The organism is Mucilaginibacter sp. GW822-FHT03E02, from assembly GCF_058801545.1.
This window is the reverse complement of record NZ_JBXANJ010000002.1, coordinates 1,325,956-1,441,298: the sequence shown is the minus strand read 5'-3', so window position 1 is coordinate 1,441,298 and position 115,343 is coordinate 1,325,956. Positions and strand designations below refer to the sequence as shown.

At 43.3% G+C, this 115,343-nt stretch carries 67 protein-coding genes and 2 pseudogenes (2 of these 69 only partly in view); 37 read left to right on the top strand and 32 right to left on the bottom strand.

Annotation, left to right across the window (positions count from 1 at the left end):
* The 3 genes in view from pdxA to AC1RM2_RS32400 are tightly spaced (at most 6 nt apart) and all read right to left on the bottom strand, a layout consistent with a single transcriptional unit that may run on beyond the window.
* A protein-coding gene (gene pdxA / locus AC1RM2_RS32410; RefSeq protein ID WP_492989268.1) for a 4-hydroxythreonine-4-phosphate dehydrogenase PdxA crosses the window boundary here: on the bottom strand, positions 1–446 show its 5' end (the start). The gene continues 601 nt to the left of window position 1, outside the view; only the first 446 of its 1,047 coding nucleotides appear in the window; the start codon lies at positions 444–446; the stop codon falls past the left edge of the window.
* Positions 443–1,375 (bottom strand): dihydrodipicolinate synthase family protein, encoded by a 933-nt coding sequence (locus AC1RM2_RS32405; RefSeq protein WP_492989267.1) that lies wholly within the window; start codon positions 1,373–1,375, stop codon positions 443–445. Before AC1RM2_RS32405 ends, pdxA begins: the two co-directional genes overlap by 4 nt.
* A gap of 6 nt (positions 1,376–1,381) precedes the next feature.
* Positions 1,382–2,548 carry an iron-containing alcohol dehydrogenase gene (locus AC1RM2_RS32400; protein ID WP_492989266.1) on the bottom strand — a complete coding sequence of 389 codons (1,167 nt, stop codon included), beginning with the start codon at positions 2,546–2,548 and terminating at the stop codon, positions 1,382–1,384.
* A 444-nt stretch (positions 2,549–2,992) separates the two neighbouring features.
* Between AC1RM2_RS32400 and AC1RM2_RS32395 the strand changes: the two are divergent.
* Positions 2,993–3,259: pseudogene (locus tag AC1RM2_RS32395) on the top strand (FIG domain-containing protein); the annotation flags it as partial.
* 213 nt (positions 3,260–3,472) lie between these two features.
* On the opposite strand, the gene AC1RM2_RS32390 reads toward AC1RM2_RS32395, so the two are convergent.
* The 16 genes from AC1RM2_RS32390 to AC1RM2_RS32315 all read right to left on the bottom strand — a co-directional run bounded on the left by AC1RM2_RS32390 (position 3,473) and on the right by AC1RM2_RS32315 (position 33,362).
* On the bottom strand, positions 3,473–5,524 hold the full coding sequence (locus AC1RM2_RS32390) for a RagB/SusD family nutrient uptake outer membrane protein (protein WP_492989265.1): 2,052 nt from the start codon (positions 5,522–5,524) through the stop codon (positions 3,473–3,475).
* 17 nt (positions 5,525–5,541) lie between these two features.
* Positions 5,542–8,925 (bottom strand): SusC/RagA family TonB-linked outer membrane protein, encoded by a 3,384-nt coding sequence (locus AC1RM2_RS32385; RefSeq protein ID WP_492989264.1) that lies wholly within the window; start codon positions 8,923–8,925, stop codon positions 5,542–5,544.
* Between the two features lie 612 nt (positions 8,926–9,537).
* The gene (locus AC1RM2_RS32380) at positions 9,538–13,914 is read right to left on the bottom strand and encodes a hybrid sensor histidine kinase/response regulator transcription factor (protein ID WP_492989263.1); all 4,377 of its coding nucleotides are present in this window, start codon (positions 13,912–13,914) and stop codon (positions 9,538–9,540) included.
* Positions 13,915–14,057: 143 nt separating this feature from the next.
* On the bottom strand, positions 14,058–15,704 hold the full coding sequence (locus AC1RM2_RS32375; protein ID WP_492989262.1) for a glycoside hydrolase family 43 protein: 1,647 nt from the start codon (positions 15,702–15,704) through the stop codon (positions 14,058–14,060).
* Between the two features lie 2 nt (positions 15,705–15,706).
* Positions 15,707–16,714, bottom strand: a complete 1,008-nt coding sequence (locus tag AC1RM2_RS32370; protein ID WP_492989261.1) for a pectinesterase family protein — start codon at positions 16,712–16,714, stop codon at positions 15,707–15,709.
* Positions 16,715–16,720: 6 nt separating this feature from the next.
* Positions 16,721–17,902: a glycoside hydrolase family 88/105 protein gene (locus tag AC1RM2_RS32365; protein WP_492989260.1), complete on the bottom strand. Its 1,182-nt coding sequence runs from the start codon at positions 17,900–17,902 to the stop codon at positions 16,721–16,723.
* Positions 17,903–17,907: 5 nt separating this feature from the next.
* Complete coding sequence (locus tag AC1RM2_RS32360) at positions 17,908–18,894, bottom strand: alpha/beta hydrolase fold domain-containing protein (protein WP_492989259.1); 987 nt, start codon at positions 18,892–18,894, stop codon at positions 17,908–17,910.
* A gap of 4 nt (positions 18,895–18,898) precedes the next feature.
* The gene (locus tag AC1RM2_RS32355; protein ID WP_492989258.1) at positions 18,899–19,684 is read right to left on the bottom strand and encodes a rhamnogalacturonan acetylesterase; all 786 of its coding nucleotides are present in this window, start codon (positions 19,682–19,684) and stop codon (positions 18,899–18,901) included.
* 17 nt (positions 19,685–19,701) lie between these two features.
* The gene (locus AC1RM2_RS32350) at positions 19,702–20,643 is read right to left on the bottom strand and encodes an alpha/beta hydrolase (RefSeq protein WP_492989257.1); all 942 of its coding nucleotides are present in this window, start codon (positions 20,641–20,643) and stop codon (positions 19,702–19,704) included.
* A 13-nt stretch (positions 20,644–20,656) separates the two neighbouring features.
* Complete coding sequence (locus tag AC1RM2_RS32345) at positions 20,657–22,318, bottom strand: glycoside hydrolase family 28 protein (RefSeq protein WP_492989256.1); 1,662 nt, start codon at positions 22,316–22,318, stop codon at positions 20,657–20,659.
* Positions 22,319–23,107: 789 nt separating this feature from the next.
* Positions 23,108–25,450 carry a glycoside hydrolase family 2 protein gene (locus AC1RM2_RS32340; RefSeq protein ID WP_492989255.1) on the bottom strand — a complete coding sequence of 781 codons (2,343 nt, stop codon included), beginning with the start codon at positions 25,448–25,450 and terminating at the stop codon, positions 23,108–23,110.
* Positions 25,451–25,463: 13 nt separating this feature from the next.
* The gene (locus AC1RM2_RS32335) at positions 25,464–26,486 is read right to left on the bottom strand and encodes a glycoside hydrolase family 53 protein (protein ID WP_492989254.1); all 1,023 of its coding nucleotides are present in this window, start codon (positions 26,484–26,486) and stop codon (positions 25,464–25,466) included.
* 74 nt (positions 26,487–26,560) lie between these two features.
* Positions 26,561–27,625 (bottom strand): glycoside hydrolase family 53 protein, encoded by a 1,065-nt coding sequence (locus tag AC1RM2_RS32330; protein WP_492989253.1) that lies wholly within the window; start codon positions 27,623–27,625, stop codon positions 26,561–26,563.
* 42 nt (positions 27,626–27,667) lie between these two features.
* Entirely contained in the window at positions 27,668–28,705 is a 1,038-nt protein-coding gene (locus AC1RM2_RS32325) for a glycoside hydrolase family 53 protein (RefSeq protein ID WP_492989252.1), read from the bottom strand.
* Between the two features lie 9 nt (positions 28,706–28,714).
* The gene (locus AC1RM2_RS32320; protein WP_492989251.1) at positions 28,715–30,226 is read right to left on the bottom strand and encodes a RagB/SusD family nutrient uptake outer membrane protein; all 1,512 of its coding nucleotides are present in this window, start codon (positions 30,224–30,226) and stop codon (positions 28,715–28,717) included.
* Positions 30,227–30,245: 19 nt separating this feature from the next.
* A complete protein-coding gene (locus AC1RM2_RS32315; RefSeq protein ID WP_492989250.1) occupies positions 30,246–33,362 on the bottom strand; it encodes a SusC/RagA family TonB-linked outer membrane protein in 3,117 nt (1,038 codons plus the stop codon).
* Between the two features lie 576 nt (positions 33,363–33,938).
* On the opposite strand from AC1RM2_RS32315, the gene AC1RM2_RS32310 reads away from it, so the two are divergent.
* Positions 33,939–38,081, top strand: a complete 4,143-nt coding sequence (locus AC1RM2_RS32310; RefSeq protein ID WP_492989249.1) for a hybrid sensor histidine kinase/response regulator transcription factor — start codon at positions 33,939–33,941, stop codon at positions 38,079–38,081.
* A gap of 21 nt (positions 38,082–38,102) precedes the next feature.
* Positions 38,103–38,663, top strand: a complete 561-nt coding sequence (locus AC1RM2_RS32305) for a DapH/DapD/GlmU-related protein (protein WP_492989248.1) — start codon at positions 38,103–38,105, stop codon at positions 38,661–38,663.
* 112 nt (positions 38,664–38,775) lie between these two features.
* On the opposite strand, the gene AC1RM2_RS32300 is transcribed toward AC1RM2_RS32305, so the two are convergent.
* From AC1RM2_RS32300 to AC1RM2_RS32290, 3 genes are all read right to left on the bottom strand, one after another.
* Positions 38,776–39,165, bottom strand: a complete 390-nt coding sequence (locus AC1RM2_RS32300) for a nuclear transport factor 2 family protein (RefSeq protein WP_492989247.1) — start codon at positions 39,163–39,165, stop codon at positions 38,776–38,778.
* A 68-nt stretch (positions 39,166–39,233) separates the two neighbouring features.
* Positions 39,234–40,124, bottom strand: a complete 891-nt coding sequence (locus AC1RM2_RS32295; protein WP_492989246.1) for an MBL fold metallo-hydrolase — start codon at positions 40,122–40,124, stop codon at positions 39,234–39,236.
* A gap of 85 nt (positions 40,125–40,209) precedes the next feature.
* Positions 40,210–40,791, bottom strand: coding sequence for a Crp/Fnr family transcriptional regulator (locus tag AC1RM2_RS32290; RefSeq protein WP_492989245.1), 582 nt, complete (start codon positions 40,789–40,791; stop codon positions 40,210–40,212).
* 800 nt (positions 40,792–41,591) lie between these two features.
* On the opposite strand from AC1RM2_RS32290, the gene AC1RM2_RS32285 reads away from it, so the two are divergent.
* The 23 genes and pseudogenes from AC1RM2_RS32285 to AC1RM2_RS32175 all read left to right on the top strand — a co-directional run bounded on the left by AC1RM2_RS32285 (position 41,592) and on the right by AC1RM2_RS32175 (position 83,911).
* Positions 41,592–43,751, top strand: coding sequence for an anthrax toxin-like adenylyl cyclase domain-containing protein (locus AC1RM2_RS32285; protein WP_492989244.1), 2,160 nt, complete (start codon positions 41,592–41,594; stop codon positions 43,749–43,751).
* Between the two features lie 8 nt (positions 43,752–43,759).
* Entirely contained in the window at positions 43,760–48,613 is a 4,854-nt protein-coding gene (locus tag AC1RM2_RS32280) for a DUF6603 domain-containing protein (protein ID WP_492989243.1), read from the top strand.
* Position 48,614: 1 nt separating this feature from the next.
* Positions 48,615–49,958, top strand: coding sequence for a hypothetical protein (locus AC1RM2_RS32275; protein WP_492989242.1), 1,344 nt, complete (start codon positions 48,615–48,617; stop codon positions 49,956–49,958).
* On the top strand, positions 49,955–50,902 hold the full coding sequence (locus tag AC1RM2_RS32270; protein WP_492989241.1) for a hypothetical protein: 948 nt from the start codon (positions 49,955–49,957) through the stop codon (positions 50,900–50,902). The genes AC1RM2_RS32275 and AC1RM2_RS32270 overlap by 4 nt, the downstream gene beginning before the upstream one ends.
* A 4-nt stretch (positions 50,903–50,906) precedes the next feature.
* On the top strand, positions 50,907–54,530 hold the full coding sequence (locus AC1RM2_RS32265) for a hypothetical protein (protein ID WP_492989240.1): 3,624 nt from the start codon (positions 50,907–50,909) through the stop codon (positions 54,528–54,530).
* A gap of 13 nt (positions 54,531–54,543) precedes the next feature.
* Entirely contained in the window at positions 54,544–56,208 is a 1,665-nt protein-coding gene (locus AC1RM2_RS32260) for a Kelch repeat-containing protein (protein WP_492989239.1), read from the top strand.
* Positions 56,205–58,100: an NHL repeat-containing protein gene (locus AC1RM2_RS32255; protein WP_492989238.1), complete on the top strand. Its 1,896-nt coding sequence runs from the start codon at positions 56,205–56,207 to the stop codon at positions 58,098–58,100. The genes AC1RM2_RS32260 and AC1RM2_RS32255 overlap by 4 nt, the downstream gene beginning before the upstream one ends.
* Before the next feature lie 292 nt (positions 58,101–58,392).
* Positions 58,393–60,138 carry a tail fiber domain-containing protein gene (locus tag AC1RM2_RS32250; protein ID WP_492989237.1) on the top strand — a complete coding sequence of 582 codons (1,746 nt, stop codon included), beginning with the start codon at positions 58,393–58,395 and terminating at the stop codon, positions 60,136–60,138.
* 825 nt (positions 60,139–60,963) lie between these two features.
* A complete protein-coding gene (locus AC1RM2_RS32245; RefSeq protein ID WP_492989236.1) occupies positions 60,964–61,533 on the top strand; it encodes an RNA polymerase sigma factor in 570 nt (189 codons plus the stop codon).
* Between the two features lie 338 nt (positions 61,534–61,871).
* Positions 61,872–63,017, top strand: coding sequence for a FecR family protein (locus tag AC1RM2_RS32240; RefSeq protein ID WP_492989235.1), 1,146 nt, complete (start codon positions 61,872–61,874; stop codon positions 63,015–63,017).
* Positions 63,018–63,249: 232 nt separating this feature from the next.
* Positions 63,250–66,606 carry a TonB-dependent receptor gene (locus AC1RM2_RS32235; RefSeq protein ID WP_492989234.1) on the top strand — a complete coding sequence of 1,119 codons (3,357 nt, stop codon included), beginning with the start codon at positions 63,250–63,252 and terminating at the stop codon, positions 66,604–66,606.
* A 20-nt stretch (positions 66,607–66,626) separates the two neighbouring features.
* Positions 66,627–68,078: a RagB/SusD family nutrient uptake outer membrane protein gene (locus tag AC1RM2_RS32230; RefSeq protein WP_492989233.1), complete on the top strand. Its 1,452-nt coding sequence runs from the start codon at positions 66,627–66,629 to the stop codon at positions 68,076–68,078.
* Positions 68,079–68,300: 222 nt separating this feature from the next.
* The gene (locus tag AC1RM2_RS32225; RefSeq protein WP_492989232.1) at positions 68,301–69,710 is read left to right on the top strand and encodes an alpha-L-fucosidase; all 1,410 of its coding nucleotides are present in this window, start codon (positions 68,301–68,303) and stop codon (positions 69,708–69,710) included.
* Between the two features lie 51 nt (positions 69,711–69,761).
* Positions 69,762–70,760: a glycoside hydrolase family 43 protein gene (locus AC1RM2_RS32220; RefSeq protein WP_492989231.1), complete on the top strand. Its 999-nt coding sequence runs from the start codon at positions 69,762–69,764 to the stop codon at positions 70,758–70,760.
* A 210-nt stretch (positions 70,761–70,970) separates the two neighbouring features.
* A pseudogene (locus AC1RM2_RS32215) lies at positions 70,971–71,156 on the top strand (transposase); the annotation flags it as partial.
* A 327-nt stretch (positions 71,157–71,483) separates the two neighbouring features.
* Entirely contained in the window at positions 71,484–72,095 is a 612-nt protein-coding gene (locus tag AC1RM2_RS32210; RefSeq protein ID WP_492989230.1) for an RNA polymerase sigma-70 factor, read from the top strand.
* Between the two features lie 78 nt (positions 72,096–72,173).
* Positions 72,174–73,199, top strand: a complete 1,026-nt coding sequence (locus AC1RM2_RS32205) for a FecR family protein (RefSeq protein ID WP_492989229.1) — start codon at positions 72,174–72,176, stop codon at positions 73,197–73,199.
* Positions 73,200–73,379: 180 nt separating this feature from the next.
* Positions 73,380–76,874 (top strand): SusC/RagA family TonB-linked outer membrane protein, encoded by a 3,495-nt coding sequence (locus AC1RM2_RS32200; RefSeq protein WP_492989228.1) that lies wholly within the window; start codon positions 73,380–73,382, stop codon positions 76,872–76,874.
* A gap of 21 nt (positions 76,875–76,895) precedes the next feature.
* Complete coding sequence (locus tag AC1RM2_RS32195; protein ID WP_492989227.1) at positions 76,896–78,659, top strand: RagB/SusD family nutrient uptake outer membrane protein; 1,764 nt, start codon at positions 76,896–76,898, stop codon at positions 78,657–78,659.
* 43 nt (positions 78,660–78,702) lie between these two features.
* Positions 78,703–79,671, top strand: coding sequence for a BT_3987 domain-containing protein (locus AC1RM2_RS32190; protein WP_492989226.1), 969 nt, complete (start codon positions 78,703–78,705; stop codon positions 79,669–79,671).
* Positions 79,672–79,827: 156 nt separating this feature from the next.
* Positions 79,828–81,828, top strand: a complete 2,001-nt coding sequence (locus AC1RM2_RS32185) for a hypothetical protein (protein ID WP_492989225.1) — start codon at positions 79,828–79,830, stop codon at positions 81,826–81,828.
* 54 nt (positions 81,829–81,882) lie between these two features.
* Complete coding sequence (locus tag AC1RM2_RS32180) at positions 81,883–83,502, top strand: GxGYxYP domain-containing protein (protein ID WP_492989224.1); 1,620 nt, start codon at positions 81,883–81,885, stop codon at positions 83,500–83,502.
* Positions 83,503–83,536: 34 nt separating this feature from the next.
* A complete protein-coding gene (locus AC1RM2_RS32175; protein ID WP_492989295.1) occupies positions 83,537–83,911 on the top strand; it encodes a discoidin domain-containing protein in 375 nt (124 codons plus the stop codon).
* On the opposite strand, the gene AC1RM2_RS32170 is transcribed toward AC1RM2_RS32175, so the two are convergent.
* The 8 genes from AC1RM2_RS32170 to AC1RM2_RS32135 all read right to left on the bottom strand — a co-directional run bounded on the left by AC1RM2_RS32170 (position 83,853) and on the right by AC1RM2_RS32135 (position 93,570).
* On the bottom strand, positions 83,853–84,149 hold the full coding sequence (locus AC1RM2_RS32170; protein WP_492989223.1) for a hypothetical protein: 297 nt from the start codon (positions 84,147–84,149) through the stop codon (positions 83,853–83,855). The two genes, AC1RM2_RS32175 and AC1RM2_RS32170, sit on opposite strands and share 59 nt — an antisense overlap.
* Before the next feature lie 126 nt (positions 84,150–84,275).
* Positions 84,276–85,523, bottom strand: a complete 1,248-nt coding sequence (locus tag AC1RM2_RS32165) for an NAD(P)/FAD-dependent oxidoreductase (protein ID WP_492989222.1) — start codon at positions 85,521–85,523, stop codon at positions 84,276–84,278.
* Positions 85,524–85,535: 12 nt separating this feature from the next.
* A complete protein-coding gene (locus AC1RM2_RS32160; RefSeq protein WP_492989221.1) occupies positions 85,536–86,759 on the bottom strand; it encodes a TolC family protein in 1,224 nt (407 codons plus the stop codon).
* Between the two features lie 106 nt (positions 86,760–86,865).
* Positions 86,866–89,967 (bottom strand): efflux RND transporter permease subunit, encoded by a 3,102-nt coding sequence (locus AC1RM2_RS32155; protein WP_492989220.1) that lies wholly within the window; start codon positions 89,965–89,967, stop codon positions 86,866–86,868.
* Positions 89,968–89,974: 7 nt separating this feature from the next.
* Positions 89,975–91,033 carry an efflux RND transporter periplasmic adaptor subunit gene (locus AC1RM2_RS32150; protein WP_492989219.1) on the bottom strand — a complete coding sequence of 353 codons (1,059 nt, stop codon included), beginning with the start codon at positions 91,031–91,033 and terminating at the stop codon, positions 89,975–89,977.
* A 14-nt stretch (positions 91,034–91,047) separates the two neighbouring features.
* The gene (locus AC1RM2_RS32145; RefSeq protein WP_492989218.1) at positions 91,048–91,455 is read right to left on the bottom strand and encodes a hypothetical protein; all 408 of its coding nucleotides are present in this window, start codon (positions 91,453–91,455) and stop codon (positions 91,048–91,050) included.
* A 317-nt stretch (positions 91,456–91,772) separates the two neighbouring features.
* Positions 91,773–92,333, bottom strand: coding sequence for a Crp/Fnr family transcriptional regulator (locus AC1RM2_RS32140; RefSeq protein ID WP_492989217.1), 561 nt, complete (start codon positions 92,331–92,333; stop codon positions 91,773–91,775).
* 355 nt (positions 92,334–92,688) lie between these two features.
* A complete protein-coding gene (locus AC1RM2_RS32135; RefSeq protein WP_492989216.1) occupies positions 92,689–93,570 on the bottom strand; it encodes a helix-turn-helix domain-containing protein in 882 nt (293 codons plus the stop codon).
* 328 nt (positions 93,571–93,898) lie between these two features.
* Here AC1RM2_RS32135 and AC1RM2_RS32130 point away from each other — a divergent pair, with 328 nt between their 5' ends.
* The 8 genes from AC1RM2_RS32130 (at position 93,899) to AC1RM2_RS32095 (ending at position 107,135) form a co-directional block, all read left to right on the top strand.
* Positions 93,899–95,542 carry an alpha-L-fucosidase gene (locus AC1RM2_RS32130; RefSeq protein WP_492989215.1) on the top strand — a complete coding sequence of 548 codons (1,644 nt, stop codon included), beginning with the start codon at positions 93,899–93,901 and terminating at the stop codon, positions 95,540–95,542.
* A gap of 8 nt (positions 95,543–95,550) precedes the next feature.
* Positions 95,551–97,503 carry a glycoside hydrolase family 97 protein gene (locus AC1RM2_RS32125; protein WP_492989214.1) on the top strand — a complete coding sequence of 651 codons (1,953 nt, stop codon included), beginning with the start codon at positions 95,551–95,553 and terminating at the stop codon, positions 97,501–97,503.
* A gap of 39 nt (positions 97,504–97,542) precedes the next feature.
* Positions 97,543–98,811, top strand: coding sequence for an L-fucose:H+ symporter permease (fucP, locus tag AC1RM2_RS32120; protein ID WP_492989213.1), 1,269 nt, complete (start codon positions 97,543–97,545; stop codon positions 98,809–98,811).
* Between the two features lie 15 nt (positions 98,812–98,826).
* Positions 98,827–99,843, top strand: coding sequence for an aldo/keto reductase (locus AC1RM2_RS32115; RefSeq protein ID WP_492989212.1), 1,017 nt, complete (start codon positions 98,827–98,829; stop codon positions 99,841–99,843).
* Between the two features lie 15 nt (positions 99,844–99,858).
* On the top strand, positions 99,859–100,194 hold the full coding sequence (locus AC1RM2_RS32110; RefSeq protein ID WP_492989211.1) for an L-rhamnose mutarotase: 336 nt from the start codon (positions 99,859–99,861) through the stop codon (positions 100,192–100,194).
* Positions 100,195–100,204: 10 nt separating this feature from the next.
* The gene (locus tag AC1RM2_RS32105; protein WP_492989210.1) at positions 100,205–101,218 is read left to right on the top strand and encodes a zinc-binding alcohol dehydrogenase family protein; all 1,014 of its coding nucleotides are present in this window, start codon (positions 100,205–100,207) and stop codon (positions 101,216–101,218) included.
* 1,163 nt (positions 101,219–102,381) lie between these two features.
* Positions 102,382–105,507: a SusC/RagA family TonB-linked outer membrane protein gene (locus tag AC1RM2_RS32100; RefSeq protein ID WP_492989209.1), complete on the top strand. Its 3,126-nt coding sequence runs from the start codon at positions 102,382–102,384 to the stop codon at positions 105,505–105,507.
* A 35-nt stretch (positions 105,508–105,542) separates the two neighbouring features.
* Positions 105,543–107,135 (top strand): RagB/SusD family nutrient uptake outer membrane protein, encoded by a 1,593-nt coding sequence (locus AC1RM2_RS32095; RefSeq protein ID WP_492989208.1) that lies wholly within the window; start codon positions 105,543–105,545, stop codon positions 107,133–107,135.
* A gap of 92 nt (positions 107,136–107,227) precedes the next feature.
* Here AC1RM2_RS32095 and AC1RM2_RS32090 read toward each other — a convergent pair whose 3' ends face one another.
* Positions 107,228–107,878, bottom strand: coding sequence for a TetR/AcrR family transcriptional regulator (locus AC1RM2_RS32090; protein WP_492989207.1), 651 nt, complete (start codon positions 107,876–107,878; stop codon positions 107,228–107,230).
* A 195-nt stretch (positions 107,879–108,073) separates the two neighbouring features.
* A complete protein-coding gene (locus AC1RM2_RS32085; RefSeq protein WP_492989206.1) occupies positions 108,074–108,283 on the bottom strand; it encodes a hypothetical protein in 210 nt (69 codons plus the stop codon).
* Between the two features lie 409 nt (positions 108,284–108,692).
* Here AC1RM2_RS32085 and AC1RM2_RS32080 point away from each other — a divergent pair, with 409 nt between their 5' ends.
* From AC1RM2_RS32080 to AC1RM2_RS32070, 3 genes are all read left to right on the top strand, one after another.
* Positions 108,693–110,237 (top strand): carboxylesterase/lipase family protein, encoded by a 1,545-nt coding sequence (locus AC1RM2_RS32080; RefSeq protein WP_492989205.1) that lies wholly within the window; start codon positions 108,693–108,695, stop codon positions 110,235–110,237.
* A gap of 663 nt (positions 110,238–110,900) precedes the next feature.
* The gene (locus AC1RM2_RS32075) at positions 110,901–112,592 is read left to right on the top strand and encodes a cellulase family glycosylhydrolase (RefSeq protein ID WP_492989204.1); all 1,692 of its coding nucleotides are present in this window, start codon (positions 110,901–110,903) and stop codon (positions 112,590–112,592) included.
* Between the two features lie 350 nt (positions 112,593–112,942).
* Positions 112,943–115,343 carry the 5' portion of a hybrid sensor histidine kinase/response regulator transcription factor gene (locus tag AC1RM2_RS32070; protein ID WP_492989203.1) on the top strand. 1,799 nt of this gene lie beyond the right edge of the window, so only the first 2,401 of its 4,200 coding nucleotides appear in the window; its start codon is at positions 112,943–112,945; the stop codon falls past the right edge of the window.

The window sequence follows — 115,343 nt, the reverse complement described above, 5'->3', positions numbered from 1 at the left end:
GTAAAATGCGCGTATATTTCTGTATGACCGGCAAAATGATGCCCTGCTTCGTTTACCGATTTTTTATTGATGGGCCCGGTAACTGTAGCATCAACCTCCCCCGCAAGGGCAAGATCAATCACTTTTTTTACGGCCTCAAAAGATGCGTTACCCGCCATAGCCGATATTTCGCCAAAACGAAGCTGGCTCATATCAACATTTTGAAGGTCATATACATCAGGCTCGCCGTAAATAAAGCCGGCATCCTTTATGTTTTTTATAGGGTTGATGATGGCCTGCATATCAAGCCTTTTAACAATATCATTAAAAACAGCGGCATCGCCAATAATTACAGGGTTGCATATATCAAACAATCGTTTGGTAAGCAGGGCCTTTATAGCTATTTCGGGCCCTATACTTGCCGGATCGCCCATGGTAATACCTATAATTGGTTTTTTACTGATCATTGGTAAATTGGTAAATTAAGGTTTTCGCGGGTAACAATTTTTTGGAGCCCTTCCCGTAACTGGGCCGCATTTTCGGCACTTACCTTTTGCAATGGAGGCATCAAAACAGACCGGCACAAACCAGCGCTTTCCATTAAAGATTTTAGCGCAGCCAACGATTCGCCTAACAAACGCTTGCCCTGGTATAAATCCCCCACAAGATTGGAGTGTTTTTGCAGCCGTAATGCCGATGGCTCGTCGTTGTTATCAGCAGCTACAATCATTTTATAATAGATATCAGGAAACAGGTTACCTGTGCTTGGCACAAGGCCGTCGCCGCCGGTAAACAAAGCGTGGGCTGATTGCGCTCCCCATCCCAAAAAGTGGCTAAAATCAGCGCGATTTGCCCATAACTTAATTGATTGCTGCAACCGGTCATAATTCCGTTCAGAGTCCTTAGTACCAACTATATTTTCGTGATAGCTTAAATCGTTAAGCAGGTTTAGCTGGATAGATACATCGGTTGTTGCCGGTATGTTGTATATAATAAGCGGCAAAGGAATGCTATTAGCCAGGGTTTCAAAATATTTTTTTATTTCGTACTCCGTTAAAGTAAAATATGCAGGTACATGAGCTACCGCAACATCAATTCCCTCATCGGCGCATTTTTTTGCCATTTCAATGGATTCAGTAAGGCAGTTTGATGAAATGCCTGCGTAAATGAGTTTGTTGGGCTGTTTAAGCCTGGCTGCAATTTTTATGAAATCAATTTTTACATCGTCAGGCAGCGACGGTGCTTCACCGGTAGTACCCAATATAAACGGTACACCCCCATAGTTGAAAATATTGTCAAAAATCTTTTCGACAGCTTCATGATCGAGCTTGTAGTTTTCGGTTAACGGTGTTATGGTTGGCACTACTAAGCCATTGTATTTCTTTTTTTGTTTCATTTTATTTCAATAAGCTTCCTCATAAATATTTATCGCATCGCTAAGGGTTATAGTGCGGGGGTTATTGTTAAGTAAACGGGTAATCTTCATTGCATCGGCAGCCATGGCAGGGATGGCGGCTCTGGGCACCCCTGCGTTACTAAGCTTTTCAGGGATATGGCATTGTTTAATAAGCCTGCGCACTTTCTCAACACCTGCATACGCTGTTTCTAAGTCGGTGCCCAGGCTATTACAGCCCAATGCCCTTGCAACATCTGCATAGCGGCCAGGTGCTGCAACAATGTTATACCGCATAACATAAGGCAACAGCAATGCATTTGACAATCCGTGAGCTATATGAAACATGCTGCCTAAAGGATAGGCCAGCGCATGTACCGCAGCCGTATTTACCGGACCAAGGCAAAAGCCGCCAAGCATGCTGCCAACGGCCAGCCGGGCGCGTGCATCTTCATCATTGCCGTTATTAACCGCTTTTACCAGGTTGCCTGCAATAAGCCGCATACCTTCGTAAGCGTACATATCAATAAAAGGATGGGCGTATACGTTGGTATACGCTTCAAGGCAATGGGTAAGTGCGTCAAGGCCTGTAGCTGCCGTAATATCCGGTGGCAAATTATAGGTTAATGCCGGGTCAATTATCACGGTATCCGGGACAAGGTAGGGGCTGATGATCCCTTTTTTTTGACTATCGGCATCATCAATTAATATGGCGTTGGGTGATACCTCGCTGCCTGTGCCGGCGGTTGTGGGTACACATATTAGCTTTATATTTCGTTTTTTAAGCAGGCCGATGCCTGTTATTTCACTTATGGTTTGATCATTATTTAGCTGAGCGGCCAATAGTTTTGCAATATCAAGCACACTGCCGCCGCCAATACCAATAACCACATCAACAGGATTGCCCGCTGCTAACCTTAATAAAACATCAAGATCATTATATGATGGCTCCTGTATTATAGATGTGTTTATCTGTACGCTTATGCCTTGTTGCCTTAACTGTTGTATAACCAGCTCAAGCTGGGCTAACAGTATATCTATGGCAATAATTAATGCATTGGTATAACCTGCACCGGCAAGCTCATCTGCCAGTTTATTGATGGAGTTTTTTCCGATAATAATTTGAGCCGGAAACCTTATGGTAATATCCCGGAAGACATTATCTGTTTGTATCATTATTCAGGTTTACACTGTTTAACATTGAACACTACTTTGCCAGAAAAAACGCTTGCTTGGTTGCATAGTTGGTACTAACAAAGATGTGTAAAGACGGATATGGTTTTTACCTATCTGTTATCAAATTATTGTACGATATTATCTAAAGGGATAAGGGCTTACAAAGCAAAAAGAAGCGAAATATTGAAACTTTAACTATAAATATCAATGATACACCGATGTTGGACAGATAGGCAGTGTTTGATGCTATAGGAAAGTGTATGACAGTTTGCCATAATATGCCAACTACCTTAGTAAAAAGCAGTTTTGATAAGCATGGACGATGATTTTTCGGGTAAGTTAGCCGGCTTGAATTCGTCTGATCGTAAAAAAACATTGTTTTGTAAACCTTAAATCACTTTGCTCCAAGGCAAAGTTTCTGTTAATAGTACCAATAAACATCTTATGAAATTAATGATAACCTTAGGGCAATTTATTATAGAGAAACAAGCTGATTTTCCTGATGCAAAAGGTGAACATTCCAGGCTTTTAAGGGATATTGGTATTGCCGCCAAGATTGTTAACTGCGGGATTAATAAGGCTGGTCTTATTGATATTATTGGCGAAACTTGCGAAACCAATTCGTATGGTGAGCAGCAAAAAATGATGGATATTTATGCGAATGAGCAATTCATTTCGGCATTACAAAGCGGAGGTGAATGCTGCATTGTAACGCAGTCAATGCCTTAATAAAGACGATCTGCAAGCTTTAAAAAAATATCTAAAAGGAATGAGCCCGGTATTTTACCGGGCTCATCTTATGAATAATTAAATTAAGTTTGTCTAACTTTTGGGGCGCTTCATTTATACACAGCCGTCTTTCTTTTACAGATATAGCTCAATGATTATATTATACAAAGACGGATCAATCGCCGAAACCGATAATTATTGCTGTGCTAATCCGTAGCCATTGGTTACCTTACCTTTAGATTTGCTGATCGTTTCAGATGGAATGGGCCAATAAACCCGTGGCGGGTCACCGGCTGATGTTATGCCCGAAAGAATGTTTCTTTGGTACACGGTAACAGCCTTGACCAAATCAACTCCCCAGTTAGTTTTAGTATAACCATTGGTCTGTAAAGCAGCAGCTTCTGTACCGGCAGGGTCAATATAGCGGAACAAGCCCTGTATGGCTACGTTGTGGGTTGTACCAACTACTTTACTGGCCACCGTGGCATTTGTACTATAATTGTACTGCCCTCTCCATGCCGGATAGGCAGCCGGGTTAGTCAGGGTATCTGTTGCTGCGCAGTCATAAGTTAGCGGATTAGTTAATGCAACCTTCTTGATCCATATATAAGCCGGAAAATCGTTGCCATTGGCAAAGTGATGGTAACCAAGGGTTTTTATATCGTTAATTGTTGCAGCCATTTCCTGTTGAACTGCTATGGCCCTTTCAGCGTAAGTACCCGAACGGATCAGGTCCCAGCGGCGCGTCCCTTCGCCAAGCAGCTCAAGTTTACGCTCCTCCAATATGGCATCTTTTAATGCCTGCCCTGCAAGGTTAATGTTGTGCTGTGTATTACCAAAAGCCCGCTGCCTTATCTGGTTAACCAGGGTAACAGCATCATTTTCGCCCAATTCAGCTTTAACTTCCGCCAGCATTAAAATAACGTCGGCCATTCTTAAAATAGGCCAGTTTATACCCGATGCCCGCTGAGAGGCTACGTTTGGAGTAGCCATACGGTTATCGTCCCATTTATTGGTGGCTATGCCGCCCAGGCTTTTACTGCCCGGTGTAAAGGCGATCATCTTTTCATTTCCATCGCCTTTACTTGCTGTAACGGTGGCACTTGCATCCCTGCGGTGATCTGCATTTTCATACTCGCCATAATAAACAGTAGGAATAATACGCAGTGCACCGAAAGTTTTTGTGGGTGCACTTACAGATGAGCCACCATCAGACGGACGGCCAAAAGCATATGGGTATTCGCTGGTGGTTGTGAGCGTACCCCCTTGTATGTTGCCTATTTCAAATATTGATTCGGGGCTCACCGTTAAATCATTAAAATATTGGAAGTGGCGCTGGAACGGGTTGTTGATGTTCGCGCCCCTACTGTCGGTAGTGATCAAACCAGCAGTGCCTTTGTTATCAATAGCTTTCTGCAGGTAAGTTTTTGCTGTTTGATAATAGGTGAGGTAATCGGTACGGCGGGCGTATACGCATTTGTTGGCCTCGCTGCCTTTTTTGGTAAAGGTAACGCTTCCGTACAGTCCGCTTACATCAGTACGTATGGTTTGATAGCCACCGGCAAAAAGTGCTATCTGACCAATCAAAGCATCGCAAAATGTGCGCGACATGCGCTCCTGGTTGATATTGCCCTGGCCTATGCTGTACATCTGTGGCTCTGCCTTTTTAAGGCCATCAATCAAACTGTCGTAAATATCAAAGCGTGAGGCTAACGAATAATCACTGGCACTTGTATTTTCATAGCCATACGGCACATCGCCAAAATGCAGTGTTAATTGAAAATAACAGAACGCCCTCATGGTAATGGCTTCACCATACAGTTGTGTCCAATCGGTGGTTTTACCGGCAGCTACGTCAGCTTTGTAAGCATCCTTAGCGGCTATGACGTTAGCTAACCTGCTGGCCAGTGCAAGCGTTTGATAAAGAGAGTTAAACCCGGTTGCAACTACGTCAACCCCCAACTGATCGGAACGGCCAATGGCATTCAGGTTATTTGTTGACCCATCTTCAGGGTAATATTCCGCGTCCGATCCAACGGGATCATTCCAGCGGTAAACGCCCATAATGCAATTTTGACGATAGTTGGAGTAGCACCAGGAAAGTGATTTGAAGGTTTCGGAAGTTGTTGTGGTAACAAAATTATCATCCACACTGGATGGCGATGTTACATCCAGGTAGCTTTTTTTACACTGGGTAAAAGATAGACACAAGGCAACTGCGGCTATATATTTTATATATGTTTTCATGTTTTGTGTTTAAACTGTTAGAAATTAAGGTTTACTCCTACAACAAATGACCGTGCACGGGGATAGGAACCAAAATCGTAGCCAGTGGTTGGATATGGCGAACTATTGGCATTATCATTAACGCCTACTTCCGGGTCGAGCCCCCTGTAGCTGGTAATGGTAAGCAGGTTATAAACGCTGCCATATACACGCAGGCTGCCGTTGCCAACTTTTTTCAGGACAGATTTAGGGACAGTATATCCCAAAGTAAGCGTGTTAAGGCGAAGGAATGAACCTTTTTCGATACCCAGGGTTGATGTTACTCCCGTTTCGCTGTAAGCCAGAGGTAAATTGGCATTTGCGTTTGCTGCATTAAACTCATCAGGTGTTTGTAACCGAACAAGCTGGCCGTTAACAACATTGTAAATTTTGTAGGCGTTGGCCATGATAGCCAGTTTGTTTTCATAAACGCCTGCTTCCTTAGGGCCATACAACGACGCCAGTTTATTGGCATTGTAAATATCGTTACCTACACTGTAATTGAAGTTTAGCCCCAGGTCGATATTTTTATACGCAACACTAATATTAAAGCCACCAGTAAACTTCGGAGTGGTTTTGCCAATAACAGAAAGATCTTTATCGTCTATTTTACCGTCGTTATTCAAGTCTTTATACTTAGGCAGGCCGGGATAGGCAATCTGGCCGGTCGGACGATCTGTTCCGGTGGCAAGCCCATGCACTACGCCGCCAGAGACACTTGTAAGGTCGGGTACACCGGTTTTTAGTGTATACAAGCCATTGCTGTAGGTAAAGTCATTAGGGGTGTAAAAGCCATCATAAGTTAAGCCGCGTACCAGGCCAACAGGCTGGCCCACTACAAGCTGGTAATCTGATGCCGGGTAAGTTGCGCTGCCAGCCCAGCTTGTGCCGTATAACCCCGTTACGTTATCTGCAAGCTTGTCTACCTTGTTTTTATTAAAAGTAATGTTACCACCTGCAGTAACCCTCCAATTTTGGTTTTTGAAAATTGTACCTAAAAGCGACAGTTCTACCCCCCGGTTACTTATTTGCCCGATGTTGGCATAAGTATAGGTGAAGCCGGTAACACCAGGTATAGTAGTTTGGGTAAGTACGTCTTTAGTTGTATTCCAATACACATCAACAGTACCCGATAACCTATCACCAAACAAACTGAAATCCGTTCCAATATCGCGGGTAATGGTAGTTTCCCATTTCAGGTTTGGATTGGATAAAACGGTGGGGTTGCTTAATGAATACGCAGCAAGGGTAGTGTGGTTGATGTCGTACTGGTTTCTTGGATCAGTTACAGAACCCCATGATTGTGTGTTAAGCCCCGTAGGGATATTATTATTACCAACGGCGCCGAAAGATGCGCGAAGTTTCCAATTGTCGACCCAGTTAACATTTTTCATGAAAGGTTCCTGCGATATCCTCCATGCAAATGCACCGCCCGGGAAATATCCCCAGCGGTTGTTGCCGGCAAACCTGGAAGAACCGTCGGCACGGAATGTGAGTGTCAATAAATACTTGTCCTTGAAGTTATACATGGCACGGGCAAAGTATGAATTAAGACGGTCGGGGGTGTTTACGCTGGATGAAAACGCGAATGAGTTTTTTGTCCTGTCGTATTGGTTGATCTGGGCAAAGGCTGTTTGCTCGGTAAAGTTTGAAGGAAAGTAATTTGCCTGTATAGAAATGCCGGTACCTCCCGAGTTGAAGAACTCCGTACCTGCCAATAAATTAATTTTATTGTCCTTATTAATATTAAACTCGTAGCCCAATGTGTTTGCCCAGCGCAGGCCCCAGCTGTCGTTTTTGCGATAGTCGGCATTGCCGGCATACAATTTATTACCGGTTGCATCGTCCATATAGCCATTGTAAGTAGCGCCCGACCAATATTTACGCTGAGTCCAGGTGCCGTTTCCGCTAAAATCGGTATGGTAGGTTAAGCCTTTAATGATCTCCCAATTCAATGAGGCTATCCCCACAAAATTTGAGGAAAGGCTAAGCGGGTCGTAATCACTGATACGTGCTACAGGACTATAGCTATCCCATAAAGCGTTTTTACCGTATTGCGATATATTGTTACTTGCAGTTAATGCAGACAGATTGCCTAAAATATGGTTGGTGGCAATAGGGCGAAAGCGATATGCAGAAGATAATATTGACCCGCTGCCGCTGGTAACACTTTCATCTCCAAGTGTTGGTGTATTGGCATAGCGGGTATTAATGTCAAACGTAACATTGTCAAATATTTTTTGGGTAAGTTTAAATGCTGCTGTTGCCCGGCGCTGATATGATTGCAGTTTCATCCCCTCATCATCGCTGTAAGTGGCAGAGAACAGTATTTTTGTTTTGTCGGTGCCTCCAGTTATGGTAAGGGAGTGGTTCCATGATACCGACTGTTTATAGGCTTGTTTTTGGATATCATCTGTTGCTAGGTTCTGGTAACTCTGTATTCCCCCGGCATTATTGCCCGCATTTGCCCCCAGGCCATATAATTGCTCAAAAGGTGTTTGATAAGCGGTTCCGTTTGCGGCCGCATTAGCCCACACATATTGCAGGTAGTCGTAAGGGCTCAACGCCTGTAAATATTTGCTTGGCGTATTAATTTTAACATAGCCATTATAGCTTACGTTGGTTTTACCTGCTTTTGCCGATTTGGTGGTAACAAGCACCACGCCATTAGCACCACGTGAACCATATATAGCTGCCGATGAGGCATCTTTTAACACGTCGATACTTTCTACCTGGTCGCCGGGGATATCATTTAAATTGCCCGGTACCCCATCAATAAGTACCAATGCCTGGTTGCTTTGTGATATGGAGGTTCCGCCGCGTACACGGATGTTAACACCTGCGCCCGGGCGGCCATCCTGCGAGGTAATGTTTACCCCCGGCAACTTACCCTGCATGGCCTGCGCCACGTTAGGAACCGGCGTAGCCGCAATGTCCTTCCCACTAACGGAGGCTACCGCGCCGGTTAAATCGCGCCTTTTAACCGCACCGTAACCTATAACCACAACCTCATTCAGGTCTTTTAGGCGTCCCTCGAGCGATATGTTAATGGTTGTACGGTTGTTGATGGTTTCTTCAATGGAAGCATAGCCAATAAAAGAAAACACCAGTACATCCTGGCCGGGTTTAACTTTTAAGCTGTAATGGCCATCCGCATTGGTAATTGTGCCGGTTGAAGTACCTTTAATGGTTATGCTTACCCCCGGTAATGACCGGGCACGTTCGTCTGTGACGGTTCCACTTACTGTTTTGTCTGCCTGGGCGAATAGCCGGCAGGTCATCGCCAGCAAAAAAAAGATGCTGAGTACAAAGCTTCGGTTAAGAAGCCGGATCTTTTGACGCCCGGGCCCGGCATTGATTAGTAATTGTTCAGGTAAATTCATTATTAAATTGGTTTGATAATTGGATTATAAATTAGATGGGACTGAATTGGACAATACAGGCAAAACGAACATCGATCTGCCGGTTTTTTATCAGTAAAAAGTGCCGGTTGTGCCTTTGCAATAAGTTTAAGCTGTAACGGCTCTATTTGTCCGGTCTGCATTTTTAGCCGAACCGAAGGTTAGGCGGGTGTTGTGATTGCACGTGAATAAAACGTTGCGCAATAATTGAAAAAAAAAGTAAAATTTTTCTCATAGCAAAAAAGTTAAATCGCCGACTATTGGTTGTTGCCGGCAAGGTTAATATTGGTTATAATTAGTTATCAGCATCGATGCCCGGATAGGCCAGGTGACCGGTGTGTTAAAAACAAACCTATATAAATATGCCCCACAACAGGGTTGAAATTTGGCCAAAATGGTTTAAAATTAGTTCAGCAAGGGCGTTTTTTTTGCTTAAAGGGCAATGGGATGCGTTTTAGCACTTAGTATTCACGCGGTTTTGACATAAACAATCCCACCGTTTAATAATTTAAATTAAAATACCAGGAACACTGCATACTTTTGGTTTATGTACACCTTTGTCCCGGCATCCTGAATTGATGGGTTGCTATGAGGCTAACGAATGATCTCTGGAGATGACTTTGGCGTTTTTTGATAATCGGAGGGAGAAATATTGAACTTTGCTTTAAAACAGGTAGCAAAGTATTTGGGGCTGTTAAAACCCACGGCATAAGCAATTTGGGAGATATTATCGCTGCCGGCGTCCAGTAATTGCTGCGCCCGTAAAAGCCTGTGATCGCGAACAAATTCAACCGGGCTGAGCTGGGTAAGGCTTTTCAGTTTACGATAAAAAGTTTGCCTCGACATGTTGATCACTTCGGCAACCGACTCGATATTAAAATCAGGTTTGTCCATACCCGCATCAATCAGTTCTAATACCTTTTTCAAAAATATTTCATCTTTTGATGTTACTATGATATCCCCCGGATTTAAACTCACTACTGCCTTACCGCTCATCATTTCATTAACCAGCCTGCTCCGGCGTTCTATAATGTTTTTAAGGGTAGTTAACAAAAAGCTGGTATCAAAGGGCTTTGTAATGTAGTAATCGGCCCCGTAGTTTAAACCCGCTATCTGGCTTTCAACAGCTGTTTTAGCTGTAAGTAATACTACCGGTATATGGCTGGTGGCGGCATCATTCCTTATCTTACCCAATAGTTCCAGTCCATCCATCCGTGGCATCATTACATCACTTAAAATTACGTCGGGCTGTAGTTTTAATATTTTTTCCCAGCCTTCAACGCCATCGGCAGCAGTTTCTATCCGGTACCTGCCGCTTAACTGCATCCTGATCAATTCGCGCATGTCCTGATTATCTTCTACCAAAACCAGTAAAGGCTCGTTATTTAGCCCGGTATAAACGTGTTGTTCATTTTCAATGTCTGCATGCAGTGGCTGTGACAATACGGCGTTTTGTTTGCCTTCAGGCACAGTATTATCAATCGGAGCCAAGGTTGTAACAGCATTTACCGGCAAAGTTATCCGTACCCAAAAGCCCCCGGGCTCTCTGTTCTGTGCGCTGATAGTGCCGTGGTGAAGTTCAACCAACTCTTTCGACAAGGCCAGCCCAATGCCCGTACCCTTTAAATGGCCGGTATTAGGGTGCGAGCCTTCGGTATAAAGATCAAATAAGTTATCAATTTCAGATGGCAGTACTCCGCACCCTTCATCCGTAATATCAATTATCATATCGCCGGTGTCCTTCATCTGCAAGTGCACCGTTATTTTTTTTCTTTCGGGGGTAAACTTATAGGCGTTGCCGATCAGGTTATATAATACGGTTTCTATTTTTTCAGGATCCAGCCAAACCATGGCCGTATCTACATCGGTTTTAAAGGCAAATTCAATATTTTTCAGTTGCCGCGTTTCTTCAAAATAACCGGCTACATCAGTAATAAATTCAACCATATTGATAGCCGAAAGATTTAATTTTGCCTTGCCGCTTTGCACCTTCCTAAAGTCCAGTAATTGGTTTACAAAACGTACCATACGGTTTGCGTTGCGCTGAATAATAGTGAGGTATTGACGATCATCCCTACTGAGGTAAGCTCGTTGCACAAGCTCATTAATGGGATTGATAATAAGCGTAAGCGGAGTACGCAGCTCGTGCGAAATATTGGTAAAAAAACTCAGCTTTAATTCGGTCATTTTCTGCTCAACGGCCATCTTTTGCTTTAACTTCAGCATAGTTAAAGCGTTTTGCCTGATAGCGGCCAGGATTGCGCAAATGATAATAGCATAAATAAAATATGCCCACCAGGTTGCCCAGGGCGCAGCAAGCACCGTAATGGCCAGGCTTTTATAAGGGACGTTTATAAACCTGTCGGGATCATCACATTTTACCTCAAAAGTATAGTTACCGGCGGGTAGGTTAGTATAGGTAGCCCGCTGTTGGTCGCTATCCTCATGCCATTCGTTATCAAACCCTTTTAAACGATAAGCGATGGTTAAGTGATTGCCCGAGCGGTAATCCAAAACAGCATAGTCCAGGCTGAAAATATTTTGATTATGTTTTAATTTAACACCATCAGCGTAGTTAATATCACGATCAAGGATCCGGGTGCTATCTTTGATCGCCACATCTCTGTTGTTCACCTGCAGGTTGGTTAGTACTAAATTTGCTTTAATCGCATCGTTTTTAACCTGGCCCGGATCGAAAATCATATAGCCTCTTACTGCACCAAACACCAGTTTGCCATCTTTTGTTGCCTGGCATGAACTTTCAGAAAATCCTTTTTTAGGAATACCATCATAAGAATTGAAATTTTTAAACTTTCGGGTATTCAAATCAAACATGGATAAACCGGCCTTAGTAGCCAACCATAAGTGATGATATCCGTCGCCGATACAACTCATTACATAATCATTGGCCAAACCTTGTTTTGAAGTGTATGCTTTAAACTTTTGCAGGCCGGTTTGCTGGTCGCCAACAGCCAGGTTTAATCCGCCACCAGATGTTACAAGCCACATTTGGTTTTTGTTATCGCGATAGATGTGCTGGATATCGTTATTGCCCAGGCTTTGAGGATTGCCGGGTACTTTCTTGTAAGTTTCGTATAAAAGTTTACCGTTTTTATAATTCAGAATTACCAGGCCACCTGTGGCTGCTATCCATAAACGTCCTTTCACATCCGTTGCTAAATATCTTATTTTAAGACAGCTTTGTGGGTACCCCGTTCCGTTGTCAGAAAGCCTCGTGAATGAAATATTGCCATTGTTCCTATTGAGCAAACATAGCCCGTTATCAAACGTACCTATCCAGATGCGCCCTTCCTTGTCTTCTTTTATCGAATAAATTTCGTCGCTGTTAATGGATGCCGGATCGGAGGGGGCATAGCGGTAGTTTATCAGCCGGTAATGAAGCTCAGAAGAATCGGTAGGGGTAGCCTGATATAAGCCTTTGGTTTTAGTTCCCATCCAAATAACCCCGTTATGGTCCTGTGTAATACAATAAACCCCACCAATATTCTGCCCTACAAAATTTGTGAAAGTTACCGGCAGCCGTTTCCCGTTTTTGTAAATTAAAACCTGCCCGTTTTTTAATCCAAACCATAGTCTGTTTTGCCGGTCGGCACAAATTCCTCTCACCTCATTATCTGATTGGAAGTCGGCATGCTCATTTAGTAAACTGGTTTGAAAAACGTTTGGCGGGAAAATTATTTTTTCAAGGCCATGTTCATCTGTATGCAACCAAAAGATACCGGCAGGGTCATAATACACGGTGGTTACAAGGTTTGAAAAACGACGGCTATTTGAACCGGGCTCATTATAAAAGTATTTAAACTGTTTTGAATCGTTATCATAATAGCCAAATCCGCCATCTCTCAGCACACACCAAACAACACCATTTTTATCTTCTATCACCTTAAAATGATTAGCAAAATTGGTTTTTTGGGCATCGTTTTTTTGAACAAATGTTGTGAATGTTTGAGTTGACAGATCAAAGCGGATAGCTCCTTTTGTGCCCGGTTCAATCCAAAGCGCGCCTGAATGGTCTTCGAAAATTGTATGTAACGATTCGCCAGCATGATAAATCGTGCGCGATAACAGGCCAATCCCTAAAGTGAATGACAGCAGTTCGCCGTTTCCCGTTGTTAAATAAGCTTTTGTATGGCTGCGGTTAACCAGTATCGCATTTATATCAGCAGTACTTATTCTTTGTTTGGAGAACTGTTTTTCCTGCTTATCATATAAATACAAGGTGCCGCTTCTTGTGCCAAAAAATAGCTGCGATTTGCTTTCGGCAACACAGGTAAATGCTTCTTCAGGATGTTGATCTAAATCAGCTATTTGATAGCTGCCGTTTTTTTGCCGTTTTTCAAGGCATACAAGACCGTGCTCTGTCCCTATCCATTTCTTCCCCTCACTATCCCCATAAAAAAATTTAAACTTTTTTGAAGGCAGCTTCGAAGTTGACGTAGCGTTTTGTACATAACTCCTGTAGCTTGTTCCCGCGCTATTGATTCTGCTAACGCAAATAATTCCGTTGTTTAATGTGCTAACCCATAGGGTGTCCTGATCCAGGGATAAGATCTTATCAAAAATAATCTTCTCCTTCAGGTTGAGGATAAGAGCGAGTGAAAGAAAGCGGCTTGTCTTTTTATCGAAGCGATAGATCTGGGAATCATAAGCTTTGATCCAAAGATGGTCGTAGTTGTCTTCGGTAATCTGATCGATACGATTATTATTGATTTGCGACGAATCGCCGGCTAAAGACTTGAAGACCGTAAATTTGCGCCCATCAAAGCGGTTAAGGCCATCCCAGGTGCCAAACCACATATATCCCTGCCGGTCTTTAAATATTGATGCAATAACATCATGAGATAAGCCGTCTTCGGTTGAGTAATGTTCGGTTATGCAATGTATTTGACAAAACGCAGCTCTGGTTAATAACCAAAACAAAAACATGCACAAAAAACACCTAAGCTTCATATAATTTTCTACCCCAAAAAAACATTAACTTACAATTAGGCTATACTGGCAGACTGCCACAATACCGTTAAATCTATAAATTTTATTTTGCTTATCATACCCCTGAATTTTCAAGCACCATCATATAATTTATTACCCCATAGTTATTTGTCAATAGGCGTAACCCTAAACCAGTCAAAATCAGCATAGCCCGAATCATTGATTTGTGTATCGCGCGTGCAGAATATGCCAACCTTTGCGCCTATCCATCGCCCCACTTCTGCCTGGAACGTTTCGCCTGCATTAATGAATGTTTGCCCGTCGGTGCTGTAGCTAAAATCGCACTTGGCCCCGGCACTTACCTTTACGCGCAGCCATACAGCAGGCTTATCCAGTTTTGTAATGGTTTTCTCTTCTTCGGCGTTGCCTTTATCTGCATCTTTGCAATGGTCAAACACCAGGTATATGCCGTCTTTTTTATTTTTTACCGCTATGCCGGCATAGCTAAAACCCATGACGGTTAAGCCGGCTTTTTCTTCCAGTTTAATATTGGGGGCGAAGGTCATTTTGGTTGTGGCCTCAAACTCGTCGGCCATAAATTTCTGTAGCAGCACATTTCCGGCTCCCCAAAGGTTTTTAGCGCCGTCAGGCATCTTATCCGAATAAAGCCTCAGCGCGCCTTTGCCGGGGTTCATATAATACCAGCTGGCCCGCGCGTTGGCCATCCACTGCCATTGCAGGCCGAGGGTGGTCCCATTAAATTCATCGCTTTCAACCGGTGTTTCTATAGGGTAGGTTTTACCCACATTTGGCTTCTTGTAAACCAGTACAGGTTCGCCTTTGCCATCACCATCTTTATCGGCACCAATTACCGGCCAGTTATTTTGCCAAATCATAGGCTGCAGGTGTACCACACGGCCGTATTGTTCTTTATCCTGAAAGTGCAGGAACCAGTCTTCGCCGGTTTGGGTAGTAACCCAGGCACCCTGATGTGGGCCATTAACAGTTGTTTTACCCTGATCCATCACTACTTTACGCTCGTAGGGGCCATAAATGTTTTTTGACCTTAATACCAGCTGCCACCCGGTAGGCACCCCTCCAGCCGGTGCAAAAATGTAGTAATAACCATTCCGCTTGTAAAACTTAGGGCCCTCAATGGTTGGGTCGGTTTCGTGCCCATCATAAACTATTACGCCGGTATCAGTTACTTTGGTGCCATCGGCATTCAGCTTGTTTACAGCGATAATACTTTTAATACCGGCACGGCTGCCGGCAAAGCCATGCACCAGGTACATCTGCCCGTCATCATCCACCAGCGGGCAGGGGTCAATTAAACCTTTGCCTGCATAAACCATTACGGGGTTGCTCCATGGCCCGGCCGCGTTTTTGGCTTTTATAAGGTAAATGCCATAATCGGGATCAGGATAATACAGGTAAAACTCACTTTTATAATAACGCAGTGCGGGCGCCCAAACACCATCACCGTGACGGGGAATATCAAAATGATCAAACGGCGGCTGGCGTACCAGGGCGTGACCAATGATGCTCCAGTTCACCAGGTCTTTTGAATGTAATATGGGCAACCCCGGTATATCCTCAAAACTGGATGAAACAAGATAAAAGTCATCGCCTACACGTATCGCGTCCGGATCTGAATAATCGGCATTCAGCACCGGGTTTTTATAGGTGCCGTTGCCCTGGTCGGCAACCCATACTTTAGATATATAGTTGCTTTTTGCTACGGGTTTTACCTGCGCGTTTGCAAAAGGTACAGCGGCAGCGAAAGCCAGTATACAGATAGTGTTTTTCATAATTATTTAGCTTCCGGGTCCCAGTTATCACTACCGCCAAGGATGTTCTTGATTGTATATTGTTTTGCTTCCCGATCTGTTAGCTGGTGCGACCATTGTACGCGGGCTTTAGGGTTAGCTCCCGGTCCGGTGTTTTTATATTCGGCATAATAAGCAGTTTTTTCCTTATCGGGGAACATGCTATCACCTTTCCACGGGTCCCAGCCCTGTGGAATAATGTGAGCGCCCATTTCGGTGTTCAGAAATACCGTTTTGGCGTATGATCTCCACGGCCTGCCCAGGTATTCCTTGTTTACTGATTCCTCTGCAATCAGCTTACAGTTCATCAGCACATAACCATATTTTTGCAAAGAGGTGGTGGCCGCTGCGGTAATATAAGAGTTGACCAGGCTTTTAATAATGCAGCGCTGGAAAACAACGGTAGCTTCGCCAAACAGGAAATCTGTAGTGCCTTCAATATAACAATCCTGAAATAGCTCGCGCGATGTAGCGGTGGCGGTATACAGCGTATCCTGGTTGCCCAGTAGCTTACAGTTACGTACAATGCAGCGGTCGCCTTCTATATGCAGCGCCACCGCTTGTCCTACGCGGCCGGCCGAATTGATAATGGTGAGGTTTTCTGCTACGAAATTATTGCCGGCAGCCAGTACAGTGTAAGAGGTGTAAGTTGAAAATTTATCCCTGCCAAAGGCATCTTTACCACCAGGTACGGGTTTGCCCGAATAGTCATCATTGGTGATAATGGTATTTTCCTTATCCTCTCCAATAAGCGAGATATGTGTTTTCCACGATGGTATTACCAGCTTTTCATGATAGATACCTTTTTTGATGTGAATAGGCACCTGTATAGCGCCCAAATCACGAACGGCGTTTACCGCTTCCTGTATGGATTTAAAATCGCCGCTGCCATCCTGCGCCACGATTATTTCTTTGTAAACCTTAGTAACAGGTTGCGCCTGGCAAACAGCAACTGCCGCCAGCAGTAACAAGCCGAGTATGATCTTTTTCATATTATGTTATTTTTCCCCCTTCAACCATTCAATTTCTGTAGCTGCGAGTATAAAAGCGCCAACACCTTTGGCATCATTGGTAATTACCTTTTCACTCAGGTAATAAGCGTAGCTGCCATCGCGGTAAGGCTTACCGCCCAGGCCGCCTACCTGAACAGTGCCATCCAACACCATAAGGCCCTTGTTATCGGTACGGATAAATTTTTTAATAATACCTGTATACCCTTTCCGCGCCACGGGCATATAGCTTGCGGGCAGATATTTTTGACGTACGGCCTTAGCCAGCGTATACACAAACATACATGATACAGACGCTTCCTGGTAATTACCTTTTTCATCTCCTTTGTCCAGCACTTCGTACCAAAGTCCGGTAGGTTTATCCTGCCAGCGCTCCACTGCTGCGGCATAACGCTGCAGGATAGCCAGCAGTTCCTTACGCCCGGGATGATTAGGAGGAAATTGATCCAATGCATCAACCAACGCCATGCCGTACCAGCCCATGGCCCGCCCCCAAAAGTTTGGTGAACGCCCGGTTTGCGGATCCGCCCAGCGTTCTTTCTTTGATGCGTCCCAGGCATGGTACAGCAATCCTGTTTTTTCATCCCGCGAATGTTTTTCCATTAATATAAACTGGCGGGCAATATCATTGAAAGCTGTATCCTCGCGAAAAGTGGCCGCATATTCGGCGTAAAACGGCTCGGCCATGTACAGACCATCCAGCCACATTTGGTTTGGGTAACGCTTTTTATGCCAGAAACCACCATCAAACGTACGGGGCTGTGTATGCAATTGTTCGCGCAATGTTTGCACTGCTTTCAGGTACTTATCCTGGTGTGTTTGCTGGTACAGCATCAGCACATTGCGGCCGCAAAGGATAAAATCGAGGTTATGATCGGACAGATTATACGTACGGATACTGCCGTCTGGCTGCACAAATTTATCCATACAGTGTTTTATAAAATCGAAATATTGCCTGTCGCCGGTTTGATGCCATATATTTTCAAATCCCTTCAGTATAACACCCTGGTCATAAGTCCATTTGTTGCCTGTTGGCAGGCTGTCTTTCCATATCGTCATGACGGTGTGCGCCATTTGCTGTGAATAAGGCCTGGCTGATTGGGCACTGACCGCTTGAACTGTTAACAATATAAAACCAAGTATTTGCAGGCGTAAAAAGCTTTTCATCATGGTGTTTATTTAAATATTTTGGTTAGAAACTGATCAATGTTGTTTACCATGGGGTTAAACCAGGGCTGATATAAACAGAAAGTGTGCGGCGTATCTTTAAAATTATCAATCCGTACATATACGCCTTTTTTATCCATCATGTCTTTAAATACATCACGACCGGCATGCATTCTGTCAACCGCGCTATTCAGGAACAGAAAAGGGAGCTTATTACGTTCGGCATAGGTGAGGGGGCTGGCCTCTGTCCAGATATCAAGGTTTTCGGTCCGTTTATAGCCTAACCACATAGTTGAGGCCGCAACTGTTTGCTGGTTTTGAGTTTCCCAGGCGTCGGGCGCCACAAAGGTGAGCGTGCCATCAATATCGATCACGGCCTGTACCGAACTTGAATAACCTTTATTAGAATCCAGCGTATCAAACTTATCTGAACCTGAAGTCATTCCTACCAATGCGGCCAGCTGCCCGCCAGCTGAAAAGCCCAAAACAGCAATCTTATTTGTATTGATATTAAATCTTTTCGCGTTAGCGTGCAGCCATTGTATTGCCGATTTGATATCATTCACCGCAGCCGGATAAAGCGCTTCGGTAGACAGGCGATATTCTACCGTAAAGCTGGCATAACCTAAAGCTGCCAAATGTTGCGCCAGCGGAATATGCTGTGCACGGTTACCCGAACGCCAACCGCCGCCATGTATGATAATGATTACGGGTGTGGGCTTTTGCTTAGCTGCCGATGGCGTAAAGGCATCAATATGCAACTCGCGGCTGCCCACTTTACCATAAACCAGGTTACGCACCTCAGTTACTGCTTTGGAAGGGCTATCCGGAACGATTTTAATGAATGGGTATTTCTTTACATTGTTTCTAAAATCGCGGGTAATGTTAAAAGAGGTATCCGGGGTAGCGGTTAGCCATTCCCTGGATTGCGCCGAAACTTTTGTAAATGCAAGCTGGCCTAAAGATAAGCCCAAAAAGAAGATTTTGCTTTTCATGATGCTACCTGGTTAATCCCCCATCAGATCCTACTACACGGCTGTTAATTTCTGGTGACAGCCTGCGCAAGTCTGCCAGTACAATCTCGGCCATTTTGCGGGCACCCAGTTCATTGAAATGGGTATCGTCTTTTTTCCCGTCGGGGTAATTGGGGTTTTCGCCGGGCTGCAGGTAATTGTACAGCCATTTAGACCCTTCGGGACCGAAGCGCTGTACCAGCGCCATACTTTCCTGGTCAAGATCTATCAATTGTACACGCTTTTCTAAGGCTACATCGCGTACAATCCGGGCGTAACGCGCATGGGTATCCGTTACTATGCCTGTGCTGTCAAAGCTGCGGCGTGTTACCGGGGTGATCAGTACCGGTATTGCCTTCTTGCTCCGGGTTTGATCAATATAAAGGATTAAGTTGTTTTTGAATTCCGTTTCTGTAGTTGCTGATTTTTTGGTAGGCACCTCATCGTTATGGCCAAATTGTATCAGCACATAATCCTCGGCATTCAAATTATCGGTGATCTGCTTCCAAAGGCCGTCAGTGATGAAAGTGCGGGTGCTGCGGCCATTTTGGGCCTTGTTGGCTACCACAACGGTTGAGTCGAAAAAAATTTTGAAACTCGTTCCCCAACCGGTTTCGGGATATGCACTTACCTTTTTATCAGCCATTGTTGAATCGCCTGCTAAAAAAATGGTTAACTTTTTTTTAGGCGGGATAAAGCTTAATGCTATGCCGCCCAGCATCATAATTGCCAGGCTAAACCGATAGATTTTACTTAGACGCGGTTTTTTCATGGTGATGTTATAATTAATTATTTGGTTGGCAGTTTTTCTGGGATGATATTCATTTCAATCAGCCACATTTCGCATAATTTAGTCCACAACTCAGTCGATCCAGGATTATTGCGCAGCGCTATGGCATGTGCGCCTTGCGGAAATGCGTGAAAACTTACCGGCACGTTGTTTTGTAATAGTGACTGGTAAAACATCAGGCTATTCATTGGGTTTACTGCTTTATCATTAACGGCACCGGCAATAAAGCATGGGGGCGTGGTGCTGCTTACGTTAAGCTGGGCCGAAAAATGCTTCTTCAGATCCTCAGTAGGGTTGAGCCCCAATAAATTTTTAACACTACCCGCATGTGCGTACGACGTACTGAGGTCGATCACCGGCGAAATGAGGATAGCAAAATTCGGACTGAATGAAACATGGTCAAGGCTATCCTTAATTGCACTAACATCGGTGGTTTGGGTAATTGTGGTAGCAGCAAGATGCCCACCCGACGATGTACCCATGATGCCGATCTTATCGGGATTGATGCCCCATTTTGCTGCATTTGCCCTGATGTGGCGAATGGCTCGCTGTGCATCCATCAACGGACCGATTTCACGTTGCTTCAAGTCGGGAGAGTTAGGGAGGCGGTAGTTAAGCACAAATGCCGAAACACCCATGGTGTTGAACCATTTAGCCAGTTGTAGCCCACTGATCACATAGGCAAGCCGCTCATAGCCGCCGCCCGGGCAAATAACCACTGCGGCACCCTTGTTTTCCTGTTTCCCGGGAAAGAACGCGTACACTCCCGGCAGCATTACCCTGTAGATGCGTTCATTAGCTACGCTGTCTGTAAGCCGCAGGTTTTTAGAGTTTGGGATATGACCATGCGGCCATATCTCCATAAAATTTTGTGCCTGTGTACGGGTTGAAAAGATCACTAATGCCAGTACGGTTAGTTTGAAAAGCAAATGTTTCACCATTTATCCTGTCGGATTATTTTGTCGTTGTTAATGCAGATTTATCCGCGCCATATTTAAATTCTGCCACCTGGGCGGCCGAACTGGTATTTGTGTGCAATAAATTAACCTGACCCATATACTTGCCATTAATACTCAGCAGCAGATCAGGTTTTGCCGCCGATACAAGGTTATCGATCCTGATTTTGTTACTGTTTTCTATATGAACCAACGGTCGGGTGGTTTTGCATTGCAGCATTACATTGGTCAGGCTAACGTCGCTGGCATCAATTATTTCGGCTCCGTGATCTGCCTTGATCGTAATATTTTCCAGGTGGATGCCCTTGATGCTCATTTCAGGCAGGCCACGGATGAGCATGGCCCGGTTGGCGCCATCGCAAACTACATTACTAATATAAAAATTGCGGAATTGAGGGGTTCCGGCGTCAACAGGTGGTTTTTCTTCGTCACCGCCGGTTTGGGCCAATGAAGGTGCCTTAGTAAAATAATACATATCAAACAGGATCGCATCGTGCACAATATTGCGCATGGAAATATTACGGATATAAATATTTTCAACCACGCCGCCACGCCCTCTTACCGTTTTAAAACGCAAGCCATTGTCGGTACCAAAAAAACTGCAGTCTGAAACAAAAATATCATGTGCGCCTCCTGACATTTCGCTGCCGATCACGAAGCCACCGTGGGCGCTGTATACCACATTGTTCTGGATCAAAATGTTTTGACAAGGGTTGCCAACTTTCCTGCCTTCTTCATCTTTTCCCGATTTAATACAGATTCCGTCATCTCCGGCATCAATAGTGCAATTAACTACCCGCACATTTGAGCAGGATTCAATATCCATGCCGTCACCGTTCTGCGCATTTGACGGATTGCGGACATGCACGCCATCAAATGTCAGATCTTCGCATTGCAGTGTATGAAGGCACCATGCTGCAGAGTTTTGAAACGTTGTACCCTGCAGCAGCACCTTTTTACAATTACTGAATACGATGAGGTTAGGGCGGAAAAAATCTTTTATCTCCTGGTAATCGTCCAGTTTTTTGCCGGTTTGTATATAGCCTGCATTCCGGGTGCGGGCACCTTTAGCATAGCTGGCCGAAGGGTACCAGGTACGGCCGTCATCGCTAAGCTCACCGCCCGAAGCGATGAGTGCTTTCCAATCGCGGTCGGTAATATTGTCTTTACCCATTGCGCGCCAAACCTCTCCGTGCCCGTCAACAATACCCTCGCCGGTAATGGCGATGTTCTGCAGATCCTTACCTGAGATGGGAGACTGATTGCGGATGGACTTGTGTCCTTCAAAGTTCCCTTCAATAAGGGCGAAACTGCTTTTATCAGATGTAAACTGTAATACTGTAGCCTTGCTGAGATGAAGATTAACATTATTTTTCATCACAACAGGGCCGGTTAACCAAAATCCGGGAGGGATGAGTACAACACCGCCACCATGCTCGCTACACGCGTTGATAGCCGCGTTGATACTTTGTGTATTAAGCGTGAATCCGCCTGCTTTGGCACCAAATTTTTCAATGTTAAAGGTGTCGGTTTTAAAGGATGGTAATTCGGCGGTTGGCAAATGTTGCCAGGAATAAACGGCGGTGTTTTTTTGCCCGCTCGCTGCTAAGCATAAGCAAAATAATAAAATTGCTAATAAGTTCAGTTTTTTAAGATGCATGTTATTTTAGGTATACGTTCATCCGCAAATAGCCGGTCCATAAAATATTGGATAGGAAAAAAATCCTTTTCAGAGAAACAGATCTATAGTTGGTTGAAACAAACATATTAACATAACCCTATCCGGAGGTTTAAAAATTGGTCTAAAATGTTCAATAATTGAAGTTTCTTTGCAATAAATCCAGTTTGTTTTGTGTTTGTTTGATCTATTAATAGATGGGGCACATTAAATGACAGGTGGGTTTGGACAATTGATGAACCGAATTTTGCCGAGGAGGATATGATGATTATCAATACTGAACTGAGAAAACTTATAAACTAAATCCGCTGGTAAGCAATATAAGATGGATATTGCGGGAGGCTTGACTATGCGATTCCCTGCCGAAAGTTTATTCAGTTGTGTAAGTTGAATCATTAAAACAGTTAATTGTATGTAAGATTATCGGCACGATCAATGTGTTTCGGAACGAATGGTTTGATATTTCGGACTAAGGGGTTATGTTGGTGAATTTGCAACCATGACTGCTCAAAGCTAATCGAGCTGCTGTACAAGTTGAACTCATCTTTAAGGATACCATTCATCCCAGGCTGTTGTAAAACAGGCGCACATTAGCTTTGGTGGCAATAACTCTCAGCGCGGATTTCAGTTTTTGATTATTGATTGATACGCGTTTTTTAAAAATCTGCTGAGCTTCAGCAAACTGAAGATTAAAATGACCAGCATCCTGATTTGTGTCCAAATAACTTAATGTAGCTATTTACCCGGAATATGAGTAAAGTGTCCATCAATTTAGTTCACTAATTGAACAGCAGTAATTAAGCCGGTTGCTGAAGCTGAAATGTTTACCGGGTCTGAGTTTCCCAGTGTTTTTATAAGAAAAGCTGCAACGCCGGCCTCTGGAGCTATTTTTTGTTCGCCAACAATTTCTCCGCCGCCTGTTAACGCCAAATGAACCTGTTGTTTTCCGCCAGGGATAACCGTTCCGTTTTTATCAACTATTGATGCATAAACAAATATTACATCACTTTTCCCAACAGCTGTTATTCTTCCACTATAATCAACTGTAAGTTTAATGGCATAAGGCGTTAACGGAGTCTGGCGTTCGGTATGCTCCACCACTCTACCATTGATATACCCTTTAGCGGTAATAACGCCTGGTTGATATGCAACATTAAAAGTAAATGGAGCATGCGTTAAGTTATTACTCATTTTGCCGGTATCGGGCTTTTGTTTGCAGATTGATTTACCGTTTAAAAACAGCTCTACCTCGTCGCAATTGCTGTACACCGTCACACTCTTTGTGGCAGGATTGTTCCAGTAGCCGGCTATAAATACCATTGGTTTACTTTCACTAACATCGCGCTGGCTTTGGTAAAAGTAATACGCAAATTTGGGCAGCCTGAAAATATCCATAATACCCGATGATTCAATATCCGGGGCATAGCCGCGTTTATAGTCAAACATGAGCCAGGCGGCATCACCGGTAATGTTCCCGGCAAGGTTATCGTTATGAGCTTCCTGGAAATTTGCAGCCTGTTGCAGCATCCGTTTTTCACCATCGCCACGTAACTGGCGCGATGTTTTTTCTTCGTCGGTAAGGTCTTTATATTGGGTTTGGTTAAAGCCTGCATTTTGGGCATAGTATTCCCAGTCGCCATATTCGGCAATGAAAATTGGTTTGCTATTAAATTTTTTCCAGTAATCGGGTGCTTTTGCATGCTGGCGGGCGGGGATAAATACATCATACACCGCATTCATCCAGCCGCACGTGTAGGTATCTGCATAAGGTAACTCCTGGTGAACAATAGCCTGCGCCTTTTCCATGTAATCGCGTTTCATTTCTGTTTCATTCAGCGAAGCTTCCCATAAAATAACGGAGGGGTGGTTCCTGTCGCGATGGATCAGATCCGTTATGTTTTGCAGGCTGTTTTGCTGAAACGTTTCATCGCCAAAAAACTGCCATCCGGGTGTCGAGTCCATCACAAAAATACCCAGTTGGTCGCAGGCATCTAAAAACGCGGGCGATGGCGGATAATGCGAGCATCGTACAAAATCATACCCTGCCTGTTTTATTTTATAAGCATCGCGGTACTGTGCGTTATCTGAGAGGGCATAACCGATATAAGGATATTCCTGGTGACGATTGGTTCCGCGCAAAACGTATTTACTGCCGTTAAGGTAAAATCCATCGTTTTTAAAAGCAATTTGCCTGATACCGGTTGATGTGAATACAGCATCTACTATCCGGCCGTTATTAATGATCTGGATTACTATTTTATATAATTGAGGATGCGATGGCGACCATAATGCCGGATTTGCAACCGATATTTCCTGCTGTAGTGAGGCTGTGTCTTTTGAACTGATACTGGCAGCGATAACATGCGCCGGGCCAACTAATTTTCCCGCAGGGCTGTACAAGGTGGCTTTGAGCTGTATACGCTGTTTTATAGCCTGGTCGTTTTTTATCTGTACTTTAATTTTTAGTTGTGTCTGAGTTGCAGATATATTACTATAATGTAGCAATACTCCGCCTCCGTTTACCTGACTGGCATTTACCGCATCGGTTATGTAAACCTTGTTTTTTTTGATTAGCCAAACGTTACGGTAAATACCGCTATAAAAGTTAAAGTCGAGGTCTTTAATAGGTTTCCCTGGCGGGATAACCGGGTTATCATGATTATTGAGCCTGATAAGCAGGCAATTTTCTTTTCCGTATAGTGCTTTGCCGGTAATATCGATATATAAAGGCAGGTACCCTCCCTTATGTGTCAGCAGATATTTGCCGTTCAGGTAAACATCGGCCAGGTTCATAGCGGCATCAATGCGGATAGCGATGTGTTTGCCTGCGTCATTTTTATCGAGCGTAAAAAACTTGCGGTAAAAACAAAAGCCCTGCCACTGCTGGTTTATTTTTATAACGGTTTCTATATTGGCGGTATGCGGCAAGCTAATTTGCTGCCAGGCCATACCATTATCATCATGGTTAAAAAGTTGGCGGCTGATGCTGGTATCGGCATCTTTAATAAACTGCCAGTTGTTGTTGAATAGCGTAGTTGAACTTGTTTGATTACTTTGTGCCCGGGTTATAGCGGCACCAAAAACAATAATAGATAACAGGAAAAATTTCTTCATTTAAAAAAAGAGGTTACTGACTGATGTGATAGTCTTTACTAATGTTGGTATAGGTTTTTATATGATCGTTTGTGTTGCCTTGCTTATCAACAAAAGTTTCGCCCCAGCTAAATGGCTCCCATATAAAAGAGCCTTTAACTTTATTGCCTGGTAGCGACAAAGCTATGTCATTTACCTCGCGTTTGTGCTGTGAGTATTCGGCTACTATAACATCCTGCTTGTAGCGGGTGTTCAGGTCGGTAAGATTTTTCTTCAGGCTATCGGGGGTACCGTGCCATTCGGGGTAGTAAGATTCGCCGATGATATCAAAGTTTACTCCACGCTTGAGCATATTATCCAAAAAATACCTCGACTCGGCATTTTGGCCGCCGCAGGCAATATGGAGCATTATCCGGATGTTACCATTAACAGCTTTTACACCGCTAATCCCTGCTTTTAAAAAGCCAGCCAGGGTATCCAGGTTTTTAAGTTTGCCATCGGGCCATAAAATGCCGTGGTTAATTTCGTTGCCCACCTGTACCATATCGGGCAGGGTGCCTTGTTTTTTAAGTTCCTTTAAAGTAAGGATAGTAAATGCTTTGATGGAATCCTGCAATTGTTGGTTACTGAGCTTTTTCCAGGCTGCGGGTTTGTATTGCTTGCCCGGATCGGCCCAGGTATCGCTGTAGTGAAAATCGAGCAGGAAACCCATGCCGGCTGCTTTTATACGCAGTGCCATTTTTTTGGTATCCTCCAAACCGCAAAAACCTTTAGGAGAATAGCCACTATCGGCCTTAGGGTTATTAAAAATACGTAACCTCACGTAGTTAAAGCCATGATCTTTTAGTAATTGAAAAGGATCTTTAATTACGCCATCATCATAAAACTTGCGACCCTCGCTTTCCAGCTGTGGAATAAAGGAAATATCGGCCCCAAGAATTTGCTTAAACTTAACTGGTTCGGTATTTGGCGATGATTGCCTATAGGCCGATAAAGCACAAACCGTAATTAAACCAGCTGCATAATATTTTAACCTGCTTAAACTCACTTTATGCATATTACAATTATTAATGTCATTTAAAGGTATCAATAAGCGGACGCATTGATGAACAAGCGCCCGCTTATTATATTTTAGTGAACAAAGGCGTCCATAGCTACGGTTGGTTTACCGCTGCTATCAAAAGCGCCCAAGGTGTAACCCTGCCAGCTGCCATAAGCTTCAGGCTCCCAGTAAAACACGCCTAAGCCGCCAGATACCGATTTTGTTTTGGTGATCAGATCGGTAAGGAACGATTTGCTGGTAGTGGGTGAATTTACATCCATACCTGCCTCGCAGATCATTACCTGCTTGCCGTAGCGGCTTACCATGTCCTGCATATTGGTAAGTACCTGGCTGTTTATTGAAGCCCAGTTGCTGGTTGATGGATATACCGAAAAACCGCAGATATCCCAGCTGGCTCCGTTGGATTGCAAGCCATCAAAAATCCAGCGGGTGGTGGTATTGTTAAAGCCGTTGGCTACATGCACAATTACCTTTGCTGACGGAAAAATTGCTTTTGTAGCATTATAACCACAATTAACCAGCCAGGCAAAGTTTTTAAAATTGGTAGCCGATACCGATGCGCGGCCGTCCTGCCAAAGCATACCGTCGCTGGTTTCGTTGCCTACCTGAACCCAGGTTGGCGTAATGCCATTGGATTTTAAGGTATTTAAAGTATTATAAGTATAGTTATAAACCGTATTCATTAAGGTTGTAAAATCCTGGCTTGCCCAAGCTGCAGGCTTGGTTTGATGACCGGGATCGGCCCATACATCGCTGTAATGAAAATCTATCAGGATACTCATTCCCGCTGCGGCGGCCCTTTTGGCCTTAGCTACCACATCAGCGGTGTTGCACCAGCCGTCAGACGGGTTTACAAAAACCCTTAAACGAATTGCCGTAATGCCCTTCCCCTTTAAAATGGTGAACAGATCCTGCTGTGTGCCGCTGCTGTTGTAAAACTTTTTGCCCGCAGCTTCCATCTGCGTTAGCCAACTGGCATCCGACCCATAGGCAAAGGTGGTGGTTGCCTCTGTTTTCAGTTTCGACGCTGTGGCATCGGGCGTTGCAGCGCTTTGTTGTTTAGCGCTCTCTTTAGTACAACTCATACTTAAGCAAAGCATAATTGCTGATGATAGTGCCGTGATCTTCTTCATAATTTGATTGTTTTTATTTGGTATATTATTTGGTTAATTTCATTACTTAAAGGCGTCCAACGCAACCGTTGGCCTGCCCGAAGAATCAAAGGCGCCCAGTCCATAACTTTGCCAGTTATAAGCCTCGGGCTCCCAATAAAAAACACCTAATCCCTGGTTGCCGCTTACGGTGCTTACCTTGGCCAGCAAATCGGTTAAAAAAGCCTTACAGGTAACCGCCTCACTTGCAGCCATCCCCACCTCAACCACCATAACCGGTGAACCATACCGTGCAAACATATCGTTCATATTAGCCAGGCACTGCTGGTTATAGGTTTGCCAGTTAGTTGTTGAGGGGTAAAGCGACATGCCGATAATATCCCACTTTGCGCCGTTGGCCTTCAACCCATCAAAGAGCCAGCGAAACAATGAATTATCGTACCCATTTGCCAGGTGTACAATTACGGGAGTGCTTGAGCTTACCGATTTTACAGCGTTGTAACCGGCACTAACCAGCGCCGCAAAGTTGGCCATACTTTTTGAGGCCCTGCCGTCTTCCCATAGCATGCCGTCGCTGGTTTCGTTACCAACCTGTACCCAATCGGGCGTAATGTTTTTAGCTTTAAGCGCGTTCATTACCGATAGGGTATAGGTACTCACGGCATCTTTTAAACCCGCAAAATCAAGGCTTTGCCAGGCAGCCGGCTTAGTTTGTTTACCGGGATCGGCCCAGGTATCGCTATAATGCAGATCGATCATGATCTTCATCCCCAGTTTTTGCGCACGAACGGCCTTAACAACCACGTCATCGGTATTACACCAGCCATCAGCGGGGTTCACCCATGCCCGTAGCCTTATCGCGTTCATCCCTTTATCCTTCATCAGTTGCATGCATTCCTTTCGCACGCCATCGTTGTTGTAAAATTTAACACCTGATGCCTCCATTTGGGTAAGCCAGCTTACATCGGCCCCTTTTATCAGGGCCGATGTTGTGGTTTTGGTAGTATCGGTGGTATTTGTGGTACTGCTGCCTTTATTATCCTTTTTGCAGGATACCATTGTAAGCAGTAGTGCAAGCCATAAAATGTTTTTGCCTTTCATCGCGGTTTTTTAATAGCCGGGTGTTTGCGTCAGTTTGCCTTTGCTGGCCGTAATTTCATAAGTAGGTACGGGGAACAGGTATGGCCCTGCTGTTTTACCAACAGACGACAATGCATTTTGCCATTGACCATGCCGTACCAAATCCATTTTGCGGTACCCCTCAAAGTAGGTTTCCCAGCCTTGTTCTTTCAGTATCCAGCTGTCAAATGATGCTTTGCTTACTGTTGCCGACGCCGGAACATTGCCTATGGCAGCACCACCGTGTGCTAAACGTACCTGATTAACCAAAGCAATAGCTTCGGCAGTTGGGCCGCTGTTTTGGTTAATAGCTTCGGCAAGCATCAGTATTACATCGCCCAGGCGAGCTTTAGGGATATCATTACCCTGGTAAGCATTTAATGATGCGCCGCCATTATCCGGATATTTTGCAACAACCGGCCCCGATAAACCGTTGGCCTGGTTGCGTACAACGCCGCTTTTATTGGTATAACTTGCTATTAACAGGTTCCTCCGCTTATCGGCGGCATCAAATGAATTGTAAAATGCCCAGGTACACGATACAGGAGCATCGCCGCCTGCAAATGAATCATGTACGCGGTTGCCGGGATAATCTTTAGGATAGGTATAAAAATCCCATGGGTTAAAACTGCCATGGTTTTCGTTGCCGTCCTGATCTGGAATACATGATACGGCCCACATAGTTTCATTGTTTTTCTCTGTTGATTCATTGAACAGGCTGGCATAATCGGTAACCAATGAATAGCCCATAGTAATAATCTGCCTGCCAATTTTCTCGGCATTAACGAAATCTTTTTCGTTCATGTAAGTGCGCATTAACACTGTTAGCGCTATAGCCTGGTTAAAGCGGCCATAATCTGACGGCGTTTTTGGCAAATTGGTCGCTGCATAACTTAAATCGCCAATAATTGATGCCAGGAAAGCTTCCCTTGTTGGCCGCGTCAAATCGGTTTCGGCTGTGGTATTTATCTTGCTTGCATCCAGTATCACGGGTACAGGGCCATACAATTGCAGCAGGTAATACATATTCCATCCGCGCGACATTCGTGCTTCGGCTATCAGTTCCTTTTTGGCATCATCGCTGATGGTTGATTTACTGATATCATCAATAATCTGGGTAATGCGGGTCACAAACCTTATTTTTTCAAAATGGTTATTACCTGTGCCCTGGTTAGCCAGAAACGTAAAGCTGGCTGTACTAAACTGGGTAAAGATGCCACCCCAGCCGGTCCAGATGTTTAACTGGTCTGTTGGGTAATCAAACATCATGATATCGCCATACTCGGGGCTAAACCAGTCGTTTTGATATCCTGCCGGGTCATTGTAACCCCATTTGGATTGAAAGGGTTTATATACCTCGGTAACATAGTTTACAAAGTCAGCCTCGGTTTTGGGAAAATTTGTGGTTGATAGCGAGCCGTAAATTTGTGGCTCCAATCCTTTTTTACAACTGCTTACGGTTACCGCCGCAGCTATTAAACATATGGTTATAATTTTTTTCATGTCGGTTACTGATTTGGAATTAGAATCCGGCTTTTAAGCCAAAAGAAAACGTCCTGAACATTGGGTACGGCGCATAGCCTCCTTTAACACTGGCATAGCTTACCTCCGGGTCAACTCCTTTGTATTTAGTGATGATGAACAGGTTTTGCGCATCGGCAAAAACGCGTACCGATTTGGTGAACTTATTAAGCCATGGCGAGTTGATGGTGTAACCCAATGTAAGGTTACGGCAACGCACAAAATTGGTGCTTACCAGGTTAATGTCTGTTCCTTGCGGTAACCCGGTTGCGTTTTCAATGTAATTTACACCAGGCCTTGTGCCGTTTTGGTGTACAGATGTCCATACATCCTGGGCCTGGATAGTGCCGCTTTGGGTACTTGACGCTATGCTTACAGGATCGCCCCATGCATTATTGTAATTGATAGATTTACCGCCAAACTGGCCGTAAAAGAAGATGCTGAGGTCGAATTGTTTGTAGTGAAAATCGTTACCGAAACCAATACTGATCTTAGGATCGGGATTAAGTTTATAGATATCGGCTCCGGTTAGTTTACCATCACCATTGGCATCAACATATATTGGCGAGCCGGCCAGGTTTGCTCCGCCTGATGTGGGCTGCGAAGCAGGTACCGTTTGCCCTGCCTGTAGTAAGCCTTTGGTTTTAAAATAGTAAATCTCATCAACCGGGTCGTTAACGGCCTGGTAGGTTACACCCTGGTAACTAAGCAGGTTATCGTACACAAAGCGGCTTTTCCATTTGTAGGTGAAATGCGATACGTTGATGGCCGAATTCCAGCTAAAATCTTTTGCTTTAAAGTTTTGTGTAGAAAATGAAATATCATAACCCTGCCTGTATTGGTGCCCGCCATTTACCGGCTGGGTTGATAGGTATGAAAGCGGCGCGGTTGGCCCTGTGGTGCGTAACAGGTTGGTAATATCATCTTTAAACACATCAACCGAACCGGTGATACGGTCATTAAAGAAACCGAAATCAAGGCCAATGTTTTTGTTTTCGGTTTTTTGCCAGGTTAACTCGGGATGATCGATAGCATAGCGTGCTATGGTTACATAATTGGCGCTGCCATTGTTAAAGAAAAGCGTATTGCCATCTGGCGCGTAACCACCATAGCCTACCGAGCCAATAGTGCTGCCCGTAGTGCCCACACTTGCGCGCAGTTTAAGCTGACTTACAAATTCCACATCTTTCATGAATGATTCGTTCTTGATTTTCCAGCCCAGGGAGATAGCCGGGAACGATGCGTACTTTGTATTAGGGAAAAACAGGCTGTAACCATCGTACCTGTATGATAAAGTAAGCAGGTATTTATCTAAGAAATTAAAAGAGCTACGTGCAAAATACGAACGTGTTTTGCTGGCTGTTTTAAGCGAGGTAATGCCGATGTTGGCGGTTTCGGCAGATAAGTTGGTATTACCAATAACATCGGCACCACCAGCTCCCTGGCTTCCAAAAGCGTTATAAGTATTCTTGTATTGACCCGCGCCTGCAACCGCATCAATATTTAAAAAGCTGGTTACATCCTTTTTAAAAGTAATCGTAGCCTCTAAGGTCTGATTTTCGCGGTTGTTGTAGTTTAACGATGCCCTTGACAGGTTTTGCGAAAAGTAGAAAACCGTGCTTGGAACAAAGAAGCTGCGGTTGGCCGCCTCATAATTATCGCCAAACAAAATATGACCGGCCAAAACGCCGGGAATAACTTTAAAATCGGCAGATAAGTTGGCGTTTAATGAATGGTAGCTGGTATTATCCTGCACATCAAGCAACGATACCGGGTTGGCAATTACGCCGTAACGGGTATAATTACCATTGGCATCACGTACCGGCACGTTCGCTGGATAGCCCAGCGCGGCCTGGATAATGCCAAAGCCCTGCGAACCCGAGCCGCCTGTTTGCCCGCCAGATGACGAGTTGATATAGCTGTTGGTATTGCCGGTAAAATTTGCATTCAGCGTAAAGAATTTAGCGGGTGTAAATGACAGATTGGCCCGGCCGGTATATTTAGTGAGCCCAGCGCCCTTTAAAGTACCTTCTTCGTTATAGTAACCGCCAGAAAAATAGTAAGTAGCTTTTTCGCTACCGCCGTTAATATTGATTTGGTGATTGTTGATTTTTCCTGTTCTGAAAATTTGCCCCAGCCAGTCTGTTCCATTGCCGGCGGCAGCAATATCGGCATCAGAAAATTTGGGAGCTGGCACACCTGATTGTGCATTGGGGCCATAAGGCTGCTGCAATTTACCACCCAGGTATTGGTCAACAACAAGCTGATTGTACAAGGTTTCGTATTGGTTGGCTTTAAGTGGCTGCAGGTATGGATAGTTTTTCTCAAAAGAGTAACTTCCGTTATAAGTGATGTTCAACCTGCCCGATTTACCTTTTTTGGTAGTGATGAGGATAACACCGTTAGCGGCATTTACACCATAAATAGCAGCGCTGGCATCTTTCAAAACTTCTATAGATTCCACATCATCGGGGTTTAAACCTGCCAGGCCGCCACGGCTTACACCATTGGTTTCGCCCGCAATGGTGCCGTTCCCCGGTTCCAGGGCATCGTTGGGGAATATCACTCCATCTACAACGTACAATGGGTTACCACGGCCCCTGATGGAAAGGTTAATGTTACCGCCCGGCTGCGAGCTGCCCTGCGAAACCTGCAAACCCGATGCACGGCCAAACAACAGCTGGGGGATAGAGTTATTTGCTGCCTGCGGAATTTTCTTTGGATCAACCTTGGTTACAGCCGTGGTAATATTTTGGCGGGTAGTTGTACCGTAACCAATCACCACAACTTCGTTGAGGCCGTTTTGCTTGCTGTCTAAAACAACATTTACTACTGCACCGGCGACTAAAATTTCGCGCTGATCATAACCCAAACCACGAAAAAGAAGCACCGCGCCATTGGCTGCTTTTATAGAAAACCTGCCCGAGGCATCAGTAGCGGTTCCCTGTTGGGTTCCTTTAATAATTACCGTAATGCTGGGTAAGGTACTGCCATCATCTTTAGCGGTTACAGTACCGGTAACGGTTTGCTGGGCATAAACACCGGAGATAGATAAAGTTGCCAGCGTAAATGCCAGCAAACAAAACCGCCTCCAAAAATGGAAAGTAGAATTTTGCATATGTATTAGTTTAATTGGTTTTGAAAAGACCTTTGTCCTGTTGATTGGAAAAAGCCATTGGTTTATTGTACAAATGACAGGTATAAAACAGAAAACGACTTGTCCAAATCATTATACTTTTGGTTCAAGCTGTTATTTTTTATAGATAAATCTTGAGTGTTCTAAAGAAATAAAAAGGGCAGGTGAATGTGCGGTCCCTTAATTGGGAACAAGGAAAGTTGCGGTTAAATAGAGGAATCACCCGGTTTGGAACCCAAAAGTTTTGCCTCTTGATAGCCACTATTTTTCGTCTGCTGTTGCGGTTTTGTTGCGGTTTTGATTTTATGGCAATTAATAACTTGTTGATTATTAGGTATATGAAATTTTTTACTGTTTCACCTGTTGCGAACGCAACAGTTTTGGATATATAGAAATGGATACACACGGTAGCCTCCGGAAAAATCTTTCGAACACCCAAGATAAATCCGGGGTAATAGCCGTTAACAGCTGTGTTTTTAACATTTATTATTTAATATTGCTATGGCCAAATACAACCAACCGATAACATCCCGCTTATAATTTATTTGCGCAATAACTATGTTAAATGCATTTGCTGCTCTATCTAAAAAAAAGATTGTTTTAAGGCTGATAGCTTTGATATTGACGAATGTTTTTGGCATTTTTTTTCCTGCCTATTCACAAGCCCCCAAATTACAATTCAGCCATATCAACTTTTTCCAGGGTTTATCAAACAGCACTGTTGAAGCCATTTATCAGGATCATCGCGGATTTATGTGGTTTGGCACCCGCGATGGTTTAAACCGCTATGATGGTTACCAGATTACCGTTTTTAAAAACCACCCCTCCGATACTGCCAGTATCAGCGACAATTACATCCGTTGTATTTACGAGGACGGCAACCACGAACTTTGGATAGGTACAAGTAATGGATTAAACAGGTTTAACCAGTTTAAAAATAAGTTTACAAGGTTTAGACACCTTATCGGCGACGAACAGTCTGTATCCGGCAATACCATAAATTGTATTTATAACGACAGGCAGGGCAACTTGTGGATAGGCACTGCCGATGGGTGCTTAAACCTATATCTGCCCAAAACAAATTCATTCGCGCATTTTTATAATCAAACCAAAAGTGCTGTAAATTATATTTATGAGGATAGTAAAAACAACTTATGGATTGGCACCGCCAACGGGCTAAACAGTTTTGACCGAAACAAACATACCTTTAGCACCGGCATTCTTTTGCCTGGCCGTAACCCCATTGATTTGCCCGTGAATGCCATACAGGAAGATCATCAACATAATCTTTGGCTGGGGATTGAAAATGGTGGTTTAATGGCACTTGATTTTAAAAACCACGCGGTTAAGCGTTATCAGCACCAGCAAAACAACGCGGGTAGCCTGGCCAACGACCAGGTTAAATGCCTGTTGGTTGATCGCAAAGGGAATATATGGGCCGGTGGTATTAACGGTGGCCTAAGTCTTTTTAACCCGCAAAATAATTCATTTGCCAATTATCAAAATGAATCTGAAAACCCCGGCAGCTTATCGCAAAGAACGGTTTCATCAATTTTTGAGGATGATCAAAGCAACTTATGGGTAGGTACGCACCGCGCCGGCGTAAATTTGTATACGCCTAAGGCCAATAAATTTAAGTTGCTGCAAAACGAGCCCGACAACAACAGTTTAAGTTACAATGATGTCAGGACTTTTTGCGAGGATGAGCAACACCAGATCTGGATTGGTACCGATGGCGGCGGCATCAACGTTTACAACCCTGTAACAAACACCTTTAAGTATTACCGTAACAACCCAGGCAACAGCCAAAGCCTTGCTGCCGACGCCGTACTGCACATTTATAAGGCCGAAGAAAAAAAAGTATGGGTAAGTACCTGGGGCGGCGGGTTAAATTGCCTGGATAAAATCACGGGCAATTTCAGACGGTTTACCAATAATCCCGCTGATCAAACTACCATCAGTTCCAACTATGTTCAGCAGGCTATTAAAGATAGCGAAGGTAATTTTTGGGTAGCCACCTATTACGGTGGCCTTAATTTGATGGATGAGCAAACATACAAGTTCAGGCGGATTAAAGAAGCACCCGATAAGCAAACCCGGTTGTTGGGCAACAATATTGTTTCGCTTAATGAAGATAAGCATAAAAATCTATGGATTGGCACCGACGATGGCGGCTTGAACTGTTATAACCTGCGGACCAAACGGTTTAGTCATTACTTTAATAACCTGGAAAAGTTACCCGATTTGCGGGTTATTTTTATTGACCATGCGGGAAGGGTATGGCTTGGACAAAACGGCCTTTACCTGTTTAATGCAACAAAAAACAAGTTTGACATTTATACCGATAAAGCAGGCCTGGCAACAGCTACTATCAAAGGTATTGAAGAGGATAGCGCCGGTAACCTTTGGATATCGGGAACAAACGGCTTGATAAAATTTAGCCCCAATAGCCTGCAATTCACCAGGTACAACATTGCTGATGGCTTGCAGGGGCAGGAATTTGAGGCCAATTCATCATTAAAGGCGAAGAATGGCAATCTTTATTTTGGCGGGGTTAACGGACTCAATGTTTTTAACCCGGCTTCCATTAAAGCAAACGGGTATATTCCGCCGGTTTATATTACCGGTTTCCAGGTATTTGATAAAATGATCTTGCCAGATACGCCAGGCTCGCCTCTGAGTAATGATATTGGCGTAACCAAAACTGTAAAGCTTAACTACCGGCAATCGAGCATAACGCTGTATTTTGCAGCACTCAACTACACAGCCACCGAAAACAACAAATACCGATACCGGCTGCAGGATTTTGATCCCAGCTGGCATGTTACCAACGAGCGTAAGGCTACATACACCAACCTTGCTCCCGGCGACTATACTTTTATCATCACAGCAGCCAATAACGATGGCGTGTGGAACACCAAAGGCACATCATTAATTATAACCATCACACCTCCTTTTTGGGCCACCTGGTGGTTCCGTATTATAGTTGGCTTGATTTTATTGCTAACTATCTATCAATTACTCCGGTTTAAAAAGAATCTGGACCTGCAACGTTTGGAAGAATCGCGGAAGGAAGAGATGCACCAGCTGCAATTACAATTTTTCACCAATATCTCGCACGAATTCCGTACACCGTTATCGCTGATATTAGGTCCGCTGGAGGTGCTGTTGCAAAAAGGGCAGTCGGCATCCAGCCAGTACTACGAGGTCATGTACCGCAATGCCAACCGCCTGTTGCTGCTGATCAATGAGCTAATGGATTTCAGGAAGGTGGAAACCGGCATACTTAAACTGAACGTGATGCAAGGGAACCTCCCGGCTTTTATAGCGGAATTGGCCGCGGAATTTAAAGATGCGGCAATTCAAAAAGACATCGCATTAGATGTTACTTCGGTAGGAGAGATGAATGCCGCCTGGTTTGACAGGCAGGTGTTGGAAAAGATTATGCTCAACCTGATCAATAACTCCTTAAAATACACGGCCGACAGAGGTTCTATCACGATAGAAGTATTGGACAGCCTGCACAGTTTTAAATCGCCTTATGAAAACGAGCTGATCCTTAAAAACAATTTCAGGGCAGGCAGGTATGCGTACATCCGTATTTCTGATAACGGTATTGGCATATCCAAAGAATCTATTCAGCACCTTTTTGAACGTTATTATCGCATCACCGAATCGCATCTCGGATCAGGCATTGGCCTGGCATTTGTAAAAAGCCTTACTGTTTTGCACAAGGGCGATATTTATGTGTACAGCCAGCGCCACCAGGGAACAGATATTATTATTGGCCTGCCTGTTTTAGAAACCGATTACCAGGCAAACGAAAAATGGACAAAAAACACGCAGGAAGGCGGCACCAGGCTGGAAAGTATCCAGGTAGACCTGCCTGTTCCCGGCGGGCAACTATATCCCGAAAAACAAGAACCAATCGGCACTAAGCATCAACACCGTATCCTGATAGTTGAAGATAATGACGAGATCAGGGCATTTATCAAAAATTCGTTGAGCAACCTGTATATCATCACCGAAGCGGCCGATGGTAATGCAGGTATAGCAAAAGCAAGGGACGAATTCCCGGACCTGATTATCAGCGACGTAATGATGCCGGGACTTAATGGAGTTGAATTTTGCCGTATTATTAAACAGGACATCAACACCAGCCATATCCCGTTTATTATGCTCACGGCCAAAACCAACCTTCAGGCCGAAATTGAGGGGATTGATTCGGGTGCAGATTTATATTTGCCTAAGCCTATTAGTATAAACTTACTTACCTTATCTATCCGCAATATTTTTGAGCAGCGGCAAAAGCTAAAAGACCGTTATTTAAAGGATCACCACATTGAAGTGCGCGAATTGGTGCACTCCACAAAAGATAAAGAGTTTTTAGATACACTTTTAACCTTCATTGATAAAGAACTAAGCAACCCGGATCTTGACGTAGAGCAGCTTTGCGGAGCAATAGGCATGAGCCGTACAAAGCTCTATCATAAAATCAAAGAGATCTCGGGCCAGGCGCCTAATGAGTTTATCAGGAGTATCCGGCTTAAAAAAGCAATCGAAATATTGACCCATGAAGATGTGCTGCTCACCGAGGTAATTTATAGGGTGGGCATCCAAACCCAATCGTACTTCACTAAGGCGTTTAAAAAAGAGTACGGTAAAACACCGACCCAGTATATTAGGGATTTGATGAGCTAAAAGAAATAAAGTGTTAATGATATGATAAAAGATATTTTCGAAAGACTAAAAGCGGGAGAACTCGTCAGGCTGGATGATCCGGAATTTTTCAGGGTAAATGAGGTGGTCAGCCGCACACTGGCTTTATCACCGGCACTCAATGCAGCAACCAGCGTAGAGGAGGTTAGAACGAAACTTAGCGAGATTATTGGCACCGCGCTGGACGGGAGCACGACCATATTTGCGCCGTTTTATACCAATTTCGGTCGCTTCATAAATATCGGCAAACATGTCTTCATCAATCATGCCTGTTCCTTCCTGGATATGGGCGGTATCACCTTAGAAGACCACGTACTCATCGGTCCGAAAGTGAATCTGATTACAGAGAATCATCCGCTTGATCCGGCAGACCGGCGAGGGATGCTATGCAAACCTATTTTGATTAAACGAAATGCCTGGATCGGTGCGGCTGCAACCATTTTACCCGGTGTGACCATTGGCGAAAACGCCGTAGTTGCAGCTGGTGCGGTCGTCAGTAAAAACGTTCCGGATAATACTGTTGTCGGAGGCATTCCCGCAAAAGAGATCAGGACAATTTTTTAGGTAATTGAAATTGGGAAGCTGGTTTAACACCGGCTTCCCAATTAAATAAGGTATTCCTTAGCCAGGTAATTTACCAGATGCTCAAAAGCAATTAAAGCAATGGATGCGCTTATTACTTCATGGAATTGTTTACGGATTGGCTATCAACAAATTGCTCAAAGCTTGTAATTTTCCCGTCTTTCAATTTCCAAATGTGTGCTACCCTTGCTTCAAAATACTTACCGGTGGCTTTGTTGGTACCGGTGTAAGTGCCATAGGCAACCACTTTATCATCGCAGGCAACATACTCTTCAGGCGTAAATTTATAATCTATCCATTCGCTGCCTAAGCGGTAAAAAATATTCCTGGTAACTTCTTCTAAACCAATATAAGTACCGGCATAGGGAAAGCCCTTAGCTTCGGTCCAGGTGATGTTTTCTGAAACATATTTAGCCAGGTTTTTACCGTTCTCTTCAGAAGTTTTCCCCTCGTATGTGCTCCTTATGATTTCTAAATTTGTCATTTTGTTTTTATTTAAAGAACAACCTGACAGCGCGATAAACATTGCCAGGTTGAACAGGATGGATAATTTTACCATTTCATTTCGCCCGTGTTTACTTTGGCACCAATTTGTAAGGCGATGTCGAAAGTAAGCGCAGGATATTTTGCTTTTAAGGCGGCAATCAGCGCCGCTGATGTTTTGTTAGTTTTCAAAGCTTCTTCGTAGAACTGGATATAATCTTTTGTATGCTTTACAGCGCTTTCGTCAAAGGGACTTGCAGAATTAGCATGGGCAGGAACCACTATAGCCGGATGTAATGCTTCAATCTTGTCTAAAACAGTGATCCATTGTTTCCGGACTTCCGTTGTTTGTGCATCAGCCATCCAAAGATTGAAAGTGGTTCCAAAAACATTAATACCACCTATCACGGCTTTGATGGAAGGTATCCAGACAAAAGTTTTAGCCGGAAATTCTTCCAAGCCAATGACCTCTAATTTCTGGCCTTCCAGGTCAATGCTGTTTCCTTTCAGCACTTGCGGTAAAACAACGTTTGAAGTGACTTTATTACCCAATTGCCCACCCCAAACATCTAATTTCTTTTGAGCTGTCGCTTTAATGTGCTCTACTGTTGCCGGTGAAGCATAAGCGGTTACTTCCGGGAAATATTTTTTTAATACTTCCAATCCGAAGTAAAAATCGGGGTCGCCGTAAGAAACATAAATAGCGGTTAATTTTTTACCTGAATTTTTGATTTCCTGGGCTACCTTTTCGGCGTCTGCCAGGGTAAACTGTGCGTCGATCAGAACCGCATCAGTTTTCCCTGATACGATGACCGAAGCTACACCAAAACTATTTTCTGATGCGTTGTAAACCTGTAGTTTAAGATTGTTTGCTTCAATAGTTTTGAAACTTTGTGCCTGTACGTCCATTTTGAATAAGATTAAGATGATTAAAAAAGTTGCTGAAATAACTGGTTTCATTTTTTGTTGTTTTTAAATGACGATGCAAAGATGCGGTCATCAAAAGCCTGAAAAGGTTGAACAAGTTCAATAAATGAAATTCAGCTTATTTTTTATGGGCGATCTTATTTCTTATTTTACTCAAAAATTCGTGACTGATGCCCAGGTAAGCTGCGATCTGAAGATTAGAAAGGCGCCTAAAGAGTTGGGGGTATCTTTCTATGAACTCAGCATAACGTTGATCGGCAGTTTTACCTAAATTATCGATCATTCTTCTTTGGAGGGCAACATGGGTCTTTTGGGTCATTACCCGGAACAGCTTCTCTATTTTGGGCAAATTTGCATAAGCAAACTCCTTGTCTTTTTTTGAAATTAAAAGCACTTCACTATCTTCAATAGCTTCAATAAAAAGCTGCGACGGTCTTTCATTAGTAAAGCTGTCAATATCCGTAATCCACCAGTTTTCTATGGCAAAATAGAGTATTTGTTCTGCCGCATTTTTGTCAATATGATAAACCCGGAACATTCCCTTGGTAACAAAGCCTTCAAATCTGCAAACTTCGCCCGCTTTTAAAAGTATTTGTTTTTTACTGATGTTTTTCAATTCGAACAATGTAGTAAAGCCGGAAAGTTCCGCCTCTGTAAGATGGACATGTTGTTCAATATGATCGCATAACAATTGGTACATAGTAATCGTAAATTATAAAATAAGTACTGTTTGGGGCCATAATACGGCTTGTTTGGGCAAGTTACGGATTTGTGCTGAATGAGCAGATCATCGTTTATTTACCTAAAGGTAACTCCTTTCCTTTAGCTAACTGCTTACTTTTGTACGGTATGAAGATCAAATTTTGACCAGCAGTTAATGCACTAAAACAGATCAAATGAATTGTAAAAAATAATAATTTCCTATTGGGTTTCTACCGTTTTTGTGGCCTGCGGTAAAGTTAGCGAAAGACCTGTACCTGGGGTGTTCGAGCTGGCAGATGTTATTTAGTTTATCGCGGATAAAAACCGATGTAGTGCTGCCGAAATTTTTACAAAACTCATCTATAAGACAGAATACCGGTATTTTTTTGCCTTTTTATCACCCTAAATACACCTTGTAAATAAAGCTGATTTCACCCTGTTTTGCCCTTTATATTTAATGGAACTTTGATAAGCCAATAACCAACGCAACCCATAACAGCACAGTCCAGAACTGTAACGGTGCGTTAACCGGCATTGTTCTTTATGAGTAAAACTGTACTTTCTTAACTTATAATATATAGAATGTAATTGGTTGTTTTACAGCATAATACGAATTGTAAAATTGTATTTTAATAAAACTGCTATAAAATAATAAAGCATAGCTGCTAAACTTTGTGTAGATGATTTGCGAGGGGGAATTAAATAAAGATGGTTGTTAAGCCCAGTGTTTCTTGATGATCCACCAGTCGTCGGGATGTTAAACAACCGATTATCTTAAAACCTTCATAAATTATCACTATGCAAACAGAACTCACTGCCGATCCGGCATTCACATCGTCCGCCGATCTTATTGCAAGCAGATGGTTAACATCCGATATATATAAGGAGGTGAAAGCGCAGGGCTTCCCCGGCTATATGTGCTATTCGTTTATGCAAACTGCGCGCACTGCCAATAGCGTAATTTTAAGCCGCCTTCCGGGTGGTGTGGGGCTCGATCTTATTGAAAAAGGGTACGATCTGAAAGGGTTCCATATCAAGGCAAAATCGTGTAACTGGGGCCCAATGGCGGGCTTTATCTGCCGGTTACCGGTGTTTAATAAACTTGGGATAGACAAGGCTGAGTTTAATGCTAAAGAGGTAGTACATTATCTTAAACACCTCAAAAACTTCTCGGGCTCTAAAATAGCGATTAAGAAGGCTACTGCTACGAGGGATAGCGATATAGCGAAATTAGCCACCACCCTTTCCGAAGCGGACAGAAAAAAGGAGACAGAAAAGATCAATGCCATATGCGATGATATTGTGGTTAAAATTTTATTGGCTGAACGGGAAAAGGAGGAAATCGAAGGCGAGTGGTCTGGCGAAAACGCAATTGAAACGGAATACCCTTTTATTGCTTTAAAGCGCGAATTCGATGTTGCTAAACTTTCAGAGATCCGCGGTATTAAGTTTTCGCTTGAGATTGACGAAACCACCTGGTATGGCGTAGCGGAAAACGTTACTAACGAAGACGGCGGCGAAAATAAGCCCACTGTAATTACCGAATTTTTATTAAAAAAAGATACCAGTAAGGATTACGACAAGAACGGTAAGGAGATTGCTAATAAGCGCTGGAAGATTTATCACGGGAGGATAAAGTATAAAACATCCGACGCTCCCACTGCGCCTTTTGATGTCAATTTTGGCGGGCAGGTACTTGATGCCAAATTCAAGACGGATTACTTAGAAAAAAATAGGGAAACGCTAAAAACGATCTTCGCTTTTGAAGAAAAGGAAAAATTGGTTTATTCTGATGGCCCCGATCTTGCCAAATTTCTGTATTCAGAAGGAGGAGTTAATGTTTTTGCCCCTCCCGCAGGCAGCGCTACTTTTTATGTAGTGCAGGGCTTTGTAAACCCGTTTCCACCATATAAGTTGCAGCCGCCCCCTGCAGAAGGTGCAACACCTATAAAAGACGAATATTATAAAAATGCTGTATCCGGAGATTACGACCTTTTTGCCAACTGGCCGAAGATGAGTGTAAACCAGGATGAACTTATCAGGCATTCGGAGATTGCTACGGGTGCGGTTAACCGCATTGGAGGAAAGATATTTACTACTTATGTAGGCAACCACAACAATTTTGGGATAGAATTTGTACCGGGCTTTGGTGAGCTTAATGCCAAACCCGGAAGCAAATTAAAAGAAAGCGCCGAATTTGGTAACATGAACAGCCTTTGTCATTTGGTTTCGGGCCTAATCAACAACAACGCCGCCTACTTTTTAAAGGAAGTTAGTCAGTCAGAGGAAGTTAGCCAGAACACCTCCGATGGCAATAAGGGTTTCCATAGTGATGAAGGTGGGCGGCCCGGTATTATGGAGATAGAGTTCCCGATAGCGGTTTTTTTGCCAAAAAAAATGGAGACTGCCGCATTGAACAACGTTGCCGATAGCACAGGCGTCATTACATCTACCCTGGCCCGGCGGGCAGAATACCTTGGAGGAGGGCTCCTAAAATCGGCCGAGGAGCTGGTGATGTTCATCTTAGAATGCATGCAGGCCGATTTCAGGATCTTTATGCATTACCGATGGATGGTGCATTTGCTATATAACGCAGTGGATACTACCGAAAACGCTGTGATTAAATTAAAAGCTGCCATAGAAAAAAACCGGGCCGCTATAATAAAAGACGACGATAAGTTTACAGACGAAGGCGGCTTAAAGGAGTTTAAGGCTATTGACGCTAACAAGGCAATAATTGATAAACACATGGCGCCTTATAAACCATTGTATATAGATAACTTAAAGAAGATACTGAAGTGTTATAAGGATGACAGCGGCCTTTTTAATGAAATCACCAATCTGTTCTTTGATTTTTACTATTTGCCCAACATGCCGTCGTTTGATAAACGGACAGCCCTGGAGGGCTTGATGAATAAAACTGAAGTTAAAGCGGCCACACCAGTTACACCTGCATAATGGCAACCATGAAGATCAACGAAATTTCGGAGGAGTTTGGCAAAAAGCTAAACGCCCATATGGCTGGCTACATTGGCAGTATCATCCCCGGTGTGCTTGATGCCGAGTACACCGGCGATAGCGGTGTGTTTAAATTGGAAATTGCCGATACTACTTTCCTGAATGCAAAGGGCAGTTTAACCGCCTATATTTTTAAGGATGGCGATGATGCGGTTTTTCTGCTCATCCCCAAGGTAGAAGATAAAACATTTGCAGAGTTTTTTCCGCAGATGGTGCCAAAATCGCCATGGTTATCTACGCCGCCAAAATTGGGTTTCCCAAACCTGCCGGCTGTTAAAGTAACCGCAATAAAATGGTATTATATGTATGCCACCGCCGATGGCAGCATTGATAAACTATGGCCTAAAATAAGCGTGGCAATAGCCGATGCCGGCCTTTTAGCAAAACTTAAAGCTGTATCCCGCGAAGATGAGTCGGCTGATGAAAACGAAGGATGGCGCGGTGGCCTTTTTTATACCGGCGAACTGCCAAACATCCCCGAATCGGACATGATCCCCGAGTTTGCCAAATCCGCCTGGGCCTTTATAAAAGATAAAGTGGTTGCCCATGGCTGCATATACCGTACGCCGCTGTTGCCAAATCTCACCCTGCAAATTCCGATATTAAATTCCCAAAAGCCCTTTGATGACGACACAATAGAATCAATTGAACTGAGCATTGTATTCAGTTCGCCGCTAATGGCGGCTAAGCAGGCACAACTGCCGGCGGCCGATAAAAAGAATGAAACCGCTAAACAAAAAAGGGAAATTGGGTTGGCCGGCACGCTGATATTTAAAGGTAAAAAACAACTCGGGATAACCGGTTACTGGGCGCTTGATGATGATGCCTTTTTTATAAAAGTAGATTGCTCATTAGACGATTTAACGAGCTACCTGGATAGATCGGGCCTGGTAGAGGAGCTGAAAATAGCCAAACTTGATGCCGGCGTAACTTTCAAGATCTCCAAATCCGAAAAAAGCCTCGAATCGATAACCTTCGATGCGGGTATATCAAACCTGCCCATTATAGATAAGATACTGACTGTTGATAATGCCGCCCTAACCAGCACTATTTTGCACCCAGGCAAAATAAATATGGTTTCGGCCAAATTTTCTGGCGCGGTACGATTGGGCAGCGGCAAGGTGCAGCTTAAATGCAACGGCCAATATCCTAAGGGCGAATACAACCTTTACCTGGACCCCGCGCCCGAAAAACAGGTTTATCTTACTGATATCGTAAACATATTTAATGACAACACCGGTTTTGAAAGCGAGAAGGCGATAACCAAATTAGCAGGCAAGTACGATTCTGGTAATAAGCAATTTGCCCTGGAGATGGCCATTGCCGATGGTGCCCGGTTAAATATGGATACCGATGCTACAGCGCCGGTAGGGTTCACTCTTAACAACCTTAATGTTGGCATTTATGGCAAAGGCAATTACATATTTAAGCTAAATGCCAGTTTTTCCTACTTCATCAATCCCGGGCGCGAGCTTAATTTTGTAGGCAGCGCCGAATATGATAAAGGCTGGCGGCTAACGGCTTGCTACCGGGGTGCCGTAAAACTCAAAGAAATTATCGATTCGTTTAAATTGGGCAAAGCTCCTGACGAACTGAACGCGGTAGAATTTAAACGGCTTGATTTTGTATACGATAAGCACAACGACGCCAAAATAAACATAAAGGGTTTCGCCGGTGTCATCGCGGTAACTATTTACGGGCAAACCGTAAATATGCTGCTGAAGGTGCAGGAAATAAACAAAACAACCTATTTCTCGGGCGAGTTCACTACCCAAATAGAAGGTAACCCAACCAGGTTCAATGTCGAGTTCATCAAAATAACCGAAGGGTATAAGTTAGGGTTGCAGCTTATATTTGTTGTTGCAGGCGTAAAAGTTTATTTACAGGCCACACGCGATAAAACAGGCAAAGGTATAGATGCGCTTACCAGGAACCGGTTTAGCGGCGGCACAAGCGGTTTATCGGTTTCGCTGAGCGATCTGCTGGCAGAATATTCCCCATCAACCCCATTTGATAGCCTGCTGCCCCATGGCTTTTTACCGGAACTTATCCTGAACGATATTTACGTAAGTTACGATGGTGCAACAAAGCAAACGGATATTATAGGTGTTGCCAGTGTTGCCGGCAAGGATATCCGCATTTTTATACAGCGTACTTCTGTTATAAACGAGGCCCCCGTTTACGCTTTTGGCGTAGATACCGGGGTAGATTGCCTGAGCCGGTTGCCATTGGTAGGCGAGGAACTAAAGGATGTAAGCTTTAGCAACGTAGGATTTGTTTACACAAGTAAGGCGGGCCTATATTTATTGCCATTGTTGAGCGTACCCGATAAAGAAAAAGGCGATATGCCTGCGATAGAATTCCCGGAAGAAGCAACCGGATACAGCCAGGGTATTACATTGGGCGGCAGCATCAACCTGCCCACGCAGGACGAGCCTATTGTTATCGCCCTGCCTGTCACCAAACAAACAGAACAATACCTGCTGCTGGGTGCCGACAATGTTTATGCCTTAACCGAAGGCCCAAAATCATTCGACCCAGCGGTAAAATGGATAAACGTTAACAAAAAAATGGGGCCGCTTGCCTTAAATAAGCTTGGCTTTAAATTCGAGGGCGGCCGCTTATCGCTGCTCATTAGCGGTGCCGTATCGCTTGCTGCGCTATCGGTAAGTGTAGAAGGCCTGGGGCTTTCGTTCTCGCTATCAAAACTTATCCATGGCGACGACATCGAGCCGCAATTTAACCTTGATGGCCTGGGCCTGTCAATGAAGAAGGACCCGCTTGAGGTAAGCGGGATGCTGCTGCGTGCACCTAATCAGGCTGGTGAGTCATTGTCGTTTTATGGCGGCGCGCAGATCTCTACATCCGGCTTTAGTATAAAAGGTATTGGTGGCTACGCTACGCTGGATAATGGATCAACCTCTATGTTTATATATGGGTTGTATAATGGCCCTATAGGTGGCCCGTCGTTCTTTTTTGTAACGGGTATAGCGGCAGGGTTTGGTTATAACAGAACCATACGCACCCCCAACCTGGAAGAGGTGAAAAAGTTCCCGCTGGTATCTATGGCGCTTAGCAAGCCAGAAGATCAGAAAGACCTTAAGGGGATTCTTGAAGACCTGATCTCCGGCCAGTGGATCCCGTCATCGCCTGGCGATTACTGGCTGGCCCTCGGTATCAAGTTCACGTCTTTCAATATCATTGAATCGTTTGTACTGGTCACTGCAAAATTTGGCAATAAACTGGAGTTTGCTATTATTGGGCTGTCGCTTTTAAAATGGCCAGGTAACGGCACGCCGATAGTATATATCGAACTGGCCCTGCTGGCAAAATTTGGCCCGGATAGCGACGTAATTGCCATTAACGGCATGCTTACCAATAACTCCTACATCCTTAACAAGGATTGTAAGATAACAGGTGGCTTTGCCTTCTATACCTGGATCTCTGGCCCAAATGAAGGCGACTTTGTGATTACCCTGGGTGGTTACAAGGCGGGTTACAAAAAGCCGACGCATTACCCAACGGTTGATAGGCTTGCCCTTAACTGGAAGTTTAGCGATGCGCTGTCAATAAGCGGCGAAATGTACTATGCCCTTACACCTCGGGAGATAATGGCGGGCGGTAAATGGGAAATAGCCTATAATCTCTCCTTCCTTTCGGCACGGGTTATCATCTGGGCGGATATGATGATTAAATGGGCGCCGTTTGAATATTATCTTGAAGCGGGGATCATTGTACGCATCGAGGCCAATATCAAAGTGCTCTTTGTCCACATCCACTTTAAATTGCAAATGGGTTGCGTGGTTCAAATATGGGGCCCCCCGTTTGCAGGGCAAATCTATGTGGATTGGAGCATCTTCTCCTTCACTATCGGCTTCGGCGGCGGCGAACGTAAACAGCTTAAACCGTTGGTTTGGGATACTCTTGGGAAAAATTCCGACGAAACCAGCTTCAAGGAATCGTTTGTGCCTAAAAAGAACGGAGCCCCAATTATTCTTGATGCACGTATTATAAAAGGCATCATAAACCAACCCGATGCGCCCGATAATAAAAAAAGCGGCGCGGATAACTTAAGCAATACAGCTACCGAAATTACTTACGTAAACGGCTACGATATTGTAATCGCCATCGATTCGTTCTTCCCGTTATCGGATATCGCTACCCCTGATCTGGCGACAACAAAAAAATTACTTAAAGCCGGCGAAGAGCCTGCATTTAAAAAATTAGACAACAAAACCCTAATGGAGGTTGCCGGCGCAGATGTGCCACAAACCCTGGCAAATAAAAATACGAATATCGGGATACAACCGATGGAAGTTGATAAGCTGGAAGCAACGATGCGCGTATGGTTAACGCGCGAAGGCGTGGTAATAACAGACCATATAACTATTATAGGGAGCGCAAAGGGGGTTAACAACGCATTATGGGGTAAAAAGGCTGTGGCCGGGCCGGATGTACTGCCAAATGCCCTAATGGGCATTAAGCTGCACGCGGTAGAGGAGATTGACAAAAATATGATAGGCCTTGACCTTGACGGCCGCTACGAAGAGAAGGATCCCCAAAAAACCTTGGATGCAATCCCGAGAGCCGAGCCGGAACCACTGATTGATGACAAGGACGAACGGGCCAAAGCTGTAAGAAATATGTTGCTCGGCAATGCAGCGGCAGCCGAAGTAAAACGACTAAAAGACATAGGTTTTGACCTGGAGGCCCCGGACGAGATCATCTTTGATGGTGGGCTGTACGATATCCCCGATTACCTGGTTTCAATTGGCCAAATGTTACCTAAAAATTCAATGTAATATGCTAAGTAGTAACGATAAAATAGATAAGGGCACCCTAAAGCTGCAAAGTTTTTCGAGCCCGCCATTAAAAGCAGGCGCTTACACGGTAAATGCCGGCACCGAGGTGGGCACTGACGGTAAGGCGCTTGCAGACTTCTCTACTATTGGGCTTAGTTTTGAGATAACCGCACCGCGCTTTTCGCTCGATATGGCACTTTTTCACAGCGTTTTTCCGCTCGCCGGTTCTAAAGGAGCATATAAAGACGCCATGCCGCATATCATTCTCAATCGTAAAACGCTGCCCTGGGAACGGGTAGTGAGGAATAAGAATGGTGAAAAACGCCCCTGGCTTTACCTGTTGCTGCTAAACGAAGACGAACTGCCAAAGGATGCGGTTAAAGAAATAAAACTGAAAGATGTATTGAATGCCCCTGCCGGCATCAGTTTGCCAGACATTACATTAACCGATAAAGAAAAATTTAAGGAGGATAAAATTAAGATACTGGAGATTCCCGCAGCTTTATTCATATCCGTGGCCCCGCTTAAGGATGAACTGGATTACCTGGCCCATACCCGCCAGGTTGATGCTACCGACCGCTATAATAAAGACAAAGAGCAGGGCAAGGACAATAACGCCGGATGGTTGTCGGTACTATGTTGTAACAGGTTGCCGGCTTACGGTAAAACAAATACCGCGTTCCTGGTTTCGCTGGAAGGTTACGGCGATGTAATTGACCGTGAAAGAAACATCCCATCGGGTAATATACGGCTGGTGGTTATGAAGCAGTGGTCGTTTACTGCGCAGGGCGCATCGTTCTCCAACCTGTTAGACCAATTGAACGGCAACGCGCAGGATCTAAAGATGGAGATTAAACAAGAGGATCAAAAACTTTTATCGAAGGGTATTTTAAACGCTGTAAAGTTTGGCTATACCATGATCAACCACGGCCGGCGCGACGGCCAACAGGCACCATCGTGGTACCGTGGGCCGCTGGTACCGGTAGAGATCCCTAAACCTAATATACACAGTTATAAATCTGCCGACAATGCCTTAAGGCTTGATAAAGATACAGGGGCCTTTGATATCTCATACTCGGCCGCCTGGCAGTTAGGGCGCTTACTGGCACTGGAAAACCCGGGTTTTTCTGCAGGTATCAGTAACTGGAAAAATACTTTCAAGGCAGATAAGCCGATATCGATAGCCAGGGATCTGATCACCAAAAAAACAATAGTTGACGATAAGGAAATAGCGCCAATTATTAACCCGGAGGACCTGGAGGTTACAATTAAGGAGATAGAAGGCGATGAAGTGCTTACCGATTATGTGATACTGTTGTGGAACCAAAGCAAAAAAACAACATGAAGGATATAAGATCTTTTAACCTGTTTGACATGGTTAATGACCAGTTGAACTGCACAACTGCCGACCCTGCCACGCATATGCCGCTGCTGCCCGAAGATGTAGGAGAGTTTTTAGGTAAACTAAGTATGCTGCAGGGCGTACCCGTACATTATCTTATACCTAATGAGCGCTTTTTGCAGCTTACCGAGGTTGAAATTAATGTAGACAAGCACAATAAGATTGTGGCAGACCACCTGGTTGCCGGCCGTGCCGATGTGCAAAAAATAACGGTAGAACGCGGCGCGCTAAAGCTGTTTTATATCGACCCGGAATGGGTGCAGTGCCTACTAAACGGCGCCTTAAGTATAGCCGATGACGACGACGTAAAGCTGCTTACCAAAGCAATGGAAGGTAATTTTGCCGCACTGGTGCATTACAACGAAGTAAAGGAGCAGGTAAAGAAGCAAATAAACGGGCGTTACACCCCGGCGGAATACGAGAACGAGCTTAAAGAACGCCTCAAACAAAGGAACCTGGTTTACGGCAACCCATCGCCAACCGATGCGCAAAAAAACTGGAGTTACACGGGCTTTATAATCCGCTCGTCGGTAATATCAACATGGACAAGCGTAGAAATAATAGCTAAAGGCACCATTGGTAAGGAAACCGACAAAGCCCTGCGTGTAGTGCGGTTAGATAAATTGGCCAATAACACGGTGCTTTGCATTTGCGAAGGTGTAATTACCGAAGTAGAAATAACCCAGCCCGCTGAAACCATTTACCTGGATACAACACAGCTGCAAATGGGGCATGTGCCGCAACGCAATAATGGTGTACTGGATATTACTAAAATAATTGATCCGACACCACACCTGCTAAATTCAAAAATGGCAGACTCGGCAACGCTAACCAATACGCTGCTATCAAAGCCTTTAAAAACCAAACTCACAATTAAACGCAATTAATACAATGGCTACAGTTGATACTACATTAAACCTGCTTGTGCCTATCCATCTGGAGGCGATGGTAGTTAATGGTAATGCCAGTTCATGGAAAGATACCACGCTTAATTTGGCAAACCTTAGCGTTAACCGTTATCAAAATAATGGCGCCCTTGGTTATTACCTGGAAAAAAGTATACCCGAAGGTACTAACAAAAACGAAGGAGGCAAGGTGCTAAAAACCGGCATCCATCTCCATTGGATTATGCCCGATGCATTAAGGAAGGGCACGCACGCCCAGGATGGTACGTTTGAATTCCCGGCGGTGCCCAACAGGTGGTTGGTTATCCGTTCCAATAAAAATGGCGAGCTAAAGTCATGGGTGGTACAAAGCGATTACCTAAACAGCAGTACAACTGTCAAATACAATTATATTAAAGAAAACGCCGGGGATAAAACCCTAAAGGCGATAAAGATGGGTGCGGACTTTGACTTAAAAAGCTGGCCCAATGAGGATGCGCCCGCCGCTATAGAAAAGCTAACCATAATGGCCCCCGGTAACCCCGAGTTTGCCGCATCGTACCTGAGCTGTAAGGGCGTATTTGGTTTTCATGACGATATGCTTGGCGATGGCGGGCAACTGATGGACGGTGGCGAATTTAGCTACCAGGTTTATGGCTGGTACGCCGATAAAAGCCAGGATCCGATGGGTAACGTTAAAAACCTGATCTCGCTTACCGCTAAATTTAAAAAATTATCCTGGGCATTAGAAGATCTTACGGCACTACGGGGAGATTTGCCAAAAGGCACAGTTTGCTACGCCATGGTGCACACCGTTCAATGGAAAAGCAAGCCTCAAAACCGCATCCCTTCGGGCGGGATAAAGATAGGCATCGGTAATACCGTTTCAGAAGCACTGGCCAGTATGCTGCCCGGCGAAACAATACCTATCAGTTCAAATATTCGCGAAAAATTACTGGCGGCCTATCAATATAAATCGCTGGTTGATAACGGTTTGGAAAGTAACGGGTTAGATCTGTTGAATAAAAAGGTACATGCTAAAAGCTTTTTACCGGTAGACGCCGGCGTGCAATGGGTAGTGCAGCCGCCCGAAAAAAAGGCGGGCGATACTTCTAATGAAACCATAGATAAAAGCCAGGTACCCTTTGTTGATGATGTATCAGCCGCCTTGTACCGGCTTAACAGTTTGCAGGAAAAGTATAACACTGTGGCCGATACGCTTGCCGCAGAGCAGGCGGAACTTTACGCATTAAAATATAAGCTGGTGTTTAGCCATACCGTTGATAGTGGTCAGGGCGACTTTATGCCTGCGGAGGGATGGGGCCCTATGGTAAAGGGCTTGGAAAACGCTGTAGGCGAAAAAATTGCTGCGGTAAACAAGCTCATGGTAAATATGGGCGAATTACTGAGGGTGGTAGCAACTCCGGAGAAAATTGAGGCAGGCCGCCTGGAATGGCCCGAGGATTATAAAGGCAGCATTGCAGATCAATACGACAGCCTGAAGACTGAGATGCAGAACGCCGGCATGATAAACTTTGAGATAAAAAAAATAGCAGCGCCCCAGTATTACGAACCTGTAGACCCTGCGGTTGTAATAACCGGGCTGGAACCCTCACAAAGATATTTTAAAAGCAGCGTTGCCAATTTAAGTGCCCAAAACGACGAGGGAAAATTAAAATGCCGCACACCATACCTGCTGGCCAATCAATTATACATCGAGGACGGTCGCAGCATCGGCGCCGGGGCAATATTTCCGGAAAAGGTTGCCGAGTTGTTTGCCCTGATGGACCAAAAAAGTATACCTGCCGGAATAAAGGGCCTCATAAGCGAATCATTACTGCTTAACCCGTTAATGGCAACCGAAATAAGCCGGGCATCAACCTGGGGGCTCGAAATAGATGCAATTAAACACATGTTGTTAAACTACAGTGGCAGGGGTGGGTACTATAAGCATGCCGATGGTGCAAATGTGCAGCCGGCCTGGTTGCCACCGGTTAATGCTGTTTCGGAGTGGGAACAACCATGGACCCCGCTTTATTTGGAGTGGGGCGTAAACTGGCAAAAACTACAGGCTCCCGGTGTAAATGCATTAGAAAACTGGAAATTTGGCGATGCAAAACACCGTATCGATTTTAAATACGGCGCATCGTTAAAAAGTTATAAAGGTGCTGATAACAGCACGCCATACTACGGGCGCACTTTGCTTTCTTCACAATTTGCCGATAAGGTAAAAAGCCTGAATGCCACCATTAACAGCCTTTTTAAAGAAGATCTTTTCAACGAGTTTAAACCGATGGCGCAATCGCTTGGCGGATTCACCACACAGTTGATACAGCGATACCATGGTGTGCAGCTGCCCATTATGAATTGCGAAGGCGAGGTATTAAAAGTAGACAAAGATTATAGCCTGATGGGCAACCAAAACTCGTGGCGCCCTTTGATAGTTAACCACGACTTTACGCCGCTGCGGGCCGGGCTTATGGGTGTTACCATGCTGCGCGTGATAGATTCCTTCGGCCAGGCGCTTAACGTTTTATCGCCGGGTAGGCTGTCGGGGGCAAAACGAAGGGTATTTGAAAATTCGCCCGGCTTAAGGCAGGGGGGCGATATTAACAAATTTGAACTGGAGCCACGCATTGTACAGCCTGCCCGCTTAAGGTTTGATTGGGTTAGCGCTAAGGATTTTCCGGTAACCAAAGGTGATAAACGCGTTACGGATTCTGACCCGGCCACCAGCCCGGTTTGCGGGTGGCTGCTTTACAATAAACTGGATAACCATATTGTTGTGTACGAGGCATCGGGTGTTGAAGCGGGATATTTTGTAAAAAACAACGCCGGTAACACGGTGCGGCTTATAACGCCTGCCGGCAAGCCGCCTGTTACTGATAAGGTATTGCAAAATGTAATGGATTTTATTGGGTTTAACCTTAATAACTTTAACGGGATGTGCAAACAGATAGGTGCCGTTACAAAAAAGATTCAGTCGAAATATTCGCGGCAGCAATTAACCATGGCCTTGCCCACCGGTTTCCCAATGGCAATTGTTAGCGCGCAGTTCAAGATCGAGCTAAAGGGCCTTGCGGCTAAGGATCAATCGTGGCTTGGTGGCTTGAATAACGCAAAGTTTACAGATATTGATTACGCTGTAACCATTGGCAATGCCGCCAACAAAACTGATGGTCTGGTAGGGTATTTTCTGAACGAGGAGTATAATCGCTTTATGGTATCGGCAGGCGAAAAAGATGTGCCAATGAAATTTAAAAACACCCCCGGCAAAAAATTTTTAACAGATGTTGTGCAGAAAATAACTATCCTGATGGATCCGCGCACCATGGTCACCATTACAACCGGGTTGTTACCTATGGGTAATTACGAATTGCCGCAGCACACCATCGCCAAAGCCTTAAAAAAGATAAATATCCGTATCCTGGCTGCACCTGTAATTACCCCTGTAGATGAAGTGAAAATACCATTACTTAAAAGCGACGATGCTACATGGGATTTCGTTACCGCGCTTAAAGTCAAGCCCCCGCTGGTTGCCGAAGAGGGCACAAGCCCGTTAAACTACAAAAAGATACAGGCAACCGAAGGCTGGTTAACGTTGGTAGCTAAAACCCCCGAATCAAAATAAAAAGGCGGCTGACATGACTGAACCTATAATTAAGATCTCGACGGATAAGAAAAACTGGGATAGCGCGGTAAGCCTTATTAAAAACCAGGATGTAACTCTTTTTTTTCAGGTAAATACCGGCACGGCAAGCTCCATCAAAATGTTTATTCCGGTAGTAGGGGCAGGCGGCGTTACCGACAAGGGTATCATGACAGCCGCTGCATGGGATGCCCTATTGCCGGTAACAGAACCAGAAAGCTCCGATAGTTTTGATGTAGAGAAAGATGGCACTCCGAACAAAGCAGCCATTAACATAACACCATATAACGACGTGAATTTTGTATTCTCCATTTCGTTTAAAGCTGTCGACAAAGTGCTTTTAACCGACTGCGGATATGAATACAAGGCCGGGGGCTTTACACCAAAACCTTCGCCGGGCCAGTTTGCTATTGAGTTAGTTGACGAAGCCGTAATGCCGACAATTAGCCGGTTTGTTACCAGCAGCGCTGCCTTGCTTGTTAGCGAAGACTATACCTTATCATGGGAGGTTTATGATGCCGAAAAACTATACATTCTGGATGCCGATAGGCAAATAGATGTTCATTCCCTTAAATCTATAAACGGTACACCCACCGCCGGAAAAAAGACGGTAAGGCTGGTTGCAACCAGTGGAACTAAGCCCGATGGATCACCGCTGTACACGGCAGAAAAAAACATAACCATTTTAGGGGGAGTCCGCACGGACATTAACCCCGTACCCGATCCGTTTGCCGGTGGCCTGCTTTTAAACCTTGTTAAAAAGGACGAAAATACCATGTATGGGTTGGTGAAAAACCAAAACAAAAACGAGGTATGGCTATGGGAAACAAACGATGGCGTTACATGGCGAAATACGCAGATAAAGTTTAATGAAAATATACCTGTAGCCGCCGCTTGCAGCAGTGGTGTTTACTATAATAGCAGGATATATCTTATTGGCGGAAGCCGGTTTGACCCCAATGAGAAAAGCGATAAAGTGTATTACCTGGATTTTAGCACCGGGGAGTGGCAAGGCACAGCAGATACGGGTTTTGACGAGCGTATGGGGCAGGCGGTTGTAGTGGTAAAAAACGGCCCCAACCAGGTTGGGGATATTTACATGCTGGGTGGCTACGGCCATGAAGGTACACGTAAGGATATATTCACCTTCAATGGCTTCGACGGATGGAAACATAAGTTTAATATGGATACCACCCTGTGCTTACATACGGCTGTTTTCAGGAATGGGCAATTGCAGGTTTTTGGCGGTAATACCCAATCGCCGAGCCACGCCGACCAGCGTATGAAAGATGCAGTAGGCAGCGCCATACTATCGGACGATAAAAGTTGGAAGAGCCTAAACTTTGAAGATTCGACAGAATCACCAATGTTTCGTTATAATATTGTTACCTGTGCCATGGCGATGTATAAGGGTAGTACCTTCTTGTTTGGCCTTTACGAAGATGGAACTGCTTTTCAAAATATAACCTTGCTGGTAGAGGGCCTTAAACTCGGCAATATGGGCACCGGAAATTATACAGCATTAGAGTACTGTTCAAGTTTGCAGGCTGTGGAATTTAAAGAAGCAATTTGGCTATACAATGTTTATGATAATGACACCCTGATAAGCGAGGGCCTCAAGTATTTCCTTTACCAACCCTCTAACCCACGTATAAAATGAAAAGCCATCTAACTTATAAAGTTACCTTTTGTTTATTGGCGCTTACAGTGTTTACCTGCAATTATGCTGCTGCACAAATTACAACCGTGATACCGGCCGAAATTACCGCCGGTAATGTAGATCCATCCACAACAACTACTACTGGATTAACTTTTAACCTGAACACACTGCCTGCCAATTGTAAAATTACGGCCTGCCAATTACAGTTAACCTGTGAGAAAGACGTAACGGATGCGCCACAGCTTATTTTACTATCGGCAAATAACAACCAGATTGATAACTATGCACTAAAACCATCAAAAACAGGCCGCGGTAGCGTTATAACTTTAACAGTAGGTAAAGCCTGGTTACCAAGGCCGGGTGATATCGGCTATGTGCTGAAGCTAAAACTCGACCACGCAATAAAAAAAACTGCCAATTTTTTTAAGTCTACCGGCGTTTATCAAACCAACCAGAGTTATGCTCCCAGACTTATCGTTTCTTATACCTACGAAAGTGAGGATAAACAGGCCGCCATTACCGACTGGGCTTCCGTGTATGGCAATTATCAGCACCTTTCACAGCTCCCCGTCTCTATTAAGGGTGCGATACCTACGCTATTCAAAAAAACGGAGATCGGAGGGTTTAAAGATTTGCCGCAAAACATGGTTATGTACCGCGACCACATCTACACCGTTACCGATGCAGATGTGGTATCGGTAGATCTTACTACACTAAAAACAGGTGTTGTGTCACCGGCCCTTGGCGGCAGTAAATATAATAGCGCGCCTGTAATTGACCCCTTTGGCCGCTTATACCATGCCGCCCTTGATCAATTTGCCGTTACCGACCTGGCAACCGGCCAATACTCCGGCGGCAAACCCGCGGCCGGCAACATTTCCACCGCGCTAACCATCGGGCCCGACGGTAGTTTGTATGTGCCCTGCGATAACAGTATCAGCGCGTATACGCCGTACCCGAAAAACGCATTGATGTGGGATATTTACCCGGCAGGTAAAAAGAGCCCGGTAGCATTAAACCGTGCCGGTACCATAGCCTACGTGTTTATCCAAAACCAGGCATCGGTAAAATTATACTCGTACAATACTGCCACGGGTTTCCAACTTGGCAGTATTGATATAGACCTTAATGGGGCTACCAGTGAGGACTATCTGCCATCGCCCGTGGTGGACGATAACGGGTATGTTTATTTAACAAACAAAATCAGAGCGGCCGACCGGTTATATATACTCAACCCAGGATTAACCGGGGTTGTGAGAAAAATAGAAAACACGGTATCTATGCCTGCCGGATATATTGACGACCACTTAAAAGTAACGGGTATGTACTTCATCAACCAAAACACGCTATACAAGTACGATTCGGGTTTAGGCGCTTTAACAGCGGTATTAAAGATACCGGGGGATGATGGCCAGCAAGTGCGGTCGTTAGTTACCGATCAAAGCAATGGCATTTATTACACCATCACCGGCAAATCGGCTTTCTATTATAAACCTGCAAACGCCGATGCGTTTACCAGCTTTGATTTGGGCGTGAATTTTGAAAAGAACCTGTTGATAGGTGCCGATGTTACGTTTTATACCGCCACCGGGAATAATATAATTGCCATAAAGTCGGCATCCTACAGCGGTGATTATGAATTGGTAACGGGCGATCAAAACCGTAACAACAATAGTTTTATCGGCAACGATATCACCATCCATGACGATTTCAGCTTCAGTAATTACAAGTATATAAAAGCGATAAACGGTATTACCTTTTTGGGTAAGGCAACGCTTACAAAAAACGCCGAAGTATTGATAAAAGTTGGGAAAGTGGGTAATGGCGTTCGTTTTAATAATGATTTTACGGTGGCAAAAGGTGCGGTTTTACAAGTTAAAACAGGTAATTAACCCTACGGATTGTAACCCGGTTTTTACCTTGTGATTTTTGTAGGCCTGTATACAACATGTTCTAATAATTTAACCAAAATGATGAAAACTCACCAAACATGTGCAACCGTGCCACAGTGATGGAATATAAGTTTGCCCTTATCGCGCTGGCGTTGTTCGGCCGGATGCTAAAGTTACCAACCACCTTCGGCCGAATGGCATAAAAGGTTCAGTTTTCACAAAGGTTTCCAGGTAGAAAAAGGTGCCGCAATGGCAGTTAAAATAAGTTATTAAAAAATAAATTAATATGAAAATGAATTCATATTTCGCAAAGCCCGCGAAACCCGCGGCAAACCGTAAATTTTTTCCGATCGCCTTACTGATGGCGATGCAATGCACAATAGTGTTAGGCCAAGAGCAGCCGGTAAAAAAAGTTTTAAAAGCAGCAAACGGCGATATTATGCCGGCGCTTTATATTAGCCCCACCGGCAATGTTGGTATAGGTACTAACGGAGCCCAACAAAAATTGGCCATAAACGGCGATGTGGGCTTAATGGGCAATGCTTTATATTTTAACGAAGACCAGGGTGACCATAGCTCATTTATAAAGGCTAACTATGTTAATGAGCATACACAATTAACCGACTACCACTTAAACATTGGCGGGTTTAACGGCGTTAACGTGGGTAATTTTGCAAGTAAAAACGGCACATACTTTCCCTTTTTAAAAGTAGGCATTGCCAGGCAAAGCGGCGTGATTGATATTATGGCAGATAAACGCACAGGCGACCACCCTACAGGCCTGGTGCTATACGTAACGGGGAATATGGAACAAGACCGTGGAGTAGAGTTTAGGACAACGGATGCTTCGGAGGGGGTGGGTTTTAGTAAAAACACCATGTATCAAACCGGGACTGGCAGAAGCCTTAATTTTAAGGTAAAGGGTGATGGCAATGTGCTTTTTTTTACACGCGATGCCGAGCGGATGTTTATAAACAGTAATGGCCTTGTAGGCATAAAAAATGACCTTAAAATTGACGGAAAGATATATTGGGATTGGCCGGACCGGTCAATATCGCAGGTTACAACTTCGCCGGGGGCATCTTACATTAATTTTTCAAATTCTAACGCCAATACCGGCAATAAGGATGGCGGTTTTAGGTTTAGCGATCATAATAGAGCAACGCCGGCCATGCGCATCAGGAACGGTTTTGTTGGCATTGGTATCGATCAACCGGAATTCCCGCTGGATGTAAGGGGAGAAAGAAATAGCGGTACCGGATATTCCGGAAGAGAATTTACCAGGTACGGCGATAATGGAATTATGGCCGGTAGGGGCTTTGGAACTTGCAGTGTTTTTGCCAGCGGTGATTTTGTGACACGGAATGCTTTTGTAGGATCGTACAATAGCGATTTTTCCGATATCCGGCTCAAAAAGGATATTCACAAAAGTTCTTCGCGCGAGGACCTGGCCACGTTGCTGCGTGTGCAAGTGTCAGATTATAAAATGATAGATACCATTAATAACAACCGATCATACAAAAAGGTGATAGCCCAGCAAGTACAACATGTTTACCCGCAAGCGGTAGGCGTCAGCTTCAACACCCTGCCCGATGTGTTTCAAAATGCGGTGTCGGTAACCCATCAGCAGGATAGCCTTTACATCATTACCGTTGCTAATCCTCAACATTTGAAAGCAGGGGATAAGATCGAACTGAAGTTTGCTCACCTGGCCGATGCAAATGTATCGGTTATCAAAATCAACAGCGACAGAAGCTTCACCGTTACCTCGGCCATTGCACTCGACCAGCAAAAGGGTGTCTTCGTTTACGGCCACCCTGCAACGGATGTACTAACAATTGATTACGATGCCATCAGCATGCTTAATGTATCTGCCACGCAACAGCTGGCCAAAACTATTGATGAACAGCAAAAGCAAATAGTGGCACTTGAAAAACAGGTGGCGCAGCTTTCGCAAATGGTTACCGCGCTTATCCCGAAGACAAAAGATAGTAAAACTGCAACTGCCGCGCAGGTAACAGCATCTGTCTCCAAATAAATTTGGCCTTCAAAATAAATTAACAGGCCGCCCGAAGCTTGGTTTATTAAATATTTTGACTACGCCTAAAAACAAAAAACGCCTTAAAAACATCATTTAAGGCGTTTTTTAATTGTTTGATATATAAATGCGGAGAGGGAGGATTGGAACCCGTGTGAGTTTTGATGACAAAATTGATTAAACTACTTAAAATCAAATGATTGTATGTTTCTTGTTTTAGGGAAAACCGTTAATAATTATTGCCATTACTTTAAATGTTAAGGATATTTAAACCTGTATCCTGCGAAATATCTGTGACGTGACTGTTTGGAACTGATTAATATTAAATATTGGAGTATTTTAACGGTCAATTTCTGATATCAAGCCATGTTTAAAGCCTATTTAGATAAACTAAGCATCTCGAATCTAAGCAAGCAGTTGTCGACGGCAACATTAACGCTTTCGGTTTTAAGGCCTAATTTGCATATTCTCAGGTATGTCGAGTATAATTTCAGGAAATGGTACTGGTAGCTATTGCCAGCGACGAGCCGCAATTGATCCTGATCCCAGGGAATGTCGGCGGCGGCAACTCTGTTTATGCTTTCCCCGCATGTTTATGAAACACCCAGGCGAAATGGCTAATGTCTTTGCAGGGATGGACGCCACCAAGGATACAGACGTCAATGTCAGCAAACAACGCGTATGAATCGCCAATGAAGGGGAAAGGCTGAGTGAACATCTGATTAGTGTACATAATAAGTGTAAGTTATTATAACATTCACGTTACAATTGCATAGTTTTAGCATTAATTTCAAAACCAATTTAACCCTAATTTAAAGAAGCCCAATGTCCGGATATGATGGATATACTGATCAGGAATTGCTCGTTTTAGTAAGAAGAAGCGACAGAACGGCGTTTACTGAACTGTATGAAAGACATTGGGATACTGTATATTCTCAGGCATTTAAAAAACTAAACGATGCTGATGTCGCCAAAGATATTACCCAGGAAGTGTTTATCTACCTATGGACCCATCGAGAAACGAACCTTATCGAAAATCTTGAAGCCTATTTGTTTAGCGCTGTCCGTAACAATATATTCAGGTTCCTGAAAAAAGAGAGTCGGTTTATTTGTATTTCTGATTTAGTTCTGGAGGCAAGGGCATTCAGTTCCGAAGCTGATGCACTGATACTACAAAAAGAACTGGTTAAATCCTATGAATTGCTGGTCAAATCCATGGCACCTGCTCAGAAATTAATATATGAAATGCGTTTTCACGAAGATTTGTCGACCCTTGAAATTGCCCAGCAACTCAATATTTCCCGAAAAACTGTGCAAAATCAACTTACAAGAGCTTTAACTCTGCTCAGAAGTTCACTGGCATCTATTGCCATTATTATCATTTCGCACCGTTAATATTGATGTTAATCGTTTAATGACGGATTGTCTTTAGCTGATAGTCCTTAAGCTCTAAGTCGGGAATGAATAAATTTATCTTTTTGACTTACGACTTAGTTCTATTAGCTTAATTTAAGAATTTCCATTCTGTCTGATGACTCAAGTTATCAGTTTAAAAAACCGTCGTTGAAAGTTTTTTAAACTGTAATACACTCTGTTAATATCCTGCTTTACCCTCATAAATTGAAAAACCGGTGTCATTAAAAAGAAATCTCCACACGGAAAAAAAATATTTTTTTTTCGCGTGGGACTTTTCTCACTTAATGTCTCATGTATATACCAATATCAATAAACCAATGACAAAAGAGCTGTTTTTAGTAATTCTTACTAACTATCTTGACGGCAATGCCACCAAAGAAGAAGAAGACTTCCTGCATGCCTATTACAACTTTTTTATGGCCGATGTAGATGTGATTGCTTTATTGGATGAAAAGCAAAAGGACCGGTTAAAATCATCAATGAAATTGAATATTGATGATTTTATAGATTCAGAAATAAAGCCTGTTAGAAAAATAAATATTTGGCCACGAATTGTCGCAGCCGCATCCATCACTTTAGCGCTATCTTTTGGGGGCTATCTGTTATTGCATAAGCCTAAACCCCAACAAATAGTACATATTCAGCGCAATGATATTGCGCCAATAGGTAACAAAGCCACCCTGACACTCTCGGGGGGCAGGCAAATAGTACTTGACGCAAAGCACAACGGCCAGTTGGCGCAACAAAAAAATATGGTGGTTAGTCAGGCCGCTAACGGAATAATTACTTATTCGGCAAATCAACATAATAACCCCAACGATAATTCACTTATTTACAACACAATGACCACCGGTGGCGGACAATATTCACTCCAGTTATCTGATGGTACGAAAGTATGGCTAAACTCTGCTTCGTCCATAACTTATCCGGTTGCGTTCACTGGCAAGGATAGAAAAGTGGAAATTACAGGTGAAGTGTATTTTGAAGTCGCCCATAATAAAGCTAAGCCGTTCTCGGTGACTACCCATGGCCAAACCGTTCAGGTGCTGGGTACGCACTTTAATATCAATGCATACGATGATGAGGCGCAAATGAAAACAACACTGTTAGAGGGAAGTATCAAAATAAGTAAGGCTGATCAGGCTACTCAGCTTGTACCAGGACAGCAAGCCCAAATCAGATTTGATTCAAACAATATTAAAATAAACAGTGGTGCAGATGTAGAACAAGCCATTGCCTGGAAAAATGGGTTATTTAGCTATGATCAGACCGATCTGCGGGAAGTTATGAGGCAGTTGGCGAGAGCATACGAAGTAAAAATTGAATATGAAGGGAAAATTCCAGCGCGAACATTTACCGGAAAAATCCATCGAAACATCAGTGCTTCAGAGGTACTTGATATTTTAAAGTTCACAAGAATAAACTTCAGGCTTGAGGATAAGAAAATTATTGTTACCCCATAAGGGCTTAATAAGAGACTACTACCCGATAAACCAATTAATAAACCAATTAAACCCACAAAAAATGAAAGAAACTTTACAAGAATGATTAATCAGGGGGGTAAAAAAATAAGCCGGAAAGTGTTGGTCCACCGTCCGGCAAGTTTGAGTTAACCCTTTCTATCCGCCGGATAGCGGAAAGATAAAAACAAGTTAGAGTCTATTTTTTACGTATTAACCCAAACATTACAAAAGTATGAAATTAAATACTTTAAAACGTGGTGTGCCGTCCCTATGGCTGCCACATAAATTGCTATTGATTATGAAACTAACAACGTTCATCCTCATCATAGCCCTTGCACAGGTCAGTGCAAAAGGATTTGGACAGAGAATAACGCTGAACGAAAAAAACACTTCAGTAAAAAAGGTTTTACATGTCATTGAACAACAAAGTGGCTATACTTTTTTTTATGACACTAAAGATTTGCCAAATACGCAAATCACGGTTCAGCTAAAGGATGCATCAGTAGAAGATGCAGTGAAGGCGAGTTTAAAAGACCTGCCTTTAACTTATAAGTTCGTTAAAAACAATATTGTGTTAACCCGGAAAGAGGTTTTACAGGAAAATCAACTGAAAACAAATGTTTTAATAAAAATAGATGTTTCCGGAAAGATTGTAGATTCATTGGGCAGGCCATTAAGCGGCGCGACAGTTACCAATAAAACCGCCAATACCCATACGGGGGCCAACGCCAATGGCGAATTTGCAATAACGGCGAACGCGGGGGATAAAATAGAGATTGCCTTTATAGGATATGAATCTTATGTATTCACGGCGAAGGCTAAAGAGCCATTTGTTGCCATTACCCTGCACGAAACTTTAGGTAAGCTTAACGAGGTTGTGGTTGTTGGTTATGGTACCCAGCGGAAGTCTGATGTAACCGGTTCTTTATCCAGCCTGTCATCCAAAGATTTTAAAGACCAGCCGGTTACCCGGGTTGACCAGGCCTTACAGGGCAGGGTTGCAGGTGTGCAGGTGGTTAGTAATTCGGGGGCACCCGGTGGTGATGTTAAAATCAGGGTGCGGGGTTCCAATTCTATACTTGGGGATAACAATCCGCTTTACGTTATTGATGGTTTTATAGGGGGCGATTTTAACAACCTGAATCCTGATGACATCGCTAATATTGAAGTTTTGAAAGACGCGTCGAGCACAGCAATTTATGGTAGCAGGGGAGCAAACGGTGTTGTTTTGATAACCACTAAAAAAGGAAACGCGCAAAAACAGGAAATAACCCTTACGCCTGTTTTTTATTCATCAAAGGTTATTAAAAAAATGGATTTGATGAACGCGGCCGACTTTGCTACAACGGTAAATGCCCGAAATGCGGCCCTTAATATATCTCCTTTCTTTACCCAGGCACAAATAGATAATTTTAAAACCACAGGAGGAACTAATTGGCAGGATTTGGTTTTCAGAAATGCGCCAGGACAGGAATATAAGTTAGGCTATTCGGGCGGCAATGCAAAAACACAATTCTTTATTTCGGGCGATTATCTTAACCAGGATGGTATTGTTATTAATTCAAACTTTAAGCGGTACGCCCTCAGATCCAATATCAATACACAATTTTCGGATAAATTAAGTACCCGGCTTAATATCTCGGCCATAAGAAGAGAAACCCTGAATACGGGTAACCAGGGTACAGGCGGCTCGGTTAACCAGGCTTTGGCATGGGCGCCAACCACGCCTGTAAGGACCGCTGCAGGAACATATACCATTGTAGATCCGCTGGGTTCTATTCGTAGTAATCCGGTTGCTTTGGCAAATGACGCAGAAAATATCGTCGACAACTCCAATATAACCTTAAACGGAGGAGCAAATTACCATTTTTTCAAGGACCTTTCGTTGGACGTAAGCTTTGGTGTAGATTATCAGAATATTCAAGGCAAAAACTATTCCGGGCCAACTATTACCAATAATATTCCAAACGCCAGCCGCACATCTACAGAATTGATTAATTTGCAAAATACCAATACTTTAAACTATTCGCACCTGTTCAATAACGTGCATAGCCTAAATGTAACCGCGGTATTTGAGCAGCAGAAATATACATCAACAGGGTTTAGCGCAAATGCTAACAACCTTACATTTGCTAACCTGGGCTACGATAACCTTGCTTTATCCACTACACAATCGGCGGGGTCGGCCTATTCTGGGTCGGCTTTAATCTCTTATTTGGGCCGGGTAAACTATGCATTTAAAGACAAGTATCTGCTAACGGTTTCGGTCAGGAGAGACGGTTCTTCAAAATTTCAACCCGCCAACCAGGAAAGTACATTCCCATCAATTGCTTTGGGCTGGAAACTCTCCGAAGAGTCCTTTATCAAAAAACTGGACCTTTTTGATACATTCAAAATCAGGGGCAGTTGGGGCTTAACGGGAAGCCAGGCTATTAATCCTTATGCCACGCTTTCAACCTACCTCAGCGATGCCTTTTCGGCGGCCAACAGTTTCAACAATACCTCGGTTTCTTCGGGAATAGTACTTGGTAACGCAGCCAATCCCTTCCTGAAATGGGAGACCACGCAGGCAGAAGATCTGGGCTTAGATCTGTCGTTGTTTAACAACAGGTTAAGCTTTACAGCTGATGCCTATGTTAAAAATACCAGGGATTTACTTTTATCCCTTCCGTTGCCGGCTTATGCAGGAGGTGGAAACATCATTAGTAACGTAGGAAAAATGAAAAACAGCGGGCTCGAATTCAACATTGGCGGCACACCCGTACAATCGGGTAAGTTTACCTGGTCCAGCTCGTTTAACATAACGTTTCAAAAAAACCTGGTTAAAAGCTTAGGTACAATAGCCAGTGTATTTTCAGACAAAAGCGTACCAAACGCGGGAGCAGGCCTATCTACCCAACCTGAATTTATTATTAAACCTGGTTATGCACTTGGGTCATACTGGGGGCTGAAATATTTGGGGACATGGAAACCAAATGAAGCTACCGAAGCTGCAAAATATGGCAACAAGCCAGGGGATTCACACTACCAGGATTTAAACGGCGACAATGCGATAAACGGTAGTGATTTTCAGATTATTGGGAACGGCACGCCTAAACAATCACTCGGCTGGAACAATACTTTTACTTATGGTGATTTCTCGGTAAATGTATTTGTACAGTCGTTATTGGGCTTTAACAAGCTGGATTACTCTTATGCCAGTTCTATAACCGCTAATGCAGATGCCAAGCAAGCTACTAATGTAGGCGTTTTAAACAGGTACCAGCCGGGTATCAATGAAACTTCAAATATACCGGCATTCAGTTCTACCAATAAAGACTATTTTGAATCGAGCCGTTTTTTGGAGAATGGAAATTTTGTGAGGCTGAAGAACTTAAATATTTCTTATCACCTGCCAAAAGGTACCATCAAAAATGTCGACTTGAAGCTATTTATAGGTGCAACTAACCTATTTACCATAACCAAATATAAAGGATTTGATCCGGAGTCAACCAACGCGGGTTCGGGCTCGGATGTTACCCAAAGCATTGATTTTGGTTCTTATCCTAATTCCAAGACATTTAACGTAGGTGCGGTATTGAAGTTTTAAACTTATTGAAAAGATAAATTATGAAAAAGATTTTAATTATAGTAATGATCCTATCGGTGGTGGGCTGTAAAAAAGCGCTGAAAGAAGACCCCAGAGGCCAGGTAGTAGGTACACAGGCATTAAGTACGGTAGCCGGTTTAAATGCAGCATTGGTAGGCGCCTATAAACCATTATCAACCACCTGGATAAATGGATTTACTACGGCAGCAGTTGTTGCCGTGTTAATGGGATCCGATGACCTCACTACTCACCCGGCCAGCAACAAGGCCGACCTGAGGGAATTTGATCAATATCATGTTTCCAATCTTAACGGGAGGATGCTCAATATCTGGAACGGGTGCTACAAATCAATACAAGGCTCCAATAACATCATCAACAATTATAAATCAACCACAGGCGATGCTGCCGCTATCAGTCAAATCGTGGGCGAAGCTTATTACCTTCGCGCGCTTGATTATTATTGGCTTGTTAGGTTATGGGGAAAAATTCCGCTGATCACTTCAGAAGTTTACAGCCCCGAGGTTTTAAAAGTTGGGACCTCGGCCCCGGCAGAAGTATATAAACTGATTGAAAGCGATTTGTTGAATGCCGAAAAACTGATGCAAAATAAAAAACTGGATGCAGGCAGGGCCTCAAAAGGCGCCGCGTCGGCGTTGCTTGCAGATGTTTATCTTACAGAAGGCGGCTGGCCTGTTAATGATAATTCAAAATACGCGTTGGCTGCCGCTAAAGCGAAAGAGGTAATTGATAACAAGGCGGCCTACAGTTTTGATCTGGTAGCCGATCTGGGCACATTATGGCAGAATACCCGGTTAGGAACAACAACATCTGAAGAAGTTTTTGCCATTCATAATTGCGGTACATGTAACTGGTTTAACTCAAATGCGCTTTATGGTTCGTCTGCAATGCCCGGAGAAGAAAACGGCTGGGACGATTTTTTTGCAGAAATCAAATTTTTCAATGATTTCCCGGCCGGTCCCAGAAAGGATGCCACTTTCCACACGGTTATTAAAAAGTCTGATGGTACAACTATACCATGGCAGAGCGATGCAGTAAAACACCCTTATTATGAGAAGTTCAGAGCTCCTGTTGAGGGCAGTACCGACGGCTCAAGTGCAACCGTCCAAATGATGCGGTATGCACATGTTTTACTGATATATGCCGAGGCGCAAGCCAGGAGCGGCGCTGCTAATGACCAGGCTTACGCAAGTATTAACGCAGTACGTGCCCGCGCTGGTTTAGCTCCTTTGAGTGGTTTATCAAGTACAGATTTTGTAAAAGCGGTAATTAACGAAAGGGCCTGGGAATTTGCCGGTGAATATACCCGGTGGTTTGATATAACGCGTTTGCAGCTGTTAACCCAGGTTATTGCTAACCGAGATCCCTCAGAAAACGCGCCGATTGGAACGCCACAATACTATTTGCCTATCCCGGCCGGTGATCTTCAGTTAAATCCAAACTTAGGAAATTAATAATCCTTCAACCTATAAAATTCCTAACCGACTCCAATTATTAGTGTTAGAATGCAAGATGTAAAAAGTTTAGCATGATTTTGATGGAATCGCCGTACTGGCGGTTCCATCTTTTGTCTTGGCACAGTCGCCTGTCAACATCAACGGGCTTTAGTTAAAAAAAATGATTTAAAACGGTTTTGTATGTTACTAATTAGCATGCTTTAAATAAGAAATAAAAGAATGGCAAGAATATTTATGACAATCATGTTGCTAATACTAATGTTGTTTTCTTCCGTGCGGGGGGAGGCACAGTCACCTGTATTGGCGCGGCCTACTTCCCGGCAACTTGAGTTTCAGGATCTTGAACTTGGAGTTTTTATTCATTACAGTATTGACACATATGCCGCTCGCGACGCACCGCAGGGCAGTACACCGGCATCGGCATTTAACCCAACTGCGCTGAACCCGGAGCAATGGGTGTTGGCCGCTAAAGCAATGGGTGCAACCTATATGGTGCTTACAGCCAGGCATGAACAAGGCTTTTGTTTGTGGCCTACAAAAACTACAGATTACAGTATTGCGTCGAGCCCTTACAAAAATGGCAAAGGCGATATTGTAAGGGAATTTGTAAATGCATGCAGAAAACACGGGTTGAAGGTTGGTTTATATACTGCCCCCTGGATTGATTCACATTGGGAAGCCAGCCAGCCGGGGCATAAAGATGGCGAAACCGGAAGGATAGACAAACTTGATGATCCGGAACTTTATAAGAAGGCCCTGCAGAAAGAGAAAGCGCAGATAACGGAATTGATGACCAACTATGGCCCTCTTGCTTTTATCTGGGACGATCATTTTGGCCGTTCAGATGCAATCGATTCTGTACCTCATGGCGGTAAATTAAGAGCGTTTTATGCCACGTTAACGCGATATGCACACGAGCTTCAACCCGGATGCCTTTTCTTGGGGCCAGATATAGAGCATGTTGGCAATGAAAATGGTAAAGCCGGCTACCCCCTTTGGAACGCGTTGAATACAATTGATGGTACTAAGTATTCCATCAGTACAACATACAGGTGGGATCATGCCAACATAGGTGAGCCATCAGGTAAATTCTATCGTCCGCAAATTGCCCCGACTACTGTAAGCTTTAGTACCGGGGGATGGATGTGGGCGGGGCGACGTGAGCCCCAACCACTCGAGAGACGCATGCAAACTTACTATGAAACGGTAGGGCGCGGATCGGGAATTATCGTGAACCTGACTCCTGACCGGCGCGGGTTGATTCCGGACAACCTGGTTGCAGCCGCCAGGGAAATGGGCGATGAAATTAAGCGTAGGTTCAGCAATCCGATTGCTGCATCTCATTCAAAATCGCCTGTGCAAACCCTGAAATTTAATGGATTAAAAACATTTGACCATGTGGTTACTATGGAAGACCTGCATGACGGACAAAAAATTTCGAAATATACTATTGAAGCACAAGTTGATGGTAAGTGGAAAACTATTATACCAGGGCAAACTATAGGCCACAAGCGGATAGATCAGTTTGCTAAAGTTTCGGCCACGGCCTTGCGTTTTACGGTTACCAGTTCTATTATTCAACCGGCAGTAATGCGTAGCATAACTATTTTTAATGCAGATGCTTTTTAAGCCCTTTATCAGCTTATTTATGAGATTATTAATACATTGGACCCCAAAAAGATGAAACGCATTACACTTATCACGTTATTAATAGTAATCAAAAGTTTTGCCTTTGCCAATACGAACAAACCCATTGCTGATACACCTGCACATGGCAGCGTAATACTTGATGCCGATGGCCAACCCATCAATGCCCATGGCCCTGGTGTAATGCATCATCAAGGTGTCTATTATCTTTTTGGTGAAATAAAAAATGGAAAAACCTGGCTTGTGCCGGGCCAGAACTGGGAAGATTACCGGGTTCCGGCTGGAGGTATATCCTGCTATTCATCTACCGATCTGAAGCATTGGAAATATAGGGGCATAGCCTTGAAACCGGTAGTGAATGACCCGGGCAATGACCTGGATACCGGCAGGGTGATAGAAAGGCCCAAAGTGATCTATAATGAACATACAAAGAAATTTGTGATGTGGATGCATATAGATAAGAACGACTACAACTATTCGCGGGGTGGTGTCGCCATAAGTGATAGCCCGGCTGGGCCATACCAATACCTGGGGAGTACAAAACCCAATGACCAAATGTTAAGGGACATGACCTTGTATAAAGATGATGACGGTAAAGCTTACCTGATCTACTCATCCGAAGATAACAATACGATGCATGTTTGCCTGTTGAGCGATGATTATTTAAAGCCAACAACAACGGATGTAAGAATATTTGAGAATAAAAGGAGGGAAAGCCCTGCTATTTTTAAAAATAATGGGAAATACTACTTAATTACTTCAGGCTGTTCGGGCTGGTCGCCAAACGCGGCATCTTATGCGGTTGCTGATCATGTTATGGGACCATGGATAGAACAAGTTAACCCATGTAAAGGATCAAACGCAGAAGTAACTTTTTTTTCACAGAGAGCATTTGTGCTGCCCGTTGCAGGTAAGGCGGGAGAGTTTATCTTTATGGGAGATGTGTGGAATAAAACCGATCTGGAAAAATCTGCCTATCTATGGTTGCCTCTATCCATAAGTGATGGTAAGATAGAGATTTATAACCACTAACATTATAGGATTGATATGGTGAGTAAAGTACCTGTAATGCTTTCCTGTGAATTCAAATGCTATCATTTTTATAAATAAGCAGTTTAAAAAAGAAGACCTAATAATACTGATTCTATTATTAGGTTTTTACCTTTTTAATCGTTATTATAAAGCAGGGGAAATTAACGGTAGATGCCTCTTGTTTTCCGCCATTTTATATCATCATGAAAAGAACGGCGAAGGAAACGGTGTTTCGACGTCGAACCCGTATTCCGATATAGCAGACAAAACCACCGGTTCCGGCGCTTCATGCTCCGTGGTAAAGAAAAAGTAGCGATAGAATCGGTTTTACTTTCAATTGCTCAAAATCTAAGAAAAAAGCAACCTGAAAGGGCCTTTTCTGCCTGTTTTCATTAAATGCTCCTTATTCCTAAGCCATCAATCAAAAACTACTCACCATTTATTTTTTAGATCTAATATAAAAAGACCGCATCATTGATTTATGATACTGCCTCTCTTTTTATTTTAATCGAAATTCAATCTTCGTTTCAATCAAATAGAGGTACATGTTTAATTCGAACCCATTATTCCACTATTTACAAATATGATAATCAACGGATATTCCCCAATAATGGACGCGTGTTAGCGTGCGGACAAAATGCAAATTGTGTAAGTGCGTTAAATTTTTTATTTGGATTTTTGTTTCCCTATATTTGAAAACCAATTTTTAATTTTTTCGCCCCCTTGCTAAATCCATTAAGTAAAAATTCCGGAGACGATAATGCGAATAAAGCCGATATCCGAAGCCGTCTTGCGAAAGGGGATCAGGATTCATTCCAGGAGTTTTTTGAGATAAATCATCGCAAAGTTTTTAATTATATTTTTAAAGTAGTTAAGTCAAGAGAAGTAAGCGAGGAGCTTATGCTCGATATTTTTGTGAAAGTGTGGTCGGCTAAAGAAATGATGATTGACGTTAAAAACATTGACGCCTTTTTATACCGGATGGCGCTAAACAAAGCCTTAGACTTTTTAAAAACCGCAGCCCGCGAAAATAAGCTAAAAGCATTGCTGCTAAACCATATCCAATCGCAGGCCGAGGCATATGCCGACGAAAGCTATAGCGTTAAAGAATTTGAGAGCCAGCTAAAAGGTTTTATCCATCAATTGCCGCCTCAGCAACAGCTTATCCTGAGCTTAAGCCGCGATGAAGGTTTATCGCACCAGCAAATAGCCGAGCAGTTATTGATCTCAAAAAATACGGTAAAAAATCACCTGGTTACGGCCTTAAAAACTTTACGCAGGCATATAAGAAGCATCCATATATTGATTTGCTTATCTATTTTTCATTTTTTGTAATTTTTTTACGCTCCAACTAGTCCTGCCTGTCTTGTTTGTCGTCTATACAATAAACCGATTAAACAAAGGCAGTTCTATATGTCATCAAATTCCCTTTTCAGGCTTAAATTTCTTTTCAATAAGTATCTAACAAATACTTGTACAGCAGAGGAATTTGAAGAATTGTTTACGCTCATCAACAGCGAGGAAAACAGCAGGCAGGTTGAAACCATTCTTCAATCGTTATGGGAAGACACCGCCTCGGTAAACACTCAGGATCAATCGGGTGATGATTCAAAGCAATTGTTTGCCCGGTTGCTTAGTATGATAGAGGATAAGCCTGATTACCAGCGGCATTTTAAAAAAACAAATTATTTCAGACGATGGGCTGTGGCAGCTTCCTTACTGCTGCTGTCAGGGGCCGGATGGTACATCTTTAAAAAACAGGCGCCGCAAAACACCCCGGTGCTTGCCAATCGTACGGTTGTCGAAAAAAGGAATACCACCATTTTATTGCCCGACGGAAGCAAAGTGGTACTTAATAAAGACAGCCATTTAAATTATCCGGCAAAATTTAATGGCAAAAACAGGGAGGTATATTTAACCGGCGAGGGCTATTTTGACATCGCCCATGATGCAGCCCATCCGTTTCTTGTACACGCCCGCAGTTTAACTACCAGGGTGCTCGGAACAGCATTTAACATTAAGGCATATCCCAACGACAAGTTGGTTGAGGTTACGGTAACCCGTGGCAAAGTGCAGGTTTCTGACGATAAGAAAAGTCTGGCTATTCTGCTCCCCAATCAGCATATCAGCTACAATGAAAATAATAGTATTTATAAAAAAGATATCACCAACTCAAAACTGGCGGTATTGTGGAAAGAGGATGACCTGGTGATGGATAATATCAGCATGAAAGAAGCTACAGCCATTTTATCCGAGCGCTACGGGGTAAAACTAATTATGGCGAATACAAAAATTCAAAATTGCCGGTTTACAGCCTCATTTTTAAATACCACCGGGCTTGATCAGATGCTGGACGTTTTATGCAGGCTTAATAACATTAAATTTATTACAAGTGATAACGGAAAAGAAATAACACTCCTTGGCGAGGGGTGTAACTGATTAATACAAACTAATTATTTAACCAAATTAAACATTATGAAAAAAAAAGTACTCATCCGAAATAACCCATAGCGATACGCTGATACAAAAAATGCCCCAAGCTACCGACTCTCACATCTTCAGCTATAGGGCATAGTGAGTTTTAACCATTTTTTAAACGATTAATAACTAATGCAAGTTATGAAAAAAAACTTTGCGTTTTCTCTCCTGTGCGAAACGAAAGATTATAAAGCGCATCCATTCATAAATCATGTCAGGTATTTTATGAAATTAAGTTTTTTTGTCCTGTTGCTGGTCCTTACATCTTTTCAGCTGTTGCTGGCAAATGATGGTCACGGACAATCAATCAACAGTGTAAAGGTTCATATTGAGCTGAAAAATGAAACACTTTTTTCGGCATTAAAAAAAATTGAATCTAAGGTCAATTTCAGGTTTGCTTTTAAAGAGCAAGATATCCGGAACGAAAACAATGTAAACGTGGTATCCTCAACCAAAAACCTGGAGGAAATTTTACAAACGATATTGGATAGCCGGGGCTTAATTTATAAGCAGATAGGCACCAGTATTATCATTTACAGGCCCGAAATTGTAACGCCTGTAATCTCGTCCGAAAATAACGGGCCAGATGAGAGATCGGCTGCGGCTAAAATTCCCCTCTCGGGAAAAGTCACCGATAGTAAAGGCGACCCTTTGATAGGTGTAACCATCATAGAAAAGGGAACAACCAACGGGACGGTTACCGATAAAGAAGGTAAGTTTGCTATCAGTGTTGAAAATGAAAATTCTGTGTTGCTGTTCAGGTATATAGGATATACAGACCTGGAAGTAAAACCCGGCACCGATCGTACCCTTAGTGTTACGCTTAAAGAAAGCGAACGCTCATTGAACGAAGTAGTCGTTGTAGGTTACGGTACGCAGAAAAAAGCCAATACAACGGCGGCCATATCAACCCTAAAGGGGCAGGATATAGCCCAAAAGCCGGTAGCCAGCTTAAGCAATAGTTTAACCGGCCGTGTTGCGGGTGTTATAATAACCCAGGGCAACGGCGAGCCGGGGCAGGATGGTGCAAGTATTCATATCAGGGGTATTGGTACCACCGGTAATAATTCGCCATTAATTGTGGTTGATGGGGTTTACCGCAGCTTTGAATCACTTGATCCAAATTCTATTGAATCATTTACTGTTTTAAAGGATGCTGCGGCGGTTGCACCTTACGGTTTAGCCGGCGCAAATGGTGTAATACTTATTACCACCAAAAAAGGCAAATCGGGTAAACCAACGCTAACTTATAACAGTTATGTGGGCTTCCAAAATCCAACCAGGATTACCTCCATGGTCAATTCGTACCAGTACGCGCTGATGCAAAATGAAGCTGCGCTGAATGAAAATAGCGCCACCACGCCTTATTCGCAGGCCGATTTAGCTGGTTATTTAAAAACTGTTAATAAACAAGCGGGTGCCGATATTGATAAGTATCCGAGCAGCAACGGTTTAAAAGACCTGATTTTAAATAACAGGATATTGACGTCGCACAACCTGCAACTTTCGGGCGGTACCGATAAAGTGCATTATTATGCAGGCCTGGGTTATATTTACCAGCAGGGGCAATGGTCGTCAACAAACCTGAAAAGATACAATTTAATTGCTAAAATTGATGCCCAGGCTACCAATACAACCAATGTTTCGGTAAGCATAAACAGCTATGTAAAAGATTTGAAATACCCGGGTACCTCTGCCGGAAGTATCATGTACCAGGCTTTTCGTACACCGCCAACTTATGCTATTAAGTATTCGAACGGGTTGTATGGCGGTTACCAAAACCGAAGTTTACTTGGCGAAGTGTATGATACAGGTTATGACAAGGAAGAATCTACACAATCGTATACTACCTTAACCATCGATCAAAAATTGCCGTTAAAGGGTTTAAGCCTTAAAGGATCGGTAAGTTATGATCCTTATTCCGATTATGAGAAAAACTGGCAAACACCGGCCACTTATTACTCGGTAAACACAAGTACCACGCCTTACGTTTTTTCAAAAGCGCAGGATGGGCAGTCGAACCCCCTTTTGATTATCCAAAATAATTTTAGCTCGTCTTTAACTTACCAGGGATATCTTAATTACCATAATAAATTTGGTAAAAGCGATATTGCCTTCCAGGGTGTTGCCGAATACAGGACTGTAAACAGCCGCTCACAAAGGGATGAAAGAGATAATTACAACCTGGACATTGACGAGCTGGACGCGGGCAGCGCAATCAGTACCGATGCCAAAAATAGCGGCTCATCAGGCCAGCAAAAACAGGTGGGTTATGTTTACCACGCCACTTACAACTACGATGGTAAATATGTTGCCGAGGCTATTGGCCGCTATGATGGGCATTACTATTTTGCTCCCGGGCATCGTTACGGCTTCTTCCCAACCTTCGGCTTATCGTGGAACCTATCCGAAGAAAACTTTATTAAAAACCGCTACAACTGGATCGATTTTCTGAAGCTGCGTGCATCATACGGCCAGTCGGGTAACCTGGCGGGCGGGCCTTTTCAATATTTAAGCGCCTACCAGTTGGGCCAGGGCGCTGTTTTCACTTCATCCGGCACGCCAAAAGCAACGCAAGGAGTTTACGAAAGCGGGCAACCTAACCCCAATATAACCTGGGAGCGGCAAAAACAGCTGGATATAGGTATGGAGGGTTCGTTATGGCAAGGCAAGCTTACATTTGACATCGATTACTTCCACCAAAAACGGAACAATATGTTGGTAACCAGGCAAATTACGGCTCCTTCGGAGTACGGTATCAGCCTGTCGCAGGAAAACTATGGTATCATGAGCAACCAGGGTGTTGATTTAACGCTGGGTACCGCCCAAACACTGGCAAACGGCATGCGCATAGGCGTTAAAGCCATATTTAGCTATGCCAAAAATAAATTGCTGCGGGTTGATGAGCTGGGCTCATCGTATAATAACCTGAATACCCGTCAAACAGGCCGGCCTTTGGGTACGCCATTCGGCTACGTAGCGCTTGGTTACTTCACTCCGAATGATTTTAACGCCGATGGATCATTAAAAGCAGGTATCCCAACACAACCATGGGGTGCTGTACATCCTGGCGATATCAGGTACGCCGATTTAAATCACGACGGTAAGATAACCACAGATAACAGCGACCAGAAGGTTATTGGTAACCCATCAACACCCGCAATGCAATTTAGCCTTGCCCCAAATTTTTCGTGGAAGGGTTTCGACATCGATCTGCTGTTCCAGGGTGCTACCAAAAGCAGTATACAAGTAGGCGGCACTATAGCTTATCCGTTTGATATTGCTTCATCGGCAACAACACTACAGTTTAATGATCACTGGACACCGGCCAATACCAATGCGCTTTACCCCCGTTTAACAAGCGCCCCCGTGCCCAATAATCAACAGTACTCCTCGTGGTTTATGCGTAACGATACTTACGTAAGGCTTAAAAGCGCCGAGATTGGATATACAATTCCTGTAAAAATACTACAGAAAATTAAGATCCAGTCAATCAGGCTTTATGTAGCAGGCCAGAATTTGTGGACCTGGACACCTTATATGAAAGAAGTGATGGACCCCGAAGCACAGTCGACCAATGGGCAGTATTATTTCCAGCAACAGGTAATATCGTTTGGAACTAACATAACATTTTAATTAACGACTAATCATAAAGAAATGAATCATATAAAGAAATTTTATGGCTTAGCCTTCATCGTTATGCTCCTGGCCGTTTTGGCAGGATGTAAAAAAGACCTGCTGAATGTTACCCCTAAAAACCAGTTATCAGATGCTACGGTTTTTGGTACCGAAAGTAATGCGGATATATTTTTAAATAACGTTTATACCGATTTACCGCATTTGAATAATGAAACCGAACTGCTTGATCAGTTTAGCGATAACTCATACGTAGGTGCCGAGTGGTTTGATGCCCGGCAAATGATTTATACAGGCGCGATAGCACCCAATAGTATGCCGGTAGGCCCCTGGGGTATGTGGCGATGGGCAAGGGGAACAAACTCCAATAACGATGGTGCCGGTAATTACGAGTTTATAAGGGCTTGTAACCTGTTTATCCAAAAAGTTACAGCCTCAAATTTTTCGGCCGATTTTAAAAAGGAAAAGCTGGCCGAGGCTCGTTTTTTAAGGGCTTTTTTTTACCAGTACCTATACATAGCCTACGGCGGCGTACCTATTATTACCGATGTGCTCAATAACACCACCCAGGGCGATGAAATTTACAGGCCCAGGAATACATCTGCCGAAACGGTTAAATTTATTACCGACGAGCTAACCGCCGCCGCTGCCGATTTGCCACTTACTACCGACCAGTATGGCCGGGCCACAAAAGGCGCTGCACTTACTTTAAAAGCATGGGTAGAGTTGTATGCTGCCAGTCCCCTGCATAATTCGGGTGTTGCAGATGCTATAGGCGATGCCGGTAAATGGGCACAGGCCGCGGCCACCTATAAGCAGGTAATGGATTTGGGCGTTTATAATTTATTGAACGATTTTGGCGCAGTTTGGCTGCCTGCCAATAACAACAGTCCCGAATCTATTTTCGCGATGCAGATGACCAGCGCGCAAAATGGGGGCGGAAGGCGAGAAGGCCTTTATGGCCCGGTGGTTGTGCATGGCGCGGTAGAAACCTGGGGTAATTTTGAACCTACTCAGGAGTTAGTAGATGATTTTGCGATGGACAACGGGAAAGCCATAAGCGAGCCTGGTTCTGGCTACAATTCTCAAAAACCGTACGTGAACCGCGAAAAACGGTTTTATCAAAGCATAATTTACGATGGCGCTCCCTGGCAGGGCGATACCATTTTCACGAGGGTAGGTATTGGCAGCCCTAACGAGATTGACCTCAACTCAACCCGGGGAGATATAACAAACACAGGATATTACGCCCGCAAAACGCTTGATGAAAGTATAAAAGGCAACGATAACCTGAATTGTAGTTGTGGGTTGGAAAATTACATGTATTTCCGCTACGCAGAAGTCCTGCTTGGTTATGCCGAGGCGCAAAACGAGGCCGTTGGCCCCGATGCATCGGTATTGGATGCTGTTAACAAGGTACGTACACGTGGCGGCAACCTGCCAACCGTGCAGGCAACCTATGGCAGTGTAAGCCAGCAGCAGATGAGGCAGATCATCCACCGGGAACGCAGGGTTGAATTTGCTTTTGAAGATAAGCGCTGGTGGGACGTATTGCGCTGGAAAATAGCATCCAAAGTTTTAAACGGGCCTACTCACGGTATGTTGATCACCAAGAAAAACGGTGTTTGGAATTATGATCCTACAGCGGTGGTAGTCAATAAACAGTGGAACGACAAAATGTACTTTATGCCGGTACCGCAGGTTGCTATTGATAAAAATCCGAAGATGAAGGCCCAGAATGGCGGCCCCGATAATTGGGTTAGCGGGCAAAATCCGGGTTATTAAAATGATATCGTCATTAAATTAAACAATCTTTAAAACGTGGATTATGAAAAAATTAATCAACTACCATATATACCTTGGGCTGTTTGTGGCGCTGCTTGTTGCAGGTTGTAAAAAAGATAAAACATCCTCAACCACAGTATACATGCCTACCGGTAAGGCAATAGTTAACCAAACATTTGATTTTGCCGATACCATCATGTATTCGGCAAGTCTGGTTGGTGCCGATTACCCAACCGTAACAACCTCGGCCGGCAACAGTATCAATGTAACTTTTAAGGCCGATCCCTCATTGATTGCTGCTTTTAATACGGCCAACCATACCAACTACAGCGCTTTACCAGCTGATAATTTTAGTTACGAAACTGCCGCAACCATTGCTAAAGGGCAATCATCAACCGGGCAATTAAAACTTATTATAAAAAATGGTGATAAGTTAAGCGCCTTTTCGAGTTTCCTTTTACCCATCCGTATTGATCAGGCAAGCGGCGGCAGTATAAATGATGTGCAAAAAGTAACTTATTTTGTAGTTACCCGTTCGCCATCATTGGCAAACTTGACGCCATTTGATCGGTCGGGTTGGAAAGTGGCAGGCTTCTCCACCCAGGAACCTGCCGAAGGCGGGGGCAATGGGCTTGGGATAGATGCCATTGATGGCAATATGGATTCTTTCTGGCAATCCAAATGGTCTGGCGGCGAACCCGGGCCACCGCATTATATCACTATAGATATGGGCACTGCGCAACAAATTCACGCTATCTCTATAGTGGATAGGGATTTCAGCGGTGATTGGGCTACATACGGCCATGGGCAACCCAAAGCGATGTCTGTTTCGATCAGTTCAGATGGCATCAACTGGACAGATAACGGTACGTTCCGGGTTCCGATTGTTGAACCGCAGGCCGAGATCCGTTTTTTTCTGCCCCAGTTCCTGTCGGCACGTTATTTCAGGATAACGGTTACCGATGTATGGGCCACCAACAGTACCAACATAGCCGAAATTTACGCCTTATAACAATAAACCTGGCAGCGTGCCCCTATCCGTTTATTGCAGGCGGATGGGGGCTGCCTGCGGTTTTGTCAACAGTGCTTTGCCTTAATAAATCAGGAATGTGGCATTTACAGTTGTAACGGCCCTTACATGTTGAAAGGCAGTGGAAACAAAATAGATATGATAATTAATAAATTGATAAAGTCGGTACGTATAAAGTTATCGATAGTTTTTGGGGTATGCTTTATTTTCAATACATGGGTAAAGGCCCAAACTGCCGAGACAGTAATTAATGTTAACGGAAAAGACAAAGGGCGTGTATTTGATGGTATTGGGGGCGTAAGCGGCGGCGGCGGTACATCGCGCCTGTTGACAGACTATCCCGACCGGCAACGGAATCAAATCCTCGATTTTTTGTTTAAGCCCAATTTTGGTGCTTCGTTACAGATTTTAAAAGTGGAGATAGGTAGTGATGTAAATACCACCAATGGTGCCGAAGCCAGCCACATGCGTGGCCCCAACGATCAGAATTACAACCGGGGTTACGAATGGTGGCTGATGAAGCAGGCGAAACTGCGTAATCCCCAAATAAAACTTTATGCATTGGAGTGGGGGGCGCCCGGGTGGTTTAAAGGTGGGTTTTGGTCTGATGACAATATTAACTATATTATTAACTGGCTTAAACATGCCAAAGCCGATCATGGCCTGACCATCGACTATCTGGGTGGATGGAACGAACGTGGTTACAACAAAGAATGGTATCAGAAACTAAAAACGGCGCTTAGTAAAAATGGCCTGCAAACAAAGATAGTGGCAGATGACGGCGGCGGCTGGAGTGTTGCAAAGGATATGGCAACGGATTCCGCGTTTTGTTCGGCTGTAGCTATTGTGGGGCAGCATTATCCTTGTGGCGACAACGGAAAAGGTACCGGCTGTGCAAGCAGCACCGAGGCTCAAAATCTGAATAAACCGCTCTGGGCAAGCGAGCACGGCACAAATAATTACAATGATGGTGCCGTTGCTATTGCCAGGAGTTATAACAGGGGATATATAGAAGGTAAAATGACGGCGTATATCAATTGGGCAGTTATTGCCGCCTGGTATTCAACATTGCCCCATGCAGGCGAAGGCCTTATGCTGGCCGATGAACCCTGGAGTGGCCGGTATACAGTAGGTAAAAGTATTTGGGCCGTGGCCCATACCGCGCAGTTTGTGAAGCCCGGATGGCAATATATTGATAATGCCTGTGGCTATTTAAAAGGCAACGGAACTTATGTGACGCTCAAAAACGGAACCGATTATAGCATTATTGCCGAAACCATGGATGCCAATAATAGCCAGGTTATAAAGTTTAAACCAACAGGAGGGCTATCGGCATCTGTAGTACATGTTTGGTGTACAAAGCTTAATTCGCGTGATGAGAAGGACTATTTTATTAAGCAACAAGATATAAAACCGCTGGATAGTTCATTTTCAATTACACTCGCCCCTGGACGCATTTATACACTCACAACTACCTCGGGGCAGCAAAAGGGGGCTGGCATTCAGTCGCCCACGGCTATGTTTAAACTTCCCTATGCAGATAATTTTGACAGTTATGTAGATGATGCTATCCCCAAATACTTTTCAACGCTTAATGGCGCCTTTGAAATTGCTAATGCGGGCAGTGGCCATAAAGGAAAATGTTTGCAACAACAGGTTACACAGCCACCAATTCCCTGGCTTAATAAACCCATGGAGCCCTTCGCCATTATGGGTGATCCACAGTGGACTAATTACACCGTGTCCATCGATGTATTGTTGGATAAATCCGGCTACACGGAACTGCTGGGCCGAATCAATCAGCAACCCATGAACTGGCGATATGTGAGCGCACGTGGATATCACCTTAAAGTTCAAAGCACGGGTAAATGGGAGTTTTATTACCAAAGCCCCGACCCCAGGGATTCGGCGGTTAATATGTTGCCGCTTAACAAAATACTGGCATCCGGTTCCCTAAAGTTTAATGGTGATAAATGGCATAACCTGTCTTTAAGTTTTAAGGATAACAACATCCGCGTGTTTATCGATAAAAAGCAGCTGGCATTGGTAAACGACGATCAATCAAAAGGAGGCCAGGTTGGCCTTCATGTTAGTACCTGGCGTAAGGTGAAATTTGATAACCTCATCATAAAACCATAACAGATTGCGGCCATGCGGTCTTGTAACAAAATATATCACCTATAAAACATACTGATGAAAATAAAAAACGTTATTCCGTTTGCTATAATAATAGCAGCGGTATTTATTCAATCGTGTGGCAAAAGTAACGACAAAGCCACAACCCCGCCGGTTGTGCCGCCCGTAGTGGCCGGCTATGGAACCGATACCTTAAAAAGCGGACAATCAATTAAAACGGGTATCTTTCATCAAAAGGGCACAAAGCTGCAATCGCTGGATGTTATTTCCGGTGGTAGTCTCTCCGCCGAACAAAAGGTTTTGGTGGCTACTTTACAGGGCCTGGTGGCCAAAACGTCGTCTGAGCAAATCTACATTGACGAGGGCGGTCCATCAACAGATTGGACAACCTATTTAAAAACAAAGTATGGCATCACTCTGAATAATTATACATCATGGACGGCTCTGTTAAGCCATTTTAAGGATAAAGTTGCCGGTTACGTGCTTTACAACAGGGCAAGTAATGCGCGGTCGCTTACGGCAGCAAATTCTTTATGCGGGCCCATGAACGCGATAGCCGTAGATGCATCGCTTGAGCAGGATGTGCGCTCATTAGGCATAACCAGGATTAAGGCAGATGTTCAAACTCACGACGAGAAATGGGTTTACACCAACTACCAAAAGCTGTTTAACAAACAGGTGGCGGCCGAACAAAATCCAACAATAAACCACCATCTCCGCGATTATATTACCCTTGGTAACGCCTTTACTTTTTATGATGGCAACACACCGTGGCGCAAACAGGTATTAGGCGGGCTTAGCGGCGAAGCCTTTTGCATGGGTTATGGCCAGGACGAGTTTACGATGGTTAGTAATGCGGCCAAACAAGGGGTACCCATGTTGCCATCTGATCTGGCCGCAAACTTAGCCCCTTTAAGCAGCGTTTACGATACCTCAGGATTAAAACAAAAAACGTTTACCACACCCATGACCGAAGAGAATGTTCATTACGTTACTTTTTTGGTAAGTGATGGTGATAACCTTTCGGTAGATACCTGGACGCTCAATAACTATTTCAGAAATCCGGTTAGAGGTACTTTTAACATGGGTTACACCATCAGTCCATCGCTGGCTGATCTGGCACCATCAGTTTTGAGTTGGTACTACGCCAACGCCGCTAATGGTACGGCTAAGGATTTTTTTGTTGCCGGGCCAAGTGGTAGCGGCTACACTTATCCCAGCCAGATGCCCACAACCAGGCTGGACAGCTATTTAAACCGGCTAAATGCATTTATGGGTGCCGCGGGCTTAAACATCTGCAATATTTTAGATCAGAATTTAAGCAGCCATATGGATGTTTGGAACAAATACCTGGCACAGCCTAATATAGACGCGCTTATTTATACCGGCTATGGCGAGGCGCCAACGGGCACGATACTTTTTTCGGCAAACCATAAGCCGATAATAGCCCAGCGCGACAATCTTTGGCAAGGACTGGAGGAAGAATCCGCGGTGATCAGCAATATCAACTCCCGCCCGGCCAATCCGCACAGCGCCGATGGCTACTCTCTTGTTTTTGTGCATATTTGGACAAAAGACCTCTCGAACATAAAAACGGTGATCCAGGGATTGAACCCAAATGTAAGGGTAGTTACGCCCGATGCATTTGTGAAATTAGTTAAAGTAAATCTCAAATAAAAATGACTTATCATAACACTCATAAAACAGATTAATACCGGCCTATACTGCACTAAACAGGCAGTGGTATTTATATGGATATGATAATAACGAAAGCACGTACTATGCAACCAATGATAACGCGGTTACGGATACCATAACTTTTAACCTTGGCAAAAAGAAAACGTTTGATGTATTGATGCTACAGGAGGTTATCGAATTGGGCCATCGTACAACGGGCTGGTCTGTAGATTACTCATCTAATGGAAAAGATTGGACTCCTATTCCAGAGGCAACAGGCAAGCAGACTATCGGTTATAAATGGTTAATCAAATTTAAGCCGGTGACTGCATCGAGAGTTAGGTTGCGTGTTACTTCCGGTAAAGCCTGTTTAGCCATTCATACTTTTGGTATTTATAAGCAGCCATAGTTACTATGACGGTTTGATCAGAGCGAACATTCAATAGGCATTCTATTAGTAAATGTGAGGCCAGGCGAAATAACAATACATGGCTGATAGGTGTCGATTTTATTTTTGATTTTAGCCTGCTTATTAGTGTGAATTTTAGTTCTGTTTTATTTTCGCCGGTATGAAATACCGAATAATAAATAATAACGATTCCGCACATGAACATGATGCCATGTGTAAGTTCAAACATAATTTCCATAACCGTTTTGTTTAATGTGTGTCATTATTGCAGGGAAAGAAAAGATAAATATTATGTTGATTAACAGATCTTGAAAAACACGCCGAACCTGTCAGAGTCGGTTAAATCGTTTTTCTAATTATTAATTTATTTTTTTGGCCGGATGATCAATCTTAAGGCCGGATCATTTGTCAGCAAGCTAAAGAACCAGTTGCAGGCCAGTTTAATTTTGTTCCCGAACCCCACAATTGGGATGATATGAACAAATAACCAAACAAACCAGGCAGGCAATCCTTTAAAAAAGACGTCAGGTAAATCTACCACGGCCTTGTATTTCGAGATAATTGCCATACTTCCCTTGTTTTTATACTTGAATGCTTTTAACGCTTGCACGGATTGCAACCGTACCAGATTTGAGGCAAGATGAATCCCTTGCTGAATGGCAACCTGCGCAAGTTGCGGGTGCCCCTTTAGATAATCTGCATCTGCTGTTTGAAGGCATTGATCGCCGATTGCGAAAATATTTTGTGTGCCCTGTACCTTATTGAATTCATCAACTATAATTCTTTTACCCCTGCTGATAAATGCATCCGGTAGCCCAGGCACTTGCCGTGCAATAACACCAGATGCCCAAACCAGTGTTGCTGCGGGGATACACTCTCCTGTGGAAAGGATTATATTTCCATCAATATAATCCTTAACGGCAGTATTTAATTTTATCTGTACACCTAATTTATTTAATACCTTGTAAGCCTCTGCCTGCGATTTTGCGCTCATCGGGCCAAGCAAGGCATTTCCTGAGCTAATCAAATAAATATTGGCGTTGGTGTTTTTAAGTTCGGGATAATCTTTCTTGATCAATGAATGGATCATTTCGGCCAGCATACCGGAAACTTCCACGCCTGTGGGCCCGCCTCCCGAAATAACTATATTCTGTAATCTTACCTTTTCAACCGGGTCATTTGTTTTCACGGCTTTCTCGGCATTCAACAATAAATGGTTACGAAGGTGAATCGCATCATCAATTGTCTTCATGGGCAATGCGTTTTTTTTTATGTTTTCCAGTCCCCTGTAATCGGTTTCCGTTCCCATTGCCAGCACTAAATAATCATAATATAAATCACCGCCTGATGTCTCAATTTTGTTGTCGGCCAATGCAATATTTTTTAGTTCGCCGAGATGAAAACGAAGGTTTTCCTTGTATTGGAACATTCTTCTGAATGGGTAACTTATATTCGAGGCTTCGATAAAAGCTGTAGACACCTGGTAAAGCAGGGGTGGGAAAAGGTGATAATTATTCTTATCGACAAGTGTGATATCAATTAATTGGTTTCCGGCAAGGCGCCTTGCCAGATTGAGCCCCGCAAATCCACCTCCAATGATTACTATTTTCATATGATTTTCTTTTTATTGGCCGGTCAGGATTTTCAGATCTGAAACTGCTATCAAATAAGACAACTGCGCGGCATACATATCGGCCTCAGATTTTGCTAAGAAAGACTTTGTATTGAGCAAATCAGTTTTTACGTTAAGGCCGGCAGCCTGCTTGTTTTCTTGTATTTTTAGCTCCTCCTTTTGGTAGGAAACGACCTTTTGCGCAACGCTGATGAGCGTCTGTGTCTGATTAATTTTCCTATAAGCCTTTTCAATATCATTATTTACCTGTTGCCGGGTATTAAGAATATTCTCTTCAGATTGCTTTAGCTGAAACTGTTTCTGTTTTACAATCTTTTTGTTTGAGAAAAGATCCTGCAGGTTCCATTTCAGATTCACACCTATATATGGGTTGTTGGCAGGTACTATAGCGCTTCCGAATACATAAGAATAGCCGCCAACCAAACCTATATCCGGTATATTACCTTGCCTGGCTGCTTTTATTCCCAATAAAGCTTTAGATTTGTTCAGGTTAGCTATTTGCAAGTCGGCGTTTGAACCAGATGCCACGTTCTTGTACACGTCTAACCCATCTACCTGTTCAACAGTCGGCTCAACCTCTGCAAGCTTTAATGAACCCGCATTTACACCGGTTACATTAACCAAATCACCCATATAATCCTGAATCTGTATATTTATCTTCAGGACGTTTTGTTCTTCGTCGGCGATATTTGCCTGCAATCCTATTTTATCTGCACTGGTTGTTTTACCGGCTATTAAAGCATTTTCAACATCTGTATATTTTGATTTAGCCAGGGCCAGCTTTGCCTCTGCTTCATCCAGTTGCTTTTGTAAAATCAACGTTCCGTAATAAAGCTTTACTGTTGCCTGCTTTATTTGCAGCGATGTTTTGAATCTTTCCTTTTCGGTTAATATCTCGTCCGTTTTATCTACTTTCAGTAAAGTGCTGATTTTGGACTGCTGGCTAATGGGTTGATAAACCGATAATCCGGCGCCATAATTATTGTGTTTACCTACTGTAAAAGTTTCGTCGGTGTTAGGATTTGATTCCAGCGTGCCTTTAGGAATCGTGATTTCTCCCAAATTGAAAACATGTTGATAGTTACCATTCAAGGTAGGTGTGGGATACCTCTTGATTACATCTTCTTTAGTTTTTTCTTGCTTTTCTTTAATTTCCCACTGCTGTATTGCTAATACGTGATTATTCTTTAACGCGGAATCTTGTAATTGTTCCAATGTATAAGATTCTCTATTTTGAGCATGCAACGAAGTACTGCGGCATAAGAAAATTAATAACGGCAGTAAAAGGCATTTTATAATTTTTTTCATTTTGCGGTTGGCTTTAATTTTTTTCTAAATTGATTGGTTTCGGCTTTATCCAGGCAATGTATAGCACAGGGACACTGATTAGTGCCATAACCATGCTCCATACCACGCCAAATGCCAGTACACTTGCAAGAGGCGCCCACATTGCAGATCCTGATATAATCATGGGCAACACACCAATCGCCGCTGCCATAGCAGTAAGGAAGATGGGCCTTAAGCGCCTTTTCCCTGATTCTATAGCGGCTGCTTTTAAATCAAGTCCATGTTTCATCAGTTCATGGGTATGGTCTACCAGGATGATTGCATTTCGTACTACAATTCCCGAAAGTGCTATCAAACCAATAAAAGATGTGAAGCTGAAGTAGTTTCCGGTGATATAGAGGCCCATGATTGCGCCAAACAAACTTAGCGGTATCGTAAGCATCACTATCGCCGCCTCTTTAAGGTCGCGGAACTGGAAAAGAAGGATAAAAAATATCAGCACAAGGCTCACCAGCAATGCGGCAACTAATTGACCTAATGCTTCTTTTTTGTTAAAATCTTCGCCGCCATAATCGATGCGGTATCCGTTGGGCAGTTGTAGTTTAGCTATTTCGGGCTGTATAGCGGCCAATAATTCTGACGGAAGAACATCCTGTGTTGTTTCGCTTTGCACGGTAAGCGTCCTTACACCGTTGCGGTGCATAATGCGGCCGGTTTGCCAACGAGGTGTCAAATCTGCAATTTGTCTTAGCGGAACATCGGCGCCGGTAACAGGAGATCTCAAATAAATATTCCGGAGATCATCAGTGGTCTGCCTGTTTTTTTCATCCAATCTAAATACAATATTTACCGGGTTATTGCCTTCATACATAGTAGAAATAGCGGCGCCGCTAAATCCGGTGTACACTGATTGTGAAATACCGGTAGTAGTATAGCCCAGGCGGCTGGCTTCTTCTTTTAATTTTATCCCTATTCCATAATAATCTTCTGCAAAGTCGCTTCTCACAAAACGACTGCCTTTCGCTTTTTTTATGATATCACTTACTTGTGTTGCAATAGATTTCAAATGATCGATATCCTCACCGATAATTCTAACCTCTACCGGTGCTTTGAGCGATGAACCCTGTTGCATCAATTTAACATAGGTTGTGCCCTCTGGTATTAATTTATCCACTTTGCCGCTTAATTCCTCGGCGAGTTCGTCGGTAGACTTTTCTGTGGTGGTGTTAATAAGTATCTGTGCATAATTATTTGTTGGGAATTCCGGGGAGAAATTATAATAGAACCTTGGAGAGGCAGTACCCGAAAATGTTGCATAAGACACTATTCTTTTGTCGTTTTTCAACAATGCTTCCACCCTTAAAATGGCCTCATGGGTCTTTTCTATTTTTGTGCCGGTAGGCATCCATAATTCTACAACAAACTGGCTCCTTTCTGCCGCCGGGAAAAATTGTTGCCTTATTCCCTTTGAAAACAGTAACAATGCAAATGCAATAGGCACTAAACTGCTCAGGATAGTTATCCTTGGATGATTGACACACCAATCTAAAAGCTTGTTGTACCCATTCTGCATTAAGTCCAGCAATGATTTTCTTTCTTTCTTTTTGGTTGTTTCTTTTGTGTCACCTTCGGGTGTATCGGTTTTCTGGTGCAACCCTTTTTTGATAAAGGTGTAACAAAGTATAGGGGTTAATACCATTGCTACGAAAAATGATGAGGCAAGGGCGACGGCCACTGTTATAGGCAATGCGAAAATGAATTCACCCACAGTGCCCCTTAACAAAATCATTGGCATAAATGAAGCAATGATCGTCACTGTTGCTGCAAGTACCGGTACTATCAAATCATTGGCGCTTCTCCATGCTGCGGTCGCCCTGTCTACACCTTCATCCAGCAGTTCAACATAATTATCGGCAATTACTATGGCGTCATCCACTACCATTCCTAAAACAAGGATTAGCGCGGCCAGGGAAACCTGGTGCAATTCGATTCCTAACGCATGCATTACCGCAAACGTTACTGCAACAGTCATAGGGATTGCCATAGCCGCAACAGTAGCTATACGTAAGGGGAGAAGCAATACAACCACGACGATTACTGATACGATAGCCAAAAAGAATTCCCGGATGAAATGCGATATATTTTCGTCAACCACCTGGGGCTGATTAACAACAGTGCTGATTTTGATATTGGATGGAATTACTTTTCTGGCTTCTTCAATTTTGCCGGTTACTTCTTTACCAAATTTCACGATGTTATTGCCTTCCTGCATCTGAACCGAAAGAATCACAGCTTTGTTGCCATTAACGGCAATGATATTATCCGGGTCAGCATAATCCCTGGTTAAGGTGGCTACATCTCCCAGCTTTGCTACAGAACCCGACTGGGATGTGCCAACTATCTGATTGGCGAGGTCTTTTTCGGTATTATAGTAGCCATTTGTATAAAGCGGCGTTTTGTTGCTGCTTGTTTTAACCTCTCCGGTCGGATTAATGCTGTTTTGAGATTGGAGGAGCTGAACAACCTGTTGGGCGTTAACTCCATATTGTGACATTTTCTCTGAGTTAGATGACACTACAATTTCCTCTTGCTGTTCGCCTATCCGCTTTATTTTTGACGCAGCGGGTATAGTGCGCAGATAATCTTCCAATCTTTGGGCATAATGTTTTAATTCTTCGTAGCTGGCACTCTTGCTTTCCAACCCGATTACAAGGGCTTCAGTGTCGCCAAAATCCGAGTTTACAATAGGCCCTTTAACACCTGCCGGTAAGTCAATTTGCTTTGATACTAAAAGCTGGTGGCGAAGTTTACTCCAAAATATGTCGGGTTGTTTTACATTCTCGGTGAGCTCAACGTTTACTACCACCACGCCATCCTTTGTAGTTGAATATGTTTTTGATTTATCTACCTCTTCATATTGAAAAAGATATTGTTCCAGTTTTTTTGTAACCTGGTCTTCCACCTGTGCGGAGTTAGCTCCAGGGAAAAATGCAATGACTAAGCCCTGGCGGATGGTAATTTTAGGATCTTCCCTGCGTGGCATATTCAAAAGGGAATTTACACCAACCGCAAAAAGCAATAGCAATACCGACAATGTGACGTGCTTATACTTGAGCGATGCTTTTATAATATTCATTTCAGTTTTATTTATTGGTTATAAAAATTGATGAACCGTCAGACAATCTTTTCTGGCCGCTGGTAACCACCACTTCGCCGTCAATAAGCCCCGAGATAATTTCAATTTTGTTATCAAACATATCACCCAGGCTGATTCTGCGCTTAAATACCTTATCCCGTGTTTTATCCAACACAAAAACGTAACTCTGATTTGATAAATCCTGTTGAATGCATTCGGCCGGTAATAAAATCACCTGCTTTTTTTCTGTGGTAGCAATCTTTGCCTCGGCAATCATTCCCGGCCGGACGAGCGATCCTGGGTTATCCAATTCAATCTTAATGGTGAAAGCCCTGGATGTAGCATCGGCTGCTGAGCCAACTTCAATTACTTTTCCGGTGAATACCTTTTCGAGCGAGGAAATATCAATCTTGCTGATTTGCCCAATCTTTACTTCATGCAGTTCCGCCTCCGGAACATAGGCCAATACCTTTACCTTTTTGATATCTGCTATAACAAACAAGGGTATGCCGACACCGACGATCTCGCCTATTTCTGCTTGTTTTTTGAGCAATACGCCGCTGATTGGCGAATACAACCTCGTATCCGACAGATTCTTTTGTTGTAATCGTTGCTGAAGTTTTGCCTGCTGTACGTTGAAGCCTGTTTTGGAAAAGTCACTTTCACTGAGGCTACCTCTGTCATGCAATATCTTTAGGCGGTTAAACTCGTCAGTTGCGGTACTAACCTGTACGTCAGCTGTACCCTTGGCAATAGAATAATTAGTTGGATCCAGGCTGGCAATCAATTGCCCTTTAGTAATGTTTTCCCCTTCTTTACTTGAAATATAGTTGATTTTGCCACCCACCATAAAACCAAGTCTCACGGTGGTGTTACCTTCTATATTCCCGCTTACAGACACTTCTTTAGCAATGGTATCAGTATGAACCACTTCCGTTTTTACAGCGGTACTTAAAGGCGTGTTATCGGTGGCGTGTTTGTCTTTGGTTTTACAACTTAAAAGTAAAAACAGGGGCACAACAGCCGGGAAAATCAATGTTGGTATAAGTTTTTTGTTTCGTCTCATGTTACTGTATTTTATTATTCTGTGAAAAATTGTTCTTGTATTTGTATGTTGTTTATATCGAAAAAAATTAGCAGGCTTTTTACTTTCTCAATAAATTCTGCATTGCCCGAAAGAATGAAATCCATGCGTGGCATTGTGTTTGCGTTCAAGACCGCTTCAATCTCCTCATTTGGAAGTACAGTGACATCTTCAATTTCTTTTGAGATGTAGCTTACATACAGTTGGGTGAGAAAACGTCGCTCAAGTATTTGCAGTTCTTTTTGGAATATGTGTTGCTTGTTTACAGAGAAATAGAGTAATGAGACTTGCTGACAATTCAGGTCAGTCAATTTGAACTTTATGGCCGGAAAGACGGATGCAATACCAAGGTCATCTGTTATAAATATATAATGGATCCCCATTTCTTCAATCTCCTTTTGCAACAACAAAAATTTATAATGCAAAGGAAGACAAGAAGGGTGAGGCTGTTTTTAAGATATCTTAAAAAATGAAAAGTGTATGCAAATTAATTGTACGGACCCTTAATATGCTTCAAATGCGCGAGTGAGACGGATAAAGCACGACTAAATACCCGGATGAGTGGAATAACTAAATAAGATAAAAAATAAGCGCGAATGGAGAAAACGGAAGAACACCACGACAGGATGGCGTTAGAATTTTTTAAAGGATATGTTATTGCTCAATAACATTTTGAAATGCAACGGCATCCTGAATTTTTACAAGTGCCGTTTATGAAAAATCATTTCTGAGCCCTTATGACACTTAGGGTTTGTTGGGTAATCCCTAAATACGAAGCGATATGCCCAAGTGGCACCCTCAGCAAAATATTTGAATAATTATCCATCATCGACTTATAGCGTTGTTCTGCAGTTTGAAATTGCAACGAAAAAAGTTTGTCCGAAAATCGTTTTAAAGTCTCGATCGATACCATAAAAGCGAACCTTTTGAATGCGTCGATATTGTTAAATAAATCATCAAATTCCTTAAAACGTATAGTCCTTAATGTAGTGTCTTCAAGAACCTCCCTTCCATAAGGGTCTGTTTTGTTAAAGTAAATACTCTCTAACGACATTGTAAAAGCATTTTCATCAAAGAAGAAATGTGTGATATCTTTCCCGTCCTTGTTATAAAACGTCCGCACCATTCCCTTCTCAATAAAATGAACTTTTTGCGATCGGTTACCAGGGTCTGCCAATATAGTCCCTTTAGGATAAAACTCCCGCTTGAAAGCGGCATCAATTACACTACTTTCTTCTGCACTAAGCTTTATTTTAGTACTAATATATTGGGTCAATTCCATATCGTCCTTAAATGGACATAATTTAACTAATTAAAAGACAAATTTACCATTTGAGTATAAGTTTATTAATGTATGTATCAAAAAAACATTAATCCGCTGAACGGATGGGGGACTTGAATATAAACCGGGATTAGACGTATCAATTCAAAACAGCTGGAGGCTAACGCGAATACGCTGCATAAAGGGCTGTTACAGGCATCGCACTGTTATTGCAAAGCCTGTCCGCCACAGGCAGTCTCTGAAAAGAGTAAAAAAAGTGGATGACTGGAAAACCCCGGAAACGCCGGAAAGACCGTGGGCTGCCAGCCAGCTCAATCATATTAATATAAGGTTGCTCTCGAACCTTCAAGAGATCCTAAAAGCGGACAAAATCAATTTGTTTTTTATAATTACCAGGAGACATACCGGTCATCTTTTTAAATATTTTGGAAAAATAAAATATGTTTTCGAATCCGGTCTGAACTGCTATTTCCGCATAAGTCATCTGAGTGGTAACCATCAGGTATTGAGCTCGTTCAATCCTTTTTTCATGGATGTATTTTAGGGGTCTTTCGCCGGTGTAATGTTGAAACAGGCGAGAGAAATAATCAGTATGCTGATTCGCTCTTTCGGCCAGGCCGGTTACAGACAATTCCTCGTGCAGGTTCAATTGGATATAGCTGATCGCATTAAGGATTTTAACCGGTATGTGACTAACTTCTTTATGTTTAAATATCTCCGGTGTTAAAAAACGGGAGACCAGTTGTAAAAGAATGCCATGGGTTTCTGTGAAAGTAGCCATATTTTGCTGGTTATTAAGTTCCTGGTACTCTTTGTAAAAGATATTTTTTTCGTATATCCTGGGATTGTCAGAACGGTTAATGCCCCTCCCCGGATTAATTTCCAGCAAACGCACAAAATTCAAAATGTCAACTTTTGTTGCTTTTACCTTAAAGACAGACCGGTTGTTGACAAATAAGGAGATCCCATCAGATGACTCTTCAAAAAACTGGATAAAATACTGGCTCAGGTGATTTTGGCAAATAAGGTTGCACAAAGTGAAACTTGGTATCATATATAAAAAACCTGGCTCAAGGTTCAGCGTTGTCGAAATATCTGAAATTTCACCGGCACCGGCATCAATATAATAAAGTCTGAAATATGGACTGATCACGTTTTTGTAATTCCATTTAGGGCCAAGGTTCACATGATCTACATTCAATAGTGTATAGGTATGTTTTAGTGCTCTTTTAATCATAATGTGCAGTAAATAAGCTTTTTTTAAACTGTTGTTTCACCTGTGCGGGTATCTTTAAATATGTTTACTGGCCTAAATCCCAAAGATGCTTTGTGCTATCAATAGCGCAATATTAAGCAAAATGTCGGTTTTGTATAAAAAAAAGTCCCATTAGGCCATCTATTTGATAGTAATTTCAAAGTAAGTTTGATCTTTCAATCAGATGGCAGCTATAAAAGCTGCTCATCAGCCAATTATTATGATGCACCAAAGAATATTGACTCACCGCTCTGGGTTATAGATAACCGCCCGGTATTGAAGAAATATTGAAGAATTACCAAACCCAATTATGAACAGAAGAACACTAATAAAAGGTTTAGCCACAGGGGTATCTTCCTTATACCTGTCAAAACTTTACGCTAACAATTTGTTGCAAACACATGCAAATCCGGACATTGCCACCGGGCCGTTTCAACCAACATGGGATTCATTGGCCGGGTATCAGGTTCCGGAATGGTTTCGCGATGCCAAATTTGGGATGTGGGCGCACTGGGGGCCACAATGCCAGCCGGAACATGGCGATTGGTACGCCCGCGGCATGTACCAGGAAGGTAGCGATCATTATAAATACCACGTTCAAAAATATGGACACCCTTCAAAATTTGGTTTTAAGGATGTGATTAATGATTGGAAGGCCGAGAACTGGGATCCCAGCGAATTGGTGGGCTTGTACAAAAGTGCAGGTGCCCAATATTTTATGGCATTGGCCAATCACCATGATAATTTTGACCTTTACGACAGCAAATACCAAAGCTGGAACGCTACCAAAATTGGCCCCAAAAAAGACCTGATTGGCGGTTGGGCCAAGGCTGCAAAAGAACACAGCCTGCCATTTGGCGTAACCGTACATGCATCGCATCCCTGGACATGGTACGAGGTTGCCCAACGCGCCGATAAAACCGGCCCGTATGCAGGCATACCTTATGATGGTAAGCTTACCAAAGCAGATGGGGCAGGTAAATGGTGGAATGGCTATGATCCGCAGGAGTTATATGCCCAAAACCACGCCTTAAGTAAGGATAGCCTTGACGACAACAGCATGGGAGCCCATTGGGCCTGGGGCAATGGCGCAAGCGTACCTGATAAAGCCTACTGTGATAAATTTTTGAAACGCACTATTGAACTTATAGACAAATACGGCCCCGAACTCATTTATTTTGATGACAATGTGCTGCCACTTTGGCCCGTAAGCGATGTGGGCTTAAAAATTGCCGCCCACATGTACAATACAAGTATTAAAAAACATGGCAAACTGCAGGCCGCACTGTTTGGCAAAGTATTGAATGAACAACAGCGTAAATGCATGATATGGGATATAGAACGCGGGCAAAGCAACCAGATAGAGCCTTTTCCGTGGCAAACGGATACCTGTATTGGCGGCTGGCACTATGACCGGCGCATATTTAATGATAAAGGCTACAAAAGCGCCAAAACAGTGGTGCATACACTGGTTGATATTGTAAGCAAAAACGGCAACCTGCTGTTAAACATCCCGGTGCGTGGTGATGGTACTATTGACAGCGAAGAACGCGCCGTAGTTGAAAACATAGGAGCGTGGATGAAGGTTAACGGCGAGGCTATTTACGGCACCCGGCCCTGGAAGGTATTTGGCGAAGGCCCGGCTATGGAGTCTGCGGCACCCATCAGCGAGCAGGGATTTAACGAGGGCAAAGGGAAGCCTTTTGTAGCCGAAGATATCCGGTTTACCACAAAAGGTAAAACGCTTTACGCTACCATGCTGGGATGGCCAACAGGCAACGAAGCCCTGATTAAAAAATTAGCAGGTAACGAGGCCGGTAAGGTAAGCCAGGTAAGCCTGCTTGGAAACGGTAATTTGAGTTTTGAGCAAACCTCGGCAGGGCTGAAAGTAAAGTTGCCTGAGCAAGCTCCGGGTAAAGATGCGTTTGTTTTAAAAATTGAGGGGGTTATTTAATCTGTATTATGAAATTGAAACCCTGTTACGTTTTAGGGGCTGTTATTTTACTGGCTGCACCGTCTTTTGCTCAAACATTTAAGCTGGTATCGCCAGATAAAAAAACGATTGTGGAGGTAAACAATAATAGCCGGTTGCAATATACGGTTACCAGTAATGGTTTAACAATAGTTCATCCTTCATCGCTTGGTTTCGAGTTTAAGGATGAAGCGGCTATGGGCAACGATATGAGCATTACTGATCATGCCGAGCATTCCATTAACCAAACCTGGATACCGGTGGTAAAAACAAAGCACCAGAGTATAGCTGATCATTATAATGAATTGGTACTGTCGCTGGCCGAGAAATCGGGGCAAATGCGCAAGATGAATATTTACTTTAGGGCTTATGATGATGGCATTGCTTTTCGTTATCAGTTATTTGGGGCGGATAAGATTGGCGACCGGCAGATAGTAAAGGAGCTTACTGGCTTTAGTTTACCAGCAAATGCAAAGGCCTGGGTGGCCGATTATGGCAGCTACACCTCCTCGCAGGAAACCGAGTTTTGGCCACAAACCCTTAACCACATCTCGGCAAAAACAATCGCCGGCTTACCCTTCCTGGTAGAATTAGATCAGCAGCATTACGCGGCTATTACCGAAGCTAATATTGATAACTATCCGGGATTTTACATAGGAGCGCTAAAAACTGATACAGGTGCAACTGATAAAATTGACCTGGTTACCAAATTGTCGCCTTTGCCCGGTGAAGGGGAGGGCGGGGTTAAGGCCCGGTTTACCAATAATATGTTTACACCCTGGCGTGTAGTTATGCTGGCTGGTTCGCCGGGCAAATTAATTGAATCGGAGTTGATCCAGAACCTGAACCCTCCTTGCGCACTAAAAGATGCCAGCTGGGTTAAACCGGGAGTGAGCGCCTGGGATAACTGGTGGAGTGGCGATGTGAAAATGGATATGCCATCCATCAAAAAATATATCGATCTGGCATCGGCACAACACTGGCCTTACATGCTTATCGACTGGCAATGGTATGGCGCATTTAACAAGCCCGAGGCTGATATTACCAAACCGGCATCGCAATTGAATATGCCGGAGATTTTAGCCTATGCTAAAGCAAAAAAGGTTAAGTGCTGGCTTTGGTTATACAGTTCGGATGTAAACCGGAACGACAATTTTGAAAAGGCATTTCCAATTTACGAAAAATGGGGTATCGCGGGGATTAAAATTGATTTTATGGACCGGGACGATCAGCAAATGGTAAACTGGTACCGTCGTATTATTGAAACAGCCGCAAAATATCATTTAATGGTTGATTTTCATGGCGCTTTTAAACCGGATGGCATCATACGTACCTATCCTAACATGATTACACGGGAAGGGGTTTTAGGCGAAGAATATTCTAAGTTTTCAACCCGGATAACAGCCGGTCATAATACCACCTTACCATTTACCCGTATGCTGGCCGGACAAATGGACTACACGCCCGGCGGATTTTTAAATGTAAAAAAGGGGGAGTTTAAACAAGGCAACCCTACCCAGGTAATGAACAGCCGCTGCGCCGAACTGGCAAAGTTTGTTATTTACGAAAGTCCGTTTACTGTTTACTGCGATGCACCGGAGCATATTTTAGGTAAGCCAGGAGCCGATTTTTTAAGCAATATGCCTACCGTTTGGGACGATACCAGGGTACTGGGCGGATACCCGGGCGAATACATCATCATTGCCAAAAGAAGCGGAAAGAACTGGTACGTTGGCGCAATGACCAACGACACTGAAAGAACGATACAATTGAAAATGGATTTTTTACCACCAGGTAAATACATATTGTCGTCATGGGCTGATGTATTATCCTCGCCTCAAAGTTTAACCAGGTCTAAAAAAGGGGTTTCGGCAAGCTCCGTTATTAACATCCATTTGGACACTGCCGGAGGATGGGTAGCGAAGATTACGGCCAACGATTAAGTATGGCTTTATTACTAAACGAAAATATTATATCCGATCATGACAAAGAATAAAACTCTTTTCCCTTTTATATTGATTACCAGCTTGTTTTTTTTATGGGGCTTTGCGCATAACCTTGACCCCATATTAATTCCACACCTTAAAAAATCATTTACCCTGACAACCGTTCAGGCTACCCTGGTGGACTCTGCCGTGTTTATTGCCTATTTTTTGATGGCTTTGCCGGCCGGCTTTATTATGAAAAAATATGGTTACAAAACAGGCATTATAACGGGCCTGCTTATTTTTGCGTTTGGCTCTTATTTGTTTATACCGGCCGCCAATACGCAGCAGTACGCGTTTTTCCTGGTAGCCTTGTTTATCATTGCCTGCGGACTCACCATTTTAGAAACAGCCGCCAATCCGTATGCCTCCTCTTTAGGTGACCCAGCTACCTCTACCCAAAGGCTTAACTTTGCACAGTCATTTAACGGGTTGGCTACAACGCTGGCACCTTTAATTGGCGGGCGTATTATACTTACTAAAGGTTATACCGCGGCACAATTAAGCGTAATGACAGAGCAGGGGCGCAAACTGGCACTTGCTGCCGAAGCCTCTTCGGTGAAAATACCCTACTTTATATTGGGTAGCGTACTGGTTATCGTCGCCATCCTTTTTGCATTTACACACTTGCCCAAAATTCAAAAGCATGACGGGCATACTGCCAGTAAAAATATTTTTCACGCCCTGAAGCACCGCCATTTAGCCTGGGGCGTTGCGGCGCAGTTTTTTTATGTGGGCGCGCAGGTTTGTGTATTCAGTTTGTTTATCCTGTATGCTCCAAAGGCAGCCGGCGTTACCGAAAAAGAGGCGACGTACTATTTGGCTATATGCGGCGCTGCGTTTACCATCGGCAGATTTGTCGGCACGTTTTTAATGCGGTATTACAGTTCTGCACGTTTGCTGGCAATTTATGCGGGCATCAATATCTTACTCTGCGTTGTCGCCATTTTAGCTCATGGTATGGTAACGGTTTACACGGTTGTCGGTATCTTTTTTTTTATGTCTATCATGTTCCCAACCATTTTTGCGCTGAGTATAAAAGATTTAAAGGCTGATACAGAATTTGGCAGCAGCCTCATCATTATGTCAATAGTAGGCGGCGCCATTTTGCCAAGGTTGTTTGGTTATATCAGCGATGCCACAGGTAATATCCAATATGGCTATGTGGTTCCATTGATTTGTTTTATAGTGGTTGCCCTTTTTGGATTTAAAGGCTATCGGGTAAAAGTGAAGGCAGAAGATTTACCGGTTTCGGCTATTCTTTAAAATAACCATTTTAACATGCAAGAAATCAATTTACCTAAAGTGATTTTCGGAACCAGCGGGTTAGGAAATTTATATGTAGCCCTTTCAGATGAAGCTAAATTAGCCATTGTTGAACAGAGTGTAAACTGTTCGCAAAAACCGGCCGTGTTTGATTCTGCCGGTAAATACGGTGCCGGTTTGGCATTGGAATCCTTAGGGAGATCTTTAAAGCAATTGAATGTAAGCCCTTCAGACGTGCTGATCAGCAATAAGCTGGGCTGGCTGCGCACTGAGCTGAAAACCGCCGAACCTACTTTTGAGCCAGGCGTATGGCGAGACCTGAAGTATGATGCCGTGCAAAAAATAAGCTACGAAGGCATCCTGGAATGCTATGAGCAGGGTAATGAGCTGCTGGGCGATTATCGTGCCGAACTGATATCGGTACATGACCCGGATGAATACCTCGCCGCGGCAAAGAATGAGGTAGATCAAACACGGCGTTACCACGATATATTGGAGGCTTACCGGGCTTTGCATGAACTAAAGGAACAAGGCAAAGTAAAAGCAATCGGCGTAGGATCAAAGGACTGGAGGATTATTAAAAGGATAACCGAGGATGTCAGGCTGGACTGGGTAATGATTGCTAACAGTATGACGATTCACAGTCATCCACAGGAACTGGTGGAGTTTATGGAGGAACTTGAAAAACAAGAAATTGCAATTATAAACTCTGCCGTTTTTAACGGGGGCTTTTTAACCGGGTCGGCGTACTATAACTATCAGTTGAAAGACCCGGTAGTTGATCAAAGCTTATATGACTGGCGGGCACAGTTTTATCAGTTGTGCAAAGATTATCATATTAAACCCGTAGATGCCTGCGTGATTTTCGGATTAAGGGCGCCAGGTGTCAAAAGCATAGCATTAAATACCACAAATGCCGAAAGAGTGGCACTTAATGTTGCGGTGGCTTCTTTAAAGATTCCTGCGGCATTCTGGAATGAAATGAAAGAACGAGGATTGATTGATAAGGCGTTCGCTTCTGCCTATTTGTAAAAAGTAAATAAAACCATGAAAAGATATTGTTTAGCCCTTGATTTAAAGGACGACCCGCAACTGATAGCCGAATACGAGCATTGGCATAAAGCTGAAAATGGCTGGCCCGAAATACGAAAAAGTATCCTGGATGCAGAAATCAAAGATATGCAGATATATCGTACAGGAAACCGTTTATTCATGATCATGGAAACCAGCGATCAGTATGTAGCCGAAAAAAAGGCGGCGATGGATGCCGTTAATCTTAAAGTACAGGATTGGGAACAATTAATGTGGAAATTTCAGCAACCTTTGCCCTGGGCAAAAGAAGGGGAGAAGTGGGTAATGATGGAACAGATTTTTCAGCTTTAAAATAAAGAATATGCAAATAATAGTTTGTGAAGAGCCGGGAAAAATGGCACTCGGCCATAGCGAAAAGCCGGCAATTAAAGAAGGCTACGCCCAGATCAGGATCAGGAGGATAGGTATCTGTGGTACCGATCTGCATGCCTTTGAAGGGACACAGCCCTATTTTAATTACCCCCGCATTCTGGGACATGAGCTTTCAGGAGAACTGGTCGAGCCAAATGGTGCGCCAGGTTTTAAAAAAGGCGATATCGTTACATTCATCCCTTACTTTAATTGCGGTGTATGTATTGCCTGTAGATCGGGAAAGCCTAATTGCTGTGCCAAGATTAATGTTTGCGGTGTTCATGTGGACGGAGGAATGGCCGAATACCTGAATGTACCAACGTATTCATTGGTACATGGTGATGGTTTAAGCTATGATGAACTGGCATTGGTAGAACCATTAGCCATAGGAGCCCACGGGATCAGGCGGGCGGATGTAAAGCCCGGCGAATATGTATTGGTGATAGGAGCCGGGCCAATAGGCCTCGGAATAATGGAGTTTGCCCGCATTGCAGGGGCCAAAGTAATTGCCATGGACCTGAACACGAAAAGACTTGAATTTTGCCGGGACAGGCTTAAGATAGATCATATTATTAACGTATCTACCGAAGATGTATTGGAACAACTTGCCACAATAACAAAAGGAGATATGCCAACAGTGGTGATAGACGCCACCGGCAGCTTGAAAGCAATTAATAGCGGATTTCAATATATGGCGCATGGAGCCCGGTATGTACTGGTTGGTTTGCAAAAAGGAGATATTAGTGTGAGTCACCCGGAATTTCACAAGCGCGAAGCCACTTTAATGAGCAGTCGGAACGCTACACGGGAAGATTTTGAGCATGTCATTACATCGATGAAAAAAGGCCTGGTGCAACCGTCTAATTACATTACCCATCGTGTACAATTTGACAAGGTGCCGGATGAGTTTGAAAGCTGGCTCGATCCGGCTAACGGAGTAATCAAGGCGATGGTAGAGGTATAGGGGCTCCCGTTTTTTTAAATCCTTATCAATAGGGGTAAGGACAGGGACATAGCGTTTAAAATTAAATTAAAACTTACACCATAGCGATGGGTTTGAAACCCTGGATGTTCGAAAGGTTTTTTCCGGGGCTACTGTGTGTCCTCATTTTTATATATCCAAAACTGTTGCGTTCGCAACAGGTGAAACAGTGGAAAGAAGCATCTATCTATTAATCAATAAATTATGAATTGTCATAAAATCAAAAACGCAACAAAAACGCAACAGCAGACGAAATAGAGCGGTTATCAAAAGGCAAAAATTGGAGGTTCCAAACCAAGTGATTCCTTTATTTAACCGCAACTTTCCTCGTTCCCAAATTAAGGGATCGCGCATTCACCTGTCCTTTTTATTTCTTTCGAACACTCCAGGTTTCAAACCTATCGCTATTTGCCAATATGTTATACCAAACAGTTTCATTTAATAGCTTTTTCTGGCATTTGACACTTTGAATAATTTAAATGCGATTTCCCTGGGGGTAAGGATCGTCATAGTTACCGTTCAAAAAACAATTTTGAAATTTATCCGCCAACTCATAGCGAAAATTGAGCGTTCCGGTAAGTAAGGATACCAGTAATTTCAAACTCCCCGCGACACTTACAACTATCTGGAATAGTTTAGTGTAATTTATCAATATGTAATTGTCTTATTTATAGATTATTGTACGGGTTTGTACATATGGTCTACCTTTTTGTTCATTCCTACCCCCTCCTTTTTTTCAGGTAACCATAGCTTCAACCCATGGAATATCACTTCAATGCGGTGCGTTTGAAATGCCGGTTTTGAACAATATTCCACCAATTACCAGTTAAACCAGCATCTATTTATTTTTTGACTTAGCGAAAAACTGAGGTCCATTTTAATTTTTATTGATATGGTAAAAAACTTACTAAAAAACGGTGATAAGCTTTTTTCTACTGAATTCTTGCAATCGATTGCGAGCCTAAAAACATTAACTAATTTCTTTATACCACAAAAGTTGTTCCCGTTATCGCCGATAAGATGGGAAGCGCACTCCAATGCACCCCCGGCTTATAACGGTATAACGTTCGGGGCTTAATCTCCTGTACCAAAGTATTCTAAACCTTTAATAATCAGCCAATTTGTTTCACTTAAATTAAAAATTCATGAAAAGAAAACTATTTACACAACTCCTGATTTTTGTCGGGATAACCTTATCAGCTATCATGATAAGTTTACCGGGCTTTTCGCAAACGGGGAAAATTACCGGCAAAGTGTCGGATAAGGATGATGGATTGCCCGTGCCCGGCGTATCTGTTAAAGTAAAAGGAAAGCCCGAAGTTACGGGTACAAATTCGGAAGGCGTCTATTCCATAAATGCTGCCGCAGGCAGTACGCTGGTATTCTCTTTTGTTGGTTACGAACAAAAAGAAATTGTTGTTCCTGCATCAGGTGTACTCAATTTGATTTTATCAAAAAGTACGAATAACCTGAACGAAGTAGTAGTAATAGGATATGGAACCTCCCGCAAAAAAGACCTGGTAGGTGCTGTTAATGTGGTAAATGCGAAAGATGCCGGCGCCAATACATCACTAAGCCCTGCACAACTGATAATAGGAAAGGCCCCGGGCGTTCAGGTAGTGCCGACAAATGGTGTGCCGGGTTCAACTGCGAAAATTATTGTACGTGGTGTAGGTTCTTTCACCGATGTTAGCCCGTTGTACGTTATTGATGGCATACAGGGTAATGAAGGCTTGTTCAATAGCATTAGCCCACAAGATATTGAGAATATTACCATATTAAAAGACGCAGCTTCTACAGCAATATATGGTGTTGCCGGTGCTAACGGTGTTGTAATCATTACAACAAAAAAAGGTAAAGCTGGCACCACCCAAATAGCGTTTACCTCGCAGGTAGGTTTTGCAACCATACCTAAAAAGCTTGATCTGCTGAAAGCCGCAGATTATGTAAAGCTCCTTAAAGATATTGATGTTACCAACAATAACCCGACACCGGTAAAACTTACCACTCCATATGCTTTGGTTGACAGAAACGACTGGCAAAACCAGATTTTTAAAACAGCTTTATCAACACAAAATGATATAAGTGTAAGCGGCGGAAGTGATAAGGTTATATATAATATGTCGGCAGGATACGTAACACAGCAAGCCACAGTTAAGAATTATCAATTAAAAAGGTTTAATAACCGGTTTACATTAGAGGAAAAATTAGGCCGTTTTCGCTTTGGGCAAACCTTAAATTTGAGGTATACCAGAACGGAGGGAATTATAGCAGGCATAGGTAACGCGCTTCAATATGCGCCTTATCAACCCATTTATGATTCTTCAATTCGGGGCGGTTACTCCATCCTTACCAATGTAGATGATGACAGCAATGCAGTAAATCCATTAGAGGACTTAGGCGTAAAAACGCAAAGCGGCCATGAACTGATATTATTTCCGCAAGTATTTGGAGAAGTAAAAATTATAAATGGTTTAACCTTCAGGTCACAAGCGTCATTACAATATGGCAGCAGTGTGAGCGATTCTTATAATATACCCTACGTAACCGCCAATAAACTGGCTTTTGACCGGCAAGCGGGCCGTAGTTTTAACGACTACTCCAGTTACACCATAGAAAATTATTTTTCCTATAACCATACCTTTGGTAAACACAATATTTCGCTAACAGCAGGTACAAGTTACAAAGACGCGGGCAGCAGTAGCTTTGTTAATCTAACAGGTACCGGTATGCTGACCGATGAAGTAAGGGACATATCCGTAGCCACAAAAATTACCCCCGCCAGTTCTTCAGGTTATGCCAATGGAGCTGGCATAGAACAATCTTACTATGGACGTTTGATTTATTCTTACGACGATAAGTACATTCTTTCAGCCAGTTTAAGGCGCGACGGGTCTTCCAATTTTCCCAAGGCAAGCCGTTACGGCAATTTTCCGGGCGCGGGCTTAGCATGGCGCTTCAGTCAGGAAGATTTCATAAAAGCAGCCCTCCCGTTCATCAGCGATGGTAAACTTCGCGTAGGATGGGGACGTACCGGTAACAACCGGATCTCGCTTACCGCCAGTGATGTGTATACCTTTAATGGATCGACTGCGGGAAACCTGGCGTATTCTTTTGGTAGGAATGAACAATTTGTTAGCGGCACAACGCTTACTACCATCGGAAACGGATTATTACACTGGGAAACAACAGACCAAACAGATGCGGGGATCGATCTGGGTTTTCTCAACAACAGAATAACTTTTAATGCCGATTATTACAACAGAAAAAGCAGTGGGTTATTAGTTAATATACCCGTACCCCCAAGTTTAGGTATAGGGATAAATACAGGCGGCAGTTCCCAGACTGTTAACGCGGCGGATGCACAAAATAAAGGTTTTGAATTTCAGTTAGGTTACCATTCTGAGGTTAAAAGTGATTTTAGCTATAACATAAGTGTTAACGGTGCTTTTAATAATAATAAAACAATATCGTTAGGCACCCAATCGCCGACTCCAATTGTGGGCGGGACAGGTGTTGCAGAAACATTGACCCAGCCGGGTAGCCCTATCGGGGCATATTATGGTTATAAGGTTGATCATGTAGCCAAAGACCAGGCCGAAATTGATGCATTAAATGCAAAAGCACAGCAGAAGGCCGGCAACCAGACTGCGGTTTACCAGAGTGGATTAAAACCCGGCGACTTTATATTTAAGGATCTGACAGGGGATGGAACCGTCGATTCAAAAGACCAGCAGGTTTTGGGGAGCGCAATTCCAAAGTTTATGTATGGAATTAATATAGGTGCTAATTACCATAATTTCGATCTTAATGTAGTGTTGTCAGGTGTGCAGGGCGTGCAAATTGGAAATGATCTGAGGTCCAGTTTGGAGTTCGCAGGAACAGGGCATAACGCCTCTACCGCCATATTAAACAGGTGGGAAAAGCCTGGAGACAATGCCGCTCTGCCACGGGCTGGACAGAATGACAATGGATCCGGAAATTTAAGGCCATCGGATTTCTTTATAGACAACGGCGCCTATTTACGTGCCCGTAACATCACCCTGGGTTATACTTTTAGTAAAGCCTCTTTGCGATCGTTTTCGGGTAATGTTTTAAGTAAACTGCGCGTATATATTGCTGCGGAAAATTTATTTACTATAACTGGCTATAAAGGGTATGACCCCGAAATAGGCTCAGACGGGGGCGATCTTATTTTTAACCGCAATATAGATCGCGGACAGGTTCCACAGCCGCGTACAATTTTATTCGGGATACAAGCAGGATTTTAAGTAACATTTTGAAAGATATAATTATGAAAAGATTTATGAAATTCCTTATGACGGGAGGGTTGTTGGTTCTCTCAATAGGGTGTAAAAAAGATTTGAGTTTGGTTAATAAAAGTGCGTACACTTCTGATACGTATTTTACCAGCGATGTTGCCTTAAACGAGGCTGTTGTAGCCACTTACGCAGGTTTGCTGCATAATGGCATGTGGGCACGCGAGTGGTATTTTACTTTTGATCTGCTTGGCTATGATGCCAAAAATAATCAACCCCTTGTAGGTGATTTGCTGCAATTGGCACAGTATAATTTTGGCCCCGACCAGAACCAGGCGGGTCAGATGTGGTCGGCATTATACCAAATAATAGCGCGTGCCAATGTGGTTATTGACCGTACGCAGGTATGGAAACCGGATCCGCTTAAACCTACAGAGGCAATGGACCAAACGCAATATATTGCCGAGGCTAAATTTCTGCGGGCTTATGCTTATTTTCAATTAGTTAATTTGTACGGCCGGGTACCACTCCGCACCCACTACATTACGCTGCCAACGCCTGCAGATATTAACGCACCAAGATCACCTGTTGCCGCTGTTTGGGCGTTTATTGAACAGGATTTGAAAGATGCTGAAGCAGGCCTTCCTGTTTCCTATGCTTCTGAAAGTTACGGACGTGCTACACAAGGGGCTGCGGTGGCGCTTTTGGGTAAATCTTATTTATATGAAAAAAAATGGGCCCTGGCACAAACAGAACTTACCAGGTTAACCAAGGCGCCTTTCAGTTATTCGCTTGCAGCGGTTTATAACGATCTGTTTGATGATCCGAAACAGAATGATGCTACTGCGAATCCTGAAACCATTTTTCAGGTGATGAATCAGAAATGGACAGATTGGGGTGTTGGTAATCAATATTACGTTTTTGGGGGCCAGGAAACCTGGGGTGGCAAAGCAACACACTCAGACCGTGCGCAGGAATACGGCTGGAATGATTGGAACAATGTACATATAACTACAACCGCTGTTAAAGCTTTTACCTATCCTAACCCACAAAATTCGGCTGTAAATTACGTAGATCCGCGTGCAGCCTTCACCTTTTATGGCGATGCAGCAAGTGGCGGGCAAACACAATATTGTCAGGAATGTTCTGCGGGGCCAGTAGATTTTCCCTTTGCTTCAAAAGGGTACGAGTGGCTTAAATATGAATATTATAATAAGGTAGCCAGTTTTGGCGGGCCGCAAAGTGGTATAAACGGCCAGGTAATACGCTATGCTGATGTATTGCTTATGCTGGCAGAAAGCTATATACAACAGGGTAATACCGGTGCCGAGCCATTAGCTTTAATTAACCAGGTACGTAACAGGCCAAGTGTTAAAGCGCCACTTTATACCTCGCTTGGTAGTCAGGCAAATGCCATGAGCATCTTAATGCGTGAAAGGCAGTTAGAACTAACCGGCGAACAAAGCCGTTATTTTGACTTGATACGTTGGGGCATTGCAAAGCAAACAATAAATGCCGAAAGGCAGATTGAGGACGGTACACAGCCGTTTCAGGATAAAAATGTGTTGTTACCAATACCTTTAGCCGAGAAGAATGCCAATTCTGCGGTTGCTAAGGATATTTCCGGTGATTGGAATTAAATTGAAATAGTAATAAATATTATAATTTATAAAGAGTTTGCAACAGTAGTGGGGCAGACTCTTTATATTTAAAACCTATATTGAGGAAGCAATTAATGGTCCCAAAAAGGCACTTCTTCATAATTACTTAAAAACATAATACCCCGCTGGTTTTTATAAGCATTTACAACATCCATTCCGGTTGTGGTTGCTATTCCGCTTATCAGGCAGGCAAATACTTCATCCATTGGTTTAATTTTATGATTGGCCGGCCGAAATATCCCGGAGTTGGATATGACAGCTAAGCTTTCAAGAAAAAACCTTGTTATTACATCCATATCAAAATCATCGCGGTACAAACCAGTTTTTACGCCACGTGCTATATTTGCTTTAACGGTTTGATGAACGAACATAGCTTTATGAACTTTAAGTTTTTGATAAGCTAATTCATGATTTTTTTCGAGGTCGTAAATAACAGCCGGATTTAAAATATGATGAAACTCCATTATGTACACCAGCAAAAAGTACAACTCAATAATGGCGTCGTCGCTTTTTGTAACGAGCATCTTACAGCGCAAGATGTTTTCATCTATTGCTTTATCTACAAATGTCTCTACCAATGAGTCTTTATTGGAGTAGAATTGATAAATCGTTTTTTTACTCATCCTGAGATCAGATGCAATATCATCCATGCTAATGCTGCGAATGCCATAGCGGCTAAAAAGGCTATGCACCTTATTGGCTATTTTTTTTGGAGTATCCATTGTTTGGAATTGTTGGCTTTAATAAAAAAACTGAACTGACAGGGTTGAATGCTGCCCGACATAGTATCATTTAACTTTACTATTCAATATCGTTGATAACAGCACTGGGTTGATTTCCTTTTGATACATTTAAATCTTTTGCATCAATTTAGCTTGCTGATAGTTTGTGTAAAAGTGATTGTATAGATATCGATGTTATCTGAAAAATATAAATATCAGGTGCGAGGCAAGGCGATATAAGAATACGCGGTTGACAGGTACTGATTTTATTTTAGATATAAGACTGTTCACTAATGTGAATTTCATCTCTATTTTGTTTTCGCCGGTATCAAATAACGAATAGTAGATGATTGCGACTCCGCAGATGAGCATAATACCATGTGTGAATTTAAATATGATTTCCATTTTGCATTAACTAAAATTTATAATACAAAGGAAGATAAGAAGGGTGAGGATGCTTTTAAGATATCTTAAAAAATGAAAAGTTACGCTGGGCAATGCGTAAACTCCGCAACGTGCCTCAAATTCGGAAATAGGCTGCGTTTAAATTGCGCGATACATCAGTTTAATGTTAATCATGATAAAATATAAAATTCTTATTATCAAGTATTTATAAATTTTTTTACCTGAAATGTGTTAAGTTATGTTAACCCAATTAGATGCGTTTGCCCCGGCAAATGCAAGCAGAGAATTTGATAAACCCAATAAAAAACTATAGATCGCAAAGGCTTTTAATTAGACATTTTGTTACTAAACATGGCCTTCAGCATCATTTATATAACGTAGTTTTGATAAGCCATTATTATAAACGTTTATGAGACATCTCATTTTGTTGCTCCCTTTGATGCTTGCCGCTCAATTTATAAAAGCTCAACCCGCTCCTGTTAATGTGAAAGAGGGGTTGGTACAAGGAACTTCTGAAAACGGCCTTACAATTTATAAAGGCATTCCTTTTGCAAAGCCGCCGGTAGGAGAACTACGTTGGCGCGCCCCGCAGCCTGCCGCAAAGTGGGATGGCGTTCGCCAGGCCGATAAATTTGCCCCGGAACCTATGCAGGGGGGCAACCCCGTGTCAGGAAAAAGTGAAGATTGCCTGTATCTGAATGTTTGGACACCAGCTAAGTCGCCGGCAGACAAAATACCAGTGCTGGTGTGGATATACGGCGGTGCTTTTAACTTTGGAGGGACTGCTGAACCATCTTACAACGGAGAGAAGCTGGCAAAAAAAGGCGTGGTGTTAGTAAGCATCGCCTACCGGGTAGCACAGCTTGGGTTTTTAGCACATCCCGAACTTAGCGCCGAGAACCCCAATCATGTTTCGGGAAATTATGGCCTGCTGGATATGATCGCCGCTCTTAAATGGATCAGGGAAAACATTGCCGCATTTGGCGGTGATTCTGATAAAGTTACAATTTTTGGTGAATCGGCAGGTGGTATTGCGGTAAGTATGTTATGTGCAAGCCCTTTGGCAAAAGGTCTTTTCCATGGTGCAATCTCCCAAAGCGGCGGTTCATTCGGGCCTACGCGTGCTACAACTTATCCGGGTGAAAATATGAAAAGCCTGCCTGATGCTGAAGCTGCCGGCGCAGCATATGTTAAAGACGCCGGCTTTACTTCAATTGCCGATTTGCGAAAGATAGATGCAGATAAACTACCTGCTGTACGTGGATTAGCGTGGCCCGTTATAGACGGCTGGGTAATACCAGGCGACCAGTATAAACGCTATGAAGAGGGGAAATATAACGACATACCTATCCTGGTAGGTTATAACTCCGACGAAGGTGCCAGCTTTTCGCCTCCAAAAACTCCGGAAGAATATGTTGCCGCAGTAAAAGTGCGCTATGGTAAGTTTGCTGATGAACTTATTAAAGCTTACCCTGCGGGCGCTGTTAGCGTTTCAAAAACTGCCCGTGATTTGATGCGGGATGCAGCGTTTGGCTGGCATACCTGGAGCTGGGCAAGATTACAGTCAAAAGGTAAATCGAAGGTTTTTTATTATTATTTTGATCAGCATCCCGATTATCCGGAAGATTCGCCCCATGCAGGATATGGATCGCCCCATGGGCAGGAAGTAGCTTATGTATTTGGTACGCTCGGTGCTTCCAATCCGCAAACCACTAAAACAGATCTGGATATTTCAGATGCGATGGGCGCGTATTGGACAAATTTTGCAAAGTATGGCGATCCAAATGGGGCGGGAGAGCCTAAATGGCCCGCTTTTAACAATTCTCAACCTGTTGTTATGTACTTTTCTCAAACCGCACATACAGGCCCTGTACCGTCTGCCGCATCGCTAAAGGTGTTGGATAGCTATTTCAAGTGGAGGCGTTCGCCCGATGGCGAAACCGGGATTAAATAACATTTATGCGATAAACCAACATAAGCACATAATGTCAAAGAGCAATCATTATTTTTTAATGATATAGAGGTCCTGCCGAAATACGGCCCGACAAAATCTCTGAATTGAATATTGTTTGAGAAAGGGGCAAGTTAAGGCCCGCAAACTAAATTATTCCAGGTCAATAATGACCGCGTTATCCATTATTTGGTTCTTGTTAAACCTTAATTTAAGTTGAGGTTGGCAACATTTGTACTGGTACACTTTCGAATAATATTAAAAGTGCTCAATCAAGTGTCTCGCAATTACCTCTGCGGGAAAGTTTTGTTATTTTGAACATTTCGCGCCCTATTTATTCACTTTTGTACCCCCTCATCTACTTTTCCGGTCTATATTTTTGGCTGCCCGATCAATAAACCTGAGCGCATTTTCAAAATCATAATGACTGTTTTTTTTGTTTCAGGATATGAAACAAAAGCACTGTTATTTAAGCGAAGAGCGTATTGTCAGCAGTCATTTTTATGGTCGGGAACAAATGCAGTTAGTTACCAATTATATATTTTTTACAAGCATATGAATCACAATCCGGATGGGCCGGTCATGTAATTAGGCTGCTATATGGATAGGTGATATTCATAATTGCCGGTGTCACTTCCTACGGGAAACCAATTTTAAATTTAATATATGAGAACATTAAACTATTTTTTCGGTATCGCCATCATCCTGGTGGCGTCGGGATGTCACAAGCAGGAGACTCCCGGTTCGGCAGTTACGCCGTTTGTTAAAACGAGTAAAAAGACGTTGACTGCTACCAGTTATCCGAGCTATAACACCAACCCGCTTCCGCCCGATCAAACAGGGATGACCAGTACAGCGGCCCAACTCGCTGCAAACATCGGTGTGGGGGTTAACATCGGCAATACAATGGAAGCCCCTGGCAGTGAGCAGGGATGGGGTGCCCCGATGATTACCCAGGCGCTTATAGATACCTACAAACAAAGGGGTTTTACTGCCATACGGATCCCTTGTGAATGGGATTTATCACACATTATCAATACATCGACTGAGCAAATTGACCCTGCCTGGCTTTCCCGTGTGCAGCAAGTTGTGCAATATTGCATTAACGACGGCCTGTATGTGATATTAAATATACATTGGGACGGCGGATGGTTGCAGGGTAATTGCACTACTGCTGCCCAGGTTGCAGTTAACGCAAAACAAAAAGCACTTTGGGAGCAAATTGCAACGAAATTGCGTGATTTCGACCAGCATTTGATGTTTGCCAGCGCAAACGAACCTGATGTAAGCGATGCCACAGGGATGAGCGTCCTGCTTTCTTACCATCAAACTTTCATCGATGCGGTTAGGGTAACTGGTGGGCGCAACAGATACCGTACTTTGGTTGTGCAGGGCCCAAGTACTGATATTACAAAAACAAACAACCTAATGAACACAATGCCTTCAGATTGGGTATCCAATCGTTTGATGGTGGAAGTACATTACTACACCCCTTATAACTTTTGTTTGATGAACGGCGATGCTTCATGGGGCAATATGTTTTACTATTGGGGTTCTGGATATCACACTACCTTCGATCCTACTCGCAATGCCACCTATGGTGAGGAGTCGGACGAGAATACATGGTTCGGGCAGATGAAGACTAAGTTCGTTAATAATGGCATCCCGGTAGTGATGGGCGAATTTGCAGCATGGAAACGCGGCATTTCGGGAGACTCGTTAAAATACAATGCTGCTTCTGTGGCATATTGGAATAATTATGCTGTACACAACGCATTGAATAACGGGATACTTCCATTTCTATGGGATACCGGTTCGATTATTAACAGGTCGACTTACGCGGTACAAGATCAGCAACAGTTAGCCGCCCTGGTGCAAGGAACACAAAATGGGTCATCCCAAACTTTTCAGGTTGGTGGTGTGTACCAAATCTTAAACAGATTTAGCTTTAAGCCTTTAGAGATCTGGGGTTGGGGTACTGCTAATGGATCGACAGCAGATCAATGGGATTATTCTGCCGGGCAAAACCAACAATTTAAAGTTGTGAGTGGTAGTAATGGACACTACCTTTTAGTACCACAGCACGCTCAAAGCAGGTGTTTGGAAGTATTAAATTGGTCGGGCTCTAACGGTGGTACTGTGGATATTTGGGATTACTCAGGTACAGGCGGAAATAATCAAAACTGGTCAATTCAGGCAACAGACAATGGTTTCTATAAAATCATCAATGTTAATAGCGGAAAAGCCCTGGAAGTTTCTTCTCCTTCAACAACAACGTCGCTTACCAATGGCACTTCTGTTGATCAATGGGATTACACTGGAGCCAAAAACCAGCAATGGGCATTTGTGAAAATATAAAATGGTGCAAACCAATTTAAGCAATCTGTTAAAAAAATTGCTGTTAGTCCAGTTAAAAAACATTTAAGATATCATAATAAAGTTGTGATTTAGTTGAAGAAAGGCAGGTTAGCGCGTCCGGGGTGCGATACGGACGCGTTTTTTTAAGAGATCACGATAATATTGTGATTGTAATTAAAAAAAAACAGGTCAAATGCGTCCGGGGTGAGATACGGACGCATTTTTTTTAATAACTTGTTCTTTGAAAATCGGCGTAAAAATTGAAGCATGTCCGCTTATTATACAACAATTGTGCTACCTTAGTGTACTAACTTTATAAAAGTTAATCTGTTGATTTTGGGCCTTCAATAATGATCTCCATTCGCGTAAAATATTATTTTTTCTTTGTAGTTACATTTATTTTTGGTTGCGTAAATGTTTTTGCACAAAGCAATCAGTATCGGTTTTCACACCTTGATATTGGCGACGGCTTATCGCATAACCAGATCAATTGCATATTTAAAGATTCGAAAGGTTTTATGTGGTTTGGCACTGCAGCAGGCCTTAACCGCTATGATGGTTACACATTTAAAGTATTTAAGCATGATGAAAATAGTAAAACGTCTGTTAACGGTGATTTTGTAAACAAAATTTTTGAAGGCCCTGATAAAAAACTGTGGATATTTAGCCGCAGTGGTTTTTGTTTTTATGATCCCGAAACAGAGCAATTTAGCAGTGATATGCAGCCGTTGCTCCGTTCTTTAAAACTCCCCCTTTATCCCAATGTTTCTAAAATAGTACGGTCGGGCCCCGCCGATTTTTGGTTCTTATTCCCTGATTCTGGTATTTACAGATACAATGCGATAACCAGGCAAACCAGGCGCTATTATCATAGTGTTAATTCCGCCCCATCGTTATACTCAAATTCCATTGCCGATATTACCACTGATGCGGAAGGGAATATATGGATTGTTTACAGTGAGGGCACAGTAGAAATGTTTGATGTTAAGGGTAACAAAATTGGCTACCGCACGGATGTTTTTAATAAGGCAATCAATAATAAAAACGGGGCTTACTCTTTAATCGTAGATAGCGATAATGATTTGTGCTTTTATGCATCATACGGTGGATCTGGTTTGTTTTACTATAAACCTTCAACAGGCATTTTGCGGCATGTCGATAGGGAATCGGCCGGAGCAAAGTTAAAAGGGAATGCCATTAGCAGTATTATTCAGGCCGATGACGGCTTGATATGGATTGCCATTGACCATGGCGGCATAAATATACTGGATAAAAAGAACTTTAAAATCACCTACCTGCTTAACCGCGAAGATGACCCCACATCACTAAAGCAAAACAGTGCAATACTCTACAAGGACGTTTCAGGTATCATATGGGCCGGTACTTTTAAAAAAGGGATAAGTTATTACCATAAAAACATCATCAGGTTTCCTCTATACAGGCATTTTGCCTCAGATCCGGGTAGTTTAAGTTTTAACGATGTTTACAAATTTATAGAAGACAAACAGGGAAACTTGTGGATTGGCACCAATGGGGGCGGCCTGATTTATTTTAACCGAAAAACAGGCAAGTTTACCCAATATAAGCACGACCCGGGAAACAACAATAGTTTGAGTAGTGACATTATTGTTGACCTATGTGTTGATCATGATCAAAAATTATGGATAGGCACCTATTTTGGCGGGTTGGACTGTTTTGACGGAACAAAATTTACCCATTACAAACATGATGATAAATTAGCCAACAGTATTGCCGAAGACAAGGTATGGAGTATTCTGGAAGATTCGTCGCGCCGTTTATGGATAGGGACGTTTTCAAGCGGGCTTGAAATTTTCGACAGGTCCAAAAATATATTTTACCACCCTTTTAAACAGGGCGAAATTAAGTCGCCGATGATAATAGCCATGTTTGAGGATAAGCGGGGCAACATATGGACCGGAGGATATTTGGGTGTCGATGTAATATTGAAAAATGGTAAAGGAATAACTCATTACAGCTCAAATGGTAGTAATACCAATAGTTTACTTGACAACATGGTAAACAATATTAATGAGGATAGTCGTGGTTTGATATGGATGGCAACTGCGAGTGGGTTAAGTGTTTTCAATCCCAATACAAATACTTTTACATCGCTCACAAAAAAAAATGGCCTCCCGGCAAATTCAATATCGAATACGCTGGAAGACAATAAAGGAACGATGTGGGTTAGCACTTCAAATGGGTTGAGCCATATCACCTTAACACCAAAGGCGGCCGGTTTTAATTTCCAGTTCGAAAACTTTGACGAAACGGATGGACTACAGGGCCGTGAATTTAATACAAATTCTGCCTTAAAAACACACAGTGGCGAGTTGATATTCGGAGGTGTTGACGGCTTTAATATTTTTGACCCGAAAAGCTTAGGACCCAACGTTAATAAGCTACAATTAATATTTACCGATTTTCAGCTATTCAACAAAAGTGTATCAGCTAACGAGGCTATTAACGGGCATGTGGTGCTATCAAAAGTGATATCGTTAACGAACAATATCATACTTAATCATAGCGAAAATGTCTTCTCAATAGAGTTTGCTGCTCTTGATTTTTTTAATCCCGGCAAAATAAAATATCAGTATACGCTGGAGGGGTTCGACAAAGGGTGGGTAAACGCTGATAACCGAACACGAAAAGCTAATTATACTAACCTGGATGGGGGAGATTATGTATTTAGGGTGCGGGCATCCAATTCGGAGGGCGTGTGGAATCCGAATT

What these genes read in the sequence shown, in the direction of transcription:
- AC1RM2_RS32285 (WP_492989244.1), top strand. Translation starts at nt 41,592, where the DNA reads ATGCAAACAGAACTCACTGCCGATCCGGCATTCACATCGTCCGCCGAT.
- AC1RM2_RS32125 (WP_492989214.1), top strand. Translation starts at nt 95,551, where the DNA reads ATGAAATTGAAACCCTGTTACGTTTTAGGGGCTGTTATTTTACTGGCT.
- AC1RM2_RS32355 (WP_492989258.1), bottom strand. Translation starts at nt 19,684, where the DNA reads ATGAAAAAACCGCGTCTAAGTAAAATCTATCGGTTTAGCCTGGCAATT.
- AC1RM2_RS32390 (WP_492989265.1), bottom strand. Translation starts at nt 5,524, where the DNA reads ATGAAAACATATATAAAATATATAGCCGCAGTTGCCTTGTGTCTATCT.
- AC1RM2_RS32315 (WP_492989250.1), bottom strand. Translation starts at nt 33,362, where the DNA reads ATGCAAAATTCTACTTTCCATTTTTGGAGGCGGTTTTGTTTGCTGGCA.
- AC1RM2_RS32325 (WP_492989252.1), bottom strand. Translation starts at nt 28,705, where the DNA reads ATGAAAGGCAAAAACATTTTATGGCTTGCACTACTGCTTACAATGGTA.
- AC1RM2_RS32305 (WP_492989248.1), top strand. Translation starts at nt 38,103, where the DNA reads ATGATAAAAGATATTTTCGAAAGACTAAAAGCGGGAGAACTCGTCAGG.
- AC1RM2_RS32360 (WP_492989259.1), bottom strand. Translation starts at nt 18,894, where the DNA reads ATGAAAAGCAAAATCTTCTTTTTGGGCTTATCTTTAGGCCAGCTTGCA.
- AC1RM2_RS32085 (WP_492989206.1), bottom strand. Translation starts at nt 108,283, where the DNA reads ATGGAAATCATATTTAAATTCACACATGGTATTATGCTCATCTGCGGA.
- AC1RM2_RS32220 (WP_492989231.1), top strand. Translation starts at nt 69,762, where the DNA reads ATGAAACGCATTACACTTATCACGTTATTAATAGTAATCAAAAGTTTT.
- AC1RM2_RS32345 (WP_492989256.1), bottom strand. Translation starts at nt 22,318, where the DNA reads ATGCATCTTAAAAAACTGAACTTATTAGCAATTTTATTATTTTGCTTA.
- AC1RM2_RS32290 (WP_492989245.1), bottom strand. Translation starts at nt 40,791, where the DNA reads ATGTACCAATTGTTATGCGATCATATTGAACAACATGTCCATCTTACA.
- AC1RM2_RS32155 (WP_492989220.1), bottom strand. Translation starts at nt 89,967, where the DNA reads ATGAATATTATAAAAGCATCGCTCAAGTATAAGCACGTCACATTGTCG.
- AC1RM2_RS32135 (WP_492989216.1), bottom strand. Translation starts at nt 93,570, where the DNA reads ATGATTAAAAGAGCACTAAAACATACCTATACACTATTGAATGTAGAT.
- AC1RM2_RS32105 (WP_492989210.1), top strand. Translation starts at nt 100,205, where the DNA reads ATGCAAATAATAGTTTGTGAAGAGCCGGGAAAAATGGCACTCGGCCAT.
- AC1RM2_RS32090 (WP_492989207.1), bottom strand. Translation starts at nt 107,878, where the DNA reads ATGGATACTCCAAAAAAAATAGCCAATAAGGTGCATAGCCTTTTTAGC.
- AC1RM2_RS32260 (WP_492989239.1), top strand. Translation starts at nt 54,544, where the DNA reads ATGACTGAACCTATAATTAAGATCTCGACGGATAAGAAAAACTGGGAT.
- AC1RM2_RS32180 (WP_492989224.1), top strand. Translation starts at nt 81,883, where the DNA reads ATGAAAATAAAAAACGTTATTCCGTTTGCTATAATAATAGCAGCGGTA.
- AC1RM2_RS32130 (WP_492989215.1), top strand. Translation starts at nt 93,899, where the DNA reads ATGAACAGAAGAACACTAATAAAAGGTTTAGCCACAGGGGTATCTTCC.
- AC1RM2_RS32295 (WP_492989246.1), bottom strand. Translation starts at nt 40,124, where the DNA reads ATGAAACCAGTTATTTCAGCAACTTTTTTAATCATCTTAATCTTATTC.
- AC1RM2_RS32370 (WP_492989261.1), bottom strand. Translation starts at nt 16,714, where the DNA reads ATGAAAAAGATCATACTCGGCTTGTTACTGCTGGCGGCAGTTGCTGTT.
- AC1RM2_RS32165 (WP_492989222.1), bottom strand. Translation starts at nt 85,523, where the DNA reads ATGAAAATAGTAATCATTGGAGGTGGATTTGCGGGGCTCAATCTGGCA.
- AC1RM2_RS32300 (WP_492989247.1), bottom strand. Translation starts at nt 39,165, where the DNA reads ATGACAAATTTAGAAATCATAAGGAGCACATACGAGGGGAAAACTTCT.
- AC1RM2_RS32250 (WP_492989237.1), top strand. Translation starts at nt 58,393, where the DNA reads ATGAATTCATATTTCGCAAAGCCCGCGAAACCCGCGGCAAACCGTAAA.
- AC1RM2_RS32350 (WP_492989257.1), bottom strand. Translation starts at nt 20,643, where the DNA reads ATGGTGAAACATTTGCTTTTCAAACTAACCGTACTGGCATTAGTGATC.
- AC1RM2_RS32110 (WP_492989211.1), top strand. Translation starts at nt 99,859, where the DNA reads ATGAAAAGATATTGTTTAGCCCTTGATTTAAAGGACGACCCGCAACTG.
- AC1RM2_RS32230 (WP_492989233.1), top strand. Translation starts at nt 66,627, where the DNA reads ATGAAAAAGATTTTAATTATAGTAATGATCCTATCGGTGGTGGGCTGT.
- AC1RM2_RS32280 (WP_492989243.1), top strand. Translation starts at nt 43,760, where the DNA reads ATGAAGATCAACGAAATTTCGGAGGAGTTTGGCAAAAAGCTAAACGCC.
- AC1RM2_RS32150 (WP_492989219.1), bottom strand. Translation starts at nt 91,033, where the DNA reads ATGAGACGAAACAAAAAACTTATACCAACATTGATTTTCCCGGCTGTT.
- AC1RM2_RS32100 (WP_492989209.1), top strand. Translation starts at nt 102,382, where the DNA reads ATGAAAAGAAAACTATTTACACAACTCCTGATTTTTGTCGGGATAACC.
- AC1RM2_RS32115 (WP_492989212.1), top strand. Translation starts at nt 98,827, where the DNA reads ATGCAAGAAATCAATTTACCTAAAGTGATTTTCGGAACCAGCGGGTTA.
- AC1RM2_RS32140 (WP_492989217.1), bottom strand. Translation starts at nt 92,333, where the DNA reads ATGGAATTGACCCAATATATTAGTACTAAAATAAAGCTTAGTGCAGAA.
- AC1RM2_RS32195 (WP_492989227.1), top strand. Translation starts at nt 76,896, where the DNA reads ATGAATCATATAAAGAAATTTTATGGCTTAGCCTTCATCGTTATGCTC.
- AC1RM2_RS32320 (WP_492989251.1), bottom strand. Translation starts at nt 30,226, where the DNA reads ATGAAAAAAATTATAACCATATGTTTAATAGCTGCGGCGGTAACCGTA.
- AC1RM2_RS32095 (WP_492989208.1), top strand. Translation starts at nt 105,543, where the DNA reads ATGAAATTCCTTATGACGGGAGGGTTGTTGGTTCTCTCAATAGGGTGT.
- AC1RM2_RS32405 (WP_492989267.1), bottom strand. Translation starts at nt 1,375, where the DNA reads ATGAAACAAAAAAAGAAATACAATGGCTTAGTAGTGCCAACCATAACA.
- AC1RM2_RS32225 (WP_492989232.1), top strand. Translation starts at nt 68,301, where the DNA reads ATGGCAAGAATATTTATGACAATCATGTTGCTAATACTAATGTTGTTT.
- AC1RM2_RS32375 (WP_492989262.1), bottom strand. Translation starts at nt 15,704, where the DNA reads ATGAAAAACACTATCTGTATACTGGCTTTCGCTGCCGCTGTACCTTTT.
- AC1RM2_RS32340 (WP_492989255.1), bottom strand. Translation starts at nt 25,450, where the DNA reads ATGAAGAAATTTTTCCTGTTATCTATTATTGTTTTTGGTGCCGCTATA.
- AC1RM2_RS32190 (WP_492989226.1), top strand. Translation starts at nt 78,703, where the DNA reads ATGAAAAAATTAATCAACTACCATATATACCTTGGGCTGTTTGTGGCG.
- AC1RM2_RS32205 (WP_492989229.1), top strand. Translation starts at nt 72,174, where the DNA reads ATGTCATCAAATTCCCTTTTCAGGCTTAAATTTCTTTTCAATAAGTAT.
- AC1RM2_RS32365 (WP_492989260.1), bottom strand. Translation starts at nt 17,902, where the DNA reads ATGATGAAAAGCTTTTTACGCCTGCAAATACTTGGTTTTATATTGTTA.
- AC1RM2_RS32335 (WP_492989254.1), bottom strand. Translation starts at nt 26,486, where the DNA reads ATGCATAAAGTGAGTTTAAGCAGGTTAAAATATTATGCAGCTGGTTTA.
- AC1RM2_RS32380 (WP_492989263.1), bottom strand. Translation starts at nt 13,914, where the DNA reads ATGAAGCTTAGGTGTTTTTTGTGCATGTTTTTGTTTTGGTTATTAACC.
- AC1RM2_RS32255 (WP_492989238.1), top strand. Translation starts at nt 56,205, where the DNA reads ATGAAAAGCCATCTAACTTATAAAGTTACCTTTTGTTTATTGGCGCTT.
- AC1RM2_RS32330 (WP_492989253.1), bottom strand. Translation starts at nt 27,625, where the DNA reads ATGAAGAAGATCACGGCACTATCATCAGCAATTATGCTTTGCTTAAGT.
- AC1RM2_RS32235 (WP_492989234.1), top strand. Translation starts at nt 63,250, where the DNA reads ATGAAATTAAATACTTTAAAACGTGGTGTGCCGTCCCTATGGCTGCCA.
- AC1RM2_RS32170 (WP_492989223.1), bottom strand. Translation starts at nt 84,149, where the DNA reads ATGGAAATTATGTTTGAACTTACACATGGCATCATGTTCATGTGCGGA.
- AC1RM2_RS32240 (WP_492989235.1), top strand. Translation starts at nt 61,872, where the DNA reads ATGACAAAAGAGCTGTTTTTAGTAATTCTTACTAACTATCTTGACGGC.
- AC1RM2_RS32080 (WP_492989205.1), top strand. Translation starts at nt 108,693, where the DNA reads ATGAGACATCTCATTTTGTTGCTCCCTTTGATGCTTGCCGCTCAATTT.
- AC1RM2_RS32245 (WP_492989236.1), top strand. Translation starts at nt 60,964, where the DNA reads ATGTCCGGATATGATGGATATACTGATCAGGAATTGCTCGTTTTAGTA.
- AC1RM2_RS32275 (WP_492989242.1), top strand. Translation starts at nt 48,615, where the DNA reads ATGCTAAGTAGTAACGATAAAATAGATAAGGGCACCCTAAAGCTGCAA.
- AC1RM2_RS32400 (WP_492989266.1), bottom strand. Translation starts at nt 2,548, where the DNA reads ATGATACAAACAGATAATGTCTTCCGGGATATTACCATAAGGTTTCCG.
- AC1RM2_RS32075 (WP_492989204.1), top strand. Translation starts at nt 110,901, where the DNA reads ATGAGAACATTAAACTATTTTTTCGGTATCGCCATCATCCTGGTGGCG.
- AC1RM2_RS32270 (WP_492989241.1), top strand. Translation starts at nt 49,955, where the DNA reads ATGAAGGATATAAGATCTTTTAACCTGTTTGACATGGTTAATGACCAG.
- fucP (WP_492989213.1), top strand. Translation starts at nt 97,543, where the DNA reads ATGACAAAGAATAAAACTCTTTTCCCTTTTATATTGATTACCAGCTTG.
- AC1RM2_RS32310 (WP_492989249.1), top strand. Translation starts at nt 33,939, where the DNA reads ATGTTAAATGCATTTGCTGCTCTATCTAAAAAAAAGATTGTTTTAAGG.
- AC1RM2_RS32385 (WP_492989264.1), bottom strand. Translation starts at nt 8,925, where the DNA reads ATGAATTTACCTGAACAATTACTAATCAATGCCGGGCCCGGGCGTCAA.
- AC1RM2_RS32265 (WP_492989240.1), top strand. Translation starts at nt 50,907, where the DNA reads ATGGCTACAGTTGATACTACATTAAACCTGCTTGTGCCTATCCATCTG.
- AC1RM2_RS32185 (WP_492989225.1), top strand. Translation starts at nt 79,828, where the DNA reads ATGATAATTAATAAATTGATAAAGTCGGTACGTATAAAGTTATCGATA.
- AC1RM2_RS32200 (WP_492989228.1), top strand. Translation starts at nt 73,380, where the DNA reads ATGAAAAAAAACTTTGCGTTTTCTCTCCTGTGCGAAACGAAAGATTAT.